Source organism: Bdellovibrio sp. GT3, assembly GCF_037996765.1.
Lineage (GTDB): Bacteria > Bdellovibrionota > Bdellovibrionia > Bdellovibrionales > Bdellovibrionaceae > Bdellovibrio.
Map to the genome: position 1 here is coordinate 57,672 of NZ_JBBNAD010000001.1, position 115,343 is coordinate 173,014.

The 115,343-nt window shown below is 47.3% G+C and carries 94 protein-coding genes (2 of these 94 cut by a window edge); 62 read left to right on the forward strand and 32 right to left on the reverse strand.

What is annotated here, in order from left to right; genetic code table 11:
* The 7 genes from AAAA73_RS00250 to pulA form a co-directional block, all read right to left on the reverse strand.
* Positions 1–429: the 5' portion of a hemerythrin domain-containing protein gene (locus tag AAAA73_RS00250; RefSeq protein WP_340596132.1), read on the reverse strand. The gene continues 93 nt to the left of window position 1, outside the view; only the first 429 of its 522 coding nucleotides appear in the window; the start codon lies at positions 427–429; its stop codon lies off the left edge, out of view.
* A gap of 144 nt (positions 430–573) precedes the next feature.
* On the reverse strand, positions 574–1,545 hold the full coding sequence (locus AAAA73_RS00255) for an ROK family protein (RefSeq protein ID WP_340596133.1): 972 nt from the start codon (positions 1,543–1,545) through the stop codon (positions 574–576).
* Between the two features lie 7 nt (positions 1,546–1,552).
* Positions 1,553–2,998, reverse strand: coding sequence for an alpha-amylase (locus AAAA73_RS00260; RefSeq protein WP_340596134.1), 1,446 nt, complete (start codon positions 2,996–2,998; stop codon positions 1,553–1,555).
* An 8-nt stretch (positions 2,999–3,006) separates the two neighbouring features.
* Complete coding sequence (locus AAAA73_RS00265; RefSeq protein ID WP_340596254.1) at positions 3,007–4,050, reverse strand: ABC transporter ATP-binding protein; 1,044 nt, start codon at positions 4,048–4,050, stop codon at positions 3,007–3,009.
* 6 nt (positions 4,051–4,056) lie between these two features.
* Complete coding sequence (locus AAAA73_RS00270; RefSeq protein WP_340596136.1) at positions 4,057–4,875, reverse strand: sugar ABC transporter permease; 819 nt, start codon at positions 4,873–4,875, stop codon at positions 4,057–4,059.
* On the reverse strand, positions 4,875–7,073 hold the full coding sequence (locus AAAA73_RS00275; RefSeq protein ID WP_340596137.1) for an extracellular solute-binding protein: 2,199 nt from the start codon (positions 7,071–7,073) through the stop codon (positions 4,875–4,877). The genes AAAA73_RS00270 and AAAA73_RS00275 overlap by 1 nt, the downstream gene beginning before the upstream one ends.
* On the reverse strand, positions 7,073–9,763 hold the full coding sequence (gene pulA, locus AAAA73_RS00280) for a pullulanase-type alpha-1,6-glucosidase (RefSeq protein WP_340596138.1): 2,691 nt from the start codon (positions 9,761–9,763) through the stop codon (positions 7,073–7,075). Before pulA ends, AAAA73_RS00275 begins: the two co-directional genes overlap by 1 nt.
* Positions 9,764–9,856: 93 nt before the next feature.
* On the opposite strand from pulA, the gene AAAA73_RS00285 reads away from it, so the two are divergent.
* From AAAA73_RS00285 to AAAA73_RS00295, 3 genes are all read left to right on the forward strand, one after another.
* Positions 9,857–11,176 carry a carbohydrate porin gene (locus AAAA73_RS00285; protein ID WP_340596139.1) on the forward strand — a complete coding sequence of 440 codons (1,320 nt, stop codon included), beginning with the start codon at positions 9,857–9,859 and terminating at the stop codon, positions 11,174–11,176.
* Positions 11,177–11,267: 91 nt separating this feature from the next.
* The gene (locus AAAA73_RS00290) at positions 11,268–12,200 is read left to right on the forward strand and encodes a diguanylate cyclase (RefSeq protein WP_340596140.1); all 933 of its coding nucleotides are present in this window, start codon (positions 11,268–11,270) and stop codon (positions 12,198–12,200) included.
* Between the two features lie 150 nt (positions 12,201–12,350).
* Complete coding sequence (locus AAAA73_RS00295; protein ID WP_340596141.1) at positions 12,351–12,857, forward strand: DUF1993 domain-containing protein; 507 nt, start codon at positions 12,351–12,353, stop codon at positions 12,855–12,857.
* Positions 12,858–12,903: 46 nt separating this feature from the next.
* Here the strand turns inward: AAAA73_RS00295 and AAAA73_RS00300 are convergent, their stop codons facing one another.
* Positions 12,904–14,400, reverse strand: coding sequence for a serine/threonine protein kinase (locus tag AAAA73_RS00300; RefSeq protein ID WP_340596142.1), 1,497 nt, complete (start codon positions 14,398–14,400; stop codon positions 12,904–12,906).
* 167 nt (positions 14,401–14,567) lie between these two features.
* Here AAAA73_RS00300 and AAAA73_RS00305 point away from each other — a divergent pair, with 167 nt between their 5' ends.
* From AAAA73_RS00305 to AAAA73_RS00325, 5 genes are all read left to right on the forward strand, one after another.
* The gene (locus AAAA73_RS00305; RefSeq protein WP_340596143.1) at positions 14,568–15,371 is read left to right on the forward strand and encodes a TIGR02147 family protein; all 804 of its coding nucleotides are present in this window, start codon (positions 14,568–14,570) and stop codon (positions 15,369–15,371) included.
* Between the two features lie 35 nt (positions 15,372–15,406).
* A complete protein-coding gene (locus AAAA73_RS00310) occupies positions 15,407–16,192 on the forward strand; it encodes a DUF4423 domain-containing protein (RefSeq protein ID WP_340596145.1) in 786 nt (261 codons plus the stop codon).
* Between the two features lie 124 nt (positions 16,193–16,316).
* Positions 16,317–16,685 (forward strand): hypothetical protein, encoded by a 369-nt coding sequence (locus AAAA73_RS00315; RefSeq protein ID WP_340596146.1) that lies wholly within the window; start codon positions 16,317–16,319, stop codon positions 16,683–16,685.
* Positions 16,686–16,954: 269 nt separating this feature from the next.
* Positions 16,955–21,724 (forward strand): beta strand repeat-containing protein, encoded by a 4,770-nt coding sequence (locus AAAA73_RS00320; protein ID WP_340596147.1) that lies wholly within the window; start codon positions 16,955–16,957, stop codon positions 21,722–21,724.
* Between the two features lie 27 nt (positions 21,725–21,751).
* Positions 21,752–23,857: a hypothetical protein gene (locus AAAA73_RS00325; RefSeq protein WP_340596148.1), complete on the forward strand. Its 2,106-nt coding sequence runs from the start codon at positions 21,752–21,754 to the stop codon at positions 23,855–23,857.
* Here AAAA73_RS00325 and AAAA73_RS00330 read toward each other — a convergent pair.
* From AAAA73_RS00330 to AAAA73_RS00360, 7 genes are all read right to left on the reverse strand, one after another.
* Complete coding sequence (locus AAAA73_RS00330) at positions 23,854–24,504, reverse strand: hypothetical protein (RefSeq protein WP_340596149.1); 651 nt, start codon at positions 24,502–24,504, stop codon at positions 23,854–23,856. The genes AAAA73_RS00325 and AAAA73_RS00330 overlap by 4 nt on opposite strands.
* A 110-nt stretch (positions 24,505–24,614) precedes the next feature.
* Positions 24,615–25,100 (reverse strand): hypothetical protein, encoded by a 486-nt coding sequence (locus tag AAAA73_RS00335; RefSeq protein ID WP_340596150.1) that lies wholly within the window; start codon positions 25,098–25,100, stop codon positions 24,615–24,617.
* Between the two features lie 6 nt (positions 25,101–25,106).
* A complete protein-coding gene (locus AAAA73_RS00340) occupies positions 25,107–25,598 on the reverse strand; it encodes a hypothetical protein (protein WP_340596151.1) in 492 nt (163 codons plus the stop codon).
* A 19-nt stretch (positions 25,599–25,617) separates the two neighbouring features.
* Positions 25,618–26,082, reverse strand: coding sequence for a hypothetical protein (locus AAAA73_RS00345; RefSeq protein WP_340596152.1), 465 nt, complete (start codon positions 26,080–26,082; stop codon positions 25,618–25,620).
* A 24-nt stretch (positions 26,083–26,106) separates the two neighbouring features.
* The gene (locus tag AAAA73_RS00350) at positions 26,107–26,718 is read right to left on the reverse strand and encodes an RNA polymerase sigma factor (RefSeq protein WP_340596153.1); all 612 of its coding nucleotides are present in this window, start codon (positions 26,716–26,718) and stop codon (positions 26,107–26,109) included.
* Positions 26,719–27,079: 361 nt separating this feature from the next.
* Positions 27,080–28,207: an aminopeptidase gene (locus tag AAAA73_RS00355; RefSeq protein ID WP_340596154.1), complete on the reverse strand. Its 1,128-nt coding sequence runs from the start codon at positions 28,205–28,207 to the stop codon at positions 27,080–27,082.
* Entirely contained in the window at positions 28,195–28,767 is a 573-nt protein-coding gene (locus AAAA73_RS00360; protein WP_340596155.1) for an outer membrane beta-barrel protein, read from the reverse strand. The genes AAAA73_RS00355 and AAAA73_RS00360 overlap by 13 nt, the downstream gene beginning before the upstream one ends.
* 90 nt (positions 28,768–28,857) lie before the next feature.
* On the opposite strand from AAAA73_RS00360, the gene msrB reads away from it, so the two are divergent.
* Complete coding sequence (gene msrB / locus AAAA73_RS00365) at positions 28,858–29,271, forward strand: peptide-methionine (R)-S-oxide reductase MsrB (RefSeq protein ID WP_340596156.1); 414 nt, start codon at positions 28,858–28,860, stop codon at positions 29,269–29,271.
* 2 nt (positions 29,272–29,273) lie between these two features.
* On the opposite strand, the gene AAAA73_RS00370 is transcribed toward msrB, so the two are convergent.
* Positions 29,274–30,176 (reverse strand): energy transducer TonB family protein, encoded by a 903-nt coding sequence (locus tag AAAA73_RS00370; protein WP_340596157.1) that lies wholly within the window; start codon positions 30,174–30,176, stop codon positions 29,274–29,276.
* Positions 30,177–30,269: 93 nt separating this feature from the next.
* Between AAAA73_RS00370 and AAAA73_RS00375 the strand changes: the two genes are divergently transcribed.
* The 6 genes from AAAA73_RS00375 to AAAA73_RS00400 all read left to right on the forward strand — a co-directional run bounded on the left by AAAA73_RS00375 (position 30,270) and on the right by AAAA73_RS00400 (position 35,493).
* A complete protein-coding gene (locus AAAA73_RS00375; protein ID WP_340596158.1) occupies positions 30,270–30,779 on the forward strand; it encodes a PilZ domain-containing protein in 510 nt (169 codons plus the stop codon).
* A gap of 151 nt (positions 30,780–30,930) precedes the next feature.
* The gene (locus tag AAAA73_RS00380) at positions 30,931–32,247 is read left to right on the forward strand and encodes a PhoH family protein (protein WP_340596159.1); all 1,317 of its coding nucleotides are present in this window, start codon (positions 30,931–30,933) and stop codon (positions 32,245–32,247) included.
* Between the two features lie 9 nt (positions 32,248–32,256).
* Entirely contained in the window at positions 32,257–32,679 is a 423-nt protein-coding gene (locus AAAA73_RS00385; RefSeq protein WP_340596160.1) for a MaoC family dehydratase, read from the forward strand.
* Entirely contained in the window at positions 32,679–33,110 is a 432-nt protein-coding gene (locus AAAA73_RS00390; RefSeq protein WP_340596161.1) for a BLUF domain-containing protein, read from the forward strand. Before AAAA73_RS00385 ends, AAAA73_RS00390 begins: the two co-directional genes overlap by 1 nt.
* Before the next feature lie 186 nt (positions 33,111–33,296).
* Entirely contained in the window at positions 33,297–34,904 is a 1,608-nt protein-coding gene (locus AAAA73_RS00395; protein ID WP_340596162.1) for a hypothetical protein, read from the forward strand.
* A gap of 190 nt (positions 34,905–35,094) precedes the next feature.
* Positions 35,095–35,493, forward strand: a complete 399-nt coding sequence (locus AAAA73_RS00400; RefSeq protein ID WP_340596163.1) for a hypothetical protein — start codon at positions 35,095–35,097, stop codon at positions 35,491–35,493.
* Positions 35,494–35,548: 55 nt separating this feature from the next.
* Here AAAA73_RS00400 and AAAA73_RS00405 read toward each other — a convergent pair whose 3' ends face one another.
* From AAAA73_RS00405 to AAAA73_RS00415, 3 genes are all read right to left on the reverse strand, one after another.
* The gene (locus AAAA73_RS00405; RefSeq protein WP_340596164.1) at positions 35,549–36,739 is read right to left on the reverse strand and encodes a clostripain-related cysteine peptidase; all 1,191 of its coding nucleotides are present in this window, start codon (positions 36,737–36,739) and stop codon (positions 35,549–35,551) included.
* Positions 36,740–36,904: 165 nt separating this feature from the next.
* Positions 36,905–37,345, reverse strand: a complete 441-nt coding sequence (locus tag AAAA73_RS00410; protein WP_445292012.1) for a GFA family protein — start codon at positions 37,343–37,345, stop codon at positions 36,905–36,907.
* 168 nt (positions 37,346–37,513) lie between these two features.
* Entirely contained in the window at positions 37,514–38,086 is a 573-nt protein-coding gene (locus tag AAAA73_RS00415) for a TetR/AcrR family transcriptional regulator (protein ID WP_340596166.1), read from the reverse strand.
* 54 nt (positions 38,087–38,140) lie between these two features.
* On the opposite strand from AAAA73_RS00415, the gene AAAA73_RS00420 reads away from it, so the two are divergent.
* Entirely contained in the window at positions 38,141–39,421 is a 1,281-nt protein-coding gene (locus AAAA73_RS00420) for an acetyl-CoA C-acetyltransferase (protein WP_340596167.1), read from the forward strand.
* Between the two features lie 32 nt (positions 39,422–39,453).
* A complete protein-coding gene (locus AAAA73_RS00425; RefSeq protein WP_340596168.1) occupies positions 39,454–40,554 on the forward strand; it encodes a hypothetical protein in 1,101 nt (366 codons plus the stop codon).
* Between the two features lie 83 nt (positions 40,555–40,637).
* Here the strand turns inward: AAAA73_RS00425 and lpdA are convergent, their stop codons facing one another.
* Positions 40,638–42,062, reverse strand: coding sequence for a dihydrolipoyl dehydrogenase (lpdA, locus tag AAAA73_RS00430; protein ID WP_340596169.1), 1,425 nt, complete (start codon positions 42,060–42,062; stop codon positions 40,638–40,640).
* Position 42,063: 1 nt separating this feature from the next.
* Complete coding sequence (locus tag AAAA73_RS00435) at positions 42,064–43,683, reverse strand: 2-oxo acid dehydrogenase subunit E2 (protein WP_340596170.1); 1,620 nt, start codon at positions 43,681–43,683, stop codon at positions 42,064–42,066.
* A gap of 182 nt (positions 43,684–43,865) precedes the next feature.
* On the opposite strand from AAAA73_RS00435, the gene sfsA reads away from it, so the two are divergent.
* From sfsA to AAAA73_RS00450, 3 genes are all read left to right on the forward strand, one after another.
* Positions 43,866–44,597 (forward strand): DNA/RNA nuclease SfsA, encoded by a 732-nt coding sequence (gene sfsA, locus AAAA73_RS00440; protein ID WP_340596171.1) that lies wholly within the window; start codon positions 43,866–43,868, stop codon positions 44,595–44,597.
* Between the two features lie 97 nt (positions 44,598–44,694).
* Positions 44,695–46,020, forward strand: coding sequence for a hypothetical protein (locus AAAA73_RS00445; RefSeq protein WP_340596172.1), 1,326 nt, complete (start codon positions 44,695–44,697; stop codon positions 46,018–46,020).
* Between the two features lie 122 nt (positions 46,021–46,142).
* Positions 46,143–46,925, forward strand: a complete 783-nt coding sequence (locus AAAA73_RS00450; protein ID WP_340596173.1) for a murein L,D-transpeptidase catalytic domain family protein — start codon at positions 46,143–46,145, stop codon at positions 46,923–46,925.
* A gap of 69 nt (positions 46,926–46,994) precedes the next feature.
* Here AAAA73_RS00450 and AAAA73_RS00455 read toward each other — a convergent pair whose 3' ends face one another.
* Positions 46,995–47,381: a HEPN domain-containing protein gene (locus AAAA73_RS00455; protein WP_340596174.1), complete on the reverse strand. Its 387-nt coding sequence runs from the start codon at positions 47,379–47,381 to the stop codon at positions 46,995–46,997.
* Positions 47,382–47,401: 20 nt separating this feature from the next.
* Positions 47,402–50,398 carry a hypothetical protein gene (locus tag AAAA73_RS00460; RefSeq protein ID WP_340596175.1) on the reverse strand — a complete coding sequence of 999 codons (2,997 nt, stop codon included), beginning with the start codon at positions 50,396–50,398 and terminating at the stop codon, positions 47,402–47,404.
* 286 nt (positions 50,399–50,684) lie between these two features.
* Between AAAA73_RS00460 and AAAA73_RS00465 the strand changes: the two genes are divergently transcribed.
* Genes AAAA73_RS00465 through AAAA73_RS00490 form a run of 6 tightly spaced genes read left to right on the forward strand, consistent with a single transcriptional unit; the run spans position 50,685 to position 70,600 of the window.
* Positions 50,685–55,376, forward strand: a complete 4,692-nt coding sequence (locus AAAA73_RS00465) for a hypothetical protein (RefSeq protein ID WP_340596176.1) — start codon at positions 50,685–50,687, stop codon at positions 55,374–55,376.
* Positions 55,363–60,597 carry a hypothetical protein gene (locus AAAA73_RS00470; protein WP_340596177.1) on the forward strand — a complete coding sequence of 1,745 codons (5,235 nt, stop codon included), beginning with the start codon at positions 55,363–55,365 and terminating at the stop codon, positions 60,595–60,597. The genes AAAA73_RS00465 and AAAA73_RS00470 overlap by 14 nt, the downstream gene beginning before the upstream one ends.
* Before the next feature lie 38 nt (positions 60,598–60,635).
* Complete coding sequence (locus AAAA73_RS00475; protein WP_340596178.1) at positions 60,636–66,812, forward strand: hypothetical protein; 6,177 nt, start codon at positions 60,636–60,638, stop codon at positions 66,810–66,812.
* Positions 66,813–68,006, forward strand: coding sequence for a hypothetical protein (locus tag AAAA73_RS00480; RefSeq protein WP_340596179.1), 1,194 nt, complete (start codon positions 66,813–66,815; stop codon positions 68,004–68,006).
* The gene (locus tag AAAA73_RS00485; protein WP_340596180.1) at positions 68,003–69,364 is read left to right on the forward strand and encodes a vWA domain-containing protein; all 1,362 of its coding nucleotides are present in this window, start codon (positions 68,003–68,005) and stop codon (positions 69,362–69,364) included. The genes AAAA73_RS00480 and AAAA73_RS00485 overlap by 4 nt, the downstream gene beginning before the upstream one ends.
* A 3-nt stretch (positions 69,365–69,367) precedes the next feature.
* Positions 69,368–70,600 (forward strand): hypothetical protein, encoded by a 1,233-nt coding sequence (locus AAAA73_RS00490; RefSeq protein ID WP_340596181.1) that lies wholly within the window; start codon positions 69,368–69,370, stop codon positions 70,598–70,600.
* A 4-nt stretch (positions 70,601–70,604) separates the two neighbouring features.
* On the opposite strand, the gene AAAA73_RS00495 is transcribed toward AAAA73_RS00490, so the two are convergent.
* Positions 70,605–71,042: a hypothetical protein gene (locus AAAA73_RS00495; RefSeq protein ID WP_340596182.1), complete on the reverse strand. Its 438-nt coding sequence runs from the start codon at positions 71,040–71,042 to the stop codon at positions 70,605–70,607.
* A 160-nt stretch (positions 71,043–71,202) separates the two neighbouring features.
* On the opposite strand from AAAA73_RS00495, the gene AAAA73_RS00500 reads away from it, so the two are divergent.
* Together AAAA73_RS00500 and AAAA73_RS00505 are read left to right on the forward strand one after the other, a co-directional pair.
* Positions 71,203–72,006 carry a motility protein A gene (locus AAAA73_RS00500; RefSeq protein WP_340596183.1) on the forward strand — a complete coding sequence of 268 codons (804 nt, stop codon included), beginning with the start codon at positions 71,203–71,205 and terminating at the stop codon, positions 72,004–72,006.
* The gene (locus AAAA73_RS00505; protein ID WP_340596184.1) at positions 72,007–72,954 is read left to right on the forward strand and encodes an OmpA/MotB family protein; all 948 of its coding nucleotides are present in this window, start codon (positions 72,007–72,009) and stop codon (positions 72,952–72,954) included. It abuts the gene before it with no gap.
* Here AAAA73_RS00505 and AAAA73_RS00510 read toward each other — a convergent pair.
* A complete protein-coding gene (locus AAAA73_RS00510; protein ID WP_340596185.1) occupies positions 72,948–73,562 on the reverse strand; it encodes a hypothetical protein in 615 nt (204 codons plus the stop codon). The two genes, AAAA73_RS00505 and AAAA73_RS00510, sit on opposite strands and share 7 nt — an antisense overlap.
* A gap of 85 nt (positions 73,563–73,647) precedes the next feature.
* On the opposite strand from AAAA73_RS00510, the gene AAAA73_RS00515 reads away from it, so the two are divergent.
* The 4 genes from AAAA73_RS00515 to AAAA73_RS00530 are packed head-to-tail and all read left to right on the forward strand — an operon-like array spanning position 73,648 to position 77,847.
* Positions 73,648–74,523, forward strand: a complete 876-nt coding sequence (locus AAAA73_RS00515; protein WP_340596186.1) for a tetratricopeptide repeat protein — start codon at positions 73,648–73,650, stop codon at positions 74,521–74,523.
* On the forward strand, positions 74,520–75,107 hold the full coding sequence (locus tag AAAA73_RS00520; protein ID WP_340596187.1) for a hypothetical protein: 588 nt from the start codon (positions 74,520–74,522) through the stop codon (positions 75,105–75,107). The genes AAAA73_RS00515 and AAAA73_RS00520 overlap by 4 nt, the downstream gene beginning before the upstream one ends.
* Before the next feature lie 2 nt (positions 75,108–75,109).
* Positions 75,110–76,093: a hypothetical protein gene (locus AAAA73_RS00525; protein WP_340596188.1), complete on the forward strand. Its 984-nt coding sequence runs from the start codon at positions 75,110–75,112 to the stop codon at positions 76,091–76,093.
* On the forward strand, positions 76,090–77,847 hold the full coding sequence (locus AAAA73_RS00530) for a hypothetical protein (RefSeq protein WP_340596189.1): 1,758 nt from the start codon (positions 76,090–76,092) through the stop codon (positions 77,845–77,847). Before AAAA73_RS00525 ends, AAAA73_RS00530 begins: the two co-directional genes overlap by 4 nt.
* Here the strand turns inward: AAAA73_RS00530 and AAAA73_RS00535 are convergent.
* Both AAAA73_RS00535 and AAAA73_RS00540 read right to left on the reverse strand, forming a co-directional pair.
* Positions 77,819–79,585 (reverse strand): SpoIIE family protein phosphatase, encoded by a 1,767-nt coding sequence (locus AAAA73_RS00535; RefSeq protein WP_340596190.1) that lies wholly within the window; start codon positions 79,583–79,585, stop codon positions 77,819–77,821. The two genes, AAAA73_RS00530 and AAAA73_RS00535, sit on opposite strands and share 29 nt — an antisense overlap.
* A 131-nt stretch (positions 79,586–79,716) precedes the next feature.
* On the reverse strand, positions 79,717–80,499 hold the full coding sequence (locus AAAA73_RS00540) for a DsbA family protein (RefSeq protein WP_340596191.1): 783 nt from the start codon (positions 80,497–80,499) through the stop codon (positions 79,717–79,719).
* Positions 80,500–80,672: 173 nt separating this feature from the next.
* On the opposite strand from AAAA73_RS00540, the gene AAAA73_RS00545 reads away from it, so the two are divergent.
* From AAAA73_RS00545 to polA, 9 genes are all read left to right on the forward strand, one after another.
* The gene (locus tag AAAA73_RS00545; RefSeq protein WP_340596192.1) at positions 80,673–81,290 is read left to right on the forward strand and encodes a hypothetical protein; all 618 of its coding nucleotides are present in this window, start codon (positions 80,673–80,675) and stop codon (positions 81,288–81,290) included.
* A gap of 258 nt (positions 81,291–81,548) precedes the next feature.
* Entirely contained in the window at positions 81,549–81,827 is a 279-nt protein-coding gene (locus AAAA73_RS00550; RefSeq protein ID WP_340596193.1) for a cytochrome, read from the forward strand.
* A complete protein-coding gene (locus tag AAAA73_RS00555) occupies positions 81,787–82,305 on the forward strand; it encodes a cupredoxin domain-containing protein (RefSeq protein WP_340596194.1) in 519 nt (172 codons plus the stop codon). Before AAAA73_RS00550 ends, AAAA73_RS00555 begins: the two co-directional genes overlap by 41 nt.
* Complete coding sequence (locus AAAA73_RS00560) at positions 82,280–83,428, forward strand: CpaF family protein (protein WP_340596195.1); 1,149 nt, start codon at positions 82,280–82,282, stop codon at positions 83,426–83,428. Before AAAA73_RS00555 ends, AAAA73_RS00560 begins: the two co-directional genes overlap by 26 nt.
* Before the next feature lie 192 nt (positions 83,429–83,620).
* Positions 83,621–84,619, forward strand: a complete 999-nt coding sequence (locus tag AAAA73_RS00565; protein ID WP_340596196.1) for a hypothetical protein — start codon at positions 83,621–83,623, stop codon at positions 84,617–84,619.
* On the forward strand, positions 84,612–85,880 hold the full coding sequence (gene eno, locus AAAA73_RS00570) for a phosphopyruvate hydratase (protein WP_340596197.1): 1,269 nt from the start codon (positions 84,612–84,614) through the stop codon (positions 85,878–85,880). Before AAAA73_RS00565 ends, eno begins: the two co-directional genes overlap by 8 nt.
* Before the next feature lie 107 nt (positions 85,881–85,987).
* Positions 85,988–86,293 carry a septum formation initiator family protein gene (locus AAAA73_RS00575; RefSeq protein WP_340596198.1) on the forward strand — a complete coding sequence of 102 codons (306 nt, stop codon included), beginning with the start codon at positions 85,988–85,990 and terminating at the stop codon, positions 86,291–86,293.
* Positions 86,294–86,393: 100 nt separating this feature from the next.
* On the forward strand, positions 86,394–86,696 hold the full coding sequence (locus AAAA73_RS00580; RefSeq protein WP_340596199.1) for an XRE family transcriptional regulator: 303 nt from the start codon (positions 86,394–86,396) through the stop codon (positions 86,694–86,696).
* Positions 86,697–86,761: 65 nt separating this feature from the next.
* Entirely contained in the window at positions 86,762–89,362 is a 2,601-nt protein-coding gene (gene polA, locus AAAA73_RS00585; protein WP_340596200.1) for a DNA polymerase I, read from the forward strand.
* A 184-nt stretch (positions 89,363–89,546) separates the two neighbouring features.
* On the opposite strand, the gene AAAA73_RS00590 is transcribed toward polA, so the two are convergent.
* The 4 genes from AAAA73_RS00590 to AAAA73_RS00605 all read right to left on the reverse strand — a co-directional run bounded on the left by AAAA73_RS00590 (position 89,547) and on the right by AAAA73_RS00605 (position 92,396).
* Positions 89,547–90,881 carry an ATP-binding cassette domain-containing protein gene (locus AAAA73_RS00590; protein WP_340596201.1) on the reverse strand — a complete coding sequence of 445 codons (1,335 nt, stop codon included), beginning with the start codon at positions 90,879–90,881 and terminating at the stop codon, positions 89,547–89,549.
* Positions 90,882–90,883: 2 nt separating this feature from the next.
* A complete protein-coding gene (locus tag AAAA73_RS00595) occupies positions 90,884–91,465 on the reverse strand; it encodes a 2OG-Fe(II) oxygenase (protein ID WP_340596202.1) in 582 nt (193 codons plus the stop codon).
* Positions 91,466–91,486: 21 nt separating this feature from the next.
* Positions 91,487–91,636, reverse strand: a complete 150-nt coding sequence (locus AAAA73_RS00600; RefSeq protein ID WP_340596203.1) for a hypothetical protein — start codon at positions 91,634–91,636, stop codon at positions 91,487–91,489.
* Between the two features lie 133 nt (positions 91,637–91,769).
* Positions 91,770–92,396, reverse strand: a complete 627-nt coding sequence (locus AAAA73_RS00605; RefSeq protein ID WP_340596204.1) for a hypothetical protein — start codon at positions 92,394–92,396, stop codon at positions 91,770–91,772.
* Positions 92,397–92,498: 102 nt separating this feature from the next.
* Between AAAA73_RS00605 and AAAA73_RS00610 the strand changes: the two genes are divergently transcribed.
* Positions 92,499–93,479 carry a flagellar basal body-associated FliL family protein gene (locus AAAA73_RS00610; protein WP_340596205.1) on the forward strand — a complete coding sequence of 327 codons (981 nt, stop codon included), beginning with the start codon at positions 92,499–92,501 and terminating at the stop codon, positions 93,477–93,479.
* On the opposite strand, the gene AAAA73_RS00615 is transcribed toward AAAA73_RS00610, so the two are convergent.
* A complete protein-coding gene (locus AAAA73_RS00615; protein WP_340596206.1) occupies positions 93,469–94,701 on the reverse strand; it encodes a sigma 54-interacting transcriptional regulator in 1,233 nt (410 codons plus the stop codon). The two genes, AAAA73_RS00610 and AAAA73_RS00615, sit on opposite strands and share 11 nt — an antisense overlap.
* Before the next feature lie 164 nt (positions 94,702–94,865).
* On the opposite strand from AAAA73_RS00615, the gene yihA reads away from it, so the two are divergent.
* From yihA to AAAA73_RS00715, 20 genes are all read left to right on the forward strand, one after another.
* The gene (gene yihA, locus AAAA73_RS00620) at positions 94,866–95,438 is read left to right on the forward strand and encodes a ribosome biogenesis GTP-binding protein YihA/YsxC (protein WP_340596207.1); all 573 of its coding nucleotides are present in this window, start codon (positions 94,866–94,868) and stop codon (positions 95,436–95,438) included.
* Complete coding sequence (gene kdsB / locus AAAA73_RS00625; protein ID WP_340596208.1) at positions 95,439–96,179, forward strand: 3-deoxy-manno-octulosonate cytidylyltransferase; 741 nt, start codon at positions 95,439–95,441, stop codon at positions 96,177–96,179.
* A gap of 98 nt (positions 96,180–96,277) precedes the next feature.
* Positions 96,278–97,882 carry a CTP synthase gene (locus tag AAAA73_RS00630; protein ID WP_445292013.1) on the forward strand — a complete coding sequence of 535 codons (1,605 nt, stop codon included), beginning with the start codon at positions 96,278–96,280 and terminating at the stop codon, positions 97,880–97,882.
* Positions 97,883–97,891: 9 nt separating this feature from the next.
* Positions 97,892–98,872: a KpsF/GutQ family sugar-phosphate isomerase gene (locus AAAA73_RS00635; RefSeq protein ID WP_340596210.1), complete on the forward strand. Its 981-nt coding sequence runs from the start codon at positions 97,892–97,894 to the stop codon at positions 98,870–98,872.
* Between the two features lie 115 nt (positions 98,873–98,987).
* Complete coding sequence (locus AAAA73_RS00640; protein ID WP_340596211.1) at positions 98,988–99,641, forward strand: TonB family protein; 654 nt, start codon at positions 98,988–98,990, stop codon at positions 99,639–99,641.
* Positions 99,642–99,845: 204 nt separating this feature from the next.
* Positions 99,846–100,349 carry a KdsC family phosphatase gene (locus AAAA73_RS00645; RefSeq protein ID WP_340596212.1) on the forward strand — a complete coding sequence of 168 codons (504 nt, stop codon included), beginning with the start codon at positions 99,846–99,848 and terminating at the stop codon, positions 100,347–100,349.
* A gap of 3 nt (positions 100,350–100,352) precedes the next feature.
* Complete coding sequence (locus AAAA73_RS00650) at positions 100,353–101,072, forward strand: outer membrane beta-barrel domain-containing protein (RefSeq protein ID WP_340596213.1); 720 nt, start codon at positions 100,353–100,355, stop codon at positions 101,070–101,072.
* A 13-nt stretch (positions 101,073–101,085) separates the two neighbouring features.
* Positions 101,086–101,904 carry an outer membrane beta-barrel domain-containing protein gene (locus AAAA73_RS00655; protein WP_340596214.1) on the forward strand — a complete coding sequence of 273 codons (819 nt, stop codon included), beginning with the start codon at positions 101,086–101,088 and terminating at the stop codon, positions 101,902–101,904.
* Positions 101,901–103,481 (forward strand): tetratricopeptide repeat protein, encoded by a 1,581-nt coding sequence (locus AAAA73_RS00660; RefSeq protein WP_340596215.1) that lies wholly within the window; start codon positions 101,901–101,903, stop codon positions 103,479–103,481. The genes AAAA73_RS00655 and AAAA73_RS00660 overlap by 4 nt, the downstream gene beginning before the upstream one ends.
* Positions 103,482–103,486: 5 nt before the next feature.
* On the forward strand, positions 103,487–106,720 hold the full coding sequence (locus AAAA73_RS00665) for a tetratricopeptide repeat protein (protein WP_340596216.1): 3,234 nt from the start codon (positions 103,487–103,489) through the stop codon (positions 106,718–106,720).
* Positions 106,720–107,574: a tetratricopeptide repeat protein gene (locus tag AAAA73_RS00670; RefSeq protein WP_340596217.1), complete on the forward strand. Its 855-nt coding sequence runs from the start codon at positions 106,720–106,722 to the stop codon at positions 107,572–107,574. The genes AAAA73_RS00665 and AAAA73_RS00670 overlap by 1 nt, the downstream gene beginning before the upstream one ends.
* 23 nt (positions 107,575–107,597) lie before the next feature.
* The gene (locus AAAA73_RS00675; RefSeq protein ID WP_340596218.1) at positions 107,598–107,867 is read left to right on the forward strand and encodes a hypothetical protein; all 270 of its coding nucleotides are present in this window, start codon (positions 107,598–107,600) and stop codon (positions 107,865–107,867) included.
* A 47-nt stretch (positions 107,868–107,914) separates the two neighbouring features.
* Entirely contained in the window at positions 107,915–110,095 is a 2,181-nt protein-coding gene (locus AAAA73_RS00680; RefSeq protein ID WP_340596219.1) for an AgmX/PglI C-terminal domain-containing protein, read from the forward strand.
* A 49-nt stretch (positions 110,096–110,144) separates the two neighbouring features.
* Positions 110,145–110,861 carry a MotA/TolQ/ExbB proton channel family protein gene (locus tag AAAA73_RS00685; RefSeq protein WP_340596220.1) on the forward strand — a complete coding sequence of 239 codons (717 nt, stop codon included), beginning with the start codon at positions 110,145–110,147 and terminating at the stop codon, positions 110,859–110,861.
* A 26-nt stretch (positions 110,862–110,887) separates the two neighbouring features.
* Positions 110,888–111,364 carry a biopolymer transporter ExbD gene (locus AAAA73_RS00690; RefSeq protein ID WP_340596221.1) on the forward strand — a complete coding sequence of 159 codons (477 nt, stop codon included), beginning with the start codon at positions 110,888–110,890 and terminating at the stop codon, positions 111,362–111,364.
* On the forward strand, positions 111,364–111,969 hold the full coding sequence (locus AAAA73_RS00695; protein WP_340596222.1) for an ExbD/TolR family protein: 606 nt from the start codon (positions 111,364–111,366) through the stop codon (positions 111,967–111,969). Before AAAA73_RS00690 ends, AAAA73_RS00695 begins: the two co-directional genes overlap by 1 nt.
* 18 nt (positions 111,970–111,987) lie before the next feature.
* Positions 111,988–113,010: an LPS export ABC transporter periplasmic protein LptC gene (gene lptC / locus AAAA73_RS00700; protein ID WP_340596223.1), complete on the forward strand. Its 1,023-nt coding sequence runs from the start codon at positions 111,988–111,990 to the stop codon at positions 113,008–113,010.
* On the forward strand, positions 113,007–113,729 hold the full coding sequence (gene lptB / locus AAAA73_RS00705) for an LPS export ABC transporter ATP-binding protein (protein ID WP_340596224.1): 723 nt from the start codon (positions 113,007–113,009) through the stop codon (positions 113,727–113,729). Before lptC ends, lptB begins: the two co-directional genes overlap by 4 nt.
* 31 nt (positions 113,730–113,760) lie before the next feature.
* Positions 113,761–115,200 (forward strand): RNA polymerase factor sigma-54, encoded by a 1,440-nt coding sequence (gene rpoN / locus AAAA73_RS00710; RefSeq protein ID WP_340596225.1) that lies wholly within the window; start codon positions 113,761–113,763, stop codon positions 115,198–115,200.
* Between the two features lie 72 nt (positions 115,201–115,272).
* Positions 115,273–115,343, forward strand: partial view of an adenine phosphoribosyltransferase gene (locus AAAA73_RS00715; RefSeq protein ID WP_340596226.1) — the 5' end (the start) only. The gene runs 427 nt beyond the window's last position; 71 of the gene's 498 nt are visible here — the first part of the coding sequence; its start codon is at positions 115,273–115,275; its stop codon lies off the right edge, out of view.

The window sequence follows — 115,343 nt, forward strand, 5'->3', positions numbered from 1 at the left end:
TCCCAACTCGATCCGCTTGTCGAGTGTCGTGGCCACATCAAGTTCCGGCAGAAGGTCCCTTTCCTCTACCATGATTTGATGAAGCGCCATCTCTGCGAGGACGCGGGCTTTCAGCATAAACGATCCCTCGGATGTTGTTGCCTCCATGTCTTTGCAGATCTGCAGGGCCAGGCGATGCTCTAATTCGCCTTCTGATATCTCGACCGTAAACCGATGTTCGTATTTTAAACACTTGTACCAGGTTTCCAGCTCGGGGCCGACGTGCGCCTCGAGCAGCAGTGCGAGTTTTTGGAATGCTTCCTGTTTTTTCAAGTAAGGTTCGTTGTCATCTTTAAGGGTGCTTAAGAGGGCTTTCAAATTCCTGTGATCGTCTTTGATAATTTGAACGATGTCATAGGGATGGGATTTTCGTGTGCGTATTTGTTCCATCGCAAGCGCCTCCGTCTGAGGGGAAGCTTTTGCAAGCGATGGTCCTGACGAAATTTAGAGCTGTACTAAAATCTATTGGCAGTAGAAGAGCCTGCATGAGAAAACACAGAGGATTTTTGCCCCTCCGTGTGGATTTTTGGAATGTTATTTACCAGATTTGCTGTAAAGATGCGGAAGGTATCCCGCACCCAAAACGCCTGCGTGATTCTTTGTTTTGGCGATTTCGATTTTGCATTCAAGATCAGTATTGATCCCGCGAATGAATTTCGAGTAGTTCGTTTTCATTTCTTTGAAGTAAAGATCCTTGATTTTGATCAGGCCACCGCTGATGAAGATTTTTTCCAGATGAAATGAAAGGGAAAGATCATGGCAAAGACTTGCCAAAGCTACAGCCATGTCTGAATACAACTTACCGTATTTAGGATCTTTGGTGTCCACCAACTCCTCGACAGAGTTTCCAGTGAAACCCATTTCTTTCGCCCGGCGCAAAAGACCGGTTCCAGAAGCCAGGCCCTCGACAGTGTAGTGGTGAATTTTGTCAGGATTGTTTTTCAAGCCCATCATGTCGACCACGAAGTGCCCACATTCAGAACCCATCCCGCGGCTTTGGCAGGGCATACCGTTAAAGATAATTCCAGAGCCCACACCTGTTCCCACAGTAACGACAGCAAAGGAATTCATGCCCTTTGCTCCGCCAACCCAGCCTTCCGCCAAAGCAGCAGCCGTGGCATCGTGCTGGAAGTAAACTTTCGTTTTAAATCCGTGTTTTACGATTTCCTTTTCAACCATGTCGCGGATAGGAACAACTTTCCAACCAGGATAATTCACCGGATTTATAAGTTTTCCTTCCTCAGCATTCAAAGGTCCGGCACTAGCCAGGCCGATGCCTTTAAAGACAGTTGCAGAGGTCTCTTTAGGAAAACGTTTTTTGAAATCAAGTGCGATGTCAGTCATGACTTGGATCACGCGTTTTTGAGTTTTTTGGGCAGAGCCCTCGCGTTTCATGTCGACAGGAACTTTGATGAAATCAAGCATCTCTCCGTGGTTATCCAGAAGAGCTGCAGCCAGCTTGGTTCCGCCCAAGTCGAAACCAATGGTATAAGTTTTTTTCGTCATAGATTTTTTATTTTTTGTTTTTAAATTGCTCACGGTTCAAAAGTACCAGAGATGAGTATGGAGGCAAGGTCACAGTGATAGTTCCGTCAGATTTGACGTTGTATTTCATATCCGTGCATTTGCGTAGCTGACGGCTGTAAGACGGGCCAGTCAGGTCACAGTAGTTGCCCGCAGGCAGGCCTGTTTGCAAGTCACGTGTGATGGAGTTGTTTGAAAAATTCAAAGCAACAAAACCCAAATTACCGCGGCTGAATGCAACAAAACTGAAGCCGTCAGTGTTCCAGTTGTTCACGTAGAATGCTTTGTCCGTCTGATTTCTGAAGTTGACCATAGCGGCCACCTCAGGAAGGCGGTGTTCGCAAGTCCAAGGGGCTACACATGTGTTATCGTTGGCAAGGACATTCAAAGTGCGCAGATTTGGGCCGATCGGTGGACCTTGATCGTAAGATGTGAAATCGTAGCCTGAATACACCTGCGGATAACCGTAAGGATAAGCCAGCATATAGATTTGAGCCAGGCGATACACATTGTGATCAGCCCCCGTGTAGCGAAGGATGTTTCCATCGCCGGTTCTTTCAAGATCATGATTCGTCACGAACACCAAAGAATGTTCGCTGTCAGGAAGACCGCGGGACAGGTTTAAAAGATTTCCCAGGCCACCATACTTGATGCTGCCACCAAGAATGAATGGATATTCGTAAGCCGTAACATCACCACCAGCAAAGTAGTCACCGTATTGAACCGGGCCGCCGTTTTCATGGATGATTTCCTGAAACACGTAAGCGCTGCGTTTCATCTTACGAACGATTTGCGCGATATCACGGGCAGGAATGTGTTTTGCGGCGTCAATGCGGAAGCCCGAAACACCCAAATCAAGCATGTGGTTCAGATATTCAGCAATTGTCTGCTGAACTTTCGGTGCTCCCGTTGCTAAATCCGCAAGCCCTACCAACTGGCAGTACTGCAATTCATACAGGTCACGATAGTTGACGATGTTGTCATGACCATTGCGACCACAAGCGTGGAAATCGTTGGAAGTATAAAGTCCCGGATATTCTTTGTGAGTGAATTTGGAACCCGCAAAGCCGACACCTTGTGGAAATCCAGCCATGTGATTGATAACTGCATCAGCATAGACATCGACACCAGCGGCGTTACAACGTCTGACCATGTCGGCAAATTCGGCTTCATTGCCTCCGCGGGATTCCAATTTATAGCTGATAACTTGATAGCGCTCCCACCATGCGCCGTTGTGAATCATGTGTTCGTGGGGAGGAGAAACTTGAACGGCAGAAAAACCAGAGGGACCCAGATAAACTTCACACTCGCGTGCAACATCTCTCCATGGCCACTCAAAAAGTTGCACGAATACTGTTCTTGGAGCTGCAAGCGCTGAACTTGTGCCCAACAAAACAGTCAGGAGTAAGATTGAACGTTGCAACTTTGAAAACACGCGGACTCCTATAGCCTCTGATTTTGTCCTGTTTTCTTATCAAACAGGTGGGCCTTTGTCAGATCTATTTTTAGTGGAACCTTTTGACCCTTGGAAAATTTATCCAAGGAATCCGTAATAATTCTCACGCTTTGTCCCTCTAATTGACCGTGCAGCATCTGTTGGCCACCTAAGTTTTCTGACAGTTCCACCGTGTAGTCACCCAAGGCAATGTCCTGGCTACCCAGATCGCCCTTATTGATTTTAAAGCTTTCAGGGCGGACTCCCAAAACTTGGTCGGCTTTTTGGGCCTCCGGCCATGGCAGGCGGCGAACGATGCTGCCTTCCATGAAATTCATTTCAGGGGAGCCGATGAAACTTGCGATGAACATGTTTTTAGGGCGGTGATAGATCTCGGTTGGTGTTCCGACTTGTTCGATCACGCCGTCTTTCAATACAGCGATACGGTCGCCCATAGTCGTCGCTTCCATTTGATCATGGGTTACATAGATCATCGTGGATTTTGAATTTTCATGCAGGCGTTTGATTTCAACACGCATTTGCGTGCGCAAGTGAGCATCCAAATTTGAAAGAGGTTCATCAAACAAAACCACCGGTGTCTGGCGAGCCAGGGCACGTCCCAAAGCCACGCGTTGACGTTGACCACCGGAAAGTTCTTTCGGGCGACGAGCCAGCAGGTGAGAAATTTGCAAAAGATCCGCGATCTCTTTCACGCGCTTGGCGATTTCAGCCTGAGCCATGTTTTTCAATTTCAAACCAAAGCCCATGTTTTCTTCGACTGTCATATGTGGATACAAAGCATAGCTTTGGAAGACCATTGCCAAGTCACGATCCTGAGGCTCCACGTTGTTGATGACTTTGCCGCCTACTTTGATAGTTCCTGAATCCAATGTTTCAAGACCTGCCAATGTACGAAGCAAGGTGGATTTGCCACAACCGGAAGGTCCGACCAAAACCAGGAACTCACCCGCAGCGATATCCAGGGAAATGTCTTTTAGAACTTTTGCCGAACCAAAACTTTTTGCGCAGTTGGAAAATTCAATTGTAGCCATATTCACCTAACCCTTCACGCTTCCCATTGTCATACCAGAGACCAAATAACGGGAAATACTGATGAACAAAATCAAAACAGGAATACTGACGATCAATGCTCCTGCTGCATACAGGCCCCATTGAGTGGCAAGACTTGCCTGGAACGAACGAAGTCCCAATGGCAATGTGTAAAGCTGCGGATCCTGCAGTACCACAGCTGCAATAACGTACTCTGACCAACTGGCCATGAAACTGAACAATGCCGTGATAACCAACGCCGGGGAGGAAATTGGCAGGATAATTTTTGTGAAAATCATCCAGCGGGAGCAGCCATCCAATAATGCAGCTTCTTCCAGTTCACGCGGAATAGTGTCGTAGTAGGCCTTCATTTGCCAGATACAGAATGGCAGTGCGGTTGAGGAGTAAATAATGAACAAACCCCAAAAGCTGTCGATCAGGTGTAACTGGGACAAAATAATGAAAAACGGCAGCATCAACATCGTTGCCGGAAACATTTGTGTCGTCAGCAAAGAGAACAGCATCATGTTACGACCGCGAAAGCGGTAGCGTGACAAAGCGTAGGCACTGCATGAAGCCAGGGCAACACCCGCCAGGGTCGTCACACCGCTGATGATCAATGAGTTTTTCATCCAGATCAAAAAGTCAGTTTCGGTGAAAAGTGAAACAAAGTTTTTGTAAGTGGCGTTGGGTCCGATGATTTCCAGGCTTTGAGTTTGAAAGGCGTTATCGCCACGCAAAGACACGGAGATCACATAGACAATCGGATACAGTGAAAACACCGCGAACAACAAAACAGAGATCCATGCAAAAAGACGTTTCAACATTACTTGGTCTCCTTTTTGTACTGAGACTTGAGCATGCCCAATCCCCAGATAACCAGGATCAGGAAGATCAGAACTGAAACCGCAGCCGCGTAACCATAGCGATACAAGTTGAAGGCCGCTTTATAAACATAGGATACCAGGATGTGTGTTTGGTCGCCCGGTTCGCCGGCGTTGGATACCAGCCAGATCACATTCAAATTGTTGAAAGTCCAGATCGAACCCAAAAGTGCCGCCGGTACCATGACTGGCAAAAGCAATGGCCACGTGATGTGACGGAAACGCTGCCAGGAAGTGGCGCCATCCAGACGAGCGGCTTCGTACAGTGAGCCTGGAATTGATTGCAAGCCACCCAATGCAACGATCATCATGAATGGGAATCCCAACCAAACGTTGGTGATGATACAGGCGATGAATGCCGTGGTTGGCTGACTTAACCATTGAACCGGCGACAGTTGCAGGAAGTTTTGCAAAAAGATGTTAATCGGCCCGTATTCCTGATTGAACATCGCACGCCAGGTGAGTGCGGTGATGTATTGAGGCACTGCCCATGGGATAATTAAAAGAGCGCGCCAGAATCCCTTGAATGGCATCACAGAATCAATCACCACCGCTAGGAAAACCCCTAGAGTGACGTGGAAGAAAACGTTGGAGACCGTCCAGATAATGGTTTTCAGGAACAGGGAGTAAAACTTCGGATCAGAGAGTGCATTCACGTAATGAGTAAAGCCAACAAGGGACCAGTCCTGGAACGTGCGCAACGAGAAGTTCGAAAATGAAATCGCGATATTATAAAAGAACGGATAAACGATGACCGCAAAGATTCCGATGAATGCTGGCAGCATCATATAATACGCAAAACGATTCGGACCATTGAAGCCTTTGATAAACGCAACCAGGGATTTGCGACCAGTCCACAGAACAAGCAGAATCACCAGTCCAAAAAAGACTTTGATGACGATGGCGCCGGCATCCGGTTGCAATACTTCGTTCATTTCGGAAATTTGTTTTTCTGCCAAAACCTGCGCGCCTTGCGCACCAGCTTGTGGAGTCAAACTGCCAGCCAATACTTTTTGGTATTGAATGCGCAAGCTGTCCCAGATGGCACGGACCTCAGGTACGATGGGCATTGGGTGGCCGACTTCCATAATGTCAGCGGAGATTTTCAGAAGTGGATTATTTTTTACAACGTCGGTATTGCGGGCTTCCAGATTGGAAGGAAGGGTTCCCACTTTTTCGGCGAATTGCAATTGCACGGCGGTCGATGTCAGGTAACGCAGAAGTTTAATCGCAGCCGCTTCATGTTCCGGAGACTTCATATTCACGTTCAGTGAATAACCCTTGGTTCCAACCAGGGAGGCTGGCCATTTGCCAGTGCCGGAAATCATCGGAATACGGGTGATGCCAAAATCAACTTTGGCTTCTTTGTAGTCGCCCCAAGACCAGTCACCATTGATCAGCATGGCAGCCTTGCCGTCTTTGAAAAGGGCGTTGGCAGTTTCGTAATCGCACTCTTTCGGGATGATTTTATACTTATCGCGCAAATCCAAAATAAATTGGAAGGTGTTCGCCAAGGCAGACGTATTCAGGTTCGGTTGCACATCGTTTTTGATGAAGTCGTCACCAAAAGCCGGAATGAAAGGCGCAAAGAAAAACGGCTCTGTATAATTGAAGACCAAGCCCCATTGATCCACGCGACCGTCTTTGTTGCGATCAACAGTCAGGCGGCGCCCCATCTCGATCAATTCATCAGAGTTACGAGGCGGGACAGGCAGAATGGCTTTATTATAGATCAACATCAGGTGATTTCCGACGGAGTCACCGATGGCGAAATGTTTGCCGTTGTAAGTTGGCGCGGCTAAAGGGTCGAACTGTGTGAAATAATCCTGTCCCAAGACTTCGTCCAAAGGACGGATGATTCCCATGGTTGCAAACGGACCGATTTGGTCAGAAGGACCGTAAACCAATTCAGGGCCCGAGCCACCCATGGCAGCTGATTGATATCCACTGCGCAGCTCTTCTGTTTCACGGTAAGTGGACTGAACGATGATGTCGGGATTTTGTTTTTCAAAATCTTTTAAAACTTCTGCAAGGACCTGACGGTGTCCATAAATCATCTGATGCCAGACGTGCACCCGGATTTTTTCGGCTTGCGCCGCCATTGAACAGAATGTGATCAGCAAAAACAAATAATAGCGCATCAATTAACACCTTTGAACAGGGATCCCTTATTCAGGCGCAGAACCACTGTCGTCACGCCTGGAATTTGGATCTGGGACTGAGCGCGATTCAGAATCACTTGCGCAAGCGCAGGATCCACATGCGGGCCAAACGAAGGATCGAAACCCCAGTTGTAGCTCAGTACCTTGTGAGAGAACACTCGAGGATTTTTCGAGCTATTAAACAAAACCAGAATCGCTTCACGCTGATCGTGCAGAACCATGGCGATCAAACCTGGATCAATCGTGCCTTCATTATCAATGAAGACCAGGCCCTTCATGATCTCATCCAAAGAGTTCATTTTGAATAGGGGACTGCTGCGGCGAAGACGCAGAAGTGCTTTATAGTAGTTTGAAGTCTGAGAGATCAACTGAGGAGTGACTTTCAAAGCCGGATCCTGCAAACGAGGCTGCCAGAAGGACCAGTCATCATAGTTTTTCCAAGCGGGTGGCAGACCCTCGCCCCAGTAGTTGTCATTTCCATGCCAGTTCAGGCGATTGAAGAAATCACCGGAGTCATAGGAATCCTGATCACCATTTTTTGAGCGCAATAATTCCACGCCGGATTCCATGAATGGAATTCCCTGGCTGAGCATTGGAATCGCCATGGCCAACTGATGCATACGTTGACGTTCACTGGCGGAAGCAGTTCCCGGCGTACGGCCGTAAGAGTAGAATGGGGCTTTCGCCTGAACAGCATCCCACAATGTGTAACCATCGTGTGCGGAGACGTAATTGATGGTTTCGATCGGCTCGGCAGAGGTCGCAACCGGACTGTTGCGATACATCAGGTTGCCACCGTAAATCACGTTGCCGTAGTGCTCACGGAAAGTGAAGTCGCGCAGATTTCCAGCCAAGCCCACTTTGACAACGTCACCCAAGTGGCGAAGTTTGCCCATTTGCAGATTCAAATCAGTGGGCGTGTTGCGGTTGGCAGGTTCGTTGTTGAAATCAAAATACAGACCGGTCGCGAAACCCTGATCTGATTTTTCAGAGGAGCTTGTTGTTCCGCCGCGGACAGCATCGCGCAAACGGTCGTTGAAGAAGCCGATTCCCGTGCCATAGGCATTGAGCTGGCTCATCGCCTCTTGCGGATTCTTGTTATAGAACGAACCAAAGGGCCAGCCCTCACCATATAAATAGATGCGGGAGCCATCAACGCCATCACGCTGCAAAGTCAGGGAGCGCAAAGCATCCTTGATCTTCATCATCGTTGAGCGGGAGTGGAAGGCCATCAAATCAAAACGGAAAGCATCGATCTTGTATGCTTTTGCCCAGTGGACAACCGAATCGATCATCAGTTTTTCCATCATGAAGTTTTCACTCGCGGTATCCGCGCAGCACGAACTGCTGTGAGTGTAGCCATCATCCGTCAGACGATAGTAGTAAAGCGGTACAATTTTATCGAAAACAGAGAAAGCGCTTAAGCCGTTTTCATAGGTATGGTTGAACACCACGTCCTGTACCACGCGCAGGCCCAGATTGTTGATCGCCTGAACCATGGTGCGAGTTTCGCGCACACGGGAAAGTCCATGGGGATCCATCGCATAGCTGCCATCCGGTACGAAGAAATGAACCGGATCATAACCCCAGTTAAAGGCATCACGGGCACGAATTTGCGCAAGCGCCCCTTGAGCGTCCTGCAAATTGGAAGACGATGGATTGATGGTTTCCCAGGTGGCTCGATTTTCATTCACTGAGCCAATGTCGTTAAACGGCAGCAAATGCAAATGAGTCAAACCGGCGTCCGCCAAGGATTTCAAATACTGGGAGCCATTGCCGCTGGTTTGCGCAAAGGCATCATAAGTACCGCGGTAAACGAAGGGGATGCTGTCGTCGTTCGCGCTGAAGTCACGGATGTGAAGTTCATAGATTGTTATGTCTTTGAAAGAATTCAAATAGGGTTTTGTCAGGTTATCCCATCCATATGGTTTTGATTCGGCGCTCTCCAAATCAACCAGTTGAGATTTTGCCCCGTTCATAGCAAGACTCAGACTATAGGGATCAGTGACCAGTGACGTTTCCATTTTATCTGTAAGCGGGTGGTAAACACTGACTTCGTACAGGTAGTAATAATTTTGATACTGACGAGGAACCAATGTCGTCCAAACACCGTTTTGATAAGTCGGAACAAGTACAACATCTGATTGCAGCGATGTCGGGGATGCAAACAGTGCTACACGCACGCTGTAAGCTGTTGGTGCCCAAAGTTTCAACTGAAACTGGGAGCCCTGATTCGTCAATCCAAGATCGTTGCCATGATAAGCGTAAAGCTCATCCAGCAGACCGGCATATTGAATCGGTGTCGAGTCCAGGAGCTGATTCTTATCGTTCGTCACGAAAACTTTCAGCGGACGATGAATAAGATCTTCAATGATCTGACGATTTAAAGAAGCCGTACTGACAACTGCATAGTTGTCCTGACGTTGCAGCACCGGAAGGGGGTAAGTGCGCGAAACATCTTTGAAATTAATTTCAGAGTTAGCCAGTTGGAACATCATGTTGTCAGCAACGCGCAGTCCTTGTGGAAGCTTCACCAACATTTTTTGAGAGCTGAGCCATTGAGCGCGCGCCGGAGCCGTTGCGGCAACAACAGTATTGCCGGCAATAAGCATCGCAATCGCCACGATAAAACTAATAGCACTTAGGTTCTTGAAGGTTCGATCTAGCAAAGCATCCCCTTAATTTTTTTGCTAATTCCACGCATAAGTTCTGGCCAGGGCGGGACTTTATGGGTAAGCCTCGGGTTTTTCAAGGAATGGTGTATGAAAAAAATCTTTTGGGTTCTTACGATTTTGCTCGCGTCTTTTGACGCATATGCTCTGGATGCGGACTTTACAACCTATCTTCGTGGCGGAACTGGTGTCAGCCAAGAGGGGGGTAAGATGGAGTGTTTCCGCAACCAAGATTTGCCCGGTAATTTCCTGCGTTTAGGAAATGAATGCGATTTCTACACGGAATTGGGGTTTGTTTTTCACCATAAAAAAGCTACAGAGGCCGATCCCTCTTTTTTCCGAACGCAACTTCGCTATGCATATAGTTCTGAGGGCTTGCGTCAATGGGAGTCTGGCAAACAGACTATAGATACTTCAGGGACCAATCCGACGGCTACGGTTTCGATTCCAAAATCCGAGATCGAAGCCTACGTAAAAGCCGGTGGTTTCGATGGCAATCCCATCGAATATTGGGTGGGGAAAAGATTCTACCGCGATATCGATTTGTTTATCTTTGATTGGTACTACTATGGCGAAATGGCCGGTGTTGGTGCCGGACTGGAAGCGATTCCTGTGGGACCGGGCAAGTTGGCCATCGCGAATCTGATTCAAGCCAATGAAGACTTCAACACCACTTCAGTCGGTCGCCCGGTTTTGAATATCTGGGATTTCCGCTACACGTCTATTCCTGTATTTGCAGAACAAAAAATCAGCTTCTGGGGAGTCTACGCGTGGGCGAAAGGAAGCACGACCACTACAGCACCGGTGACAACTTTTGAGGCAACGAACGGATATGTTCTTGCAACGAAATTGGAAGGTCCGGCGTTTTCAGGCTACAACAAAGCGGCCTTGGAATTCGGCCAGGGTGCGATGAGTGGCTTCAATGTTTACGGTAACAGTGCGGTGGATACAGCGAAGGCGGACCAGCTTGCACAAAACAAAGCCTGGAATGTGCGCCTTGTTGAAGACTGGTCCATGGATGTGACTGATCGCTGGGCGGTATTGTTTGGATTTGCCGCAAACTACGGCAGCAACGGTAAAGAGCAAAATGATCGAGTGCAGTGGCAGGCAATTGGTATACGTCCGATTTACTATTTCACGGATCGTTTTCAGGTGGCTCTTGAAACTGGTTACAACCGCTACGAAGATGAAAGTGAAGGCGTTGGAGCCCGTGATCTAGGTCGTGTTGCCATCGCTCCGCAGTTGTCCTTCACGAAAAGTATGTGGGGTCGTCCGGTCATGAGAGCTTACGCTGCATACTCGTTCTGGAATGATGCCAATAAAGGCGGCTATATCGGTAGCGCAGCTCCGACTTTCGCGGACAAAAATAACGGCTTCAATGTGGGCTACCAATACGAAGTTTGGTTTTAATTTAGTTCTAATTTGATACGAAACCCCGATCCAAGGTCGGGGTTTATTTGGTTCATTGTCACGCCTTGCTCCCTTCCCTATAATTGTCGTTATGGTTAACAATGACGATTCTTCTGATAATTTGGAAAAAACCAGTATAGTTGCGAGCGACACCTTCAAAGGAAGATTGCGTGAGGCTGATGAAGTGCCTCCGGCAATTTTGGTTTTGATCGGGCCTCCGGGTTACGTGGGTAAACAGTATCCGATCACGGCGAGCGATATCACAATCGGTCGTTCCGTCGAGAGTCAGGTTTACATCGATGATAAAAGTTTAAGTCGTTCCCATGCCAAGTTCGCAGTGAACGGAAGTGAGGTTTCGATCATTGATTTGGGCTCCACCAATAAAACAGTGGTTAACGGTCAAACGATTCCAGCATTGGCTTCCTGCCTTTTGAAAAACAATGATCAGATTAAAACTGGCAACGTTATTTTCAAGTTCCTTGAAAAAGGCAGCTTGGAAGCGATGAGTACTTCCGCTTTGTACGAGCGTGCGCAAAAAGATGCGCTGACTGGTGCGCATTCCAAAGGGGCCTTGATTGAAAAAGGACCTGAGGCGATGAAGCGTTCTGAAGTTTTGAACGAGCCATTAAGTCTGGTTACTTTTGATATCGATCATTTCAAAAAAATCAACGACGGTTACGGACATCCGGGCGGCGATTACGTTCTGAAGGAACTTTGCCGTATCGTGATTATGAAACTGATTCGTGCGAATGACTTCTTTGCCCGCTACGGTGGGGAGGAATTCGTTCTGCTGCTTTCCGGCTCCAATGCCAAGGTGGCAGCTGAGGTTGGTGAACGTATTCGTCACACAATCGAAACCAGCGAGTTTGTCTTTGAAGGCAAGAAAATTGCTGTCACGATCTCTGTCGGTGTTGCGACAAAATATGCAGCAGAAACAGAGTGGACTCAGTTGTACGAACGTGCCGATAAAGCCTTGTATCAATCAAAACAAGGTGGCCGAAACATGGTCACAGTTGCTCCATAATCAGTTTGCGAGTTAAAGATTAAATACGACCCACAGCTCGAAAGAGTTGTGGGTTTTTTGTGCTCGGCAGGCTGCTCTTTTAACGCTTCGTCCACACCATTGTAACTTCCCCAAAGTTTCGTTTAAATGAGGCTACCTTTGGAGGTAGCCATGCTTTACGAAATCACAGTCCCGTATTTTATTAAAACACTTCACAATTTGGAAAACGTTCTGGAAAAAGGCGCGAAGTTTGCCGAGTCGAAAAAAATCGATATGGATGTTCTATTGAACTCTCGTTTGGCTCCGGATCAATTTCCTTTGGCTCGCCAAATTCAAATTGCCTGCGATACTGCCAAGCTTGCGGCTTTCCGTTTAACTGAAAAAACAGCACCAACACATCCTGACACTGAAATAACTTATGCTGATTTTCAGGAAAGAATCAAAGGCACAATTCGATATTTGGAATCTTTGTCTGCGGCTGATTTTAAAGATTCTGAATCAAAAAAGATCACGACTCCCCGTTGGGAAGGTCAGTGGGTGACCGGAGCAGAGTTCGTTTCTCATCACGCTTTGCCAAATCTTTATTTCCACGTAACAACAGCTTACTCAATCCTTCGTCACAATGGTGTTGAAGTGGGTAAGAAAGATTACCTGGGGCCGATGCCTTTTAAAAAGTAGCTTGCGCGTTTCCACATCCGATTCGGATGTGGAAATTGCGGGATTGTTATTTTCGATAATTACGTTGTTGCGGATGGTTTTTTTTGCCAACCGGTTTTGTTGAAGACGGGAGTCGGTTTTTCTTTACGACTTTCTTTTGTCCCGTTCTGTAAGTCGGTGGCTTCTTAAAAGGACTTGGTGGCGCTGGCAGCACAGGCTGTGGCGCAACTCTGCGCGGTTGAATTGGTGTTAACACGGGCACTTGCGCCACGATTTTTGGTGGTGCGGTTTCTGTGGTTTCTTGTCCAATCATCAGCACGGCTGTCCAAAGGAATGCGACAGCAACCGCCACACTCACAAAGTTATTAAAAGCGGGTCCCTCAGAAAGCTTCTTGGAAAATCCATCGAAGGAAATCTGGGGATTCTTTTTTGTTGCTCTCTCGATCGTCATTCCCGGCAGTTTGTGCTGGGGAGGAGTCGGCACGCGGGCATTTTTTAAGACCAGTTGCGGGTCGGTGATAGTTTTCTGAGTTAACAACGACAACACTTCTTCGGCAGTGGTGGTTGTATTGATCGTCATGGTTTTGTCGTCCTCGATGACGAACTGACGGATCTTTTCCAGAGTGTCTTTGTAGGTCACTGCGAAAACTTCTTTCAAGTAGTCCGCCAAAGCCAGAGCGGAAAAATCCGGATGCTTCGTGGATAGAAGTGTTCCGATCTGACGGGCCACTTCTCCGGCATCCTCTGCGCGGGAGCGTGGATTATGATGAAGCATGGTTGGCAAAACATTTAACAGCTCCGCACTGCGATCTTTGATAATGGCTGTGGGGAGATTTTCGACGTCATACAATCGGATGGTCTGCTTCACTTCACCAACCGTCGCACCTCCGAAAAAGCGCGCGTTGGCCAGCATTTCCCAAAATACAATTCCCAAAGAGAAAATGTCAGTGCGGTTATCCAGAGGTTCGCCGTTCACCTGCTCAGGGCTCATGTAAGCGACTTTGCCCTTCATTTGACCGACCTGCGTGTGTGATTCCTCGGCATTGCCTTTGGCAATTCCAAAGTCGATGATCTTCACCTCGCCCTCGAAGGAAATCAAAATATTGTGGGGGCTAATGTCCCGATGAATCAGGCGAAGCTGTGAGCCTGTTTGGGGATCCACCGACTGATAAGCGTAGGCCAGGGCCAATGCCACCTGATGAACTATATAAAGGACAAACTGCGTGTTAAGTGGCTCTTCCTTATCGCGGTGATAGGAAAGCAAATCCCTTAGCGTCACTCCATGGATGTATTCCATCACCATGAAGGCACGATTCTCAGATTCACCGAAATCATAGATCTTTACGATATTCTGGTGATTCAGATTCGCACTGACGCGAATCTCTTTGAAAAACATTTCTTTGAACATCTCGGCATTGGTTGAATCAGGCAGTGTGGTTTTAATTGCCACAAGTTTGCTGACACCGAATCGTGACTCTGATTTTCCCAAATGAACTTCGGCCATACCGCCTTCGGCGATACGATGTATGATTTGATATGGGCCGATTCTTTTAGGTGTCTTCATCTGTGAATTCTATTCGGTTTTTTAGTGAATGCTCATGACTTCGACTGGATTAAAAAGTGTTCCATAATTGGAAACGTTGTTCCCGTGTTAAAATTGAGGGAGCGGTAAGTGGGTGTAAGCCCTCGGGATCTCTGGATAATACTGTTCAGGTACACAATAATGTTTTCATGCAAAACCAGACTATTACAGAATTCATGATGAACAAATTTGAAGAACTACGTAGAACCAATAGACGCATTTCTTTGCGTATGGTTGCGTATAAAATCGGCATCACTCCGGGCCGATTGAGTGAATTGATTCGCGGTAAGCGACCTTTGTCAGAGTTCTACTTTGAAAAGATCTCGACAGGATTGGGCTTGAATCAGGATGAACGCCAACAGTTGAGATCCTATATTTCTGTAACCTCCCGTCGCTTCAGTTCTGACCGTGTAGTTGGTGTGAAGAGCAATGCCATCATGGGCGGCTGGGAAGAATACGCTATTTTGAATCTGCTAAGAATTTCCAATGGCAACGATGATGTAAACTGGATTTCTGAGCGTCTGGCATTGCCGCTAGAGGCAGTGGAGCAAGCCCTGGCTAACTTGGAAAAGATGGAATTGGTCCGTCAGGAAGAGCGTGGTTTGGAAATTGTTCATCGTCGCTTGATCACATCTTATGAGTGCGCTGGCGAAGAGGGTCGTACACACTATAAAAAATACCTTGAAAAGGCCAGTCAGGCGATGGACCTGGAGATGAACTCCAGTTACACAGGGGTAACTCTGACTATCAATCCTCAGCAAATCCCAGTGGCAGAGCGTATGATTGAGCGCTTTCGCGGCAGAATCCTGCGTCTATTGCAGCAGGGAACCCAGAGCGAAGTTTACTCCCTGAACATTCAAATGTTCCCATTGTCCGTATCCAAAGACGTTGCGAAATCGTCATCTGGAGCGAATCTGCATCAGGTGCCGCGCGTCGAACTTGATAAAGTTTAATTCGATAAGCTATGGTGTCCCCTCAAGGGACACCTATGACTTTAAACAAGTTTTTGAGCGCCAAACTAGAAGAGATGCAAAAGAAGAACGCCCGTTTTTCAATGCGTGCTCTCGCGCAAAAAGCAGGTATCTCTCCCGGTCGTTTGAACGAGATCTTTCACGAACGCCGTCCTTTAAGTGATCACTACTCCAATAAAATTTCTTATGGTTTAAATCTGACTCAGGAAGAACAGGCTGTTTTATCCGGGTTTGTCAGCGTTCGTGCCAAACGGATGACGTCACAAAAGGTTTTGGAAGAGCAGGAAATGCGCTTGGTTACCAGCTGGGAACCCTATGCGATTTTGAACCTGATGAAGACCGATGACTTCGACAGCTCCACACCTTGGATGGCAAAGCGCCTGGCATTGTCGGAAGAAAAGATCGATGAATGTCTTCAGCTTCTGGAATCTTTGAAAATCATCAAAAAGAAAAATGACCGATGGCTGCGTGTGCCTGAACAGTTCACTACAACCACAGATATTCCAAGATCCGTAATCGTGGAAGGGCATGCTGCAAATTTGCGAAAAACAACGGAAGTGCTGTATTCAGTGCCGCCGACAAAGCGCAATTTTACAACCATCACGATGCCCATTAACGTGGAGAAGTTTGAGGAAGCGAAGCAAGTGATCACACAGTTCCGCCGCAAGCTTTGCCTGTTGTTGGAAGATGGTCCGAAAACTCAGGTGTACAATCTATCCATTCAATTATATCCCCTGACTGACGTCAGCGAGTCTCAATCTGAAACTCTCTGGCATCAGTCAGGGGATATAACTGAGTCGTGATTTTTTCCTGTTAAGGAAATGCGCAATTTTCAGAATATAAACAGTTCAATTCAAACCTGATTTAAAAAACCGGAATTTTCGCTATGTCCTGATTTTGCATGTGGAGTTCATGGCAGGAGGGGCGATGCGGATTTCTTTCAGTAAACTGGTGGTGTTTCTTGGAACACCGATAGTGATGATGGGATATCAAAACTGCGCCAAGCTGGGCACAGAGGATTTGCTGGGTGGAACATCTGCATTTGTTGCTGACAGTTCCATCGACTTGACTTCGGTATCACCGGCAACTGAAAGCTCCGATCCATCAGCCCAAAAACTTTTGGCTGAAACCAAGCAAACATGCTCACAAGTTTCATCTCTGGATCAGAACATGATCGAATCCTGCCTTAATTTATTCTGTCAGAACCCCCACCAGAGCAATGTCCAGGGAGGGAGTGGTCGACGTCTTTGTCACGCCCTTCAGCTAGCTTCCGCAGGTTTAGCCGATCTTCGATAATCAAACAGTGTTCACATTTGTATTCGCGTAATCATGGTTCATTAACACTCTGTTAGGGAACGCCGTTCATAGTATCATTTCACTACTTCTTAACGACTCATTCTAAGCACTCCACACTGTTTCCCAATGATATTCGCATTATTATTCTGGGAATTCTTCAGCAATTTCAACATTCCTCCGAAAAATAATGGAGTCAAAGTCGCTTTCTGGAATGTTTAGGAGGACGTGTGGATAGGATGAAAAATACAAGATTCTGTAAAATTCGAATCATGTTTATGTTCACTTCTATGCTCGTGTTCGGCGTAGCAAATGCAACTCCTTCCACATTTTCCTATCAAGGCCGTATCACAGCCGCGTCGGGTGGAAGTCCAGGTTTTACCATGGCATCATTCAGCTTTTCCATCATGGTGGATAAAGCTGGTGGTAATAATCCAAACTGTACAATCTATCGTGAACAAAAAGATCTGGTGCCCGTTTCTACTGATGGTTTATTTGATGTCGCTATTGGCGAAGGCACGTCCAACTATCCGAATGGATCTGCAAAAGTAACTGATTACATGAACAATGCCGCAACGGTGAGCTGTCTTGAAGGCGGAAGTCATCTGGTTTCCTCCAGCGATAAGCGCTTCCTGGATGTTCACTTTGCAGCAGATGGCACGGGATCGTGGAATCATATCACTCCGGCAGCTGAAATTCGTTCGGTGCCATACGCTACGAATTCTTTGACAGCTGAACGCCTGGGCGGGTTGGTTGCCACTGATTACGTCAGAAGAACAGAATTGGACACCTGTGGTGTTGGCGAGTTCCTGGCATACAATGGATCAGTATTCAGTTGCGACACTCCGGCAGGTAGCGGGGCCACTGATTCTTCTTATACTCTTAAGGGGCTGGTGCAGTTTCTGACGGATGCGGCGACTTCAGGTATCGTGGTTTCCGGTGGAGTAGCGCGTGTTAACTTCGGTACGGGTGCAAATCAAATCGTTAAACTTGATGGCACTGGCAAACTTCCTGCGGTGGATGGTTCAGCTTTGACGAATATCGTTGCGGCAAGTGCGACGACAGCAACAACGGCCACAACGGCTACGACTGCCGGTTCTGCGACAAATTTCACGGGCTCATTGGCGGGTGATGTTTCAGGAACTCAATCTGCAACTGTTGTGGATAAAGTAAAAGGCTATCCGGTTGTAACGACGGGCGTGGCCGATGGTAAAGTTCTTAAGTATTCCAGTGGTAATCTGGTTTTTGCTGATGATGATTCCGGTTCAACGGTAGTGGATTCGTCGTATGCAGCAAAAGGTATCGTGCGCTTTAATACGGATGCTGCAACTTCAGGAGTTTCAGTTGTTGCGGGTGTGGCTACCGTTAATACCGGCACAGGTGCCAATCAAATCGTAAAACTAAACGGAACTGGCCAATTGCCAGCAGTGGATGGTTCTCTTTTAACGAATCTTCCAACGCCAACATCTGTTGCGAATTTCTCGGGTTCTTTGGTTGGTGATGTAACGGGTACTCAAGGTGCGACAGTTGTTGAAGGTATCAGAGGTAAAACTGTTGATATGGCAGGTGTCGCAACAGGCAAAGTGTTGAAGTACGACACGGCTGCTGGCGGCAAATGGGTTTTGGGTGACGATAATACTGGTGGTACACCGGCTGATGCGACGACTTCGTCCAAAGGTATCATGCAGGTGGGTTCGGGCCTTTCTGTGGCAGCGGGTGTGGTAAGTGTGGATGCCTCTGGCCTTGCGGTGGATCCAGCGAACTTCTCCAGTGCAGTTCCAGTCAGCAAAGGCGGTACTGGTGCAACTACGCTGACGACAGGTCAACTCCTGATCGGCAATGGAACCGGAGCCATTTCCTCCCTGGCATGTACAACGGGCCAAACTATTTCATTTAATGCTTCTGGAGTTGCAAGCTGTGTCGCTGCAACTACAACAGCTACTGATTTAACTACAATTACTGGTACGGGAATCGTGCAAAGAACGGGTGCTGGTACTTACGCTGCACTTGGCACTGCAGCTCCATTAAACGTAACTGGTACTGACCTGGGTCTTTCTTATGGCGCTGGTTTGACATTAAGTACTGGTACTTTGGTTGTTGATTCAGGCACGACGGCCGGCAAAGTTGTGGTTCTGGATGGATCTGCAAGATTGCCAGCAGTGGATGGTTCACTATTGACGAATCTTCCGGTTCCAACTTCAGTGACAAACTTCTCTGGCTCTTTGGTTGGCGATGTCACTGGTACTCAAGGTGCAACAGTTGTTGAAGGTATCAGAGGTAAAACTGTTGATATGACGGGTGTCGCAACTGGTAAGGTGTTGAAATACGACACGGCTGCTGGTGGCAAATGGGTTTTGGGTGACGATAACACTGGTGGTGCACCAGGTGTTGCATCTTATTCAGCGACAGGCCTTGTGCAGTTTGATACCAATGCCGCCACTTCAGGCGTGATTGTGAATGGTTCCGGTGTTGCGAAAATTAACTTCGGTACAGGTGCTGATCAAATCGTAAAATTGGATGGCACCAGCAAATTGCCAGCAGTGGATGGTTCGCAATTGACGAACCTTCCGTTTCCGACTTCAGTGGCAAATTTCTCGGGGAATCTTGTTGGCGATGTCAGCGGAACTCAAGCTGCGACGGTAGTGGATAAAATCAAAGGTGTGCCAGTAGTTACTACGGGTATTGCTGATGGTAAAATTTTGAAATATCAATCAGGCAACTGGGTTATGGCAGATGATGCTACAGGTGGTTCGCCAGTTGATGCTTCTTATTCTGCAAAAGGTATCGTGCAATTTGCCACTGATGCGAATACTTCAGGTATCTCCGTTACTGGTGGCGTTGCAACCGTAAATACAGGTACTTCTGCAAATCAAATTGTGAAAATTGGTTCTGATGGCAAGCTGCCAGCTCTTGATGGTTCGAATTTAACTGGTATCGTCGCTTCATCGTTGGCAAGTACATTAGCAATTTCTGGTGGTGGTACTGGCGCAACAACTAAAACTGCGGCATTCGATGCACTATCTCCGTTGACGACGGGTGGTGATATCGTAACTCACGATGGCACTAATAATGTGCGTATGGCTCGTGGTACAAATGGTCAGGTTCTTTCTTCCACGGCGACAGGCTTGCAATGGATCAATGCTCCAGCAACCGGTGTTACAAGTGTTTCTGGTACATCTCCAGTTCAGGTCGCAACCGGTACAACGACGCCGGTAATTTCCGTGGACGTGGCAACTACGACAACGACAGGTATTGTGCAAATCGGTTCGGGTCTTTCAGTTACTGCAGGTGGTGTGGTGAGCGTTAATGCTTCCGGCCTGGCAGTGGATCCTGCAAACTTATCAAGTGCAGTTCCAATCAATAAAGGTGGTACCGGTCAGACGACAGCTGCAGATGGTTTCGCAGCCCTTTCTCCATTGGCGGCTAAAGGTGACCTTATCACTCGCAGTGCGACAGCTCCAATGGTGTTGAGTGTCGGCACCAATGGACAAGTTCTTGTGGCTGATAGTGCGGAAACAAGTGGTATGCGTTGGGGTTCCAACGTGGCAACTGAGCTGACTGGTTTGGTTTCCACTGGCATCGTGCAAAGAACAGGTGCGGGCACTTATACGACTTTGGGTGTTTCGTCTCCTTTGGCAGTTTCAGGTTCAAATATCGTGTTGAACACAGTTCCAATCGCAAGCGGTGGTACAGGTGCTACAACTAAAGCAGCTGCCTACGACGCTTTGTCGCCACTAACAACTGGTGGTGACCTGGTCACTCACGATGGCACCAACAATGTTCGCATCGCTCGTGGTACAAATGGTCAAATCCTTTCATCCACGGCGACGGGTCTTCAGTGGATCAATGCTCCAACAGGCAGTATCACTGATGTGACGGGTACTGCTCCGATTTCAGTGACCGGTACAACGACAAAAGCCATTACAATCAGTGCTGCAACGACGGGTGCACTGGGTGCGGTACAAGTTGGTTCCGGACTTTCAGTAACTGCAGGTGGTGTAGTGAGTGTTGATGCTGCCAATCTGGCGGTGGATCCGGCAAATCTGACAGCAGTGGTTCCTATCACTAAAGGTGGTACCGGTGCTGCGACAGCATTGGGTGGATTCAATGCACTTTCGCCAATGACGACAAAAGGTGACCTGGTCACTAAAGATGCTTCGAATGTCACTGTGCGCTTGCCAGCGGGTTCAGCAAATGACGTTTTGACAGTGCACACTGACGGTACTCTAAAATGGGCTGCTCCAGCGGCCGGCGGTGTAACTAGCGTGTCTGGCACTTCCCCAGTGGTTGTAACAGGTACGACGACTCCAGTGATTTCAGTTAATGATGCAACTGCCGCTGCCAAAGGTATTATGCAGGTGGGTTCCGGTTTATCAGTCACTTCCGGTACGGTCAGTGTTAACTGGTCGGCGAATACAGGTCTGACTGCGAACCGCATGGTTGCAACCAATGGTTCTGGTGGTCTTTCTGCTTATAGTTGTGCCACGGGTCAGTATGTTACTTTCAATGGTTCCGGAGATGTTGTTTGTAACAGTTTGCCGCTTCTAAATGGTGGTAACTCATATGCTGCTGCTGCAACTGTAGGTACTAACGACGCTTATGGTGTGAATATCGAAACGAACAATGCCACTCGTGTTGCGGTAACCAGCACGGGTAACGTAACTGTGAACGCGCCGACTTCCGGTGATGCTTTGGCAGTTGAGGGTTCGATTCGCGGTAAAAGCTATGCGAATGGCGCGGCTTCTGCGGTCGATTGGTCTAGAGGTAACACACAATCTATCACCAACAACTGTGCTTCGCAAATCACGTTCTCGAACATGATCGATGGCGGTGTTTATACTTTGGCGGTTACAGGTACTTTCGGAACTAATATTTGCCGCTTCGGTCAAACGTCACCGGATACTTTGTCTGGTACTGCCGGCTCGGGTGCCTTCTACTTCTTGCCTGCAGCAGCTGCGCCATCAGGTGCAAATGCAGTTTATTCCTTCATGCGAATTGGCGGCGTGGTTTACGTGAATTGGAGCAGTGGATACGCGCAGTAGTATCGAAGGATAAAGTTGGGGTTTGGTTTGAACGTGTTATTAGTTTTCTTCTCAGTTCTATTTGTCTCTGCGTTTTCTCATGCAGATGAGAGCTGGACCGGTGTGACCAAAACTCCCGGCGATTACACAGCTTCAGGCATCGTCACGATCACCGGGTCTGTGACCTTGACTCCAGGGACCTATACTTTCACAACTCTTATCGTTAACTCCAGTCGAACTTTGACCATCCAAGGTGATACTGCGGCTGGAACAGGCGTGATCATCAATGCCAATACTGTCACGGTTTCAGGTACCATCACTGGTGATGGAGCTGGTTATACGACGACTCCGGCTCCTGGTGCGGGGGTTGCTGCCCCTACGGGCAGCGGTGCCGGAGGTGGATGTCACGGCGGTTTCGGAGGATTTCCATCAGTGGTGGATACTTGTGATCTTTATGGCGACCCATTGTATCCGACCACCTTAGGGTCCCCGGGAAAAGCGAATTCCAGTGCTGGTGCAGGCGGTGGAGCAATCAAGTTTGACGTCTCAGGAACGATGACAGTGACTGGTACTATCAGAATGAATGGTACCGACTCAACGGCCGCCGGTGTTAAAGGCGGGGCGGGCTCTGGTGGCAGCATTTGGATTAAAGCTAACACTTTAGCAGGTGCCGGAAACATTCGCGCCAATGGATCAAATAGTGCGAGTTCTCAAGGTGCCGGTGGTGGTGGAAGGGTTGCAATTCACTACTCCGTAAGTAGTTATACCGGATCGGCAACTGCCACGGGCGGAACGTCAGATGCGTACGGCCAAAGTTCAGAAGGATCAGTTTGGTGGATTGACTACACGAACAATGATCTGCTGGTTAAAACGAATTCCACGATTCCCAATGGAACATACGGTTTTAGAAATGTGACAATACAAAGTGGCGGGGGACTTTGGAATGATTGCCATGGCGGCAAACCTCAGGCCGGCAGCGGTGCCGGCGCAACATACAATGAGTTTGGAAGTGGTGCCGGCCATGGCGGCCGTGGCGGTTTCGCAGCTGTCGCGGGTGGTGGGACCTATGGAAGTATGCTTGAGCCAATAACACAAGGCTCTGGCGGTGGTACTAACGCCAATAATACGGTCGGTGGCAGAGGGGGCGGTGCCATCAAGCTTGTCCTGACTGGCACTCTCACTGTCGATGGCTATCTGGAGTCAGACGGATGCAGTGGGTGGTACATGGACACCTATTATCCGGGTGGCGGCTCAGGGGGCAGTATTTGGATCATCGCTCAATCCGTGGCTGGTTCCGGGTCCATTAGTGCGGTCGGCGGCATGGGTGGCTGGGATTCCTCGAACAATGAATGGGGAGGCGCAGGGGCCGGAGGCAGAATCGCTATCTATTATTCAGATACGATCAGCTCTTCGTTAACTTATGATGTAAGCGTAGGTGCCAAAGGCTGGAAGCCCGGTTCTTTTCCTGGATCGGTAGTTCTCATTAATACAACAGCAAATGACTTAACTTTTCCGGTCACAAGTTCAATTCAAAACGGAACTTACTCCTATAACAACGTCACTCTTGCCAGTAATGCGGTTGTCACCGCAATTGATGGGCAAGGACAGAATACAGGAACCGGTAAAGGTACTTCCAATGGGACTCGTGGCGGTGGTGGTGGCTACGGCGGTGCCGGTGGTTCCGGGGGCAGCGGTGCTGCGGGAGGAACTACTTATGGGTCGAATACTGCGCCCGTGGACTTGGGTTCCGGTGGCGGTGGTTGTACCTCTCCAACTTTAGCCGGAACTGGTGGCGGAGCATTGAAATTTATTGTTAGTAACACATTAACGATCAACACGGGTGCGGTCTTGTCTGCATCGGGTTCAGATAAAATTGATGCCAATCGTTGCGGTGGTGGTTCTGGGGGAAGTATCTGGATTCAGACAAAAAACCTGACTTCGGTAACTGATGGAATTGTTGCCAAAGGTGGCTCGGGCTTCGATGGCACCAATAACGGCGGTGGCGGCGGTGGCGGTCGTATTGCTATCTATTATTCCGGAAGCTACTCAGGAACGCTAAACGTTTCTGGTGGTACCGGTAACGTAGCCGGTAGCACCGGCACAACTTACTTGAAGCAACTTGCTTCATCACTGTGGTTCTTCCGCGGCTATTAGTGTTTAAATCCAGTGAAGCTCAACGCATTTGCATAGTCAGCCTTCGTGCCTTGTACCATGTTGGAAGAGTGCACATACGCATTGAAGTAACGGACTCGTTGAGAGTTTTTAAAGTTATTCTTTGGTAGTAGTCCTTCACGATAAATAAACTCATGCATAACCAGACCGGCTTGAACTGATGGACTCATGCGTGCCCATAGAGTGGCATTGAACAGGTATTTGATGCCATCAGGAGTTTGTGAACGAAATTGTGCTGCTGCTTGTTTGGCCTGACATCCTGAAGGAATGGCGATCACTCCACCTTCATCGCGAATGTCGCCGAACTCTGTCCCGGAAACAAAACGGGAGTCTCTTTCAAAGGATTCAAGGTAAGTGCGGTACAAATTAGCGCGAGTCGCATCGAAAGACGCAATTCGATTGATCAGGTTTTTTAAAATCAGGCGGAAGTCTTTTATGCCCGTGAAATCAATCGGCGTCAGTTTGTAGATCGCCTGTCCCTCATATAGATCCAAAGACAAATAGAACGGAACTTCATAGCTGGGGCATTCAATAACATCGCCGCCGTTAAGAAGTTCATCACCTGCAAATGCAGAAAACGAAGAAACCATCAAAAGTGCTGAAATCAGAATTGTACGTACCAGAGACATAGAACCACCTTGAATCAAACTGCTATGTCGCCACACAATTGTGAGTTTTGCATTAAATAGTGCGCTGGGCCGTAAAATCTGCACGGCCCAAGTGTTCCATGTCGTTCAAATTAGTTGTACGTATCCAGAAATCGAAAGTACTGATCTGGCATGACGTCTAATTCCATGGAATTTCCCTGAGCATTCGTTACCACCGGGAAATTTATTTTCGTTTTCCCAGCGATGCTTTTGTACTCTAAAAACTTGGTGAAAAGAACGTTCATTTCCTCGCCCGTGCTTTCACTGAAGTAGGGTACAAAGAAACTTTCAATTTCAGTTTTCGGTGGCAAAAATCCGTCGACCAGATTCAGCTGATTCACAAAAACACGGGGACAGTGAAACAGACGTAGTCGTTGGCATTCAATGCTGTAGATCCAGGAGTGGAAATTTCGGATACCCAAGGAGTTGATGGCCGTCAGGTCTTTCAAATCCAGATTTAAATCAAACTGCGGATTCACTTCAACACCGTCAAGGGCGGAAGAGTATTCATTCAAAGTTCCGTTGAGTTTGAGAGTCGTCGTTTTATCGGCGACCGAAAATGAAAGCTGCAATGACATGGTATTTTACTCGATGATCACTTTGGGAGCCGGCAATAGCTTCTTGTCATCTTTCATCGGAGCATCCGGATTGGTCAAGGTTGCTTTGATTCTTGTCGCAAGGTCCTGTTTGATTTGCAGATATTGAATCGTGCGTTCTGTGCCCAGCAATGGTTTCAACTTATCCAGTTCTTCTTCGCTGACCTTGTTGAAGCTTTGCAATGTTTTTTTATAGAGCAGGAACTCTTGCTCGCGCTTTTTTGAGTCTTTGGTGTTCACCATGGATTCCAGGGAGCTTTGCAAAGAGCGATTTAAGTCTGATTTTTTGGTATTTAGATTTTTGATGATGGCTGAAAACGTTTTTTCTTCCGTCGCCGAAAGTTTCAACTCATCACTCATTTTCCAGATCATCAGCTCCTCAAGCTGGTTCCGCTTGGCAACGGTTTTGCCTTGAGCGAAAACAGCCAGGGGCTGAGTCACGAAAGCTGATAGAATAAATATCAAGAAGGTTCGACGCACGTTAATCACCCGATGGTGATCAGCGAGTCGCTCGACCACCTACAATTTTATTGAGTTTGGCTACTCTGAAATTTTCAGATGATTCGCGGGCAACGTCCACAAAAAAGTCAGAATCCGTCTGACTGGAGATTAAAGTCTGGGACAAGTCTTCAGGTGACAACACCGCTTCCATGACAATGCGTTCGCGTCCATCGCTAAATAGCCCTGCACGCTGCATACCTTGAGAGACTTTTGAGAAATGGGGAACCAGGATCGCTGTCGCCAAAACGACAGACATCAAGCCGCCGGTAGGATAAAGCCAACCGCGCCAATGTGCTCTAAGCATATTTCGCGGTCGCATCAGTACGGGAGGGGGCGCCATTTCAGTTTTATCGACTTCAGACATGATTTTGTCATGAAGCCGATTAAAAAAATCATCGCTCATGGGAACATCAAGGTCGTCATTCGACTTGAGGTTCTTGCGGACCTGGTCCAAACGATTCATGCTCTCTCTTTGATCCATCTAATGTTATCCTTCTGCTTCAGCATAAGTTTGGAAAAAACCACCAACATCTTCATTCCATCTTTTCAGGTCTTCTTGTTCCTCAAAAGTCTGGCGCAACTTCAACAAGGCGTGGCGGTAGTTTGCCTTGGCTGTATCGTATGGACACTCCATGATATCAGCAATTTCGTTAAAGCTAAGATCCTCGTACACGCGCAGAACCAAAGCTGTTTTTTGTTTCATTGGCAGCTTGTCTACTTCTTTTTGAAGGATGTCAGCCACCGCCGTGTGAACGAGAGTGTTTTCAGCCTCCGCGTCCACTGCCAAATTCACGTTTTCAAAATCGACAGTGTCTCTTTTGAATTCGCGAAGCTTGTTACGAGCTGTGTTCACGGCAATCTGGAACAACCAGCTTTTGAAGGAAGCGCGCCCCTCAAAGGAATTCAGTTTCTCGTAAGCTTTGATGAAAGCTTCCTGAGTAACGTCCTCTGCGGCGTCCATGTCCTTCATGAATCTTAAACTCAAGCGCAGCACACTTCTTTGATGTCGTTTCACGAGTTCGGAGAAAAAGCGTCTGTCACCAGATTTAACTTTTTCCACCAGTTCAAGATCCGATATTCCAATTAGATCTTTCTGCATATTAGACTCGCTTCTGTATAAATTCGGTTAACTTCCTGAATTTTTTTCCCAGAAGGCCTTGCAGCCCCCCTTCAGTACTTCGTAAATTCGTTCCCCCAAACCGAAGTACCTACACCTTTCCTTATAGCAATCTGAGTGCCAGATTTTCAGAGTCAAAGTGGCTCTAAATATATGATTTAATTTATCTTTTTAGGAATTTGTTATAGCAGCCATAAGAGTTTGTTATGGATCAAACACCGGCTCGTCGTTCTTTTCGAAATGACGAAATTAAGTGGAATGCCGCGGTAATAAATAGAATAAACATTCGGTAGCGAAACGCCCCGGCCATTTTCAATTTTCGATTTTCGCGCGCATCAGCGCGTTAGTGTGTAGGTATTTTGGATTCTTTTTTCTTTTGGTCCAGTTGGGATTCCGCTGACGGATTATTGGCGCGAAGCTCACTTTCATTTGCTGTGCCAATAAGGTCCTTCAGTTTCTGGGCAGGGTCTTTTTCTTTTTCCAAAGACTTGCAGCGTTCGATGAAGACCTGGAAGTTGTTGCCACTTTGTTGGTAAAGGGTCTCGAAGTCGGCCAGATCTGAGAGATAGGTTTTATAAACCAGCAGTCGGGCGTTGTTCATGGGTGTGGTCGCGAACTTTTCGTAGTTCTTGGTCTGCATTTTCGGAAGCACCTGGGCGGTGAATTTTTCCTGAATGCTTTTGATACGGTTCATGCGGATTCGTTCGGAGTGCTCTGATGCGGGAATGTTTTTATACCAAGTCTCCAGATCTTTCAGTTCTGCGGAAATAAACTTTGAAAAGACTCGGTCGTCCTCGTTGTTCTTTTTGATTTCATTCAGTGTCGGGGAGTTTTCACCTTCAAATTTTTTGTAGTACATCTCGGCGCCCTTGTTTCCCAGAAACATCGCCAGGCGTTCATTGAAGTCGGCGGAGCCTTTGATGTAGAGGGTCGCATGAACGGTTTCGTGAATGATCGTGTTGACCAGATCATAATCCTTATAGCGAAGCATGGAACTTAACAACGGATCATTAAACCAGCCCAGCGTACTGTAGGCGGAAACTCCGCGCATGAAAGTATCCAAATCCTCTTTTTGCAGTTCCTGTTCCTCTTCTTTGGCGGACTCTTCATTGAAGTAGCCCTTGTAAGGCATTTTTCCGACAAAAGGATATGACCACTGATAATGCTTCAACTCCCATTTGTAGGCAGCGCTGACCACATAGGTGACGTAAGGGCGATCCAGCTTTACATAAGACGTGTAGTTTTCAGTTGGCTTTAAATGCAGATCGTTTTCGGCAAAAGCACGGGCTTTCTGGGCCAGCTCCAATTTGCTTTTTTCCTGTTCTGAAATGCCGGGATCTTTCAAGGCCTGTTCAATTGGAACTCGGGCATTGAGTAATTTCATTTGATTGTAGGCAGAGCTGGTTAAATAGCTGATCTGACATCCGGTCAGCAGGGGAAACAACAGAAGAGTGTATTTTAAAGCATCCACGTTAATCCCGCGCGAATAGCGGAGTCATTTGTTTTGGAATCGCCACCAATTGGAGTCTGCCAGATATCATAACTAAATTTCAAACTCATTGATTGGGTCAACGCAACTTTTAAGCCAACGCCATATGAAGGTGCAATGGCGCTTTCGGGTTCATTTTCGTAGGTGTCTTGGTTTTCAATTTTAATGGTCTGCTTACGATTGATTTGCGCCAAGCCGCCTTTGATATACGGTTGAAACAAGGCTTTCTTGTCCGCCAGAATCAAAATCAAATCGGATCCCAGGATCTGGGAATTTTGAATGGTTGTACGCTTTGGATCCGCAGTAAAGGCCTTTGATACAACAACGGATTTTGCATCGGTGTAGCTTAACTCCAGCGCTATTCGTTCCCAAAGGTAGAATGACAAGGAGCCAGTAATGGATTCCATTTGATTGTAGTTGTTGGAGTCGTAAGACTGAGTTTTGTATCCGTATTGGGCACCAAGCTCGATGTTAATTGCCTGAGCCGAAAATGAAAACAAAAGCAAAAGTGTCGATAGTGTGCCGATTAAAAATCTATTCATATTCCTTTGATATTACCAAGGCTTAGTGGTGAGTGACATGAAATCTGCTGGTGTCTGGACTAAAACCGCAAGAAGTCCTACCATGGTCCTATGAATGAAAAAGTATTAAAATGTGGATTGCCCGAAAGCGAAGAAGAACTAAAGAAACTGCTGACTCCTGAACAGTACAGGATCATGGTCGAGAATGGTACAGAATCACCCTTTCGCAATTCATTTTGGAATCATACTGAGCCTGGAGTTTATGTGGATGCGATTTCCGGGGTTCCGTTGTTTTCCAGCGATGATAAATTTGATTCTGAATGTGGCTGGCCCAGTTTCACCAAGCCGATCTCACCGGATGTGGTTGTCGAGAAGCCGGATTTTTCCCACGGCATGATTCGCATTGAAATTCGTGCGAAAGATTCCAACGGTCATTTGGGCCATGTCTTTGATGATGGTCCTCTGCCACTGGGCACGCGATATTGCATCAATTCGGGAGCTCTTAGATTTGTACCTAAAAAATAATCTTAGCGGCTGTTAACCAAAGTAGGTGGCGCGTAATTCACTGTGAAAGTATAGCGCAGGTGAATGAAGCCATCTTCCTCGATCATCTCTTGCGGAGGGTTCGGGAAAACGCGGGCTTCGCGGAAAGCGTTGACGGCTGCCGCATCAAAGTTCTTAACTCCGGATTCTTTCAGGACAATCGCTTTTTGCAAAAAGCCGCGCTTATCCAGCAAAAACTCAACTTGAGTATTCCAATTGCGGCGGCTCATGCCCATCGCTGTTGAAGGATCCATACCGTTGATGGCCGTTTGCACGCGGGATTCCCAGCGATAGCGAACCAGTTCTTCGATGCGGGCATAAAAAGAATAGAACAAATAGCGATCGGTATTCAATGCCGTGAACGAACCAATACTCACGTCAGTAGGCAGAAGTTCACCCACTGTGGACTGCCCCTGATTCAGGGCATTCATCGCCGCCAGTTCTTTCGCGGCGTCGACCACGCGGTAGCCGTCTTTATCCACTTCAGATTTATCGACTTCTGTTTTTTGTTGAGCCTGCTGTTTCGGTTTGTCCGTAGCCGGCTTTGGCAGCGTCGAAGTGTTCGTGCGATTTTCCGTCATGCCGGAATGGGAGGATTGCATCTCTTTGATCACGCGCTGGCGCTGCTCTGAAAGAAAGCGGGCCATGGTTTCATCATCAGGGGCTTTGATTTTATCCGGAGCCAATGCCTGACGAACAATCTGTTGTGATTTTTTGGGGTTTTTAGCGTTACTCGCAGGCGGCGGAGGAGCCAGGCTGATTTCAATGGTCTCTGCCTTCGGCGTTTCGAACATGGGCGCAAAGACAATCACTCCGGTGATAAGTCCCAGATGCAGCAGCAAGCTGATTGCCATGGTTACGAATATATACGCGTGAATCCTCTTCATTGTCTCATTTTAAGCCGGAACTGGACCAAAGTGCAAGATGGCTAAAGTTGAAACGTTTTCTGCCGATAAGCTTTTATCTGACAGGGGGATTAAATGGGGAAAGTTTTAGACATTACGACACGCCTAAGAACTCAGAATTCTTTGGAAATTGGCCACAAAGGCAGCAAAGGTGAGATCTTAGATATGACAGAGGCTCGCCAAGAGATGCTGAGCCGTGAGCGTCGTGATGTGAAGCGCACCATTTTGACAGAGTTCGTGGGGGCGTTTGTAGTACTTCCTGAGCAAGGTTTAATGAAAGTCGCTTTGTACGACATTTCTGAAAATGGTTTGGCGTTTGATTTGGAGGCTCAAGAGGGCAGTTTCCAATTGGATGAAGAGGTCGCAATGCGTGTGTACCTGAATCACTCCACATACTTCCCATTCACTATCAATGTTTCAAATATTCGTGCTATTGAAGATGAAGGTACAATCCGTCACGGTGCCAATTTTGTAAAAGGCACTTTAAACGATGTTGCACTTCATCATTTTGTGAAATTCATCGAAAACGTCAGTGCGTCTTTGAAAACCGATTCAGGTGACGTGCAAGTTTCTAATATTTCTTAGTCAGTAATATTTCAGTCAGGAAAACCTTTTCCGTAGACTTTGGTCGTGGGATTTGTTGCAATTTAGCTGTGGGGTTCACCGCAGGCTAGGATGCCAGCAAATCCCATGGTCTTTTTTAGAGCCTTCAGGCTCTCACTACGGAGGGTTGTCCTTGAGCAAAGCAAAACGCAGAAAAGTTGTCGTCGATACCAACGTGATCCTGTTCGATTCCCAGGCGATCATGCGCTTCGGTGAGGCTGACGTTCACATTCCTATCTCCGTTATTGAAGAAGTAGACAGATTCAAACGTGACCAAGGTGAAAACGGTCGAAATGCCCGTCAGTTCAGCCGCTTTATCGACGTACTTCGTGGTAAGGGCTCTTTGGCCAGCGGTGTTCAGATCGAAAACACCGAAACCATGGTGTACATCAATACGGACTACATGCTTGCAGGTATGCCGGCAGAGATGGACGCGCAAAAAGCTGACAACCGTATCTTGAATACGGCTCTGGCTCTGCAAAAACAACATCCTCGCTATAAAGTTGAATTGATCACGAAAGACATCAATCTTCGTATCAAAGCTGACGTTTACGGTGTGGTCGCAACGGATTACGATGCGAACGATATCAACCGTGATGATTTGTACGAAGGTTACCAAGAGATCGCGATCACTCCTGCGCAAATTGATTCATTCTATAAAGAAAAGCGTTTTGTGACGGATGTAAAACTGTATGCCAACCAATATGTGATTATGAAGGATTCATCGAATCCAAATCACTCTGCCATCGGTCGTTACAGTGACGCTGAAAAAGCGATCGTTCCCTTGGTTCAAGCTGCTGATTCTATCTGGGGCATCCATGCACGTAACGTTGAACAAGCGTTTGCTTTGGATTGCTTGCTGAACGACGAAATCATGTTCGTATCTTTGGTGGGTAAAGCCGGTACGGGTAAAACATTGATGGCGATCGCGGCGGGTTTGCATAAAGCTTTGGATCAAGGCCAATATCAAAGATTGCTGGTTTCTCGTCCGATCTTCCCAATGGGTCGCGACATCGGTTACCTACCGGGTGACATCGAGCAGAAACTAAATCCTTGGATGCAGCCAATTTTCGATAACGTAGAGTTTCTGATGGGTGCGGACAAAAAAGCTGCCGGTCGTGCTCAAGAATTGATCAATCAGGGGATGCTAAACATCGAGCCGCTGACTTATATTCGCGGCCGCAGCATTCCTAAGCAATACCTGATCGTTGACGAAGCACAAAACTTGACTCCGCACGAGATCAAGACAATTGTTACGCGTGCTGGTCAGGGGACGAAAGTTGTCCTAACTGGTGACGTTTATCAGATTGATAATCCATATGTCGATTCAGCGAACAGCGGTCTGACTTATGCGGTTGAAAGATTTAAAGGCCATGCAATTGCGGCACACGTAACCCTGACTAAAGGTGAACGTTCGCCACTTGCAGAGTTGGCAGCGAATATCATGTAGGAGTATGAGATGCAGGTTCCAAATGTAGATGTAGGTTTCACGAAATCCGCAACAGTAACAGTGACTGACAAAATGGTTCGTCAGTTTGCTGAATTGTCAGGAGATCATAACCCGATTCATTTGGACGATGCTTACGCGGCTAAAACTCGTTTTGGCCGCCGTATCGCTCACGGCATGATTTGCGGAGCTTTGATTTCCAGAGCTTTGGTTGAGTGCATCGGTGAAGGCGGTATTTATCTTGGTCAATCCATGAAATTCGTAAATCCGGTATTCATTGATGACACGATCACTATCACCATCAAAATCACAGCGATGCGCAAAGAAAAAGGCATCGCGACTGTGGAAACAAACGTGACAAAAGAAAATGGCGACATGGTTGTTAAGGGTGAGGCAGTTATCATGATGGCGAAAGATTTCGCCATTGCGAAGTAATGAGCTCGGTATTTCACCTTGTCTACGTCAGTCGTGCTTCGGACAGTCTTAGTTACACAGACATTCGTAACATATTGAGTTCATCACGCAGAAACAACGCCCGCGACAATATCTCGGGCGTTTTGATTTTGCGGGAAGGCTATTTTCTTCAGGTATTGGAATGCGATGACGAGCAAAAGATTCGCGGTCTGGTAAATGTCATTCGCAATGACGACCGAAACACTGACCTGAAGGTTCTAATCGAAACTCAAAGCGAACGCCGCTTATTCGGTGACTGGTCCATGGCATTTTTGGACGGGGATATAGAGGCGAACACCACCAAGGATTTGCTGGATTTTTTCGAGGCCTGTCTGGACAGCGGTATCAATCATAAAACCCTGATTATGCCTTTGGTGCGCAGGTTCCGTGCGGCCGCCCCTGATTTTCAATAGTACAAATGAATATACGTTAAACCCGCGCCAGTATTGAGTTTCCCGAATAATGGCGAACTTTTTTACAGCGAATTTTCAATCTTTGATCAAGTATTTTACGAAGTGTTCCCATAGTGAGATTGCTTTGAAAATCATCCGAAGATATCGCAACAATGTGTAGGTACACGCACATGAGGAGCGATAGATATGAAGAATCTAGGATGGGCCCTACTGCTAACGATAAGTTTTACCCTTACGGCATGTCTCGAGAATCAAGGTAGCGTAGAATTTGGTAGTGCAGGCTCTGGCAGCAACACAAACGGTGATTTCAGCGTAGTGACTGAACCTTCTCCAACGCCATCCCCAAGCCCTGAAGAAAGCCCAACGCCGACTCCGCCAGCTGGCGAATCAGCGGTCTTTCAAATCAATAGTGGTGCAAAGATCACGGATTCATCAAACCTTGAGCTTTCATTTATTTCCGTATTTTCAGCTGCCTATTTGAAACTTTCTGTGGGCTCTGATTGTTCCGGTGGTACATGGGAGTCTTTCGTGGATTCTAAAATGTACCAAAGTACTCAATCCAATCAAAACGTGACTTTGAGTGTTCAATATAAAGACTACGACAACCGTGTGTCTGAATGTTTGAATGCCAGCATCCTGATTGATGAATTGGGTCCTGAAATCGTATTCTCCAAATATCCAAGCACGACTGTTGAAGAGGGTTCCAATGTGGAAATCGTTTTCACAGTAACAGATGCTGGTGCTGGTGTTGATAAAGTGACTTGTACCTTCGCAGGTGTTGCTAAACCCTGTGCAGCTGGTACCAACGCAATCAAAATCCCAAGCATGGTATCCGGGACTTATACATTGGCGGTATCTGCAACAGATAAACTGGCTCATTCATCTGGAAAATCCATCACTTTTGAAGTGTCATCTAAATACAAATCCCTGGTACAAACTGTCCAAGTTACTCCAAACAAAAAAGTGGACTTGTTGATCGTGATCGACAACTCCGGTTCCATGGAATACGAACAGAAAAACATGGCAAAACGTGTTCAGAATCTGTTGGGCGTGATCAAAGGTCTTGATTGGCAGATCGCAGTTACGACGACTGATCCACGTGATGTGAAATTGGGTGACGGTCGCTTGGTTGAATTGACTGGTAAAAAAGGTTCTTACATCCTGACTTCTGCAATGGCAGACGCTGAAGCGCAAGCTTTGTTGGGTGCGACTTTGCAAAGAACCGAAACTGGTTCTGGTGACGAGCAGGCAGTTTACGTGACTTACCGTGCGATCGAAAGATCTCTATCACAAACTGGTGGTAACGTGAACTTCGTACGCCCTGATGCTCAGTTCTCAGTACTTGTGATCTCTGACGAAGACGAATCTAAAAACGGTACTAAAAATGATCCGCAATCATTGTTGAACTTCGTGAGCCAAACATATGGTGGTCAAAAAGCATTCAGCTTCCACTCCATCATTACTCGCCCAGGCGATACAGCTTGTAAGTCCACAAATGGTTACGCTTACGGTTACCGTTACGAACAGTTCTCTAAACTTACTGGCGGTGTGATCGGTGACGTGTGTGCGGCGGATTACGCGGCTCAAGTTACTGGTATCGCAGATGGTATCCGTAAAACTTTGAAAACTTTCACTCTGACTTGTGCTCCAGTGGTTGATGCCACTAAAGCCGTGACAGTATTGAAAGATGGTCAGCCTTACTCTGGCGCATTCACTGTAAGTGGTGTGAATATGGTCTTCTCGAATGACCTGCCACAAGGCGAATACAAAGTTTACTACTCTTGCGTAAAATAATAACCAAGGGAAATGGATTTCTCAAAACTGAAAAGCCCGGTCTAAGCCGGGCTTTTCTTTTTTCGGATTCAGCAGTTAACTTTGCGTGCATGGTGTCCTGGGGGTAACCATTAATTGGTCTGTCTCTATTGCGAATGGGTTTTGTGCAACTTAGCATAAATAAATAAACAAACAAACGTGGAGGATTTCGATGTTTAAAATGCTAGTTGCGACCGCATTGGTTTTTGGGGTGACTGTGGCTGAAGCGAAGAAAAAGGAAGATGCGAACAGAAAGCCGGCTTCTATTACTGGCAATGTCATGGTCGGTGGAGAAGCTGAATTTGATGCTTGCGGTGGTTACGGAGTGGTATTGGCTACGACGTCGCTGGTATCTATCAAAGACGGAAAAATGGAATTTGATAAAGTTGATGTGAATACATTTGTGTCTTCCTGTGATTCAAGTGAAGACAGAAGGTTCATCGGTATCATTTATGGCAAAAAGGGACAGGATTGTGGTGTGAGCTCGCCGATTCCTAAACGTCAGGAATACAAAGGGCCTTGTAAGAGTGGCTGGATTAAAGCTGAATTCTTTGAATTGTTAGCGGGTTAATCAATCCGGATCTTAGATTGAAAACAAAAGGGACCTTGCGGTCCCTTTTGTTTTTTTATTTACCTTGAAGCTTTGTGACCAGATCTGCCCAACCGGTGCGTTGGTTGAACTTTAAGCCGTGATAGCGCTCGATATAGCCGCTGTAGTCAGAAGAGTTTGATCCCGTCGGAAGCCAAATAGAAACACCGTAAGTTCGGTTATCCTGATTTTGTGAATTGGTAATAACAAAATTACTTTGAGCATCACGCACAGTCTGCATCGCAGGAGTGGTGATTCCGTTACGGGAAACCAAATCGACAAAATCCAAAACATCGCGGTAGTCCCAGTTCGTAAAGAGCTTTGCATTCTTGGCAGAGCGGGCCACCTTGAAAATCTCACCGTCGTTCAGTGTTTGCAGTTCCGAAGACAGTTGTTTCAGGGCTTTTTCGTAGTTATCAATTTGAGACAAATCATAAGCCGACATGGTCACTCGGCGGTGGCCATAAACGCCACCGTTATAAGCCGCCAGATATTCAGCTGCATGCAGTTTTAAAACCTCTGCAGGAGTCATGGATGGGTTTTCTGTCCATTTGCCAAGGAAGTTTGCGTAAGGCCAGCCAGCACCCGGCTCGACATCCTGGGAGCCAAGATAATACTGAACTGAATCGGCCATCTCGGAGGCCACTTCAATCATGCCCATCAAGCACGCATCAGAAGAATACACGTCCACTTTGTGGCCGATGATTCTTGCAGACTCCGCCATTGCCTGACCCAGTTGTTCAGTGGTGATGCGATTGCCAGTGTTATCGTCATAAGAAATGTCCATGGGGCGAATCACGCCGGGCACGTTCAATAGATGCCATCCTCCGCCGTGATTCCAAACCACGATGAAGTATCTTTTTGCCGGATAGTTTTGGTTAGCCCATTCAACAAACTTAACCAGCTCTTTCCAATCACCCATATCGACCGCACCCAGATTTTGCACAACAGGGGAGGTGACTTGATTGGTATTGGAATCCTTAACAACCAAGTGACGAGTGACATCGGTTCTGCGCTCGGAAGCCCATTGCACCAAAATGTTGATGTCGTTGCTTGAGCCGATTTGCTCCATTTGATTGATGTTCATCGGGCCGAAACTGTCGAGGTTGTTATTGCCGTTCAAAAAGACCAACATGTTCCATTCTTTGATTTGTTGGGGAGCTGCCGAGGCAAATGACGATGCCAGGGTAAGTATGCAAACTGCAAAAACGCGCAAAAGATGGTTCATTTTTCCTCCGTGAAAAATGGGGGTTTTTGCAGATTAGCACTGCCAGTGGCGGGTTGCCATCATGTCTTCACAATTGTTCAGGACCTTGGTCTGGGGAGGGGTGCCAGGTCCTACTTACGGAAGCACCGCAGAACCGAACGGTTTTGATATGCGTTAATAACCATTTCAATTTCGGTGTTTTAATAGTGCCTGTTCGTCCATTTGCGGAAGGTCGTCAGTGATTTGAAACCAAGGTGATTTCACTTCGACATATATGTGCTTATCTGGTTTCAACCCAGGGTCATCATCCAGAGCTCCTGCCGCCACTTCGAAAAATGGAGAGTCATCATTCGGGTCCGGCACAGGGGAGCCGCAAACTCCGCAGAAAATGCTTCTGTATCCTGGTGGTTCTTTTCTGACGGGAGCATCGTAGATTTTTATCAGATCTTGTCCCTGGATGAACTTAAATCCTTTTCGGGAGACGCCGACAGCGGGCATAAAAGCTGATCCGGTCACTTTGCGACATCGACTGCAATGGCAAAGTTCGAATGGACCAGTCACGGTTTCTATTTCGAACTTTACTCCGCCACATAGGCAACTGCCTCGCACCATAAAGCCCTCCATCATGGAAAATTAGCGCAATCGTGCGATTTTATCACGGCAGGGCATTTCAGGTGCAGTGGCTTCGGATTGTTTTTGTGCAGGTGCCAGGTCCTACTTGCGGAAGCACTGCAGAACCGAACGGTTTTGAGATGCGTTAGAGAATGAAAAGTAAAGGCACTGACGATGCGAGCTCTATCTTTCCAACAGGGAAACAAGGTTCATCGAGATGGACTTCATCGCCTTTGGATTGTTTTGCATGCGGGCGATTTGCAATGCGCCTTGGGTTGTGGCGTGGATCAGGACGGCGGTTTCTTTGGGCTTCAAGGTGGCCTTGAAAGCTTTGGATTTAATTCCGTCAGCGATAGTTTCTGAAAGCCAGTCTTGGATTTGTTCTTGTAGCTGGCAGACTGATTTTTTCAATTTCGTAGGAAGAGTGTTGTAGTCGATGCAAAACACTCCACCCGGGCATACTTTTAGGCCATCTTGCGAAAACGTGTTGTACATGTCGATAAACTTTTTGATTTTCTCCAAAGGCTCACGATCTTCGTGCATTTCAGACCAAATTTGAAAAGACTGCATATAGTCTGTGATCAGTGCCAGACCCAAGTCTTCCTTTGAGGCGAAATAGTAATGCAGGCTCGCTTTGCGGATCCCGAGCTCGGCCGCGATGTCCTGAAAGCTAAAGCCGTTATAGCCGCGTAATTGCAGGTGATTTTTGGCAATTTCAATGGCTTGAATTTTTGTGTCTTGCTTTGTTTCATTCATATGGGTTATTCTACCTACCAGTAGGTAGGTAATCAAGCCAGAAAAGGACTACGTATGAAAACAAAACAAATGCGACCGATCGCGATCCTTGCCGGTTCCAGAACTCCGTTTACAAAATCTCAGACCAACTATGTCCGTACTTCCAATCAGGAAATGATGACGGCCGTAATGCAGGATTTGGTTAATAAAACCAATATCAGAGGCGTTCGTTTGGGTGATGTTTCCACCGGCGCGGTTATGAAGAATGCCGCCGATTGGAACATGACTCGAGAAAGCGTTTTGAGTTCCGGTCTTGATCCGCACACTCCGGGCTATGATGTGCAAAGAGCTTGCGGTACCGGGCTTGAAACCGCTTGGCAAATCGGATTGAAAATCGCAGCTGGCCAAATTGAAAGTGGTATCGCCGGAGGCACCGACACGAACAGTGATATCCAAGGTGTGTTGCCGCATGAATTCACCTGGAAAATGATGGACGCGCAGAAGGAAAAAACCTTGTTGGGTCGTCTTGGTAAATTCGCCAAGCTTTCTATCAACGATATCAAACCTAAATTCCCAGTGGTGGTCGAGCCTCGCACGGGTCTGTCCATGGGGCAGCATACTGAGCTGATGGTGAAGGAATGGCATATCTCTCAAGAGGAGCAAGATAAACTTGCCTTAGCCAGCCATCAAAATGCCGCGAAAGCCTGGGATGCTGGATTCTTTAAAGACCTTGTCTTTGATTTCAAAGGTCTGAAAAAGGACACCCTAGTCCGTGGGGATACAACACTTGAAAAATTGGCTAAACTTAAACCAGCCTTCGACAAAACTGGCACGGGAACACTGACTGCGGGTAACAGTACTGCATTAACCGATGGAGCATCGGCGGTTTTGTTGGGCAGTGAAGATTTCGCGAAAAAGCATGACTTGCCAGTGTTGGCTTACTTAACAGATGCCGAAGTGGCAGCAGTTGATTATGTCGGTGGCGAGGGGCTGTTGATGGCTCCCACATATGCGGTCGCGCGCATGCTTGAACGCAATGGTCTGACTTTGCAGGATTTTGATTTCTATGAAATCCATGAAGCATTTGCCGGTCAGGTATTGTGCACCTTGAAGGCGTGGGAATCAGAAGAATACTGCCGCACAAAACTGGGACTTGGTAAAGCCTTGGGTTCCATTGATCGCAGTAAATTGAATATCAATGGTGGATCTTTGGCTTTGGGACATCCGTTTGCGGCTACGGGTGGGCGCATTCTTGTTTCCTTGGCAAAAATGCTTTCACAAAAAGGCAGCGGCCGAGGCCTGATCTCCATCTGTACAGCAGGTGGTATGGGCGTCACGGCGATTGTAGAGAGATAGTATTGTAGCGTGACAACTGCCACTGATCTTATATGATGAGTGGCAGAGGTCGCGTGATTTTAAATTGTTTGATTATATTTATGCTGCTGATTCCTACGGCTTATATTCGGGCCGCGGAAGTTCGTAACACAGAAGCGGCAAATTCAAATTACATTTCAAATTCCAAATCGCCCCCGAAGAATCGCAAACCAGCTCAATCAAAAAGAAGTAAAAAGTCATCCAATGGGGATTCCGATCCTGGCTTTATGTCGGCAACGGGGCAGATGATTTCAAGCTCCCGTGATCTGGTTTCGGATCGTGTGATCCTGCTTGCCAATAAGGTCGATGGGCTTTTTGGTAATGATCGCGCCTTGGACGAGTATTATAAAAGCAGTTTAAAAATTTCCATGGGCTCCCAGTATAATCCCCTTAAGGGGAGTTATGATAACTCTGTCTCCACGTCCCTAACGTTGAGTTTACCAAACCTAAAAGAGCGCGAAAGAGCCTTCAACGACTATTGGAGCCGCAGTCCCGATCAGCCACCCAGTTCAGTATTGGATGATGATCTGATTTCCAAGGAGGAGTTTAAGGAACAAAATCCCTGGGACCTCTCATCAGAAGCCGGGGTTCGGTGGAAATGGCCGCCAGCTTATTTCGGGAAGCTTCGTCTTTCGCGAAGCTATTTAACTGATAATTGGGTGGACTACTGGCAAAACGAGATCGGTTGGGACTCGGAAGAGCTATGGGCCAGTAAATCTTCTGTGACTTCGGACTACGCATTTAGCAAGTATTTGCTGTTCCGTTTCTTGAACGAAGCTAACTGGTACATGAGTAACCCATCGGTGTTCGGAACCACTCACGGACCTTCCTGGATTTACAGCTTCGAAGATAAAAGTTTATTTTCATTGGATCTGCGTTTCGGAACTCGATCCTATGAATTGGAAATGTACGGTGATTCTTATTCTGTGGGCTTCACTTACCGTACCGGTTTTAAAAGTGTGAAGTGGATCTTCCTTGAAGTAGCACCTTTGTATGCCTGGCGTTTGGAAGACGGCTTTACGCCCACGGCCTGGATCAACATTAAAGTCGACATCCTGTTTGGCCGGGAAAAAACCTCGGCGCCCAAGTCCACCAATCCACTCGATATCTTATAAAAAAAAAGGGAGTTCGTGTGAACTCCCTTTTAGTTTTAGCATTTAATTTAAAGAAAATACTCCGACGGAGTCGGAGTGCAGACTTACTTTTTCAAAGGCTTTTGGATGATGTGGATCGCGTGACCCAAAGTCGCCTCAGCACATTCCATGATCGTCTCGCCCAATGTTGGGTGAGGGTGGATTGAAAGAGCCAAGTCTTCAATGCGTGCACCCATCTCGATCGCAAGAACTGCTTCAGAGATCAAGTTAGAAGCTTCAGGACCAACAATGTGAACACCAAGCAAAACATGCGTTTTCGCATCAGCGATCATTTTAACGAAGCCTTCAGTTTCCATCATGCTGACCGCGCGGCCGTTAGCACCGAATGGGAATTTACCGATCTTAAGCTCAGTGTGACCTTTCGCTTTTGCTTCAGCTTCAGTCATACCTGCAGATGCGATTTCTGGATCCGTGAAGACAACTGCTGGAACTGTTTTCGCGTCGTAAACGCGGTTTGCGCCAGAGATAACTTCAGCAACCAATACGCCTTCGTGTGAAGCTTTGTGAGCAAGCATTGGCTGGCCACAGATATCACCGATAGCAAAGATGTTTGAAACGTTCGTTCTGCGTTGAGCATCCACTTTAACAAAGCCACGCTCGTCAACTGCGATACCCGCAGCTTTCAAGTTCGCTTGGTCACCGTTTGGACGACGTCCAACAGTTACCAGGATCTTATCGCATTTAACAACTTCGTCTTTACCGTTGATCTCAACAGTAACTTCGTAGCCGTCTTTCGCTTTTTTCTGAGATTTAGCTTTTGCACCGTACATGATTTTTACGCCAGCTTTATCAAGCTTACGTACAACGATGTTTGCGCAATCTGGATCAACTACACCAGCAAGCAATGAAGGCATTGCTTCGATCACAGTCACTTCAGTACCTAGTTTACGTAGGTAAGAAGAGATCTCCAGACCGATATAGCCACCACCGATAACTGCGACGCGTTTTGGAATTTCGTCGAATGCCAATGCGCCAGTTGAAGAGCAGATGTCTTTTTCGTCGAATTTGAATCCAGGGATTTCGATTGGACGAGAACCTGTCGCCACGATGAAGTACTTAGCCGTGATAGACTCAGTACCTGCAGACGATTTAACAGAGATTTCTTTGGAAGATTTGAATTCAGCGTCGCCCTTAATGTGAGTTACGCCGTAACCTTTAAGAAGTTGACCCACACCGCTGGACATTTTGTCTGAAACGGATTGTTTCCACTTCACAAGTTGCTTCATATCAACGTTGATATCGCCTTTGATCATCAAGCCCATGTCTTTGAAGTTATGTTGAGCTTTGTGCAAAAGGTGAGTCGCAGTGATCATCGCTTTAGATGGGATACAACCCACGTTCAAGCACACGCCACCCAAGAATTCACGTTCGATAACAGCAGTTTTAAAACCAAGTTGAGCAGAGCGGATAGCGGCAACATAACCACCAGGACCCGCACCAATTACTACTACGTCAAATGCTTGAGCCATCTTATAGCATCTCCACCATTAGTTTACCTGGGTTCTCGATGCGGCCGATGAAGGCAGCCAAGAATCTCGCAGCCAATGCGCCGTCGATCAAACGGTGATCGGCAGTCATTGTGTAGTTCATCGTTTTGATAGCTTTCAATTGGCCATCTTTGATAACTGGTTTTTCGTCGATTTTGTACATACCAAGGATCGCCACTTCAGGGTGGTTGATCACTGGAGTCGCGTAAGTACCACCGATAGAACCGATGTTCGTCACAGTGATGCAAGCGCCTTTCATTTCATCTGGTTTCAACTTGCCATCACGGGCACGTTTAGAAAGGTCGATGATCTCTTTAGAGATTTCCAAGATCGTTTTTTGATCCGCATTTTTGATAACTGGAACAACCAAACCTGTTGGAGTGTCAGCTGCGAAACCGATGTTGAAATATTTTTTGTAAACGATTTCACCAGCAGCATCGTCGATAGAAGCGTTGAACATTGGGAATTCACGGATCGTCGCAACCATGGCTTTCATCACGATTGGAAGATAAGTGATCTTAGTTCCGTTTTTCTCTGCGAAGTCTTTCAAAGACTCACGAAGCGCAACCAAAGCATCAACCTTGGCTTCATCCATGATAGTGAAGTGAGGGATGATTTGTTTTGAACGCTGCATGTTTTCAGCGATACGTTTGCGGATACCGATAAGAGCTACGCGCTCTTCAGCAGCACCGGCTTGGCCTTGGTACGCAGGTCTTGGAATAGTCATGCCACCAGCCGCTGGAGCTTTTGCAGAAGAAGTGGATGCAACAGCACCACCACCTGCTGACAAAACGTCTTCGCGAGTAACACGACCCGCAAGACCAGAACCAGAAAGACCGTTGATATCAACACCAGTCTCGCGAGCAAGACGGCGAGTCGCCGGAGTCGCAAGAACTTTTGAGTCAGCAACAGGCGGGAAGATGCCGTTTGCTGTCGCTGCAGAAGAAGTAGCTACTGGAGCTGCCGCTTTTGCTGCTGGAGCCGCTGCCGGAGCAGAAGCTTGAGGAGCTGGAGCCGCCGGAGCTGCTGCCGCGCCGCCTGCGCCTGTAAGCGTGATCATTGTAGATCCAACTTTAACAACGTCGCCTGCTTTGAATTTCAATTCGCCAACAACGCCCGCTACTGGAGTCGGAACTTCAACAGTGGCTTTGTCAGTTAGAACTTCAGCGATCGCTTGATCCGCTTTTACAGAGTCACCAGATTTAACCAACCATTTTACTAGTTCGCCTTCTGTAACACCCTCACCAAGTTCAGGGAGTTTTACATCTTGTGCTTTACCACCAGCTGCTGGAGCTGGAGCAGATGCTTGAGGAGCTGCTGCTTTTGGAGCCGCTGCTGCCGGAGCAGAAGCCGCCGCTTTAGCTGCACCAGCATCAAGAGCGATCATCGTCGAACCAACTTTAACAACCTGGCCCGGTTTAAATTTCAAATCTTTTACAGTACCAGCGACTGGAGATGGAACCTCTACAGTTGCTTTGTCAGTCAATACTTCAGCGATAGGTTGATCTGCTTTTACAGAATCACCAGGTTGAACCAACCATTTAACCAATTCACCTTCAGTGACGCCTTCGCCAAGTTCAGGCAGTTTTACATCAGTTGCCATACAGGGAGTTCCTTTCAATATTAGCCTTTAAAATCAAACACTCCCTTCTATTGCGATGGGGGCTCATTTGCACCGATTAACACCACGCATAAATAAATTGTTTTTCCCTCTGCAACATAGCGGTTTCAGGGTTGAATTTAGGTGTTTTGCGTTGCTATTTTACAACCCGAATAGAGGGCTCCATGAAATATTCTCGTAAACTTCAGGAAGGCATCTTCCTAAAACGTTATAAACGCTTCTTCGCCGATATCGAATTCCAAGGGCAAACGATTGTGGCCCATGTACCCAATACGGGCAGCATGAAAAGCGTTAATAACCCGGGCCAGCTTTGCCTGTTTTCAGAGTCCGACAACCCGGAGCGTAAGCTTAAGTTCACCCTCGAAATGATCAAATCACCGGGCGGGGCCTGGGTGGGGGTTAATACGGCGACTCCAAACACTGTCGTTAAAGAAGCTGTCTTAAGAGTCATCGGAAAACATAAAGACGAAGTCGGGGGCTTTGCGCACTGGGCTTCCTTCGATGAGGCGAAGCCAGAGTACAAAATTTCTGCAGAAACCCGTCTGGATTTTGCGTTGAAGAAAAAAGACACCGACAAAATGCATTTCATCGAAGTGAAAAACGTCACGTTGGGTGAAGAGGGCATTGCCAAATTTCCGGATGCAGTGACTGAACGCGGGCAAAAGCATTTGAAAGAATTGATGGCGTTGATGGAGCAAGGCCACACGGCAGAGTTGGTATTCACAGTGCAGCGCCACGACTGCGGTACGTTTTCTCCAGCTGATGAAATCGATCCTGAATATGGCAGGCTGTTGCGGGAAGCATCCACCAAGGGTTTGAAAATTTCCCCGTTCGTCGTGGATTTGACTCCGACAGAAGCGACTCTTTCTGAGGTGACTCTTCCGGTGGTTCTTTAATCAAAAACTGTCTCAGATGTGCGGATTTCTCTGATTTCAAAGACCAGAAAGTTCGCGTCTGTTTGGATTCACATTAAAAACAGGTAGAATGTCATGGATGGCGTTCGTTTCATTTTTACTGATCACATTTACAACCATGGTTTCTTTCGCGCAGTCCGAGCCGGACTATCAGGCTCTGTTTAAGAATTTAGACAAATTGCGAACTGAAATAAGCCAAAGTGAAAAGTCCGCCGTGGCTTGTGAGGTTCCTCAAGTTGCAAAATGTGATTTTGGCGACTATTGCCAGCAGTTGCGCAGTCAAAGTCAGAACTTTTACCTTTATAAAAACAGTGCCGGAAAATCAGTTCCGAATTTCTTCTTTATTCGTCTGGCTAAGCAGGTCGAGGGTTGTCTGGGGAAGCCGCTTCCCGAAGTTGATTCGCAAAACCCGTTCGTGAATCCTTTGAAGCTGGATAAAACCAGTGCTGCTTACAACTCTGAACTCAAGCGCGTTCGTTCGATATTTTCTGATGTGCAAAGAAGGGCGGTGGCCTTGTTGGAGTCGCGCCGGATGCCTGAAAACACGGCGCAAATCGATCAGGAAATTCAACGAGTGAAGTCCGTCAAAATGGCCAGTCCTTTGTTCAAGGATGCGTTCGCAATGGAAAAGGCAGGGTGCACTTTACCCAACGCCTCCTATCAGTCAGACGACAATACAATCGTCGTATGCCCGCAGTTGTTGAATCTTCCGGATTCGACACTGTTTTCACTTTTAAGTCATGAGATCAGTCACTCAGTGGATCCCTGCAATGCTCACAAGCATATCGCCGGGACCGCGGTGCCCGCAGGTAAAAATCCTATGCAGGACGTCGTGAGCTGTCTGGCGAAATCAAGTTCGATGGGCGCAAAGACCGTCAGTGAGAAGGATATTATTGCACGTATCACTTCAGAAGAAACTGACTTGGCAAAAGAGCTGGGGCCTTTATCGCCCGAAGTGAAAGCGGAATTTAAAAAGCGCAGGTTAGATGTCAGTGGAAACTTTGCAACACACCAACACTGTCGGGGCTTTTCCGGAAGCGCAGATATGCAGGAAGGTTTCGCGGACTGGATGTCTTCCAAATTAGTTGCGCAAAAAACTGCTGAGTTTAAAGATCCGCAACAGGCCAAAGAGTTTGCCTATGAGTCGCAACTTTTCATTGCGGGTTCTGAGTGCCAAAACGTCAAAGTCGCAGCCATCAACAGAGTTGCGGCAGCAGTTGAAAAAGATTGCCCTCCATTTGCTGAGTACAAAAACATGCTTTTGAATCCGTCCGAATATCAGGATTCAAGTACTGTTCCCCATCCGGCAAGTTCCCGTCGTGTGAATAAAATCTTATTTGCACCGACTGAAATTCAAAAAGCCCTCGGATGTAAGGCCGATTCCAAGACTTCAGTTTGTGACTGAAAATGAGTAAAGTGCTGACACTTCCCCAAAGTCTCGTGTCGACAATTCCGACAGAATAAAAATGTTTAAAGTTGAAACAGGTGTGCGCCGAAAACCTCTGTGTAACTAACACGGAGGTCCAAATGACATTCAAAGCAACGAAGAATGTTCTGGCTTTACTATCCGTCACTTTCTTAATGGCAGCCTGTGCAAAAGGCGGTTTTGAAAGCTCTTCTACAGTTTTAGCTGACGATCCAGACACAGAACAATCAGCAGGTGACACTGCTCAAACAATTCCACCTGCGGAACCGGAAGTTCCGGATACGGGAACGGATACGGGAACGGATACGGGTTCCAATACCGGCTCCGAGCCTACGACCGATGCGCAGATTCTTGCGAAGTATTCCTATGTGGATACGGGTAAAACAGTGAATCAAACGATGCTGAAAAATGCGTTGTTGTATTATCATAAAAATTTGAAAACCATTAAAAACTCTGACTACCTTTCAGTTTTGGATTTTAGTTTGTCCTCAACAAAGAAACGTTTCCATATCATCAATATGAAAACAGGCGAGGTTTGGAGTATTCACGTGGCTCATGGTAAAGGTTCCGATCCTGATCATGACGGCTATGCAAACTCGTTTAGCAACGTCTCCGGTTCCAATGCAAGTTCACTGGGTATTTACAAAACAGCTGAGACTTACAGTGGCAGTCACGGGTACTCTTTGCGTCTGGATGGATTGTCTTCCACCAACTCAAAAGCCCGCTCCAGAGCAGTTGTGATCCATGGTGCAGACTATGTATCTGAATCCAGCGTGATTCAGGGTCGTAGTTGGGGTTGCCCGGCGGTGACGATGAGTTATCGTACGAAGGTAATCGACATGGTTAAGGGTGGTTCAATTATTTACGCATCCGCGACCAAGTAGTTTTATCTGAATTGGAAATAAAAAAAGCCGTCTGATGAGGACGGCTTTTTTATTTTTATCGAGGCTTTCTTAGAACAGTTTCAGCTGCTCGCCCACCAGCTTTTTAAGGTCATTTACATAACCCAGGTATTCATCCATATCCAGACGCTCATCTTTGCGGATATGGGCGCTAGGGGAGTTGTATTGAGTCAATTCAATAACGTCAGCATGGGAAGAGATCTCGGCAAAACCTTCCTCTTCCAGGGTGGTCATCAAGTGGTCCAAGTCATGACCATCATCGCCATCCGGGAATTCAATTTCGCGCAATGCCATCATCGCTTTTAGGTAAAGTTCGCTGGCTTGAGCCAGGTTGTAACCGACGATATCGTGTTGGTTATCGTCGGACATGTTTTTTTGGGCAATATCAATGTTATCCTGGGCTTTTAGGATTAAGGACTTCGCTGTTGAAACGCTCATGATGCTCCCGTTCCTTGCAATTAGTTCTGCAAAGTGAATGTCTTGGTGGGGCTCCATGGAGATGCCTGGTTGGGGTTTCGTCCGCGAAGCCTATAATACCAAGTGCCATTTTTTAGCTGAGCAGGCAATCTATATTGTCGGGCTTCGACTTTTATTAGTTTACTTTCCTTAAATTCCGGATTTTGTGCGATCTCAAAGTCATACCATCCGGCGCCCAATGTTTGTCCCCACTTGAATACCACCGTATATTGGCCATTATTGTAGGCAAACTTTGCGCCATTTGCCGGTTCTTCGGCGGTCGCCAATTGAAGGCTTTCGACCTTCTTAAATTCGATCGCGAAAACAGTTGTCGGTGAAAAGAAAAAGTCCGCCATTGTCGAAATCGGTGTGACTCTGAAATAGTACCAACCGATATCCTTAACCGGGGCGAAGAACTCGATATTTTTGGTCTCGAACCTCTGAGCCTTTTCGAACTTTTCAGATCTGGAGACCTCGACAACATACTTTGCGGCATTCTTGCGGTGAGTCCACAGTATGTGAAGTTGATCAACGCTGTCCTTGGAGTCGAGATTGGCATAGGCAATTTCGTACTTTTCAATGGTCGGTCCGGCAAGCAGGCCTTTCACTTTAACAATGTTGGAAGGCGGGGACAGCTCGCCTTCAGCGGATTGGGCGAGTACGCGGATATAGGAGGCGTCTCTTTGGGAATGGAGCAGGCTATAGGTGTTTTCCGGAACTTTGTAGCTTCTGAGAACGGATCCAAATGTATCCGTGTTGTTCAACTCAACGATATACTGAGCAGCGAACTTCACGTCACTCCACTTCATTTGCAATCTGGCCACATCGGCACCGGCCAGTGTTTCATTGGGTTTATCCAACGAAGGAGCTGTCAACGGTGGTCGAACAAACTGGGTCATCACATTGGACCAGTCAGCGGCGGCTCCTTTGGCCCGACGGGCACGAACATGATAAATGCCTGATTTTGCCAATGGGATCATATTCTTAACGGGGCCATCGATTTCATGGTCGACTTTTGCAAAAGTCGGATCGACACTCGCTTGCATGATGAAGTTTTCTTCAGGTTTAGCGCCTTTAATTTGAAGACTCAGGTTCCACTTGCCTCTTTCGACAAACTTTAAAGACAGCTTTTCAATTTGCGTCGACAGGGCCGGGCTGACCATAAAGGACATGGTTTTGCTATAAGCGACTTTCCCAAATGTCTGCTCGAATGCGAGACGCCAATAGTAGCGACCCATACGTTTTAGAGGATTGATCTTCGTGAAGTTTTGTTTGTCAGCACGGATCTTGATAACATCCTGGGAAAAATTGGAAACCTGGGACATTTCAACAGTCGCATTTTTAAAGAAGGGGTCCCATTCAAATCGGATGCTGTCGCTGGTGTAAAAAACCGAGCCATCAAGAGGCAGCAATAACAGTTGGGACTGCTCATCAGAAGAGGTCAATGCGGAAGCTGGTGTCGGGACTGTTTCTGGTTGGCTTGTGGAGTTTTCCAGTGCGAGACGTTTTTGTTCCTGGGATTGCAGGACAGTGGAGCCTTCTGAAACCACGATGTTGGATGGTTCCGAGTGTTCACCCTCCTCTGACACTGCAATCACGCGGTAGTAGACTTTGCGTGCACTGCTATGCTGAACCGCGGTTTCTGTGGTCGTGATTGTCTTTTGTGAGGAAATCGCGGGGAAGCCAGCCGAGTTGGAAGATTGAATTGTGTATTGTGCCGCTGCCGGCACCGGGTTCCACTTGAGTTCGGTAATGACATTGCCAACTTTGTCTTCCGTGCGATCACCCAAATCAATCTTGGGAGCCTGCAGAGACTCGCGAATAACCACTTTGCTGGGCTGAGACCAAGGCGAGAAAAGTCCATTGCCAAAATTCTTACGGGCGCGAACATAAAAATTGCCTGGGGAGTCCAGCAAGGACGAAAAAGGAGCCAGTCCCAGAAATGCATCGTGCAATGTTGTGAATGACTCGGAAGTGCTGACTTGAAAGTCGTACTTTGATTTGGCGTCGTCATTTTCAATTGTTGTCTGAATTTTCCAAACACCTTTGCGAATATAGGCCGGCGCCGAGGTTACCACACGAATATCCTCAACTCGACCGACTTTGAAAAAGGATGATTTCGAAAAAACCGGGGTGCCATCTTTGTAGGCGATCAAACGCCAAAAGACATCGCCTTTGATGGTGTTCAGGGGAATTGGAAAGAACTGTTGCGAAGAAACGTCGATATCGACCAGGTCCTTTGCAAAATCCGGCTCAGGTGAGTACTGCAGATGAACGGAAGTAGCATCACTCACTTCCCATTTGAAAAATTGCGGTTGGCTTTGTTCGCGAATGATTTCCCCATCATAAGGGGCAAGAAGATTAAAGGTAACAGCACCCACATCCGTTGCCACGATTTGCGTGACGGTATTTCCACCTTCCGGCGTCGCATTTGATTCCAGCACAATCGAACTTCCGGCTGCGATCTCCGTTTTGCCCGTGACATTTTGCAAAGTCAGATGACCTGCGGCGACTGAAAGCGAAAGCTTCTTATCCAATTTCCGCACATAGATATCATAGGCGTCCTTGGAGACGATTTTGAACTTGCCATCATCCAGATTCAAAACCAAAGGATCCATTTCGCCTTTGCCACTTTTTAGGTTCAGGCCACCGTCGTTGATTTGCAGGGCAATCAGGGTGGGATTTTGCTCAACCTGGGATAGGCGAAGTAAAGTCTCTTCGTTCAGTCGGACTTTACGATTTTCGGCAAATACCAGATACGCGGATGATTTTGGACCGACGAATATTTGTGATCCGTCATAGACCTTTCTGCCGTCGCGCGCGTCTTTCCAAAAGAAATCACGCGCATACTTGTAACGGACCTCTTTATTGAGTTCGCGCAAAATGGCGAGGGGTCTTCCCAAAGTGTCTTCTGACTTCTCATTTGTTTGTATAAAAAAAAGGGCTCCAAGAGACAAAGCCAACAACGATGCAACACCAAGCAGTAGATTTTTTCTCATCTATATATAGTTTCACTTTGTGTGTTTGAATTCACTGTATTGCCGGGGTGTCACGGTCGGCTGGGGGAGCAGCCAGAGTCGAAAGTGTTCGGCATATTTCGGTGGGCGCTCACCGAATGAAAAAGTCTTGCGGCCTTTTTGAGCAAAATATGCCCTTATCTTCACTACGTTTAAGTACACCCATTTTTTCACCGGAAAAATGTTCGAAATTCTCAGACTGTACCAACGGAGGGCGCTCAAGTTGCGGAAATTCCAATAATATTCGCGTAATTATAAAATGAATGTCATGAAACATTTCCTCCTGGGTTCGTTAATAGTGTTATCAGGATATTTGCTGTCGTCGTGCAACAACGCTGGCTTGCAAGGCACTTCCATTCCTTCGAAGTTTGAAGGTGTGTCGGAAGCCATTGCCATCTCTCCAACAGCGGTGAAGCTTTCTTGGTCCTTGCAGGCTCGTTTCAAAGAATATCGCATCTATCGTAAGGGATTTAACACTCCTGATAAAATTGAAACCTTTGCCACGACAACGATTGCCCCCTTGGCGACGGATACCTACTACGATTTTGCAGTCACAGGTGTAGAGGCAGTTGGTGGTGAGGAAATCGGTTATGATAAGTATATCACCGTAAAGACCATGAGTACTTTCACAGGTGTTCCAGCCTCTGGCTTGACGGCGCAGTCCAACGGTTCTGTCGAGGTTAATTGGATCAAAAACGGTGAAGGTGTCACTTATAGAATTTATACCAAACGCGAAAATGAAACTTGGAATTTAACTTCACCAGCGGCCACGATTTTTAACCGTAGCGTTGGGACCGTCACGAATCTGCCAAGTGGTAACAAGTATTGTTTTTGGGTGATGGCACATTATCAAGACGGAACTTTTGAGCCTGCCAATATGTCCGAGGCATATATCAACTCGAAAGCGCCATGTGTGTTGGTACAGTCTCAGCTGGCCAATCTGCCGACGGTGAAAATTCAAATGGCTATCGTGGGGAATTTCCCATGGTTTTGGACCGAAGGTGGCGACTCCACTTATACGACCGAGATTTTTGAGCGCTCCACCGGGATTCGTTGGGCGATCGTAAACGGGAATGACTATTTCCGTTCAATTGTTCCAATTAATCCGGGTCAAAAGGACATGTACGCCAAAGTGACATCCGCAGCGGGAGCCAGCACCATCGTCACTGTTTTGGTGGAGGGTACCGGTCAGCTAAAAAAGCCGTTAATTCGCTCCTTGGAAGGTACTTCAGCGCCACTTCCTCTTTATCCGCGCCTGGTAAATGGCGGACTGGGTATGCAGGAGCTGGGAGCTCAAGTTGTAACGGGTGATTTCAATTGTGACGGCTTGATGGATGCGGCGGTAAGTGCACCGCGCGCAACGGCTTACGTCGGAGACAGTCCTCAGGACACGACCGGTGCTGTGGTTATTTATTATGGATACGATGCACCTCCTACATATGATGCCAATGGAAACATCGTCGATCCTCCTCCGGCTTTGAATATGACACCGGCTCCGAACGCGGATGCCGCGTTTCCGAATCCGCAATTGGTATACTACCCAGGTCTCGCCGCAGGCACTCGCTTGGGTCAGCGCTTGGCGGTCGGGAACATTAATAATGACTGTTTCAGTCGCTATACGGATCTTGCCGATCCAAAGGCAAATAAAGTCGGCCTGTGTGATAACTTGTTCACACCGGCTTCTGGTGTTTCTGATATCGCCAAAGTTAAAAAAATATATACCTGTGACGATTTGGCCATGATGACCAATCAAGGTCAGGTCTTCGTCGCATTTGGAGATCCTACTCGCGGATTGGTCAGTGGTTCTGGTGGTATTTCCTACGGGGTAAATGAAACGACTTGCGATCCGACATCGTTCAAGTGCCGTCCGGTGCGGGTCTCGGAATCCAATGCCTACAATACAACTGCAATTGCTTTTGGTGACTATAATAATGACGGCTTTGATGACCTGGCGGTCGGGATTACGACTTGGGTTTCGCCAAACTACAAACGTCAGGTCACGGTTCTGCGCGGTGATCGCATGGGACTTATTCCATCCGGAACCGTGAAGTCCTTCCCCACCATTGATGCGGAAACGATTCCCCTTGCTTCGTTGGTCGCGGCAGATGGCACTTTCGTTGGCAAAAGCTACACCGAGGATTTTGCCCGAGCTGTCGGGACCGCTTATAATTCCCGAGTCTGTGAAAACAGCGGCACCTATACATTCCGGCAAACAGGTATCGCCGGAGAGACTTCTCCAGCACCGAAAAACAAAGGTTATGATTTCACAAAATGTGACGACCTGATCATCGGGGCTCCGGCTCGTTCTTTGGGCCGTGGTTCGATCCTGGCATGTAAAGGTGAAATGCCAACGATCGCGAGCGGCGCGACGGATCTGCAAAAAATCATCTCTTGGACTTGCAAAGAATCTTATCCGGATCTGGCAAGCAACTCGGCGGCCGACTATATTTCGGTTCAGGGTTATGGAACCAGCATCCTTGGAGTGCCAAATCAGAATGGTTATCCTTTAACAAATATCATCGGAACAACGAACAACGTACCCAATGTAAATGGAACAGTGTTCGTGGGTGCACCACTGTCCTCTGTTAGCGGGCAGGCGAGTGCCGGTGTGGTGTTTGGTTACTATGTCACTCCAAGGTCCAATGACAATGCCACGGGCGGGATTTATGGAATTCTGGATCAGCAACAGGAAGTCACTGCCATCAATACCGTCGCCTGTGACGCTCGTAACACAAATGTGACGACGGGGGCATTGAAGCACTGTGAAAATCAGCTGATTCATACCAATCCTCCAGAAGCCGGTGTGCAGTTTGGACTTGCGATGGGGACTGTTGCTGATATCGAAACGATATCTCGAAACATGCCTTCACTGGCGATCTCTGCACCTTATCGTGCAACCACAGCTTCCACGGGGAGTTCCACAATTACAGCCAGTGGTGTGATCTACCTTTATAAACCGGATGTTTCGACACTGGGTTATGAAGGAGCCACTCGTATTGATACGCCTCGCTTGTCGGATAACGACAATACTGTGTGCTCCACCAATTGCACATGGTACAGCGGTGGTGTGAATCCATTCGGGGCTTCGGTCATTTATCCCCGTGATCTTTCACCCAACTCGAATTTTGGTTTGGGTGGAGCCGTTGGGGCGGACTTCAACGGTGACGGTTCGGGCGACGTGATTGTTGGCGCTCCTTATCATTCCTCTCCAGTATATTATAACGGTGCGACGTTTATCTTTAATTCCACGGGCAACTTCGCATCGTCGGTGACCAACGCCAATCAGACGATCAATGTGAACTTCAGTAAAGAGCTGAACTATCGTTATGAGCGTGCCAAAGTGGCGGGTGATTTCAATGGCGATGGCTACATGGATGTAGTGACGCAGATTTTTGTCGGTAATACGGTTGAAATGGTTATCTATTACGGCAGTGCGAACGGTTTGGTGGTGACACCGGAGCCGTCACGAGTTCCGTTGATGGAATTGGATCCACTGAAACTGGTCGTGGATTTGGATGTTGGATTTGGCGGTGAATTTTATCGCGTCGGCAGTGTCAATGGTGATGCTTACGACGATGTGATGGTTGTCGGAAATCGCTCCTCTTATGTATTCTATGGTTCTTCCGGGGGATTGGTTGCGAACACCACTCCGTCCGTTTCACCGGTCGGGAATAATCCGCTGAGCTTTGCCTTTGCTGATATAGATTCCGTTTACTTTCACAGTGTCGGAATCAGCAAAAGAACAGCAGCGAACACGGTTCCAGATTCTATTTTATACGAGGATTTCAACCCAAGAAACCGTGCTGTCACATATGGTGATTTCAATGGTGATGGCTTTGGGGATTTCACAGTGGCTGCCGACAGCATTGATTTGCCATCAACAGCAGTGCGCGTCGGTTCCCTGCAATATACGACTGCGAATTTTGGCCGGGTCTATGTGTTCTATGGATCCAAAGACGGCCCGCAGGTTAATCGTTCGAACGGTCGAACTCTTCTGAGTGACAGCCTGGGCAATGCTGCGGATGTGGTGATTGAAAATCCCTGCACGATGACAACGCCGGCAGTTTGTAAAGTACAGATGCTGTTGTCGAACGAGGCCGCTCCGGGAGGCATACGCTTTGGCTGGAGCACTGCCTCTGTTAAGTCTTTGGAGACTCAATCCGGGGAAATTTACGATGAGCTGGTGGTCGGTGATCCTGGTTATTCATCCTACAAGGGACGCGCCTATCTTTATAAAGGAACGAACCGAGGATTGGCTTATACGCCAGCCCAAAAAATCGAAGGCTCAGCGGCAGCTGAAGGGTTTGGTTACAGTGTTGTTGCGCCTGGAGACATCAACAAAGACGGCGTCGCTGATTTGGTGATCTCAGCACCGCGTACGAGCTCGCCAACTGTTTACACTTTCTTTGCTGGCACCGTTGGGACAGTGATGGCCTTCAAAGGCGCGCCAGATATAAACTCAACAAATTATTTTGGCGCGGGCGCACTGGCTATCAATACTTTGAATGCAACAAACCAGGACTTAAAACCCCAAAGATCTTCTCCGGATTTATTTCAAGGAAGTACAGATCATTTTGGTGTGGGCGTGGCTGCAGTTGGTGACCTTAATGCTGACGGATATGCCGATATCGTCGTCAACGTGCCGGGCCGTGACTATGATTTGGATACGGTTTTGGCCAACACCGGTGCCTTCGTTGTTTATTATGGCGGCGAGTATGGATTGAAAATTGATTCGTCGCCTACAACGACACCTCGCTGTTATGGAGGTACGACGCCAGTTTGTGAACCGGCGCTTTTGTATCTGCCAAACCGTCAGGCCAATGAACATACATACATTTCAAGCACACCTGCGGGTGATATCAACGGAGACGGAATTCCTGATATTTTAATGGGAGCTCCGGGACGCAATCATCCATCTGGAAAAGCCTTTGCTACGGGAGTCGTTTATGTCCTTTATTAATCTGGTAAAATGGGCTCTTCTCAGCACCGCGATCGTAACGACTTTGGCCTGCACGGAAAAAGTTGAAACCGGAAGCGTACTTAAAGATTTCTCGGGTGTGGCGGGGGTGGAACCTTTGTCGCCCACCGCTGTGCGGGTTTATTGGAATCTTCATGATCGCTATCAGAACTACAAGGTATTCAATAATACCTCCAACACCGCATTGGTGGAAACACCTCGTAATGAAGCCATTATTCGTAACTTGGCACCAAATACGTCCTACACGTTCAAAGTCATTGCGACGGACGGTACGGTCAGTGTCGGAGGAAACAAAGAGATCACCATTTCAACCCTGACACCATTTCCTGGGGTGGATAAAGTTATCAAGGACTCAGATGGCAATCTGGTTTTATCATGGAACTATGCTGCCAAAGTCGCTTCCTATCAGATCTTTGTAAAAAAATACGAAGACCCGACGGCGGCTAACACGAGTAACTGGGCAAATGTTGATTATACTTCTTACGACACGCGCTATGTTTTCCGCAATATGGAAGGGTCGACACGTTTTCACTTTGTGGTTCAGGTAAAGTACCTTGATGAAACCATTGGCTATGCCACCAAAGCCGTCAATGTCAGCACGAACTCTTCGTTTCCCACACCTGCATACTCCTTAAGTCCTATTTCGATTGGTTCATTGCCTTTTGTAAAAGTCACTCCGGTGGTGAATTCCACTTATAAAAATGAAAACTATGTTTCCCGTATGTACTCTGGAAGTACACCGATCTCGGATCCTATCACGGGGGCGGGTACCATCGTGTTTTCTCCTGGTACCGGTGTTACCAACGGAAAGGTCGAAAACCTTTCTTTGCAGGTGAGCTATACCGATGCCGGTAAAACAGAAACGCTGGTCTTCGATAAACTGAGTACGTACATCAAGGGGATTTTGGGATTGGATGCAGTCCCTCCACTTAAGAATGTGGATTCGGGAATTGCCTTCATGGGTGAAGCGTCGACGACGGGTGATTTCAATTGCGATGGATATCCTGATTTGGCGGTCGGTCTGCCATCTGTTTCTGTGACATCTGCAGGTGTGGCCGCTCCCAGAGCGGGAGCGGTTTATGTTTACTACTCGGTTAGAAACCCCTCCACCGGTATTTATAAATTAAATACTTCAGGGACACCAAGCCGCAGTCCTATCAGTCCGGGATCTGATCCGCAGCTTTTGACATTTGAAGACTTAACGGAATATTCAAGATTCGGTAAGTCACTTTCTGGCAGTGGTAATTTGAACGGTGACACATTGTTGGGCAATGCCTGCCAGGATCTTCTGGTGGGAGCTCCGGGTTACAATACAGCGAACACATCAAGAGCTGACAAGAACTATGATGGTGCAGCCTTTGTGTTTTTTGGAAGTTCCAGAGGTTTGACGGCTCCTTCACGCGTCAAAGATATGCAGCAGAACGTGGAAACCTGTAATGGTCTGGTGGAAAACGCGACCTGCTCGGCAGCGATGTTGTGGCCGAATATGGCGATTTTGCCAAGCACTGAAATCAACCCGACAGCAATGACTTTGGCGGATGATCCCCAATTCGGGTTTGCGACGTCCTTCATCGGCGATTTCAATGCCGATGGTTATGATGATATCGCCGTTGGTGCGCCGACGGCATCTTGGGATGGAGTGGCTGATTCGACTGCTTCCGGTAATGCCCGAATTGTTCTAAAGGTCGGTTATGTGGCCGTCTTCTTTGGTTCAAAAAATGGGTTGGGGTATGAGACTCCAGCAGCTGATGCGAACAAAAAATTCAGATTTTTAAAAGTCTTTTCTCCGAATCCGCACGAAGGACAGTTTTTTGGTTACTCTATTGCCGGTGGTGCTGATGTGGACGGTAAATTCCGCATTCGTAACAAACAGGATCAACTAGTGGGCGGGTCCGACATGATTGTCGGGGCCCCGGGTGATCGTTATCCACAAATGACTACATTGCAAAAATTGAGATTATTGGGTGCTTGCAATCCGGGAAGTGGTGATTGTGCTTCGTATGGCTTCACCAACGGAGGTTGGGGCGGTTTTTCCAATGACTCTACAGGAAATAGTCACTACTTCGGTTTGCCCACCAACGCCGGAACGTCTGCCAAAGTTGGTGACGTAACTGGAGCCGCCTATTTGTTTTTTGGTCGCGGCGCTGATACCGCACCCGCTCCGGGAGTGCAAGAAAGTCCCTCGCGCATGGCATTCTGGGGGTGCAGTACGCGTAAGATGTCAGTTCCCGGCGAACACTATTCTTGTCTGGTAAATTCCACTGGGGCAAAAGTTTTATTTCCACGCAGTGGCTATAAATCCAACGGGACCTATAAGCTAAAAAATCTGGGCTTTGGCTCCTCTGTCGCCTTGGTCGGGGATCCATCTCGCTACAATAACAACAATGCGGTAATTACGACGGTGTCGGATCCAAACGGTGACGGCTACGCTGAAGCGGTTGTGGGTGTGGGACTGTTTTCGAACTTTGCAAACGAACAATCGGGCGCATTGTGGGTTTATTACGGCAATCCATTCAGACGGTATGAATTCAATGACTTCTACCAATTGGATTCGGTAACTCCAACTGATAAAAATCTGGATTGGAATGATGGACTTGCACAATGTACGGCATTCACCACAGATAATGCGCCCACTCGCCAAATGTGTGCGCCGACGCTGATCCGTAGTAATTCAATTGGTTCCTACTACAATTTGGCACTTCATCCGGAAGGAATGGCAGTTGGCGATGTGACTGGCGACGGACTGAAAGATGTCGTCGTGGGGGCCGTGGGTGATCAGACCAAAGGTACCTATTCCGGAGCCGTGTATGCATTTACAAGCTTGGCGGGAGCAGGGATCACCACGAACTTCCTGAAGTTTTATAATTCCTCAGCCCGCGAGTACGACTACATGGGGCGCTCGGTGGCCGTGGGAAATTTCGACGGTGACTTTAGTGGAACCCGTCCATTGAATGACGTCGCAGCCGGAGCCCATTTAGACAAGACCACGAAAAACGGTGGTGGTGCTATTTATGGATTCAACAGCAATGGTCAGGCATTGCCTTCCGTGAACTCGGTGCCATCGTTTGCGATCTATGACTCGTTGGGAAGTCCGCAACAGTTTGGTTATGATAGTATTCGTATTGTCGGGGATATCAATCGCGATGGCTATGCGGATGCTGTCGGTAAACTGGTGCGCCCTTCAGCGAATACGGCGGCTTTTTCAACAGAAGCTGTGGTTTTCTTTGGTTCAAAAGTGGGTCTTGTGACGACCGACTATTGCCTGGCAAATAAAGCGAAAGTTTTCAAAGACTCTGGAGCCAGTGATGATTCCTGTTATCCGATGGTCACGCCGGCCCAGGGTATTACTAAAGATGATATTGCCTTGCCTCAACTTGTCGCTCAGCCGACGAATATTTCCAGCACATGGGCCAACAGAGCTTTTGCTGCGGGTGATATTAATGGTGATGGCTTTGGAGATGTGACTTTTGTAGATGCCACAATCCAGGGTGGTGGGCAGGTTGTGATTTATTACGGCTCTCGCTCTGGTTTGCAAGCCGTCAACAATCCGCAATGGATTCCTGCTTATGGCGATCCGCAGATCGTGACGAAGCGTTGGGCTTATCAGGAAAGCCCGTCAAATACCGCTTCAGCAACCAACGGTGCGGTGACTCGTCGTCAGCTGGTTTTTCATGGGGATTTCAATGGTGATGGACTGAGTGACATCGTGATCAGCAGTCCTTATGCCACCAGCTTTTTTAGTATGAATAAAACCGGCACGAATAGTTTCAATGTCGGGGTATCGCCTCCAGGAAATCCTACTGATGGATGGACTGCGGGTGGTGGTTGGCAGTGTGCCGATAGCACGGACACAGGTTGTACCAGTGGAGCTCCGGCTTGGGAAAGTGGTCGCATCTGGATTTACTATGGATCCACAAATGGGCTGCAAACTCCTAAAGCCAAAGGTTACGCCAATTCGGATATGGAACCTGGTGTGAATGCCAATCTGACTTCGACCAATTCTTCATATATGGTGGACACATATACCTCAGAGACTACCGGAATGAAGGCATGTACGGGAGCGATAACGAAGAACTGCAAGATGCAATATTTGTACAGCCCGTTTGTCGATAACATTCCTCATGGTTACGACCGTTTGATGCACCAGTTTGGTAAAAGTATAGCGGTCATGGACTATGACCACGACGGGATTGATGACTTGGTGGTCTCTGCTCCAATGTGGGAGGACACTGCTTGCTATTACGAAGACGGACGCGCTGACTACGGACGCTTGTTCCTATATCGCGGCAGTTCAGCAGGAATCGTGGCTGGAAGTCACGGCGACTACTATGACAGGGATCCGATCCAGACAGCATCATGTCAGTCTGACGATCAGTTCCAGTCACGCAATACAGCTAGTTTGAACTTAAATGGCACCGGAAAAGTTCGCTCCATCATGCCGCCAATTATTAATGGTGGTTTAAGTGGTAACGATAGCAGCCGCCGATTTGGCTGGATGATTCAATCTGCCGGTGACGTGAACAATGACGGTTACGAGGATCTGATTGTTTCCTCTAGCGAAACTCCAAAGAGTGGTTTGGACGGGGCTGGCATGGGTTACATCTTCTACGGTCCGCTGTGCGGAAATGACAATTCCACAGGCATGTGGTCCGTGTTGGGTGCCAATCTGAATACCCAATATAAATTAACAGATGCTGCGATCGTCGCAAGCGGTGTGATTCCAATGGCGGAGTGTGCCCAAGCATCGGGGGTGATGAAACCTGCACCGATGGCATTTTACTTGTGGGACGCGAGCAATACCGATTTCAGTGGTTACGAGATTATTTCAGGTCGCATGAAAAAAGGAGACTTCAACGGGGACGGTTTTGATGACGTCGTCATGGGAGCTCCGTTCTGGGATGACCAAGTGAACGGCATCACGAACTTTGGACGTGGCGTGGTGTTCTTTGGTTCCTCCACGGGACTGCACACTGCTGACTATCCGGATTCCTCTGTTGTGGCTGATAGTTCCGGTCATTTGAAGCCATATATCGTGCAACGACAGGATACGAGCACTCTGACTCCACGCTATTTCTATTCCAACACGTCTGCGGGGGACGTGAATGGGGATGGCACGATGGATCTTATGGTGCCAACGGAATTTTATGATGGTGCGGGCAGTGTAAGGGGTGTGCGCATCGGTACCTATTTCTTATTGTTCTAAGAGAGTTTAAGGGGACGGGGATTGTGATAGTACGTTACTTGTTAGTATTTCTTACTGCAGTGATGCTTGGGGGCTGTCTTGAATCGACAAGCTCCTCATCAGCTATTGTCATTCCTCCGGGTGGACTGATTTTGCTGGATATGAGAACTGTCAATGTCGTGGGTGAAGACCACTACTCGTTGTATCTGGCAGAATATGTTCCGGCTGAAAATAAAACCCGCAACCTTCTGGACATGACCACAGATGAAAAACCCGATCAATTCCGTAAAATTCTTCCTAAGAATCTGGCATTGACTTCATCGGCAGTTGCCAAAGTCGTCATGGAGTATCGTTCGACACCGTGGTATGCGATTGTCTTCCCTGATGTAGTGAACAAAGTCGATGTGGATTCGACGCTGGTGTTTTCGCTTCTGTCTTCTTATCCCAACCGTGCTTTGACTTCCTACACCCATGCCGAGGTTTTAAAAATTACCGAAGCCGTGAAGAAATTCCGTGAAGAGCGCATGGCGATGTTTGCCATTGCCAAAGACTTCAATCCGGATCTTCTGTATCGCTTTGTCCGTAACGGTCTTTCCACCGATGTGCAATTTTTGACGATGCTTGAAAGTCATAACGTACTGTTTGATTTTGATGGCAACGGCGATATTGCCGCAGAACCCTTTCCGTTTAACATCGACAATCGTCCACCGATTGTCGATGACCAGGCGACGACCAAGCAGATTGATCAGAATGTAAATGAAATGGCAACCCTTCAAATGCGCGCCGCCGCCAGGGATCCTGACGGAGACGAAGTGTTCTATGCGTGGGCTTTTGAAAATCAGCCGATCGCCAGCGAGGATGGACTGGTTAAATGGATTCCCAATTTCGAGCATGGACGTTTGAATCCTTATCAAATGTCCGTCATCTTTTCTGACGGCGGCAAGGTCACTCGCATCAATTGGAATGTCTTTGTTAATAATGTCAATCGACGTCCGGAATACACTCATTCCTGCGCATTGGCGGCTCTTGAAAATATTCAATGGGTTTGTAAGATCAGCTACCGGGATCCTGACAATGAAAAGGTGTCTGTTTCTTTGGAGCCTATCGACGGCTCTGGTCCCATCACGATTAATGGTGCTGTGGCACCTGCCCAAGTTGATAACGTCAATGAAGTTGAATTGAGGTGGACTCCCACCAACAGTGACGCTTTGAAAAGATCCGCTACTGTTGCGCTCTCTTTCACAGATGAATCCCTGGGACTGACCGTGGGCACATTGAATCTTGCCGTATCAGAAAACAACTCTGCTCCTTATCTGGTTGATGGGGTTGCAGGAGCGAAAGTCGTCAATAATGATCCCTATGAGTACGACTACTGTGCCAATGAAGTGCCCGATGGTTTGCCGATTTATCGCTATTACTTTGATATCGTCGATCCTGATAATCTGATCACACCAACACCGTCACCTGGCGATGTGGTGTCGATCACCACTGCCGGAACGCTGAATTCGAACATGACCAAGGTTTCGGAAACAGCCATTGCCGGTGGTATCCGCTATACCTACGATTGGAAACCCACTCATGCTGCGAAGACGGGAACATTCATCGTTTCTGCCAAGGACAATCACGGGGGATTGGCTGCGGCAGTGACCTTAACCTTCACATCACAAGATCGAAATACCAAACCTTGCCTGGGTGGTGGTGATGTGAACACTACACTTCTTCATACATCGGCGGGCGCAAATTCCAACTATTCAAGTTCCGACCGTGACGGCGGTGCATTGTGGGTCGAAGCCTTTGGTTTTGCTGCCAATAACAGCTATGACATGTTGAAACTAGTTATGGACTGCGGTTCGACGCAGCCCATGTTGCTAAAGCAAAACATCACTCAAACCGAACCGACCTATCGTAAAAACTCGGGTACACTTTGTATTCGTGGTCGCTGGGAATCAGACTGGTGGGGCGGAGCTGGTTACGTCATCTTTGAACGCTCTAGTGTCAGAACGGGCAGACCGACGGCGGCAACGACGATCAAAAAGGGCACGGTTTTAACGTCAACAGTCGCCGGTTACGTGCAAAAATTTAAAACACATTACGATGTCGTGGTGCAGCCGCAGGACTTCTTGTTGTACGTTCCGGTCGTTCCGGAAACAACCGATGTCCCTGCCGGTAAAGTCACAGTTTTTGAATCTGCTAATCCAGGCGGCCTGAGTGTTACGAACACTGCGGTCATTGATTTGAAAGGGATGGTTACCTTTTCTCGGGCAACGGCCACCGCGGCCGTGACCATTCCTGCGGGTACTATCGTAAAAACCGCAGAATTCACCGGCACACCTTTTGTGAATAGTGTGAAGTTTGAAGTTCCGGGAGCAGTTATAATGCCGATTGGAACGACAACCATCACAGTACCGGTATGGCGACTGTATACAGTGCTTCCGACGAACTCACCATTATCTATTTCCTATGTGGCGCCTTCTGCGGATCAAGCTGGATTTCCATTCACTGCGAAGGCAGCACCGAATCTTACGAACTATGATGCCAATTCATTAAACGTTGAACCAAATTTTAATACACCAATTGCAAAACGTTTCACAGTACGTGCACTGGATGGTGAAAAGCCGACAGTAAATGCCATCAATGCTTTCGTGGACCCATTGCCCGCGGCGGCGGTAACCTTGACTGTAAGGAACCCTGCATCCTTTGATATGGATGGATTGGTAAACTTCAGTCGTACAAATACGACGGCAGCCTTCACATTGCCAGCAGGTACCAAGCTCATGACGACCAATCGCACTCTGTATGAGACAATGGATGCGGTTACCATGAATGCCGGTACTGCGACAGTCAATGGTATCTGGGTTCGACGTACCAACAATATCGGATCGCCGGCGCAGCGAACGGTGACTTATTCTTACTCCCATTCCAACGTGGTTTCAAAACTGATCACCGATCCGATTGTTCAGGCTTCCGAAGGTGTACCGCTGACCAATGGGGCTATTGAGGTCTCGGATAACTTCTCTGAGATTCCATCTCCTTTTTATGCAGTTACAAACTATTGGTATCCATATGATCGCAGGGATACTTATTCCTTTAATCTTTCGGTATCAGGCACAGCCCCGACAGGGACTTGGGACTTGTGTCGGGATCCGGGTAACGCGGGAACAGCCTGCAGCAACCGTTGCGTGCCAGTCAGTGGATCGAATTTCCTGTCTGTTCATCCAAGCTCGGGTCGCAAGTATTTTAATACCAATAAGTGTTATCTTCGTTACACACCAGTGACCGCGGATTTGTCGGGGACATTCTCGTTCAAGTTGACCGTGTACGAAATCATGAATAAAGGAAATCCTGATACCTGGACATCGCAGACCAATTGGACCACCAACATCACATTGGTGGTAAATGAGATCAATCATCCCTCGATCTTGACGGATGCCTCATTTAATAACCAGGCAGCAGGCGTGGGAGCGTCAACCAGCAATCCTATAAATCTGGGATCTTTTGATGAAGGTATCGCTGGCTACTACAATATTTATACAAAAGATACCAACAAGGGACTTGAGTTAAAGACCACAAATTTTGAACTGGAACCGCAGGTGTATGATTTGAAAACCAGCACCTGGGTGCCGCGGCCCGCGGGGCTCGGTGTGAGTGTTGATAAAGTCGAGGATTTGACCGCCGCCGCCGGTAGCAAAACCACGGCCAGAATTTCGTGGATGCCAACAGATCAAGAGTCAAAACAGTTTTCTGGATCTGCAGGTTTTGTCGTCAAAATGAAAATTTACGACGCAAAATCCTCGCCGGATTTGACGCAGACAATTTATGGTTATTACAAAGTTCGCGTCACCAATAAAAATCAGATTCCTTCCATTGGACAGATGGCTCCTGACAATCAGGTGCGGGTATTTGCAGATACCTACGTGAAGAAAGAATTTTATCTGTACGACAACGACGCCTACACCCCACAGGGTGGATCGTTCTCAACTCAGCTTTCGATTTGTCGCGACAGCAATGGGAATCCATTGCAGCATGCAACCCTGGACCCGGGTTCAGCAGATCCTTATATCTGCCATGCGACGACGACGACTTTTGCCTCGGAAGTGGCAAATTACGATCCGGCCTACGTCAACAATCGCAATGTGAGCCCCTGCTTCGTGAGTAACGCTTTAAATACGGATCTTGCGATTCCGAAATTCACCCCGGTGGGTTCACCAGAATTGAACGCGGGGATTCTTCGTCAGAAGTACCAAATGGAGTGGTGCCCTCAGCGTGGTCACATTGGTGTTTACTCTGCCGAATTGAATGTCAGCGACAACGGGGACGTGGATCGTGACAGTGTGGCATTGGCTAAAGCCTTAAGTTCATCACCATTGCAACTGACCATCGTGGCACCGGTATTCCTATTGAGTCCTCGCGTGGATATCAATAATGTTCCGGTACACTATATGCCGCAAGCGGCAGCCAGTATGAACAGCTACCCATTCCGATATGAGGTTCTGGTTAATAATTCGCAAAAAAACCCATTGGAATATTCCCTGTTAAATGCGCCACGAGCGTGTGGCGAATCCAATGGTGTTTGTATTGATCCGCTGACCGGTGTGATTTCCTGGATTCCTAATCATACAATGGATGTGACGCCGATAAATGGTGCAGGCAGTTTGGTTCGCGTTCAGGTCAAAGATACGGTGACAGGTGATTTGGATTCCGCGCACTTCTATTTAAAAGTTCAAAACGCGTTGTCTCCATTCGAGGAGTCTCCGGTCATCAATTCGGTGATTCCGTCGGGAGATTCGGTTCTGTTATCCGAAAAAACGACCTTGAGCTTTTCAGTCAGCGCAACGGATCCCAATACCAACGATACGGTTTTCTATCGTTGGTATGTGAATGATGTATTGAAATACGATGAAAGTTCGACCTTTGCATTCAAACCGTCAGACACGGATGGTTCCGTGGATATTGACGGCACTGGTCCCAAAACCGCCGGCGAATACACCGTCCGTGTGGACGTGACGGATGGGAACTATGTCGTGTCGCGCAGTTGGACTGTCAAGGTCAAGAATACCTACCTGCTTGGGGAATCGATTTTCGATTTAGCCAATGCTCGTCTGGAGGGACTACCAGCAACAACTCCGCAGAACGTGGTTTGGAGTGGTGAGGTCCCATATGGGATCGCGCAAGGAACTGGCTATCAAGATCACCTGATTATATATGGAAGCTACTTATCCGGAGCCTTTATCAAACACTTTCTGTGGGATCTGCTCAGTGTGAATGGCGTGGTCTCGAAGCCGAATGGAACCATCACCATCCCACCGTGGAATTTTACCGAAGCATTGCCATGGTTAAGCGGCACCTCCACCCGTCGAGTGGCGATCAATCCATTGGGTACGGGTTATGACATGTTGATGACAGTGCAACCAGCAAGGAACGGACCGTTCGGATTGACCACAGAGGCGTTGCATATACTGAATGGTGATTTAACCACTCTGACTTTGAGTGGTAATAACAAGTGTTCAGGGGATTGCCCAACGCAACTCTACACGAGTCCGCACTACTCCGACTCGCGAATCACAGCATCCATGGACTCGGCCTATGTGTTCTATGCTTCAGATTCCCAGACGGTTTTGCATTATGATTATCTGACGCCGGATGCGCCAAAAACCGTTTACAATTTTGGCACTGCGAAAATCACGGGCATGACATTGAATCGCGCCATTGATCGTCTTTATGTGACGACTCAGCAGACAACGCCTTCGGTAGCGCATCGAATTTTCGTATTTAACGTCACGCCAGCACGCAGTGGTGGGATTCCGTCATTGGTTGCGAATCTGTCGGTCTTTGATGGCGTTGCGGGACACGAGGACTGCAAGCCGTCGGATATAGTTTATGACTCCGTCACCAATCGTGTTTACGCACTCCTTAGTGGAACCGGGGGAGTCGTAACCTTCCCTGATAGTGCTTCCACGACGCCAACCACTGGCACTATGCAGTTTATTGGTGTGAACGAGCTGAATGCTTCGGTCTTTGATGTGCCTGGCGGCGGTCGTCGTTTGGCGATACGTGCCTCCGATCGACTTTTGATCGGAACGATGGAAGGGGCCAATCAGGTATTTACAATTGATCTGAATGATAACCGGGTTTATGTCAGCGCGGTTCAGGTGCCGATTGCCAGCATAGCCAGTTATGAATCAGGGCAGATCTTATTGATTAGCCGAAGTAAAGGAAAGGTCCTCAGAGCAAAATAGATGAAACGGATTTTATTAAGTCTAATGACGGCAACATGGATGTCTTTTTGCCTCGGTGAGCTGGCTGTAGCCAGCAGCTGGATCAACATCGACTTCATCAAAAAAAATGCAGTTCCCGTTCGTCGTGTGACGGACGATGTGATTTTTTTACCTCGAAGCAACCGGGTGGGCGTCGGGGAGCTGGTCGTCATTTTGCGTGTGCAAGGGGATGATGTCGAAGTAATCGCCCGTGGCAATGCAGAGACGGTTCAAAACAATGAACTCTTAGTGGTGATGGATGGCAAGTCGATCACGAAAATTCCAAAAGTCCGTGACCTGGTTGTCAGTTTGTCAAAATTAAAGCCGGCTCCGGAGGATCCTTTTTTCCCGCAACCGCCGGACAATCCCATTGTTGAAAAAGCGGACCCCTATGAGCCTGGATATATTGTTTTTGAAATGGGTTCCAATCAGGGGCATTTTGAAAGTCAGTCGCCGAATCAAGCCAACCAATACAAGATTTACGACTATAAATTCACCGAGATGCATTTTCTTTGGTATGTGGATATGTTCTGGCGTTATGGAATTGAATACCAAACTTCCAGTGCAAATATTCCCCTGCAGTCATATTACCGGGAGGATCGACCTACTACCGCCGAGGAAACGCGAATGGCTTTGCACTATCGCCTGCTTCCTGTTTGGAAAGAATTGCGTCCGACTTTGAAGTTGATTTCACTTAGCAGCAAGTTTGATACAACCAATGAGGATGAGTATGTCGTTTCTTCCCAGGCCTCGGGCATGGGCTTGGGTGCGAATTTTCATTATCTGTTTTCAGATAATCTGTTTAAAACAAAAAAGGGATTTGGCTGGGCTTTCAATCGAGTTTACTTCGATATGAACTATTTCCCAAGTTATTCGGTCTCCGATGGCGAGGTGAGCCGCGGTTCCAGTTCCTCCGGAACATTGATGGAACTGAAGGTCGGGGCCACCGCTCTTTTCTATGTGCCGTTCATTCCCTGGCTGAAACGCTATTCTGTGGATGTCAGCTATGGGATGTCGCAATCTCAAGTTACGTTTTCCGGAGATGTTAAGAATGCAACCGATGGGGCTTACGATATTCCTCCGGGACAGTCTTACAATGAAAGTCAGTCATACATTAAGATTATGCTGGGACTGCGCCTGGATGATTTTATCAGCAATATAATGAAGTCGAGATGATATTGAAGACGATTCTATCTTTTTATTTAGCAGTGTTTTTCAGCTTGGATGCTGTGGCGTCAGAGGCCTTGGATAAACTTGATTTCAACCCGGTCAATGTACCCGTGACAGAGCAAGGCACTGCCGACCTTAGTGAGTTGGAAAACCATCCCACACCATTGGTAGAGTACATCATCGACAGCTCAGGTTCGATGGGACAGATTCTGACGGGCAAACAAACCAAAATATTTGTGATGAAGAAGCTCCTGTCCCGATACTTGGTGTCCCAATGGACCGAAAAAACCTCCAGTGGAATGAGAGTGATCGGCTCCCGGCGCAAAAAAGATTGTAAGGACAACTACCTTGCCATTCCACCGGGAAATTCCAAGTTGGGTCTGATTGAGGGCACCGTGAAGGGCATGGATGCCGTTGGCATGACACCACTTTATGACTCGATGAAAGCCGCCTACCAGGACTTGGAAAAATATGATGGTCCGAAGCGGATTGTTATTTTCACCGATGGAGAGGAAACATGTGGTAAAGACCCATGTCAGCTTGCCAGAGAATTCAAAAACAAGAATGTCGATGTGAAGTTCTTTGTGGTTGCTTTCGGTCTTCAGGGACAGGAGGACACTCTGAAGAAGCTGCAGTGTATCGGCGACATGCACCAGGCGGACAATGAAGATCAACTGGATGAACTATTTCAGGAACTGGACAAGAATTTAAATCCCAACAAGAACCTTTTTGTGGATAGTCCGGAACCTCAGGCTACGGTGATGCTGTTTCGGGCGGAAACTCCCAATGAAATCTATCGTCGCTTTCAGTCTTCCTACGGGATTCAGGTTCCTCCGGGTCGGTACTATGCCATTGTGAATCTGAAGCCCAAATACAGGTTTCAAGAGTTCGTGGTGCCACCAAATAAAAAGGTCACCTTGAAAGTAAAAGGCGAAGGACAATTCACCGCGAATTTTATCGATGGTCTTATGAAAGTTGAGCTTTTGAATAAGAATAGAAAAGTGGTCAAGCGATTCAACAGTGACACGACCGTCGGATTGCCACCTGGAAAATGGAGTCTGCGTTTTTATCGAGATCCATTTTATGAAAAGATCATCAATGACTACCTGATCGTTCCAAATGGAAAGTACGAGATAAATCTTGAAGAAGCGGGAGTTGCTTATGTTCAGGATCCCCTGGTGCGGGGTATTTATGTCTTTGGTAACCGAGGAGTCATGACGGGAAATCATGTTACGAACTTTCCGTTGGTCCTGGGTAAAGGGGTCTACGAGATTCGGGTGGATGACAAATGCGTATTTAAGGATGTTATCATGGGTTCAAATAAAGAAGTCGTGAAGCTTCAATGTCCGAAAGATAAGAAGTAAAAAATGAACAAAATAAAAAAACTTCCGCTGCTTATTAAAATTCCAATTGGGCTTGCACTATTTCTCTCGTTGATGCTGCTGTTCGTGACCGTGTTTGAAAATCTGCCGCCAAGTGCCGGCACACCGTTGCAGTGTCAGGTCAGGTATTCCGGAGCGCTGAAAGTCGGCGATCAGCCAATGGGATTGCTCACGCATATGTATCGCAATAGTGACGGACAGTTTGCCGTTGCTGGATTGAATAAAAACGGGGATGCCTGGCTGGTCGGAAAAATGGGATTCGCAGCCGACTACCAACCTTATTGGGAGTTGGACGGCCGGAATGCAAGTTCACTAAAGAACTCAGGCGATGCGAACTTTGAGCTTGCGGCAACCAGCGGAGAGTGGGCGTTCGTGCGTAATGGCTTGGGCCAGGTGGTGGCCGTCAATGTAGTGAAGAACAAGGTTTTGGAGAAATCCAATCTTGGACTATGCACAGGAACTTGGGGTGATGATGTCCGTATTCAACGGGTGAATCGTGACAATATCGTACTTACCAACTCCAAAGGTCAGGTTGGCTTCTATGATTTACGCCACTTGACGGACTATATTCCCAAGGAAGTGGGGCGTTCTCCGGATTTACTTATGGTGGTGGATCCTGACAGTGCTCTCGCTGTCGGACAATGTGCTCAACTCAGTGAAAACCGCAATGCCCGGATGAGGGTGGATGAAGGGTTGATGGGATTCACTTCCGGGATGAACGGAACTTTGAACCTGTACCGGGTTGCGCCAGATAAAATCGAGCTGAAACCGGTCACGTTGTCGGTGCCGAAAGAAGGCGGTTCTGATTTTGTCATCAGCAAGCAGGGTGTGTTTGGAGTCAAGGTGAGTGGACTCTTGGATCGCACTGAACAATGGAAGCAATACAAGTTGGCGGACCTTGAAAACAACCGAAAAGATCCCGCGTTTTTTATGACGGCGGAGCCTCTGGGCTTTCGCAGTGACTATGCTTTGGATGAGTCAAAAAATGGTTCCGGATATTGGATTGCAGAACGCTTTAAAAGTTACTACTTTTTTGACCGCTTCTTACTGACTCATGTTAATGGCGAAGGCGTGAAACAAAGCTACGAGATAGATGATCGACTTTTGAAAGAATCTTTATCAAAGCAGCAGGCGTGGGTGGTGTTGCCCGGAGAAAGACATTTGGTGGCGGCAAACCTGGAAAACGGAGCTGGATACTCCGTCATTGAGTGCAAGTAAATGATTACATGAAATCTTTTTGTGCAAGCTCAGCGGTTGTCTTGAATGCCCGGAGCTCGCGCTTTGCCGGGGCTTGCAGCTCCGGGGATCTTTCATCTTCTGACCAATAAGCTGTTTGTGGTGAGTTCGCTTTTGCTTTTAGCAGAGATTGAGCCAGGTAAGTCAGCTGCACTTTGGCCACTTCCAGATCTGCTCGTAGCTTATGCTCAGTTTGCAGACTTTTATTCCAAAGAACATTGATGCCTTGGATTTCGCGTTGGGCATCTTCCAGCCTTTGTGTGGTTTCGCTCAGTTTGGCAGAGAGGAATTCCACCTCATTGTGTGGAAGGGCAGTGGGTGTTTTCGTCAAAGTGTTCGTTGGTGTTCGGCGAGCTTCGCGGGTGATCAGTACGATTTCGACGAGGCAAATAGCGATAAAAACGAATGTAATGGCTGCTGTCATGAATTTCACCCTTCTCTTGCTCTTAGTATAAATCGGAACTTCCCATTCGGAAAAACCAATCATGAGAAGTTTTTGAAATCTAAGCCTAGGTACAGTTCAGATCTCACTCTGTTTTCACGATCTAGTAAGTAAATTTTTCGTATGAGCTTTTGGAGGCACTATGAACTTTGCGGGACTACTTGGATTGATTGCTGCTGTTGGTATTTCAGCATTTGCAATTATGGACAGTGCAAAGAATCCAAAGATATTTGCAGACCCACACGGTATCGCACTGGTTATCGGTGGTACCATCACTGTCGCTTTGATGAGCTTTAACTTTAAAAGCTTGTGGAGCGCCCTTAAAATTGTCACGCGCAAGTACTTCGGGCGCGAGCGTGCAATTAACTATAATGAAACCATTGAAAGAATCGTGACCCTGTCTGAAGCCTACCGTAAAGAGGCAAAATCCATTCAAGGAATGATGAAGCCCAGTGATCATCCATTTTTGAAGGATGGCGTGAACTTTCTGGTCGATTATGGCTTCAATTATGAAGAGCTGGACGAAATCATGCACAATGCGGTTCGCGGTAAGAAGAAGCGTGACGGTGATGAGATCAAAGTATGGCAGACGATCTCCCGCTTTCCACCGGCGTTCGGTTTGTTGGGTGCGACTTTGGGTATGATCTCCTTGTTGCAAACTCTCGGAGAGCCTGGTGCCCAGGATCGTATCGGTCCGGCGATGGCAACGGCCCTGGTGGCGACTTTCTATGGTCTTTTGACAGCGAATCTTATTTTAATTCCGATTGCAGAAAAGCTTTCCAGTGTTTCTCAGGCCGATTTGACTTTGCGTGAGATTATCAAGGAAGGTGTTCTGCTGATTCATGAAAAGAAACATCCCATGTTTATTCGTGAATACCTGAAGTCCTTCCTGCCACCGCAACAAAGACAAGAGGGCGAAGCAGGGACTGTGAAAAAGGTGGCCTAGATGGGAGCACGCAAAAACAAGCATCGTCGCCACTCGGATGACGATCATGAACATGCAGTACATCACGACGAATCCAACTGGCTGGTCAGCTATGCGGATATGATGACCCTGTTATTCGGGTTCTTTGTTTTGATGTATTCATTGTCACGGTTCGATAACACACGGTTTGATTTGGTTCGTAAAGAGGTGGCCAAGTACTTTGGTGGTAATATCAAGGAAATCAGCGCCATTTTGGAAGCCGAACAGAAGCTGAAAACAGCCCTTTTGGGCTCTGGTGAAATGAAAGGTGTTGAGATTTCAAAAGGATCAGACAACACCCTGCAACTTAAGTTCGAAGGCAATGTCCTGTTTGAATCCGGAGCGACCGAGTTGAAAGAGGCGGCTAAACCGTCCTTACGCCAGGTTGTGGCGGCGTTGAGATCCGTTCCAAGCGTCGAGAAAATCAGCGTTGAAGGCCACACCGATGCAGATCCAATGCAAAACACGGTGATCAGATCCAATTGGGAGTTATCGGCCTTGCGTGCAAGCTCGGTTGTCAGATATTTCGAGGAAAGTGGTTTGAGTTCCAACGTTCTTGCTGCAGTGGGCTTTGGTTCCTCGCACCCGATTGCTGCTGAAAAGGATGCTCAAGGGCATTCATTGGAGACCGGAAAAGCCGCAAATCGTCGCGTGGTTGTTCAGGTGAAACTGCTGGATCCGGAAGAAGCGTACCGTTTGCAGCAGCAGCAGTTTAAAAAGCAACTCAACAAAGAAGAGATCGAGCGCCAGAAGAAAGAGAACGAACTTCAGGACAAAATGAAGTTGGCGAAAGCTCGCTTTGATGAGGCACAGCGCAAGTATCGCGAGCAATCGGAACAAAAACGCAAAGAGCAGCAGCTGCAAAAACTGGAAAAACAAATCCAGGCCTTGGAAAACAAGACCAAGCAGTACGAGGAAAAAGCTCAGTAATAAGAAGTCGAAAAGACAAATGAGGCTCCAAATCCCGAATACTTGACTGACAGGTCATTCGAGGCTGAGGAGCCCTCTCTCATTGAAAGCTCAAAAGACAGTAAAGTGTTTGGCTTCAACGGATACTCAAATCCCGCCCCCAATATAAATTCGTAGACCAGGGCACTGAATGAGAAGGATTGATTCGGATCCGACTTATCAAGCTTATTCAGATTGAAGTTAACCGGAGTGAAGCTGGCAAAAGTGTACAGTCCAGGCCGGGACTTCTGAAGCAGGACTTCATCGGGACTGATTTCGTAAACTGATGATAACCCCTGAAAGTAGTAGTAGCCGCTGAGCCCGATTCCAGAAATTGGAGTCGCACCGTATTTGCTATTAATATCCAGAATATAGTGGACCCCCAGGCGCGAGTTCATCGATGGCACATCCCAAAGAAGCGTGGGCTGAATGGTCATCATCGAGCCTAATGTTTCGTCTTTCACCAGTTCGCCGGCAGTGACGGTCGTATTGAACATGGAAAGCTTTGCTCTGAGCATGGGAGCTTGAATTCCCGCTTGCGAAACAATGCCGAACAGTAAGATTAGGACCAAGGTGAAGAATGGTTTCATAGAATATGTTTTTTTCCTCTCTGCTTAGGAGAATGAAATCTGTGGGCCACTTCGTCTAATTTCGCATGTCATGGAGGATATGGAAATGTTTCTGAGACAACTTAAAATGTTGTTCCTTATTCTGTTGCCGGCATTTATTTCTGCCTGCGCCGGAAAGTATTCCATTAAATCCTATCCTCAGGGTTCAAAGATTTACATCAAGGATATACAAACCAACGAAAAAAAACTACTGGGAATTTCTCCGCTGAATATTCAGGAGGAATCGAAGCTCGGTGATGTTTTCTTTTTGATATTTGAAAAGCAGAACTATCGCACTAAAGAAGTGATGGTGAAAGTGAATGAAGGCGAAAGTATCGCTGTGCAAGCTCGCCTGGATCCGTTGTCTGACGAGGAAAAGAAAGCGGAAGAACTGGCTAAGAATGATGAAAAGAAACAGGATCAACCTCCTAAGCCTGAAGATAAAAAAGATAAAAAGATGGATGACCTGCTGGCAGAGCTGGCTGAACTGAAGTTGCGAGTGGCTCTTTTGGAAAACACTTCCTCCTTTTATAAGGATGCATTGTTTTCGCCGCGGTTATCGGGAGGAATGCCAACCCAGGATCGTGATCGCAGTGAGAAAGTCGTCGGACTTATTTTTCAAGGTCAAAAAGCGATCATGAAGGGTGACTATCAAAAAGCGTTGTTGGAAGTGGATAAGGCAATCACGATGGACGAATACTCCAACAATGCCTGGTTGCTTAAAGGTTCCATCAAATATTTGCAGAAGGATTTCCAGGGCGCGAAGGTGGCTTGGGAGCGTTGTCTGAAAATTGATCCATATAATAAAGTCGCTTATCAATACCTGTCTGATGTTTATAAACGTCTTGGCATGGAGCCGTTGCCAAAAAGTGGTTCGGAGATGAGATATCCAGCTTCAAATGTTGAGATCGAAAAGCGAAACAGAGAAACACAGGTAAGATGATGTTGAAACTGTGGGGGATTCTGCTGGTACTTTTCATATCGAGTCCATCCTGGGCGTATCTGACGTCTGATTGGGATGTAAGTATGGGGCTGACCAGCTTACAATATGATTTCGCGCGTTTGGAGAGTGCCAAATCGCTGGAATCCTCCACCACGTTGGAAGTGAATTACAGTTTGAATAATCCTTCCATCAATACCGCGATGACTTTGTCCTTCATGGAAATCACTGAGGCGGCAGGCTTGCAAATGCCATTCACTCGAATTGCCGTGGGTGCCAGATACTATGTTCTTGGTGTTAATGGCATGCGAACTGTATTGGACAGCAGGACTCAAGCAAAAGTTTGGCGATCCACTCCCTTTGTTGCGATGAACTTCGGTCTCAGTAATCTGGCTGTTGATAAGCTGAATGCTTCCTTACTTGATGTCAGTTTGCGGGGTGGTGTGGAAATTCCGATGATGTCCAATTTGCTCCTGGTGGGGCAAGTGTCTGTGGGAACCAGCTTAACCAGCTCCAGTGATGAAGACAGTGTGAGTTATCAATTTATGAATCTTTTCGCCGGCCTGCGCTTTGTTGGCTTTGAGTAATTATGAATAAAGCAAAAGTTTTAGTATCTGGAATTGTTTTGACTGGTCTTGCTGGAATTGGTGGCTACTACTTAAACAAAGCACGGACATCCTCAAAAACGGGCGTGGTTCACCACGATGGGATGGAGATTTTTAAAGCGGCACAGTTGAATGCAGGAATGCAGTTGAAAACGCACATGGACTCTCCTGTGGGAATAGCCTGGAAAGCAAATGACTTTGCAAAGCTGAGTTCCATGTTTGGTTTACAGAAGTCTGTCGCGGAAAACGCATCGTTCTTTCAAGCCAGCATTTATGTTCTTGATGTGACCAAGATGGACTGGAAACCCGATGAAAAGAAAGCGTTGCAGGAACTGCAGTCTTCTATTGCTGAATACATAATGGCGAAACGGGAACGACCGGCATTGGGACCGGAAGCCCAGGCATTAAGCTATGCCTCCAAGGTGCTTTTGAAGTTTGATTCCCTGCCAGAAGCAGTCGTGAAGAAGATGTCCGACTACTACTCGGTGGCAACATCTGAGGGTTTGCGAAATCAGCGTGATATCGTTGGGGAAACCTTGATGCGTATCAGCCCCTTGCCTGAAAAGGGACTTAAGATCATCCGCGAAAAATTGAGATCCAAGAATGACCCCTATCAGGGAATTGTATTGATTGGACAGATGCGGGACGCTCAGGCCGCGGCAGGACTATGGAACGAAGTGGCTGTCGGCTTCGAATCCTTTCCTTCACGGTTTCAGCCCATGATTTTCAAACAACTGGTGATACGTCACTCTATAATCAAATCAGATATCAGCGGTCATCTTCATCAGCTTTTGAAGTATTCCGGTCAGGTGGAGGAAGCTGATGATGCATTTCTTGTCGGAGTTCGGGAACTGAATATGACAGACAAGTATCGCTCGGAAATTCAACGTATATCCAATCAGACCCGTTATGCCGCGACAAAAACATTGGCGGTTTCGTTATTGAATAGTTCAGGAGGCGCGAAATGAGGCACGTTATTTTAGTACTCTCGGTTGTTCTGGCTTCATGGGGAGCGCAGGCTCAGTACATCGAGGAAATCGGGTCACTGGAAAATCTGTATGAAATCAGAGCCAGATCTGTATTGAATACGATCCTGCGTCCAACGGAATACACGGTGGTGGTATCTGTGGATTTGGATCGTGATGAACAAAAGCTTAAGGAGTTTCATAAAGAGGCGGAATTGCAGTATCTGCCGGGAATGCCCATGATGGGTGATGTTCCGGTGGCTCCGATGGCGGCCAATAAACTTCATGAAATGAAGGCAAAAACTGAAATCAGTGTGGTCTTGTCACGCAATGTATCCCCTGAAGTGGAAAAAGTGATTCGGGATTTGCTGGTTTCCAAATTGCATTTGGATTCGGCTGTCGGGGATTCGGTGGCCATTCGCCGTATCGAATTACCTTTGGATCCGAAGGTCGAGGAACCACCAAAGCAACTTCCAGAGCTTACTTGGAAAACGTGGGTGCTGGTGGTGATTCTTTCGTTGCTGGCCCTTGCGGGATTGATGTTCGGTTTGTGGAAAAGAAAAACCGCTGATCCGAAAAAAGAGATCAACGAAAATCACGAATATGCCCACCAGGAACCTTTGCCACAGGCGGAAAAGGAACCTGTTACAGCAACTCCAGAACCTTCGGCGGACGTGGTGCCGGCGGCGGTTTCGGCCAAGCCAGATGAAATGGTCTGGGAGCTTGGTTTGGACAGTGTTCGTCAGCACGTCATTCAGATTGGAACACAATATCCTCAAATGGCGTCGCGTGCGATCGCCGAGTATTGTCTTGAGGGGGCTGTTGAAAACACCACTTATCTGATGGACTTTATGGGATGGGATACAGCAAAGCATTTGTTTGCAGAAATCCCCGCGATGGCCTGGGCGCGAATGGGACGTTCGGTGAAAGAGCGAAAAGCTGATCCGACGGCAGTACAAATCGAGACCGGTGTGCGGGAAACCTATCGGGCTTTGCTGGGCAGTTACATTGAACATGAAATGGCTGAAGATGAAGCGGGACCATTCAACTTTATCCTGAAGCTTCGCGAGGACCAGCGTTCACAAATCCTGGAAAAGGAAAGCGCCAAGAACATCGCCATCCTGTGCCTGCATGCTCCTTCCGAAGTGACGGCTGGAATTCTGGCCAGCATTGATAGCGAGAAAAAAGTCAGAGTCATGGGAGAGCTTTCCCGAATAGAAAAAATTCCGCATGATGTTTTGCAGTCAGTGATTCAGGCGTTTAAGCAGCGTGTGAGCGAAACTCGACTGAAGCCGGAACCCAAAGTACATGGTGCCACTGTTCTTGCAAAAGTTATCCGTGGCATGAGTCCGGAAGAAGAAGTGAACATGTTGACCATGTTCGCAGCTGAAAATCCCGAAGAGCTGGAGAGAGTGCGTCGATCGATCTTAATATTTGATGACGTGTCCCTGGTGCCTCAGGACATTCTTGCTGAAGTCCTTGGACTTTATGAAGTGGAAGCACTTTATGGAGCCTTCTTCCGCACACAGCGAGCGCTGATGGTCGCAGCCCTCAATGCGCTTCCAGAGAAAAAATCAATGATCCTGGAACGCGAATTGAGCGATATGCCAATGATTCCGTCCCAGAAACTTTCAGCTGAAACTCGCCGAAGCATCTGTCAGCGAGTTGAGACGGTTTTGGAATATCGTTCGATCAGCATGACCGATCTTATTGATGGAGCTGTGAAAGTTACCAAGATTCGCGCAAATGAAGGCTGACAAATGTGATGTCATCGGGTTGTTCGATTCCAGTGGTGAAATCGGCAATCCGTTTGGCAATTTGGTCGTGAATACCTCGTTGTGAGCCTTTCGTGGATGCATCCGCGGCAAGTTTAAACACAGTTCTCTCTGCGAAGGCCTCGCCCTTTTCATTAATTGCATCGGTCAGACCATCTGTATACGCAAACAGAGTTTGTCCTGTTTTGAAGTCCACAGAAGCCTCTTCATATGCCGATGATTTTTCGTGCCCCAGCCTTTTTCCATTCACATCTCCTAAAAGAGTGATATCGGACTTTTTCACCTTCCGACCTTCTTCGGTCAGCGGCAGAAGAAGGGGAGGTTCGTGGCTGGCATTTGCATAAGTCAGCTTTCCGCTTTTCAAATCCAAGGTGGCGGCAAAAGCGGTCATCATTTTTTCACCTTTGGCGACGTCACAAAGAACCTGATTGATTCGGGTCAGGGTTTTACCCGGGCTCCAGACTCCTTCTTCAACTGTCAGGGAAAGGATGGAGCGAGTGGCTGCGGTGATAAGAGCCGCGGGAACACCGTGGCCGGTGGCATCTCCGATGAAAACAAAGATCTTGTCTTCAGTGCAGTTGTGAAACCAAAGATCACCTCCGCATTCGGAGGCGGGATGATAGTAACCTTTGAGTGAGTACGCATCCGTTTCGACCTTCATTTTGGGTAGCAGTGTGGTTTGGACTTCCTTGGCCGTCTCCAGCTCGGCTTGCATGCGAGCTTTTTCCTGTGTCTGCTGAAGAAGGCCCTCAATTTTGCCCTGCATGGAATTGAACACCTTTGCCATCTGTCCGATTTCGTCATTGTTGGCAATTTTCAAAGGTTTTGCAGATCCGTTCTTGGAAAACTCATTCATGGCATTGTTTAAGCGCAGCAGATTTTGGGTCAGGCTGTCGATCGATATGAATACGGCAATCAACCCGATCAGCAAAATGATGAAGCTGGCGAGCAGCGTTTTATTCATGATTGAATCAAGTACCGAGAAAATGCTCTTCTTATCAAAGACCTCGAAAACGAAAACATCCAGATAGGGGAGCTTCTTAAAAGAGATAAGATGTGGTTTCCCGTCAATTTCAATGTCTTTCACGCCGCTGCTATTTTGTTGAAAAATACTTTTAATGCTTGGGGTGACGCCGCTTAATTCGGCCTCCATGGAAGCGGGGAACCACCATTGTCCGACTTTTTCATTGTAAAATCCGGCCTCGTTGCGTGCCTGAAGATTCTTAAAAAAGGGGAAGGTTAAGTTCGCATAAACCCGGAATACCCCCTGGCGAAATAGCACGCGCAGTTTGTTGGGGGACTGCACATCGCTTTCCACAATCATCTCGTTCTCGGTTAAAGCGGCCAGTCGATTAGAGACACTTTCCGGGGTGGAAATATGTGTTCCGAGAGCGTCCATTAGACGCAGTGGGAAACCATCTTGTTGGATGAAAATGGCAATATCACCCCAATTTTGGGTTGTCGCCAAAGCTTTCACCTGGGCAGGGAACTGCTGTGTGGAGGCATCAAAAAGTTGAAGTGCGGAACGAACCCGGTCAAAACTTGTTTGGAAATCCTGATTAAAAGTTTGGCTGAATCCGTCAACTCTCTCGAGGGCATTGGCGTAGACGTAGGATCTTTTATCAGAGAGAAAAGTCTCGCGATTTAGAAAGAAGATCGTGCCCGAAGAGACGATCAAAAGAATAGAAACGATCAAAAGAAATTTAACTTTTAAAGACATCCAGATTCTCCGCAGGTTCAAATAGGGAACCTTGCAAAGCCATCATGAAAGATCATTGTTCTTTTGCAAATAAAAAAAAACCCACAGTTTTTCCAACTGTGGGCTTTTGAAGCTTTAATTTCGATTAGAAATTACTTCGCTGCTTTCAAATGACGGTCGATGATGTCTTTGAATTCAGAGAATGGGTATGCGCCACGAAGGGATACGCCATTGATCAAGAAGCCTGGAGTACCAGAGAAGTTGAATTTTCTAGCTTCTTCCATGTCTGCATCTACGATCTTAGTAACTTTTTCGGATTTAACATCAGTTTCAAGACGTTTCATGTCCGCGCCAACTTTTTTAGCAGAATCTTTCAAGAAAGCTTCTTTTTTAGTGCGTAGTTCGCCTTGGTTTTCGAAAACGATGTTATAGAACTTTTCAGCTTTTGCATGGTCTTGCATTGCAATAGCTTCGAAGTAACGAGCTGCTGGCATTGCAAGTGGATGGAAATCCAATGGCAAGTGCTTAAGAACAACGCGTACATCTTTAGGGTAAGCTTTCATAACTTCAGCAACAGTCGCGTGACCTTTCGCGCAGTATGGGCACTCGAAGTCTGTGTATTCAATGATAGTTACTTTTGCATCTTTAGGCCCAAAGATAACGCGGCCGTCTTCGATGTTAGGTTTCAAAGGACTTGCGAACTCTTCGTCACGCTTTTTGCCTTCTTCAGCCATTGCTTTTTCTTGAGCTTTCTTTTGCGCACCTTGAGCAGCTTTGTTCACCACTTCGATGAATTGCTCAGGGTCTTTTTCGATTGCTGCGAAAACGATGCTTGGATCTTTTTCTACTGCTTCTTTAAGTTGTTTTGCAGATGGAGCACAGTTCACTAGGGAAAGTGCCAATGCAGAAACTGCTACTAGTTTAAATGCTTTCAATGTCGCCTCCATAAAGGATTAATTTGTTAAATCTCAAAAGCCCTCCCATTGTGCCATGTTTTTTGACTGATGGAAGGAAAAAAACCCGCACTTTAGTCCTGTACCCAAATCTTGCCATGCTGCATGAAGTGATTGGACTTGCGTGAAGTTTCCGTGTGTTTAGACTGGAAACTATGAAAACAACAAATTTTATTTTAGCAACATTCGTGATCGCATTTTGCATTAACGCACAGGCTGCTCTGATTGCCAATTACGCAACTCTGGCCACCAAAGATCTTGATCAGATGAATGAACTCATCAACGAAAAGATCCAGGAGTCCGAGGAGATGGCAGATGAGAAGTACATTCCTTTGAAGGAAGCCCTTCAAGCCGTGTTTTCCCGCCCGGATGGCACCGATGACATGATTGATAAGGTTGTGGGTCCTTTGCGCACCAAATTGGACGAGTTGGATCAATGGGAAAATGCCATGACGATTCTTGTGGATGAAGCGGTGGATGCTTTGAAGAATCCAAAAGGTGTGAAACCTGTTGTTCAAAACACTTATGCTGTCTTTTTGGAAAACTACGTTGCAGAAGCAAAACCTTATGCCAAAAAAGGTGGTTTTGAGCGCAAGCTTCTGGAGAAAATCCGCGACGCAAAAATTGAAATGACCAAAGAGGCAAAAAATGAGCGCAGCCTTCGTGGCATGAAGGTGGGGGATTCTCCATCATCTTTGGCAAAGCGCGTGCTTGAACAGAACCCTTTGGAGCGCCCAGAGGCGCCTAAAGCTGAGAAGAAGAAAAAGAAGTAATCACTCCGCCGGTTGAATATGAAATTCCCCTCGGGAGTTCGACAAAAACCGGCAAAATTTTCCCTCGACCGGACTGGCCTCTGGTACTTTCTGACCAGAGACCAGCGTCAAACAAAAGACCTCCTCAAGTCTCCGAAAATCGCCTCAAATTGACTCAAGTTCTAACGAACTCCTACCGATAGAAACAACAGGTAATAGGGGGCAGGATGCTCTCCGCTTTGATCTCGCAAATCAAGGTGCAAGCAGATGGAGGATTCGATGTTTCTTCAAGGCGATTTGCAAATTATGTTTGATGCACTATACGCAGTGGGTGCTATTGATCCGGTTCTTAAGCTCGATTGGGCTGAAGTAACCAAAGAGATGATGGCCAATCCCAATTTGCTGAGTGATGCATTCCAAAGCATTAATGGCTGCCGTGGAAACAAAGACCTTCTTATCCAGAAGCTGCACATGATGGATCAAAAGTCCGTAAGTTATATCGCTATGGAGGTCGCTCGTGAGTTTTGTGAATTCCAAGACCGTAAAGATTTGCACTAGTCTTGCAACGGCATTTCTGATCACCAGCGTGGCAAATGCATGGGAAGTGGATTTTTCTCGTCGTCAGGTTGATTTCAACAAAGTGACGAATGAGGATCGCCTGCCTGCAAGCATCAAAGAAGATCAATCCGTCAGCATTCTGGGTAAAGTGTTCGACTCTGTCGAGCCGGCTCAGGATATCGTTATCATGAACACAGACAAGGGCTTCGTGCCAGAGACTGTGCGCTTGAAAAAGGGCAACAGCTATCGCATTCACGTGGTGAACGTGAACGGTAAGGAAAAAAACGTGAGTTTCGTGTTGGATGCTTTTTCTGAACATCACAACACGGTTTTTGGTGAACAAAAAACCTTCAACGTGATGCCAAAAACTGACGGAATTTTTTCTTACCAATGTCCTGAGACTGCGGTTCAAGGCAAATTCATTATTTATTCGGACACGAATTCTGCACCTGGTGGCAGAAAACCGGCGTCCAACTAACCTGATTGGTGCATCCATGTCGGATCAGTCGAACGTTTTCAAACAGACGATTCAACAGAACCTCGGTCCTGTTTTAAAGTACCTCGATGATCCGGGTGTATCCGAAATTCTTGTCAACGGTCCCCATGAAATTTTCGTAGAGCGCAAAGGTAAACTCGAGAAGGTGGCTGAAAAGTTTCCGACTGAGGATGACTTGCGTGCGGCTGTGAACTCCATTGCCCAATCGGTGGGTCGTCGTATCAATGACGAGAATCCACGACTGGATGCACGTTTGCCGGATGGTTCGCGTATTGCGGCGGTGATTCCGCCGATGTCACGCAAGGGAACGACTCTGTCGATTCGTAAATTTACCAGCACGAAAATCACTTTCAATGACTACATCAAAATGGGCACAATCTCAGAGGACGGCGCGCGCTTTTTGGATATCGCAATGTTCCTGGGAAAAAACATTATCGTGAGCGGTGGTACGGGCTCCGGTAAGACGACGCTGTTGTCGTTGTTGTGTTCGCGTATTCCCAAAGGTCAGCGTGTGTTGATCATCGAAGACTCGTCAGAGTTGCAGGTCGATTATGAACACTTGGTGATGTTTGAAACCCGCATGGCTGATGCTCAAGGCAAAGGCGAAGTGAGTATCAAAGACCTTGTGAAAAGTGCTCTGCGTTTGCGTCCGGATCGTATCATCGTGGGGGAGGTTCGCTCGGGCGAAGCTCTTGAACTTTTAAATGCAATGAACACCGGTCACAAAGGTTGTATGGGCACGGTCCACGCGAACTCACCGGAAGATGCTATTGTTCGCTTGGAAGCGTTAGCTCAGGGCGGGGACGGTAAGATCAGTGAGCGCGCTTTGCGCCAACAAGTGTCTTCCGCGATTGATTTGATCGTGCAAATCTCCCGTTACGGTGATGGCTCGCGTCGAATTGGAGCAATAAGTGAAGTTCGCGGATTCCTTCCGGATGGTTCGTATGACGTAGTACCAATCTTCGAATTGGGTCGTTTGGTGCGCCGTCCCGATGGAGCACTTGAAGGCAAACTAGAGTCCACAGGCAACGTTCCAACGTTTATGGACGAAATAATCGATAACAAGCTCCCTTTCCCAAAATCCAAATTCCAAAAAGCAGCCTAATCCTCCTTCGCCAAGGCTTCGGCGGGATAGGTTCACACGAACCCAAGACGCGATGCGCATCCAAAAGGTGCCAGGCGGTTTTTTGATGCGCGCTGCGCTAGTGAGTTTTGGTATAATATAGTTATTTCAATGGCTTTGCTTTTGGGCTAAGACTTTTTCGTGCACTTTAGTTGTAAGATTTCCAACTCAGTTTTGACGGTTCTAGAAGAGCAGGGTGAAGACCTTACGCCGCTCTATGAACAAGTTCATTTGTCAGTTGAACTGTTGCGAGATTCTTCTTACTGGATCAGCGCTCCGGACATGGAGCAATTCCTTGAAATGTGTTTGCGACTTCCACTCAAAAAAGATTGTGATGTGCTGACTCGTGCCGGACACAACGGACCGGAACTTCGTGCGTGGGGAGTGCTCGACAGCGTTCTGCGCATGATGCCTCGTCCACAGGAAATCTTTAATCAGCCTGAACAGTTTTTGTCGTACTTCATTTCTCCAAAACCGCCGATCGACAATCTTCGTAAAGACGAAGTCAGCATCTCTTTCGATCTGCCTCTTCCGGCAGAGCAGTATCCGTTGGTGACGACCTACTTGAAGGCGGCGTTTGAGTCGTTGCCAGTTTATGTTGGTCAACCCTTGGCGAAGTGCGAGTGGTCCGGCATTACTTTGAAATTAAGCTGGGCAACTCAGCAGCAGACAATCTTCACAGAAAACGAAACTGTCGGTCATCAGGTGAGTCCTGATTTGTTCCAAAGCTTGTTGAACGATTTGCAGCGCACTCAGCGCGAACGCGAGGATCTGCAAAAATACGTTGGCGATCTTGAAGACAAGATTCGTAATTTCGAAAAACAAAGACAGCAGCAGGTGGCGCAAGCTGAATCGGTTGATGTCGCTGACAGCCGTGGCTCATTGATTCCTCACGAAGGTGCACTGTCAAATTTAAACTTCGATGTGGAATCCCCGGCGTATTCGTTGAATCAGAACCTGGCCCGTATGCATGACTACATGGTGCGCGCTCAGCAATTGATCACTATGCTTGCTTCCCAGGGAAAAACAAATCCTGCAGTGAAGGAAGCGATGAGACGTGTGGACTGGGAGTTCGTAAAAACCGAATACCCACGCACCGTTTTCAATTCCATGGAACTGGTAAAAAAAATGAACTCTAAGCATTCCGAGAAAGAAGGTACTCATCATGTCTGAAATCATCAGTGTCGTAGCTCGTGAAATTCTTGATAGCCGTGGTAATCCAACGGTTGAAGTTGAAATCGGCACAGCAGATGGCAACATCGGTCGCGCCGCAGTTCCATCAGGTGCATCCACTGGTGCCCATGAAGCTTGTGAGCTTCGTGATGGCGACAAAAACCGTTACGGCGGTAAAGGCGTTTTCAAAGCCGTGGATAACATCCGTGAAAAAATCGCTCCAGAAATTCTGGGCCTTCAAGCGACTGAACAAGTTTACCTTGATAAAGTTCTTCGTGAAATCGACGGAACTGAAAACAAAACAAACCTGGGCGCGAATGCGATCCTGGGTGTTTCATTGGCTGCTGCGAAAGCCGCTGCTGCTGACGTGAATCTTCCATTGTACCGTTACATCGGTGGTTCCCAGGCTTGCCGCTTGCCGGTTCCTTTGATGAACGTATTGAACGGTGGCGCGCACGCGAACAACGGTCTTGATATTCAGGAGTTCATGATTGTTCCAACAGTGAACAATTCATACGCTGAATCACTTCGCGCTGGTGCAGAAATCTTCCACGCTCTTAAAAAGATCCTGGGCAAAAAAGGTTTGACGACGGCAGTTGGTGACGAAGGTGGCTTCGCTCCGAAGTTGGGCAGCAATCAAGAAGCTTTGGACTTGATCATGAGCGCGATCGTTGATGCTGGTTATGATCCAGGTCAAAACGTATTCTTGGGTTTGGATGTTGCTGCGACTGAAATGTACAAAGACGGCAAATACCAATTCGATGGCAGCTTGATCACTCCAAATGAACTTTTGAAAGTGTACCAAGGTTGGGCAGAGAAATATCCATTGATCACTATCGAAGACGGCTTCTCTGAAGACGACTGGGATTCATGGGTGAACGTCACTGCAGCTATGGGCAACCAAATGCAATTGGTAGGTGACGATTTGTTCGTAACTAATCCGAAACGTTTGCGTATGGGTCTTGAGAAAAAAGCTGCGAATGCATTGCTGGTGAAAGTAAACCAAATCGGTACTTTGACTGAAACATTCGAAGCTGTGAGCCTGGCTCAAAGAAACAAATACAAAACTGTGATGTCTCACCGCTCTGGTGAAACAGAAGACACGTTCATCGCAGATCTTGCGGTTGCGTTGGGTTGCCAACAAATCAAAACAGGCAGCTTGTGCCGTTCTGAGCGTATTGCTAAATACAACCAATTGCTAAGAATCGAAGAGGATCTTGGTGGTATGGGCGTATACTGGGATAAAGCCGCTTTCCGCTAATACCAGACGCTAAATTTTGATAAATAAAAAGCCACTCCCAGCGAGTGGCTTTTTTTATTTCCGGATCTGGACTACCCAGTAGCCTGAAGCAAATTTAGACTTTTTGTATGTCTTATAGTCGTTTTGCCGTAGGTCTTCGCCGTTTACTAAATCATCCTGGAAGAGTCGCATTTATCTGCATGATTATCTTCGGGGTATCTATCGTTTTGAATGGCAATCTATGGCGCCTATGGGGTTTGCATCGTGATTTTGATCGAATTAATGTCGAAATTAATGATAGCAAAAAAGCCACAGTGGCACTTACAGCACAGCTTAAGCAGGCCAAAGATCCAGCTTTTATTGAGCGACAAGCCAGAGACAAATTAGACCTAGCTGGTGAGCACGATTTAGTTTTCGTTTTTCCTGAACAGTAGATTAACGCGAGTAGTTATTTGATGTCGCTCCGGTATACTAGCAATAGTATCTCAGCTCTAAATACTTTTTATTTAAAAGTAATACCGGGGGGTTACCCTTATGATCGAAAATCAAAATGAATGGAATAGAGACAGTCTTCGCGCGCTTCGCCTTCGTCTTGGCTGGAGTCGCTCGGACATGGCTCGCAGATTAAAGTGTGCTTTGACAGACATCGAAACGTGGGAAGAAGGCAACGGAGAGTTGTTGTTCAATCCACAAATCAAAGGCGAATTGGCCTTGATCAACCGTCAAGCTGACGAGGCTTCTGACGAAGTTCGCTTCACACCTGCCTGTGAGAACGAGTGCGACAAGAATGCACTTTCTCAAGTGGATTTCTCTCGCGTCAAAGCGGATCTAGAGTAATCGAATAATCGACAATCAAACTCTCCCGTTGTAGGTTTTTTAATCTGCAAAACCGGGAGAGTTCTATGAAAAAAATCTACCTTATTGATGTCAGCTCGATGTTCTTTCGCGCCTTCTTCGCGATCCGACAACTGACATCCCCTAAGGGCATGCCCGTTAATGCCATCTACGGTTTCATCTCCATGATCACGAAACTCATGAAAGAGGAAAAACCAGAATACATGGTTTTCTGCTACGACCGTAAAGAGCCTTCATTCAGACACGAAATGTACGATGACTACAAAGCTCACCGTACCGAAATGCCTGAAGACCTGGCTGTGCAGATTCCTTATATCAAACAATTGGCCGATATCATGGGTATCCCGGCTTTGGAAATTCCAAGCTACGAAGCCGATGACATCATTGGAACATTGACCAAGGTTGGAAAAAAGAACGGCGTCGAAGTCGTGATTGTCAGCGGAGATAAAGACTTCGGTCAGTTGATCGAAGATGGCGTGATCCTTTACGACACGATGAAAGATCATCGCTATACCTCTCAAGGTGTTTTCGAAAAATGGGGCGTGCGCCCAGATCAGTTCATCGACTACTTGGCGATCGTGGGTGATACCTCGGATAACATCCCAGGCGTTAAGGGCGTTGGTGAAAAGGGTGCAATTAAGCTTCTTGAGCAATTCAAGCACCTTGAAGACATCTACGAAAACATCGACAAAGTTGAAAGCAAAAGCGTTCGTCAAAAATTGATCGATGCCAAAGACATGGCTCTTTTGTCTAAAAAACTGGTGACCATCGCGACAGAAATTCCAGTGGATCACGATATTGAATCTTATCGCTTGAAGCCGCGTAAAGATGAAGAACTGCGCGCGTATCTGCGCGAATTCAATTTCAAAACTTTCGAAAAAAACCTGTTCGGAGATTCTTCGGCGGCACCGGCACCGGCAGCTGCAGCGCCCATGACTTCGACAGAGGTGGGTAAGGCCTATTACTCGGCTGCAGCCAAACCGGCAGCGGCTCCCGATGCTTTGGCAACTCCAATGCTTGCGGATCATCAAACCAAAGAATTCACTGAAAAGACGTTATCCACAAAAGAACTCGCAGGAATGTTTGCTGAAGGACAGCCACTATGGGGTTTTCACGATGCCCGCGGTGTCTTCATCGGGACTGATAACGATATCATCGCTGTTTCTGATTCCGAATTCCTGGGCAAATTGACCGATACCTTCAAAGTTCAATGGAAGGGCTACGATCTTAAGGATTTGTGGCACAAAATTGGAGCTAAGAATCCAAGTGCCGAATGGGATTCGATGTTGGCAGCTTATGTTTTGAAGGCTGCGGACTCGTCTGATTTTTCCAAGATCTATGAAAAACACATGGGCGAGGCGTTGCCAGAGATGGCGTCACCTTCACAGCTATACAATGCACAACTGCACCTTGCAAAAACCTTGGATAAGAAGCTTCACGAACTTCACGGTGAAAAAGTTTACCGCGAGCTGGAACTTCCGTTGGTGAAAGTGCTTTTATCCATGGAAAATCTGGGGATCCGTATCGATACGGATTTGCTCCACAACCTTAGTAAAGAACTTGAGGGCGAAATCGCCGTACTGGAAAAACAAATTCACGAACTGGCGGGAGAGAACTTCAACGTCGGAAGTCCCAAACAACTGGGCGTGATTCTGTTTGAAAAGTTAGGTCTGCCTGCAGGTAAGAAAACCAAAACTGGATACTCGACAGGGGAGGACGTACTCGAAGCCCTTGATCATCCTATCGCAAAACTGGTTTTGCAATGGCGTGAGCTTTCAAAACTAAAATCCACCTATGTGGATGCATTGCCAGTCATGGTTCAGGAAAAAGACGGACGAGTGCACACAAGTTTCAATCAGGCTTTGACGACTACGGGCCGCTTATCCAGTACATCTCCGAATTTGCAGAATATTCCGATCCGTACGCAGCGTGGTCAGTTGGTGCGTAAAGCCTTCATCGCAAATCCGCGCATGAAGCTTCTTTCGGTCGACTACTCACAAATTGAATTAAGAATTCTTGCGCACATCTCTGAAGATCCAAATCTATGTAAAGCCTTCGCTGAAGACCTGGACATCCATGCGGCGACTGCGGCAGAGATCTTTAATATTCCTTTAACTGAAGTAAATGCAGAACATCGTCGCACAGCCAAGGCTGTAAACTTCGGTATCGCCTACGGGCAGGGTGCATTCGGTTTGGCTGAAACTTTGGGTATTTCCCGTACAGAAGGAAAAGACATCATTGATCGCTATTTCACGCGCTTTAAAAACGTGCGCGATTATATCGAGGGCACGGTTAAGATCGCTCACGAAAAAGGTTACGTGGAAACACTGTTTGGTCGTCGTCGCTATATCGATGAACTTCAATCCAGCAACGCCATGCTAAAAAAATTCGGCGAGCGCGCTGCCATCAATGCCCCGATTCAGGGAACAGCCAGTGACTTGGTTAAAAAAGCCATGATCGAAGTCCACAAGACGGTGCCAGTGCGCATGCTATTGCAAGTGCATGACGAATTGATCTTCGAAGATTTCGCAGACAATTTGGAGAAAATCACTCCGCAGTTGGTAAGCATCATGGAAAACGTGGCGACACTGCGTGTGCCTCTAAAGGTAAATTACTCCATCGGCAATAACTGGGACGAAGCCCACTGACCCGTGCGGATGAAAAAGGGCAAACTGCTTCGTTGTCGGTTGGCGCCTTGCTCTTCGGCGTACTTGGAGTACGCCTGCGTGGCAGTCGCCGCCCTCCGCCTCGCATTTGACCCTTTTTGATCCGCACTGGCGTTCGCGGTGCGGAGGATGGGGATGGGGACGGGTTGGGGCGAGCTGTGCTGGGTTAGCGGTGGCGGACTTCTACTACTACTTTTTCTTTGGCGATCTCGTTGATGAGTGTGTTGATCTTTTCGATATTTTCTTCGTCTAGGTTTGCGTCCCATTCATCTAGCAGAATTATCTTCTCGTTCATTTGAGCGATGTGCTTCAAGTGCTGTAGGATGTTTTGTCCTGTGGAGCCCACTTTTAGATTTGGAATATCGAATTGTGGATTGGCTGGCAGGTAGATGCTTTCTTCGACTTGCTCGTTGAGCATTAGAAGTAGAGTTGATTTGCCGCTGCCGTTGTTGCCACGCACTTCAAGTCTGCGGGGAGTTGCGTTTTCAATCTGTTCTTTGATTTCATTTGTTGTTTGGTAGTTCTTGTTCTCTACCTGAATCTGGTTTGCTTTAATTCGGTTGCAATAGCCAAGTTCAGACAATTTTGTACCTTCTGCCAGTATCTTGAATTTTGATTCAAAGCTGATCAAAGAGGCTACAGCTGTAAAAATACTTCTGAATGTTCCAAGCATGGTTAGTTGGCGGGGAATAGTTGCCAGCAAAGCAATCAGTACAGGGGCATTCCCTTGATTCTTGAATAATGTAAACACGATAAGTGACATCACCGGAAGGCAAGATACCAAAGTAAGAATCACAACCAATCCTTCGTACCATCGTACTGATGTTTTGGACTTCTCCAGTGAGTTCTTCAGCAGAGTATGCAGACGGCTTTTGTAGGTATTGATCTGTGGCGAATTCTTAAAGAAGATGTTTTCCCAAGAGGTTAGTAAATAGCTATTCAGGGACAGTTTTGCATTCTGCTCTTCTTCGAATGCAGTTGTGGCGCGTTTTTGCAAAGCTCTGAATGCGAAAAAGCTGATAGCACCGGATACTATGAACGCTGGGATAAATTGGGGATCTAAAACATAACCGATTACAAGGGCACTTAGAATAATAGACAAGGCATAGGAAAAAACATCGATGTAGACAAGCAGAATTGCCGCTAGATACATCTCTACTTCCGCGCCGATGGAAATCAGGAATGATTCCTTTTTGTCTTTTTGTTGCCAGAAGCTTGGCGATCCCGCTTTGGACAAAAGGTGCTCGTTCAGGTATTGGCGGTAAGCAGCAACCGTTAAGGTCGTGTCGAGTGGTCTGACGAAGTAGCCCATGGCTGGTGCTATCAGGTGAGTCAGCATTGCAAGTACGGCCCAGAAGGCGAATTGAACGATGTTTTCAATATTGAAGCCGGCTTTTGCCAAAGCAAATGTACCTACAGCAGTAATGAATTGTTGAATCAAAATAAGAGCAGCGATTTTTAACGCAAGTTTTTTATCGATGTAAGAGAGTGTTGTTTTCATAATTATCTTTCCTGAACAATCCACTCTGACATTACAGAGTACCTGGTCCAATTTTTCACTTTGTTAACGGAGTGCCAGTTGGTTTCATCCGAAAAGAACAGAATCATTCTATTTGGAATTGGCTCAATGATATGGGCTTCTTCTGAGCTTGATTTTTCATTTTCGTGGAGTAAAAGTTCTCCGCCGTTTTCCTTCTTCCAGTTCGGGGAAAGGTAAAGAATGCAGACCAACGATCGATACTCCACAGTGTCTGTATGTATCGGCATCGATGGACTGGAGTCATTCATGTAGCGTAGTTGAACCAGACTCTTTTGATTAATCTCAAGTTCCGCGTCAGCGGCGCTTTCCAAAAAAAGTTTGAAGTCTTCGCTTAGGAAAATTCGTGCCAGATCCAAATCGGGAGTGAACTTAAAATTCACCTCCCATAGATCATCCGGAAGTCGTTGAAAGCCTTCTTTGGAGTTACACATCGTTTGTTGGAACTTCTCCAGAGCGTCGAGAGGCAGAAAATTATCCACCAGGTAGTACGGCCATGGTTGACTGAATTTCAAAGCTTGTTTGTATCGAATTAATGTCGTTTCCATGGTCGTTCTACCTGTTTGAAGTTACTTTCCTGAGTTTGATGTGCTTTTTGTCTTCAGAAGGTCTTTGATTTCTTGAGGGATGCAGTTGTCATCGAGTTCGCGTTGAACACCATGGGCAAAAGCGCCTCTGCGGGAATAACTGATTGATTGGAAAATTTCGAATTTGTTCATATGGGATCTCCTTTGTGGAGATCCGTAATTGCAGGTCCGATGCCACGGATTTCGGGCATCAGATCAAATATAGGCGTGCTGAGGAGCTGCGGTAATTAAAATCAGGATTTTGTCTTAGAATTAGGAACCGGCGCTATTGAGTTTCCCAACCCACCACGCGGCCGCCTTCGAAGTAGACGAAGCGGACTTCCTTGCGGTAGCCCGAAGAGGTGGATGTCTGGCGTTCATAGCGCCAGCGTTCGTTTCTGTATAGTGGATTGCCGGATACATCAATGCCGACGGGCTCGCCCCAGGATTTTTTAACGTATTCCTGTGGCATGCCAATCGCGATGTCCTGGGTATCAACTAAGCCCTTCATTTCGGCCTTTGGAGCGGTCGAACGGCTCCAGATTTTATTCTTATTGATCCAAGCCTGGCGGCCTTCGATGGAAGGAATGGACAGGAATTCCATTTTTTCGGCATCGGATTCAAGCCAAGGCAGGATCCGGGAATACTGTTCTTTCTCTTTGTTGGAGTGAAGCTTGCGCTCCATTTGGCGGACTGTTGTGCGATCTTGGATGTCCTGAATGTCACTGGCATTCAAGTTCCCTGGATCCTTGCCTAATTCATAAGCTGTTTGGCGGGCTGAACGATCGCGCATGATGTCCCGGGAATCCTGGGTATAGTCCGAGGAACCATAGCCACTGGAGGCGGATCTTTGCAAATTTGTACAAGCTGACAATGAAAGGCCCAAAACTGACACTGCAAACAATACTTTCATGCGTGAACTCCTAAGGTTTCATTGTAGGGGATAAGGGCCTGTTTATAAATTGTTCTTGCGAGAGTTTTGGTTCTTTTCTTACAATCGTCTTGGGAGCGGATATTGGCAGAAAATGAAAACCAGACCAAAGTAGAGTCGCAAAAGCCTGAGGGAGCACCCGAAGAGGAGAGTTCAGAGGAACTTTTATCTTTGGATTCCTTGGATTCTATTTTGGAAAAGGAAGATCCGGAATTTGCCAAGTCGTTGCAGACGATCGGTCCGGATGATCCCTCAAATCCCATTGTCATTGAAGAATCCGATCTGGAGTACAAACTTGCTGATGAAGTGAAGTATTGGGAAAGACAGGATGGCTGGCGCAAGAAGCTGGTGAAGTTTTTGCCATTCATCCCGCGCATCAGTTACTTCATTCGCTTGCAGCACATGGCGCTGCGCCTGAGCTGGCGCAAATTCAAAGAACAGACAGTTCAGTTCTTAAAAAATCTGGGACCGAATCTGAAGCAGGGGATCGGAAATCTGATCGCTGGTTTGAAATCCTGGATTGGTAATCTGGTCACGACGATTAAAGGCTTTTCGATTGTTCAAAAGATCGGTTTGGCATTTTTAGTGGTGGCAACCGGCGTGGGCGGAGTGGTTCTTTATAAGATAGCCACCAACAGGCTGATTCCGGCACATGAAGAATTGTTTTTGCCGACACTCGAGGAGTGGGCGGATAAGAAGGAGATTTATCAGGCAGATCAAGTGGAGCCATTTTACGACTCCACTCGTGTCGCTCAGAATATTTTTAGCACGCAGCGAATTTTTGCCAACGTCAGGAAATCCTCACAGTCAGGCCCGAACCCGATGGCCGCTCTGGAGTTTTTCGTAGAGGGCACGGATGCGGATGTGGTCGTTGAGATCAAAGACCGCGAGCCTGAAGTGAAGGATTTGTTTTTAAGGACAGTTGAAGAGTTTACTTATGATCAACTGTCCTCGGCCGAAGGCAAACAGATGTTGTGCGAAAGACTTCGCAAAGAAATCAATAAGATCCTGACCAAAGGCAAAGTGCGCAGGATCTTCTTTAAAACGGCTGTGATTAAGCCTTAAAGTTATCAATCTGAATATTGTAGTACTTCAGGCGGTCATGCAAAGTCGATTTTGGCATGCCCAAGTCAGCGGCTGTTCGACGTTGATTGCCGCGATTCGCTGTCAGACGTTTGATGATCATTTGTCTTTCAATCTCCTTGATCACGGGAATGTCATTACTGACCTCAGCTTCCGCCGGCGTCAGCAGGGTTTTATCCAGCAGCTTTTCGATATGTTTTTCCTCGATGTGCTCGCGCGGATAAAGGGCTGCAGTTCTGCTGACCAGGTTTTTTAACTCACGAATATTTCCCGGCCATGGATGTTTTTTTAGACGGACAATGGCTCCGTGTGAAAAGCGCACCCGCATTTTCTTCGCAAACGTATATAGCAAGTCATCAAAGTCCTCCATGCGGTTTACCAACGCGGGTGGTGTGACGGTGACGACATTCAGACGGAAATAAAGATCTGAACGGAAAGCGCCCTGACGGATTTTTTCAGGAAGACTTTGGTGAGTGGCGGCAATGATGCGCACGTCTGTTTTGATATTCTTATCGGCACCGACGGGGCGGATTTCGCCGTTTTCCAAGGCGCGCAGAAGTTTTGCCTGCAGCGAATAAGACAAATCACCGATTTCATCCAAAAACAAAGTACCCCCGCGAGCGGCCTCAAAGGCACCTTTACGGTCCGAGATAGCGCCGGTGAAGCTGCCCTTCACGTGACCAAACAATTCACTTTCGATCAGGGTTTCACTCAAGGCACTGCAGTTCACGCTTAGAAAATTGGCGTTTTTACGAGCGCTGGCATTGTGCAAGGCTTGGGCAATAATGTCTTTGCCGGTGCCTGATGGTCCAAGAATCAAAACCGGAAACTCGGTGTCGGCAACATTGCGCAGACTTTGTAGTTCTTCATTCCAAACTTCGTTGCGGCTTTTAAGTGGGAATTCAGAAGTTGTTTGAGAGGATTCAAAGGTAAAGAAAAGTTCCTGAGTGCCAGCGCGGATAAGATCGCCCTCCTGAAGGATGGCTTCCATGATACGGGCATTGTTAACATAGGTTCCTTGAGTGCTGCGCAGATCGCGAATGTAGTAAGTTTGCTCGCGGCGTTCGATACGGAAGTGTCTTTCGGCGACGTCGTCACCGTGGATTTGGATCTGACATTGAGCGTCTTTGCCGATCGTCAGAAATTCGCTGACTTGATAAGTTTTCGGGTTTTCACCCATCAGTTTTAGAAAAGCTTGATTCATATTGGTTATCTCCTTGGTGGCAGTCCAAAAGCAAGGGTGTTGCCACCGTCAGCTCGATTTAAAATGACTCTCAGGGCAGTTTGGGACTTATAATGTACTGAGCCTAAGATCTCAGTCTTAGAATTGAGAATTGAGAAACTCCTTAAGAATTGGTAGCCTACGTTATGCCAAAACAGATCAGATTCATTAAAAGTGCAGTTGTCGAAAAGGACTACCCAGTCCATTCTCTTCCCGAAGTAGCCATTGCGGGCCGATCCAACGCCGGAAAAAGTTCCTTCATCAATGGTCTTGCGACCAATAAGATCGCCAAAGTCAGTTCCACGCCGGGTAAAACCCGCCTGTTGAATTTCTTTGATGTCGCGGCAACTTTTGTTTTGGTGGATATGCCAGGATATGGATTTGCGGCGCGCTCAGGTGATGAGATTCGCGACTGGCATAAAATGATCGAGACTTACCTCTCTGCTCGTGAAAGTCTGGCGGGATTGATTCTGGTAATGGATATTCGCAGATCCTGGTCCGAGGACGAAGAGCTTCTTCGTCGCTTCTCCGAAACTCAGGGCTTTCCTTTGGCCGTGGTTTTGACCAAGGCTGATAAAATGTCCCGTTCGCAAATGCTACAGGCGATTGCCAAGCTTAAAAAAGAAACCGGTTTAACTGCGGTGTTTGGAACTTCGGCGATCAAGAAAACCGGCCAGGAAGATGTCGAAGACTACATCTATAAGAACTGGATCAAATAGATGAAAATCGTCGGCGTCATCCCAGCACGATTTGCCTCGACACGTTTTCCGGGAAAGCCACTGGCGATGCTGCAAGGGCGCCCCATGATTCAATGGACTATCGAAGGTGCCCGAAAATCCAAATTGCTGACTGAACTGATTGTCGCAACAGATGATGAGTTGATCAAAGGCGCTGCCGAGGACGTGGGCGCAAAGGTCGTAATGACCGACAGCCATCTTCCATCAGGCAGCGATCGTATTCATGCCGCCATCAAAGGTATCGATTGCGATGTCGTGGTTAATATTCAGGGCGACGAGCCCTTGGTGACAGGCGAACTGATTGATCGTCTGGCTCAGGTGTTTGTCGATGAACCAAAGATGGACATGGCAACATTGGCTCATCCTATTTCTGAAGAAGAATTGCAGAACCCGAACTCCGTCAAAGTCGTGATGAACATCAACGATGAAGCTTTGTACTTTAGTCGCTTTCCAATGCCTTACTCCCGCTTGAAGGCGAATGAGATGGGCGATTATTCAGGATGTCTGAAACATATCGGAATGTATGCTTACTCCAAAAAATTTCTGAAAGAGTTTTGTGAGGCTCCGCAAGCATTGATAGAGCGCGCGGAAAGTCTGGAGCAATTGCGGGCCCTTTATTTGGGCGCAAAAATCAAAGTCGTACGTGTAAAAGAAGCCAGCATCGGGGTGGATACTCCCGAGGATCTGGAAAAGTTGGAAAAAATTTTAAGTCAGAGGAAATAATGGCAAAAAAATCAAATACCAAATCAACAGCTGTGAAAGCGACCAAGAAAACTGTCGCGACCACAAAAGTTTCAACTGCGAAATCCACTAAGACTTCACTGAAGCAAAAATTCATTTTTGTTACGGGCGGGGTGGTTTCCTCCATCGGTAAGGGTCTTACCGCGGCAAGCTTGGGTGCTTTGCTGGAGGCACGTGGACACAAAGTCACCATCATGAAATTCGATCCGTACTTAAATGTGGATCCAGGCACAATGTCTCCGTTTCAACACGGGGAAGTCTATGTGACTGAAGATGGTGCAGAGACGGATTTGGATTTGGGTCACTACGAGCGCTTTACATCTGCTGTGATGAATCGCTCCAACTCTGTTTCCACAGGTCAGATCTATGACACGGTTATCGCACGCGAACGCCGTGGTGATTATCTGGGTGGGACTGTGCAGGTGATTCCGCACATCACAGAAGAAATCAAAGCGCGCATTTATGAGGCTGCCCAAGGCAGTGAAGTTATTCTGGTTGAAATCGGCGGGACAGTGGGGGATATCGAATCCCAGCCGTTCCTTGAAGCCATTCGCCAAATGCGCATCGATGTCGGGATGGAAAACTCTGTCCTGGTTCACGTGACCTACGTTCCCTACATTGCGGCGGCAGGTGAGCTGAAATCCAAGCCGACTCAGCACTCGGTCAAAGAACTTCGTATGCTCGGTCTTCAGCCGGATTTCCTGGTTTGTCGCAGTGAAAAGCATATTGATGATAATCTTAAGGGTAAAATCGCCTTGTTCTGTTCAGTTCAGCCAAATCATGTCGTGGCGGCACAGGACAGTCGTTTCATTTATGAAGTGCCGTTGGCATTGCACAATGAGAAACTGGATGAGTTGATCGTTACCCGCCTTGGGTTGAAACCTCAGCGGTTGAATCTAAAGGGCTGGCAGAATCTTGTGAATGTTTTATCCAAGCCGGATGAAACAGTGAAAATCGGTGTTGTTGGTAAGTATGTCGAGCTGAAAGAAGCTTACAAATCCCTGCATGAAGCTTTGGTTCATGGTGGTGTTGCCAATAAAGCCCGCGTGGAAATCATTTATGTCGACTCTGAAAAAGTAACGGATAAGACGGTGAATTCTCTGTTGGGTAAAGTGGATGGAATCCTGGTTCCGGGTGGTTTCGGTACCCGCGGAGTTGAAGGTAAAATCACGGCCATTAAGTTTGCCCGTGAAAAACGTGTTCCTTTCTTTGGTATTTGTTTTGGTATGCAGCTGGCGGCGATTGAGTTTGCACGCAACGTGTGCGGAATCAAAGATGCAACCAGCCGTGAGTTCCATGCCGAGGGCAAGCGCAATGGCAATTTCGTGATCGACTCCATGGTCGAACAACGTGGCCTGGTGAATAAGGGCGGAACGATGCGCTTGGGGGCTTACCCGTGTGCAATCGCACCAAACACCAAGGCAGCCCAAGTCTATAAAACTGCAAATATCACGGAACGCCACCGCCATCGTTTTGAGTACAATAATAAGTTTAAAGCACTCTTTGAAAAGAACGGCATGATTGCTTCCGGTATATGTAAAGAACGCGATCTGGTTGAAGTTGTCGAGCTTCCGGACCATCCTTGGTTCGTGGCCGTGCAATACCACCCTGAGTTCAAGTCCAAACCACTTGAACCACATCCGTTGTTTGTCCACTTTGTGAAAGCCAGTTTGAAGAATAAGTAGGAATTGATTATGTCGAAATTAATCGAGCAAGCACTACAGGTTTTGGATGTTGAAGCACAGGCGATTCTGGCGTTGAAACCCCGAATCGGAGTTGAATTTGAACAGGTTGTGAAGCTTATCACTTCCTGCAAGGGCAAACTTGTTGTCACTGGTATGGGCAAGTCCGGCCAAATTGCGCGCAAACTGGCGAGCACATTCTCTTCGACAGGAACACCGTCCGTGTTCTTGCATCCCGCGGAAAGTAATCACGGTGATCTGGGAATGGTGACCAATGACGATGTGATTATGGCTCTATCCTATGGCGGGGAGTCTCCGGAATTTTCAGGAATTCTGAGCTTTGTCGCTCGTAAGGGAATTCCCTTGATTGCTCTGACAGGCAAGCCGTCTTCGTCTCTAGCGAAAGCGGCCCAGGTTACATTGAATGTGGAAGTGTCTTCGGAAGCCTGCCCGTTGGGGTTGGCTCCAACTGCAAGTAGCACAGCGACGTTGGCGATGGGTGATGCTGTTGCCATGGCTGTGATGGCCGAAAAAGGAGTCAGCTCTGCTGACTTTGCAGAATTCCATCCGGGTGGCAGTTTGGGGTATCGTCTTCTAACCCGAGTTAAAGATGTTATGCACTCCGGGGAAGCGTTGCCGACAGTGGGGTTGAATGCTCCATTGAAAGAAGTGTTTTCAATCATGACCCATAAAGATGTTCGCGGTGCTGCCGGCGTCGTGGACGAGAAGGGTGATTTGGTCGGGGTTATTACCGATGGTCAAATCCGACGACGTTTGGAGAAGTCCAACGATCCATTTACGGGGCAGGCTAAGGATCTGATGACCACAAGTCCAAGAACCATTGATAAGAACGAGCTCGCTGAAAAAGCGCTCTTTGTGATGGAACAGTTCCAGATCAATATGCTCTTTGTCCTGGATAAAGAGGCGTCGCAACCCCATAAACCGGTGGGCATTCTCCATGTTCAAGACCTTTTGAAAGCGCGTGTACGCTAATTAAACGGGGTTTCAGACTGAAACCCTTGTCTTATTTTCTATTGGTTTTCATTTAAATCCATGCGAGGTGACTTTTTCCCATGGGGCCGTTAAACCCTTGAGTAAGAGGCATTGTTTGGCTGTAAATTTCAGAGAAATACCCCCATTTGCGATTTCATTGGTCTTGCACCTTGCGGTGTTTGCGGGGTTGTCTATTGGTGCCTTGAAAACTCAGAATCCGGCGCCATTTGGTTTCTACAAAAAAGGTGGTCCGGTGGTGGTGGAGTTTGATTCTGCCCCGACGCAAGCCACGGCAGTCAAAAAAATCGCCACTCCCAAGCTTTCCGATGATGGGGAAGTCGCTATTGCTCAAAAGAAAAAACAACATCTCGAAGTGACACCTCCGCCAGCTGAATCTGCTGGAGCAAAAACTTTGGGACATGCTGATGGAAATCTGACTTCAGGTCCGTTAGGTGAAGCCACAGGCAATCGAAATGCTTCAATCAAAGAGCGCTACTTGTATGAGCTTCGCGTATTGATTGAAGGTCGCAAGATTTATCCTGTCACATCCAAAAGACTGCGCGAAACAGGCCGGGTGCTTGTGGAGTTTATCGTCGAAAAAGACGGCACGATCACGGCCGTGGAAGTGAAGCAGGGCACGGCTTTCAACAGATTGAACGAAGCTGCAAAAAGTTTGATTGCCGGCATAGGAAAGTACAAACCTCTGCCTGCTGAATTTGCAACATCATCTGCCAAGCTTGAAATTCCGATCGAATACTCTTTGCAGTAATTCACGAACAGGAATGTCCGTTAACATTCACATTTGAATGGTCCAGTTGGAAAAAAGGAAACACACTCTACCTCAGGTTTGTTGTTACCTTTAACTACTTTCTCTTCGAGTTGATATCATTCCCGACCAAATACCAGTGGGACAAAAGTCTTGTATCAAGGTGCGACACTTGCCCCCCTTGTAATAATTTCCCACAATGATTTCGTGGCAATAGAAATATCAAAACTCAAAAATATCAAGATGTTGGTGCTCGATGTCGACGGCGTCATGACTGACACGCGAATCTGGTTTGAAAACGGCGAGTGGCGCCGTTTTTATTCTATTCGTGATGGCGTTGGCATCAAACGATTGACAGAAGCGGGTTACAAGATCGCGGTCATCACAGGTACCAAGGCTGAAGATGTGCGCGCGCGCGTTAAGTCGCTTGGCATTCAGTATTTCTATGAAGGTGCTCTCGACAAAGAGCCTTCTTTCTTACAGCTGCAAAAGGATTCCGGCATTTCACCAAATGAAATGGCGTATGTGGGGGACGACATTTTCGATATCCCACTTTTGCAGGCAGTTTCCTTCGGCGCCACAGTTCCAGAAGCAGTAGATGAAGTAATTGAGATTGCAGATTACGTGACGAAGCGGCCCGGTGGCTGTGGAGCAGTTCGTGAAGTTTGTGATTACATTTTTAAATATGGGGCCTTTTCCTCAGGTAGGTAGTTCATGCTAAAGAATGGTTTGAAAGCCTTGATCATCATTGGTGCAGCTTTGTTACTGCATAAAACGGCATTCGCTGCCGAGTTGGTCGAGTTGCCAGTAGAAGAGCTGGCAAAGGAATCCGTACTCCCGGTTTTTGATAAATCGGTGAGCGTTAAAAACCGCCGTGTAGTCACAGCAGGCCGCATTGACGTGAATGCGTTTTATGGGCTGGGACTGACTGAACCGATTTACGACGTCAGTAAGTTTGGATTCTCGGCTTACTATAACTGGAACGAGGAAAACGCGATCGGTATTCTTTTCTCCAAGAATGCGACGGGTGTCTCCAGTTATGCGACTCAGCTCCAGGGTCAATTCAATCTGAACTACGACCAGGCTCCAAAACCTGAAATGACTTTGATGGCTGACTATAACATCAAGGTTTTCTACGGAAAAATGAGTCTGACCAAATCAATGGTTATCAACACCATGCTTTTTGGCTCGGGTGCCCTGGGTATGGTTAAGTTTGAAACCAAAGCAAATCCGGCGTTGGCATTGGGCATGGGACAAAAGTTTTTCTTCAATCCCAGCTGGGCCCTTCGCTTTGATTTGCGTCTTTATATGAATCAAGCGCCGATTCCATTCAATTCCGGATTGAACGGCGGCGGAACAGTTTCAAATGATAGTTTTAAAGAGCGTCTTACTTACACCACAAACCTCGATGTCGGTTTGTCTTACCTGTTTTAAGCGAGGCTGAAAGATGTTGAATAAAAAGCTAATCACTATTTTGCTTTTCTCAGCGATGCTGATTCCGGGTTTGGCAACAGCCCAGGATCTGGGTGGCGGTGAGGATGTTGACAGCTTTGAATCCGAAGTTGGCAAATCCGCACCTAGAATTGATAATTCTGCGGCAGCAAAAAACTATGATGACAGTCCTGATAAAAATACGACAGATTTCAAAGGTCTTGCGAATCTGGCGCCATTTCAGGAAATTTCGATTATCCAAAAAAGATTCATGCCTAAAACCGGTCGTTTCGAGCTATTTGGTGGCGCTACTGTCGTAACCAATGACCCATTCTTCAATACGATGGGTGGTGTGTTTAAGGCAGGTTACTTCCTGACTGAAACCTGGGGTGTCGAGCTGAATTACTTTGCTTTGACCACGTCAGAGCGGGAATCGACTCGTGAGCTTGAAGAGAACAATAAAGTTTCCACCGAGAGTTTGGCCTTTCCAAAATCGTACATGGGTGCCGACCTGATGTGGGTTCCGATTTACGGGAAAATGACATGGTTTAACAACCGTATTGTTCCTTTCGATCTTTATTTTTCCGGTGGTTATGGAATGACTGAGGTTTCCACTGGGGAAAGCGCAGGAACTATTCACGTGGCAGCAGGTCAGATCTTCTCTTTGACCAAATCTGTGGCGTTCCGTTGGGACTTCAGCTGGAACTTCTTCAATGCGACGGTCACCAATAAAGATACTGATGGCAACGTATTGGGCAAATCCACGAACAGCTTCAATAACTTGTTCTTAACTGTCGGCGTAAGCTGGTTCTTTCCGGAGGCAACATACCGATGAGAAAACTACTACTACTCTTGATTGCAACAAGTATGGTTATGCCCGTTATGGGTGATGCGCAGACATCTCGCCAAGCACCTGCAAAACGTCCAACGACTGCACGTCCAGCGGCTCCTCGCAAAGCGCAGCCGCCGAATGCAAAAGCTCAGCTTGCCCGCGCATTGCAAATGGCCCAAAACGGTCAGTATGCAGCAGCAGCAAATAACCTGTTCACATTGGCTCGTAAACCTGAGTTGGCAGCAGAGCGTCCGCAAATTAAGTACATTCTGGGAACTATGTTGATGCAGTTGAAGCTGTATCAAACAGCAGCTTTCCAATTCGTTGATGTGATCCGCTCCGGCAGCCCACGTTATTCAAAACCTGCGATTGAAAAACTTTCGATTGTGGCCGACGGCCTGGGTGACGATACCATTCTGAATTACGCGATCTCTCGTGTGGATTTGAATGCCATTCCGGCAAGTCAAAAAGACATGGTTTATTTCCGTCTTGGGGAAATCCAGCGTCGTAATAAGGATTATGCCAAGGCGATTGATATGTTCAGCCGCGTTGGTGCAAACAGCTCATACTTCTATCAGGCCACGTACAACCGCGGGCTTTGTGAACTAGAGGCCAATGAAGTTCCACAGGCAATCACAGTTTTCCAAAACATGATTGATGGCCGTGCGTCCGCTCCGGTGACTGATACCAATAAGGTTCAGGCTCAGTTGGCTTTGGCACGTGCTTACTATCAGAAGAAAGACTGGGATGCGGCGATCGAGGCATACTCTTCAGTACCTCGTGATACGCTGGCTTGGCATGATGCGATTTTTGAACAATCCTGGGCGATGTTGCGTTCAGCGCGCTTCCGTTCAGCGATGAGTAATTTCCAAACTCTCCACTCGGCATATTACGAAGACTTTTATATGCCGGAGAGTTTACTTTTACGCGCCATCGTTTACCTCTACATCTGTAAGTACGACGAGATGGAGAAGGTTTTGAATCTGTTTGAGTCCACTTATGGACCGATCCGTTCCAAAATCGGTAACTTCATCAAGAGCACAAACGACAATATGTACTACTATCAGGAGCTTGAAAAAGCGAAAGTCATCAAGACGACTGATAAATCCGCGAATCTTCATCTTCCATACATTGTTCTTAGAAACATCATGGATCAGGGTGACGTGAAGCGTGCGATGAACTACCTGGCTCGATTGAACCAGGAAAAAACGCGCGTGGAAGGCAGCCCGACATTCCGTGCATCAGCTTTGGGTCAGTATTCTTTAAAAATCCTGGCAAATCGCTCCAAGAACACGAAGCTGGCAATCGGCGATATGATGAAAGTGCACTTGTTGAACATGCGCACAGAGCTTCATGACCTGTATGAGCAATCTGGCTTCATCCGTTACGAAATGATCAACGGAAGAAAAGAAAGCGTTAAAAAGAAAATTGCTGGTAAAGACCTTGGTGAACAAATTGACGACAACGTGAACCGTAAGTTCTACGTCGAAAATGGGTTCCAATACTATCCGTTCCAAGGCGAGTTCTGGTTGGATGAAATCGGTAACTACCACTATCTGGGCAAACAAAGTTGCGAGTAGGAATTATGAAATTTAACAGGCATAAACTTCTGGTCACAAGTTTAATAACTGCATTGGTTGCGGGCTCTGTAGCCCCAGTCCATGCAGCTCCTCCGAAAAAAGGGAAGAAGGCGGCCCCTGCCAAACCTACGGCAGCTCCGTCTTCGGCTCAATCCCGTGCAAGAACGGTCGGGGAGTTGTTGGCACAAGCTGATCGCGAGAATGCCAAGGCCAAGAAGGATTCCACGGCGCTTCCAACTGCAAATCTGGGATTTGCGGCTCAGGCGAACCAAGTGAACCTGAGTGCGGTAAAACCGCCTCGCTCTTCTGAGATCATGCAGGCTCGCAGCAAGGGCGACCAAAAAGCTCAGTACGAGAAAATCCTGGATCAGCAGATTCAAGAGCTTTATAAACTGACCCAAAGATTCAAAACAAGTCCGAACCGTGGTGAGCTGTGGCTGCGCCTGGCGGAACTCTATGTTGAAAAAGCCAGTATCGTGGATTCCCGCAAGCAGGATGAGTACGATGCAAAACTACGTGCTTTCCAGGAAAAGAAAACCAACCGCAAGCCGGTTCTGGAGCTTGCTGAGGCACGTGACTACAATCGTAAAGCCGTTCAATTGTACGAATGGTTCCAGCGTGACTTTCCAAAAGATTCCAAAATGCCTCAGGCGTTATTCTTCCTTGGATACAACTACTTCGAATTGGGCGACGTAAAAAAAGGTGCTCAGTACTACGAGGATTTGACCAAGAAGTATCCAAAGTCCGCGTTCGTGGGGGAAGCTCACTTCGCCTTGGGTGAATACTATTTTGAGAATGAGAAATGGTCGGATGCTTATCGTGAATATACTTTCCTGATTAAGCAAAAAAGACACCGTTTGCACACTTTCGCGATGTATAAAGGCGGCTGGTGTTTGTTCCGTCTTGGAAAAGTACAGCAAGGTTTGGCGTATCTTGAATACATCATTAAAAGCAGCCGTCAGGAAGAGGCTGAACAGGTGGCGGGTAAAGCCGTCAATCGCACTCGCCTTGAAGGTGAGGCAATGCGTGACCTGGTCGTGTTCTATGCTGAAGGTGGTGATCCTGCCAATGCCGCGAACTATTTCGATGGTTTGATCGGTCAGGGTAGTGATCAGTATCTGGAAAGACTGGCATATCAGTACCAGGCTCGTGGAAACAAAGAAGCGTCCCGCGAAATCTTTAAGCTGTTGATTGCTCGTAATCCGACTTCGCCAAAATCTTTCGAGTTCCAGTACCAAATCGTACAGAACTTCTTCTATGCCAAGAACACAACTCGTTTCAAAGACGAATTGTATGGCTGGGTGAAAGACTACGGCAAAGGCAGCGACTGGTTTGCGGCTAATAACAAGAACAAAGAGTTGATGGACAGTTCATATAAATTACGTGAAACAACATTGCGTAACTATATTTTGCAACAACATCAAACAGCGCAAAACTCCCGTGCCCAGTTCTCGCAAACTCAGGCCAACGAGGGTTATAAGCTTTATCTATCTGAGTTCACTGATTCTCCGTCTATTGGTGATATGCACTTCTACTACGGGGAGTTGCTATACGATATGCAACGTTACGACGAAGCTTACGCGCAATACCAATGGGTTGCTGAAAAAGCTCCGACGAGCAAATTCTATGCAAAAGCCGCTCAGAACTTGATTTTGTCAGTGGAAAAAACAATTCCGACAGACGCCGAAATGCAGAAGCGTGTTGGGAACTCCCTGGATCCGGTTCCATTGGATCCAAAAGTGGAGCGCTTTATCAAAGCTGGCAGCTGGTATGCAGCGAAGTTCCCGCAGTCTGAAAAGACTCCGGAGATCAAATTCCGTATTGGTCGTCTTTACTATCAATCGAATCACTTCGATGAAGCGGTTAAAGTATTCCGCGACATCGTTAAGAACAATCCCAAATCCAAGTACGCGGAATACTCTGCGAACTTGATCCTGGATGTGTATAACCTGAAAAAGGACTATGCGGGTCTGGAGAAAGTCGGAGCAGAAATGCTTGCGGTTCCATCCATTGCAGCATCGCCAGTGGGTAAAGATATCAAAGGGGTTATGGAAAAAGCCTCTTTCAAAAAGGGTCAGGATCTGGAAGGGCAAAAGAAATTTGCGGAGTCCGCGCAAGCATACGAAGGATTTGCGAAAACAAATCCGGGATCCAATCTGGCGACGACGGCAATGTACAATGCTGGTATCAATTACGAGCGCGCCGGCCAAAACGGCATGGCTATTGCCGCATATAAAGGCATTTTGTCATCCAAGGATCCAGAGGCTGAAAAGCTAAAACCTAAAGTTCGCAGATTCCTGGCAAAACAGTATCAGGATTCAGCGCAGTTTGAAGAGGCAGCCAAGCTTTACAAACAACTTGCTTTGGAAGCACCGAAAGATCCGTTGTCTCCGAACATGATGTTTAATGCTGCAGTATTGTACGATGCTTTGGGTCGCAGTGATGAGGCTATCCGCGCATACACTGAGTTCACGAAAATGAACAAGAAACGCAGTGAAAACGTGGAAGTCCTTTATAGCATCGCGACGATCCATCGTAAGGCGGATCAAAAAGGTGCGGCAATTCGCAACTATATGGAATATGTCGAAACTGGTGGTCGTGATCAGGAAAAAGTGGTCGAGAGTGCTTATTGGGTTTACGAGCTGTCCAAAGAAGTGGGTGCGATCACTCGCTCCAAAGAATGGGCTGGCAAAGTTGTATCGATCCAAAGACGTTTTGCTCCTAACAAAAAAGGCCCGGGCGCTTCTTACGCTGCCAAGCTGAAGTTTGCGGATGCAATGACGACGTTTAAGGAAATGCGCTCAATCAACTTCCCGGCGAACCCTGCCAAGCAAAAAGCTGCGGCTGACAGAAAGATTGGTTTGTTGACAAAGCTTTCCGGTGAGCTGGTGGATGTGATCAAGTACGACAGTGCCGAGGAGATTATCAGTTCTTTGGCGCTATTGGGTGATGCCAATACAAACATGGCTCAGGCGATCACAAACGCACCATTGCCTGGTGGTTTGAATCCAGAAGAAACGAAGCAGTACAAGGCGGGCGTCGAAAAATTCGCGGAACCTTTTGTGGGTAAAGCGAAGGACTCTTACAAGGCCTGCGTGGATCGTGCATGGGAACTTGAAGCATATAATGATGCTTACCGTGCCGCCCTGGACTACATGAGCAAAGTGGACCCGGTTAACTACTACAACGGTGGTGAAGTCGGCTCTGAACTTCGTCTGGTGAATTGGATGGGTCAATAATGAAAAAGTATCTATTGTTAACAGTTCTATTTATTGCCGCATGTTCTTCCACTCCGAAATCCAACGAGAGTTCAGAAGACATGATGGGTATGGACAGCGTGGCAGATGCTCCAATGCCGGAAGCTCCGGCTGCGGAAAAAGCGCCAGAGCCAGAGCCGGAAGCTCCGAAAGCGGCTCCTGTCGCATCCTCTCAGTACTCGAATTTAAATTCTGCGATTAAATCCCAGAATGACGAGGGGATCTATCGTGCGGCCACGGATATTCTGGCACAAAATGGCAACGATGCCCGTGCTCTGAATGCCCTGGCGATGTACCACTTCAAAAAGAGTCGTTTTGATCTGTCCCGCTATCTGTTGAGCAAAGCCATCGGTGCAAATCCGAATATGGCCGAGCTTTACTCAAATTTGGGTGTGGTCCAGTTGGCGCAGAATGAAAGACGTGAGGCGATCAAATCCTTCAAGAAAGCTCTTTCAATCAATTCGATGGAGCCTGTTGCTTCTGCAAACGTAGGTTCCATTTACGTCCAGGAGAAAGACTATAAAAAAGCTCTTTTGACTCTGGAAGTTGCTTACAGTCGTGGTGTGAAAGATCCACGAGTGATGAACAATTATGCAGTGGCATTAACTGCTACAGGCAGTTACGACAAAGCCGCCGACCTATACAAGAAAGTCGTCAAAGAGGACAGCAACAACCGTGAGGCGATGCTGAACTACGCTATTCTTCTTGTCGACAAAATGGAAAAATATAAGGACGGTCTGGACGTTATCAGCAGACTAAAGTTCGTGGGTGGACCGGCAGGGTCGAGTAATAAAATAAATGCTTTGGAGAACAAGGCCAAAGCAGGTTTAAAATAAGTTAATCCTCGAGGGAGTGAACCATGTTGCGAGTAATAAAATACATATCTTTGCTTGGAATCATATCCATGGCTTGCAATTTTGCTTACGCACAAGATGCTAAGAAAGAGCGTAAAGCAACACTGAACTTCGAAGATGAATTGGTTGAAGGGGGCACTCAAAAACCAGAGTTGTCCTATCTCTTCCAAAAGAAAAATTTCAATTATAAAAGATTGATCAAGTTAAGGGAAAACTTCATTCCTGAGATGAGAAAATCAGCAGAAGACATTCAGCGAGTTCGAGGTAGTAATTGAGATCGCCGTTAATATTCAGAATCTTTAAGGATAACCAACTTATTGGAGTGAAGCAGTTCGATCAGGATCAGATCGTAATTGGTCACTCTGAGGAAGTTCATGTCGACCTGGATGGTGACGGAGTTTCTCCGATTCACTGTTTGTTGGAGAGACGTGATGCCGGATACTATATCTGTGACTTGGGATCCCAAACCGGAACATTCAAAAATGGCCAGGCCATTCTTGATGAAAGCATTACTTCAGGCGATGAAGTGAATGTAGGTCCGTTCAAAATTGTATTCTTTCTTGGAGTGCCAAAACCAAAAGGTCCGCCTCCAGGCGAAGTGAAAATGGAAGATGCTGCGGCAGTTCCGGTTCCACCGGTTGAACCGCCAGTCGCGCCAGCTGTGATGGCTGCTCCGCCACCAGCTCCAGTAGCAACTGAGACGGTGACTGTGGCTCCTGTCGCTCCTCCTCCAGTGGAACCACCGGCAGCTCAAAAAGCTGAACCTGTTGCACCTCCACCACCAGCGGCTGAGAAAAAAGAAGAAGTTAAAGTTGCGATTCCAACTGTAATGCCGGTGATTGATGAAAAAGCACCAGCAGCTCCGGTTGTGACTGCGGCAGCTCCAGCGGCGACGCCATCTCGTCCGGAGATCCGTCCCGGTAAAGTTTCTTTCAAGAAAGACAAAAAGAAAAAAACCTTTGCTCCTCCAAGTGAGGTAAAGGATTTGAAATCTTATTTGAAGCCGGGCAAAGGCCCAACGGTTCAGGTTATCGTTGCTTGGAAAGAGCGCGTACTGAATACGTATAACTTCAAAGGCAATCAGCCGGTCAGAGTGAACCTGGGTGAGGATAAACCTGACAGCATTGCGCTGCCAGAAGGTATTCTGCCAAAGGGCTTCCAAATTCTGGACATGGCGGGTGGTCTGAAAGTTAATACCACTGCCGAAACCAAAATCGAACTAATCGGTGCGACAGGTTCTGTCAGTGTCGAGGAATTGGAAAAATCAGGGCGCGCGCAAAAAGCCGGCGCTGGTTATTCCGTTCGCGTTGATCAAAACGAAATGCTTTGCCTGACATTGCCAGGTGGAATGATTGAACTTTACGTTCGTTTCGTTCCTCAGGCTCCGATTGTGCCTATCACGAACGTGATGCTATCCGGTTCTGAATTGACTGGATTGGTGATGTCGATGGTTATCGTCGGATTGCTTGCGCTGTATATCTCCGCAACAACACCGGATGACTGGGAAGAAAATAAGCAAGAGGACGTGCAGCGTATTGCTCAGGTTATTTTTGACAAGACGCCAACGCCTCCGCCAAAGCCGACTCCTGAGCCGAAGCCGCCAGAGCCGTCTCCGACTCCGGTACAACAACCAACTCCGACACCAACTCCAAGAAAAGTTGTCGTGTCTGACAAGGACAAAACGGCTCAACAGAAAAAGCCCGAGAACAAACCTCAGTTGGCGCAAAAAGCCCAGACTGCGGCTCGCGCAAGCGAAGTGGCGCCTAAAGAAACCAAAGATCGTACTAAGAAGTTCACTTCCACTCGCCAGGGTGGCGCAGTGAAAATGGGTGAAACTGCCAGTGCGAATGCTCAGTCCAAGAACAAGGATCTGTCCAAAGTGGGTCTGTTCAGCGCTTTCGGTGGCGGCGGTAACCGTGGTTCCATCGACAAAGCTTACTCCGGTCAGGGCGAAGTTTTGGGTATGGCCGATCGTGCAACCGGTACTTCCGGTATGAATGAAAACAGAGCGGGTGATGATCTTGGTTCGAAATTCAAAGACTCTGGTGCCGGTGGTAAAGGTACTGCGACTCAAGGTATCGCAGGTATCGGAACCAAGGGTCGTGGGTCAGGCCAATCAGCTTACGGTGCTTCGGAAGGTTTCGGTTCGAAATCCCAAGTGGCAATCGAAGGCGGCGGTATGGAAGAGTCGTTTGACGGTACCATCGATAAAGAGGCTATCCGTCGTGTGATTCGTGCCAAGCTTCACGAAGTTAAGAGCTGCTACGAAAGAGCACTTAACACTGTTGCGAAAGGCACTCGTTTAGAGGGTAAAGTGATCCTGGGCTGGGAAATCGTGGCACAAGGTCAGGCTCGTAACGTGGTGGTGAAGAGTTCTTCTCTTGGTAACAAACAAGTGGAGAATTGTATCAGAGATCGTTTGGCAAGTTGGACATTCCCGGAACCTCCAGCAGGTCTCGTGGCAGTGATCGAAGCTTATCCATTCGTTCTGAACCAACAGTAGATTTTAAAGTAAAAGAATTAAATAAGTTACTCTAATAGGAGGAGTTTCCGTGAACCCAACAGACGCAGCAGCAGCAGCAACAAACGCAGCAACTAACGTAGCAGTGCAAGTTGCAACCGGTGATAATATGAATTTCATTCAACGTGCCTTCCATGAGGGTGGATTCGTGATGTACATCATTGCGGCAATCTTCATCATGTCGATCATGGTTATCGTTGACCGTATTATGAAGTTGAAAAACTTGAACGTGGATAAAAAAGAATTCACGGATCAGATTTTCCGCATGGTGGTGGCAGGCGATCTTCGCCAGGCTATTTCTTATTGCGACGCTCGCCCAGCAGCTTTGACGAACACAGTTAAAGCCGGTCTTGTGCAAGCAATGAACAAACGCCCGGATGAAGAAATCCAAGTGGCGATGGATGCAGCAGTTATGAGAGAGATGCCAAAAGTTGAGGGTTGGGTTTCCTTCCTTGCAGTTTTCGGTAATATCGCCGTTCTTGCGGGTCTATTGGGTACGATCGTAGGTATGATCGGGTCATTTAAGGCCGTGGCGGTTGCGGATCCTGCGACTAAATCCATCGAACTTTCAAAAGGTATCTCGCATGCCCTGAACTGTACGGCATTCGGTCTTTTGGTTTCGATTCTTTGTATCGTTGCTTACGGTTTGTTCCAGCATCGTATTCAAAAAACTGAGAACGAAGTTGTTGAAACCAGCATGAGTCTTTTGAATCTGGTTGTAGCAAACAGAGAAAAAATCAGAGATTAATTTTTTTGAGAGTTTAGAGGTTTAGCATGGCTCACATAGAAGAGGGTGGCAAAGGCGGCAGGGCGAAGAATATCGAGTTGAATCTCGTGCCTGTCATTGACTTGATGAGCGTACTTATTACGTTCCTCTTGATCTCCGCCGTTTGGACTCAAATCTCTATGATTCAAATTGGTAGTTCCTTGTACGGTAAGAAATCCGACACTCAGCCAAATCCGACTCCTCCGCCAAATGCGGATGTGGTGTTGAAGGTGGACGTGAAGCCTGTTGGTTATGTTTTAACTGTTGGGAAACAAGTCATCAGTCTTCCGATGCAAGCGGGACAATTTGACGATGCGGGCCTCATTGCGCAACTTCAAAGAGTTAAACAAATCTATCCAGAAAAAGTGGATGCAATCCTGACGATGGCAGATGATCTGCCATACGAGCAATTGATCAAAGCAATGGATAATTGCCTGATCTCAGGATTTAGTGCGATTTCAGTCGCAACAGGAGCGCCTCAATAATGGCAATCTTTAAACCGGGCGAGAGACATCGCTATCATAATATTTTGAGCAAGCGTAAAGGGAAGCGTGGCGTGACGGCAGTTCTGTCTTTGACAGCGATGGTCGACATGTTTACGGTTCTCGTGATCTTCCTTCTTCAAAACTACAATACGACGGGTGACATTCTTTACATGCCAAAGGAAGTAACGCTTCCTAAGGCAGCCAGCGTAAAAGAATTGAAACCGGCTCACGTAGTGACGATCTCCAACAAGGAAATCGTTTTGGACAGGGATGTGGTTGCCACTTTTGATGAAGTTCAGGCAACAGGTGCAGATGACTGGAATATTCCTAAGTTGAAGGAGCAGTTGACTGCAGCTTTGGCAAAAAGCAAAGCAGAACACGAAGCGAAACTGCAAAACAAAATCAGAAATGCTGTTGATCAAACAAAAGGTCAAAGCAATAACCCTGAGGATGATAATGCATGGAGCAAAGTGACCATCCAGGCCGATAAGGGTATGGATTTCCTGACTGTGAAAAAGGTAATGTTCACAGTGACGGAAGCTGGTGCCGGCGAAATCAATTTCGCGGTGATCAAAAACTCTAACCAGTCGACTTCTACCCAATAGTTTGGGTAGAATCGCTACATGGCCAAGTTCAAGAACCTCATTTTTACAGCACTTTTAGTTTTGTTATTCGTTGAGGTTCTTATTGTCTTTCCTCAAAAACTTGAACACGAAGACGATGCTCAGGTTCAAGCACGCGTAGAACTCCAGGAAAAAAGAAAAAAAGAGCTCGAAGAACTGGGTAAAGATGCCCAGCAAAAACCGGCAGGTGGCACCATGGCGGATCAGCGCATGGGTGGTGTGCATTTGGTGGAAAGCCAAAAAGGTCAAAGAGACTGGGAGCTGTTTTCTGAATCAGCCGAAGGCAGTCAGGGCAGCGGCAACTGGAAGCTTAAAAAAGTCCGCGTATTCTTTTATAATCAGGAAAAAGTTGAATTCACCGCAACTGGTGATGAGGGCACGATCGATGCGGCCTCAAAAGATTTGAAGATCGAGGGCAATGTTATCACCCGGTCAGAGAATGGCTATGTTTTCAAAACTCCCGGGATCTCGTACTCTTCAGTTAAAAGACTCATCGAGAGCCCCGAGACAGTTTATATGGAAGGACCTGCAGACAGCACCGGCGGCGGCATGATCGTTCGTGGTCGCAGCATGCAGGTTTTCGTGGATCAGTCCAAGATGGTCATTCGGGAAAAGGTCACGGCCACAAAGTCCATGAGTCAGGGCAAGCGCTTTGAGATTGATGCCGATGGCGCAGAATTTAGTGGAAAAAACAATACGGCGCGGTTTTTAGGCGCGGTTCGAATGAACTACGATGGAATGAGATTGGAAGGCCCTGAGGCCAGCTTCCTATATGATCGCGGCGCAAATATTTTGAGTACCATCAGCATCATGGGGGGCGTGAAAGTCAGTGATGCGGATAAGTTTGCGACGGCAGATGTCGTAAACCTGGACCTTTTGGCAAATAAATATGTATTCAAGGGGAAACCCAAGGTCATTCAGAACAACGATGAGCTGAGTGGCGAGGAAATCATCTTTCTCGATGGCGGGAAAAAGGTTAAAGTTGAAAGAGTACGCGCCAAGATGGAGAGCATGGACAAATGAGTATTCTGACCATCAAAGAAATTTCAAAGAGCTTTAAAAAACGCAAAGTCGTTAACGGAGCCTCGTTTTCGGTTGAGTCCGGGCAGGTCGTGGGTCTTTTGGGTCCCAACGGGGCTGGTAAGACGACTTCGTTTTACATGGTCGTGGGGATCATTCAACCCGATAACGGCGTGATCCATCTGGATGACGAGGATATCACCAAAGAGCCCATGTATAAACGGGCTCGGGTGGGACTTAGCTACCTGGCGCAAGAACCCAGTATTTTTCGTAAACTGACTGTGGCCGAGAACATCACTGTGGCTCTTGAAGCCCACGGTTTTAGCGGTGCCCAGCGTGCGGAACGCTTGGAACTGTTGATCTCTGAGCTGCGCATTGGACATATCCGTGACAGCTATGGATATGCTTTGTCGGGTGGTGAGCGTCGCCGTGTGGAGATTGCTCGCGCTTTGGCGGGAGAGCCCAAGTTCCTTCTGCTGGATGAGCCCTTTGCGGGTATCGATCCAATTGCGGTCGGTGACATCCAGAATATCATCCGCGAACTTAAGGCCAAAGGTATAGGAGTTCTCATTACGGATCATAACGTTCGTGAGACTTTAGGTATTTGCGACTATGCTTATATACTAAAGGACGGAGCAATTCAGGTCAGCGGAAGTGCTGACGAAATCACTCAATCTGAATTGGCCCGCAAATTCTATCTTGGTGAGAATTTTAGACTGTAACGCTTTGGCGCGTTTTTCAGAAAGGTAAACAATGGCTCTTCGACAGACCATGAACCTGAGTCAATCTCTGGTCATCACACCGCAGCTTCAACAGGCCATCAAACTGTTGCAGATGTCGCGTATGGAACTGGAGTCAGCGGTGCGTTCTGAATTAGAGGAAAATCCGATTCTTGAAGAAGCAGAGCAACTGAAAGAGGAAGATCTCCAGCGTACAAAGGAAGCCGCTGACGAAGTCGGCGACGGTGCCGGAGAGACGGCCAACGAACAGATTTCCCAGGATCCGCAAAAACAAGATGAGTTTGAGTGGGAATCCTATATTGAGCAAAATCAAAAACCTCCTCAGTCCGGCATGGCTGGCTCTGAAGAGATCATGAACTATGAAAACGTCATCACTGCTTCTCAAACCTTGCACGATCACCTTTACTGGCAAGTGAAAATGAATGGCTTCTCTGAGGAAGAGGAGCGCGCAGCTGATGCGATTATCGGTGCGATTGATGATGACGGTTATTTCAAAGTTTCTATCGACCAACTTGCCGAAGAAGAGAAGTTGGACAAGGGGTTGTTGGAAGACACCCTGACCCTGATTCATGAGTTTGATCCTCCGGGTGTTGGGGCTCGTGACCTTAAAGAATGTCTTTTGATCCAGGCCAAGCATCTTGAGGAAGACACTCACGATCTGGTGAATTTGATCACGAATCATCTGAAAGATCTGGAAAAGAAGAATTACGAAGCCATTGCGAAAGCATTGGGGCGTGATATCGAAGACGTGGTTGATATGTGTAAGATCATCTACGCCATGGATCCAAAACCGGGTCGTGCCTTTGTTTCCAGCGACACTCACTATGTGACACCGGATGTTTACGTTTACAAAGTTGGTGACGACTACGTGGTGTCTTTGAATGAAGACGGTTTGCCGCGTTTGAAAATTTCGAACTTTTATAAAAACATGCTGAAAAGTGGCAAAACCACGGGCGACAAAACTCAGGATTATATCCAGGAGAAATTGCGTTCAGCAGTTTGGTTGATTAAATCCATTCATCAAAGACAAAGAACGATTTATAAAGTTGCCGAGTCGATCGTAAAACATCAACGCGACTTCTTTGAAAAAGGTTCCGAGCATTTGAAACCGATGGTCTTGCGCGATATCGCCAATGACATCGGGATGCATGAATCAACAGTCAGTCGTGTAACCACGGCGAAGTATGTTCACACCCCGCAGGGTATTTACGAACTGAAGTACTTCTTCAATTCCGGTATTGCGTCGGGTGACGGGGATTCATTGGCAAGTGAATCAGTGAAGGTGAAAATCAAGGACCTGGTTGCCAAGGAAGATCCAAAAAATCCATTGTCAGATCAGAAGATCGTGGATTTGTTGAAAGTCGACGGTATTCAAATCGCCCGTCGTACTGTTGCCAAGTACCGTGATGTTTTGAAAATCCTTCCGTCTTCGCAAAGAAAGAAGTATTTCTAGTACTGCACGCATAATTCAGATTACTGAAATCCCCGCGCGGCTCGTGCGGGGATTTTTATTTGAGGAGTTGTCATGGACCTGAAGAAGCTTATTACGGATGTCCCAAACTTTCCGCAAGAGGGGATTCTATTCCGGGACATGTC

Excerpts from the sequence above, each read along its gene's own strand:
- lpdA (WP_340596169.1), bottom strand. The coding sequence starts at position 42,062 with ATGGCTCAAGCATTTGACGTAGTAGTAATTGGTGCGGGTCCTGGTGGT.
- AAAA73_RS00490 (WP_340596181.1), top strand. The coding sequence starts at position 69,368 with ATGAACAAAATAAAAAAACTTCCGCTGCTTATTAAAATTCCAATTGGG.
- AAAA73_RS00270 (WP_340596136.1), bottom strand. The coding sequence starts at position 4,875 with ATGTTGAAACGTCTTTTTGCATGGATCTCTGTTTTGTTGTTCGCGGTG.
- msrB (WP_340596156.1), top strand. The coding sequence starts at position 28,858 with ATGAATGAAAAAGTATTAAAATGTGGATTGCCCGAAAGCGAAGAAGAA.
- AAAA73_RS00375 (WP_340596158.1), top strand. The coding sequence starts at position 30,270 with ATGGGGAAAGTTTTAGACATTACGACACGCCTAAGAACTCAGAATTCT.
- AAAA73_RS00315 (WP_340596146.1), top strand. The coding sequence starts at position 16,317 with ATGCGGATTTCTTTCAGTAAACTGGTGGTGTTTCTTGGAACACCGATA.
- AAAA73_RS00345 (WP_340596152.1), bottom strand. The coding sequence starts at position 26,082 with ATGAATCGTTTGGACCAGGTCCGCAAGAACCTCAAGTCGAATGACGAC.
- AAAA73_RS00470 (WP_340596177.1), top strand. The coding sequence starts at position 55,363 with ATGTCCTTTATTAATCTGGTAAAATGGGCTCTTCTCAGCACCGCGATC.
- AAAA73_RS00635 (WP_340596210.1), top strand. The coding sequence starts at position 97,892 with ATGTCGAAATTAATCGAGCAAGCACTACAGGTTTTGGATGTTGAAGCA.
- AAAA73_RS00285 (WP_340596139.1), top strand. The coding sequence starts at position 9,857 with ATGAAAAAAATCTTTTGGGTTCTTACGATTTTGCTCGCGTCTTTTGAC.
- polA (WP_340596200.1), top strand. The coding sequence starts at position 86,762 with ATGAAAAAAATCTACCTTATTGATGTCAGCTCGATGTTCTTTCGCGCC.
- AAAA73_RS00595 (WP_340596202.1), bottom strand. The coding sequence starts at position 91,465 with ATGGAAACGACATTAATTCGATACAAACAAGCTTTGAAATTCAGTCAA.
- AAAA73_RS00415 (WP_340596166.1), bottom strand. The coding sequence starts at position 38,086 with ATGAATGAAACAAAGCAAGACACAAAAATTCAAGCCATTGAAATTGCC.
- AAAA73_RS00300 (WP_340596142.1), bottom strand. The coding sequence starts at position 14,400 with ATGAAGACACCTAAAAGAATCGGCCCATATCAAATCATACATCGTATC.
- AAAA73_RS00590 (WP_340596201.1), bottom strand. The coding sequence starts at position 90,881 with ATGAAAACAACACTCTCTTACATCGATAAAAAACTTGCGTTAAAAATC.
- AAAA73_RS00305 (WP_340596143.1), top strand. The coding sequence starts at position 14,568 with ATGCAAAACCAGACTATTACAGAATTCATGATGAACAAATTTGAAGAA.
- AAAA73_RS00425 (WP_340596168.1), top strand. The coding sequence starts at position 39,454 with ATGATGAGTGGCAGAGGTCGCGTGATTTTAAATTGTTTGATTATATTT.
- AAAA73_RS00480 (WP_340596179.1), top strand. The coding sequence starts at position 66,813 with ATGAAACGGATTTTATTAAGTCTAATGACGGCAACATGGATGTCTTTT.
- AAAA73_RS00310 (WP_340596145.1), top strand. The coding sequence starts at position 15,407 with ATGACTTTAAACAAGTTTTTGAGCGCCAAACTAGAAGAGATGCAAAAG.
- lptC (WP_340596223.1), top strand. The coding sequence starts at position 111,988 with ATGGCCAAGTTCAAGAACCTCATTTTTACAGCACTTTTAGTTTTGTTA.
- AAAA73_RS00605 (WP_340596204.1), bottom strand. The coding sequence starts at position 92,396 with ATGAAAGTATTGTTTGCAGTGTCAGTTTTGGGCCTTTCATTGTCAGCT.
- AAAA73_RS00675 (WP_340596218.1), top strand. The coding sequence starts at position 107,598 with ATGTTGCGAGTAATAAAATACATATCTTTGCTTGGAATCATATCCATG.
- AAAA73_RS00455 (WP_340596174.1), bottom strand. The coding sequence starts at position 47,381 with ATGAGCGTTTCAACAGCGAAGTCCTTAATCCTAAAAGCCCAGGATAAC.
- AAAA73_RS00460 (WP_340596175.1), bottom strand. The coding sequence starts at position 50,398 with ATGAGAAAAAATCTACTGCTTGGTGTTGCATCGTTGTTGGCTTTGTCT.
- AAAA73_RS00385 (WP_340596160.1), top strand. The coding sequence starts at position 32,257 with ATGCAGGTTCCAAATGTAGATGTAGGTTTCACGAAATCCGCAACAGTA.
- AAAA73_RS00690 (WP_340596221.1), top strand. The coding sequence starts at position 110,888 with ATGGCTCACATAGAAGAGGGTGGCAAAGGCGGCAGGGCGAAGAATATC.
- AAAA73_RS00600 (WP_340596203.1), bottom strand. The coding sequence starts at position 91,636 with ATGAACAAATTCGAAATTTTCCAATCAATCAGTTATTCCCGCAGAGGC.
- AAAA73_RS00435 (WP_340596170.1), bottom strand. The coding sequence starts at position 43,683 with ATGGCAACTGATGTAAAACTGCCTGAACTTGGCGAAGGCGTCACTGAA.
- AAAA73_RS00495 (WP_340596182.1), bottom strand. The coding sequence starts at position 71,042 with ATGACAGCAGCCATTACATTCGTTTTTATCGCTATTTGCCTCGTCGAA.
- AAAA73_RS00545 (WP_340596192.1), top strand. The coding sequence starts at position 80,673 with ATGAAAACAACAAATTTTATTTTAGCAACATTCGTGATCGCATTTTGC.
- AAAA73_RS00390 (WP_340596161.1), top strand. The coding sequence starts at position 32,679 with ATGAGCTCGGTATTTCACCTTGTCTACGTCAGTCGTGCTTCGGACAGT.
- eno (WP_340596197.1), top strand. The coding sequence starts at position 84,612 with ATGTCTGAAATCATCAGTGTCGTAGCTCGTGAAATTCTTGATAGCCGT.
- AAAA73_RS00660 (WP_340596215.1), top strand. The coding sequence starts at position 101,901 with ATGAGAAAACTACTACTACTCTTGATTGCAACAAGTATGGTTATGCCC.
- AAAA73_RS00515 (WP_340596186.1), top strand. The coding sequence starts at position 73,648 with ATGTTTCTGAGACAACTTAAAATGTTGTTCCTTATTCTGTTGCCGGCA.
- AAAA73_RS00505 (WP_340596184.1), top strand. The coding sequence starts at position 72,007 with ATGGGAGCACGCAAAAACAAGCATCGTCGCCACTCGGATGACGATCAT.
- AAAA73_RS00255 (WP_340596133.1), bottom strand. The coding sequence starts at position 1,545 with ATGACGAAAAAAACTTATACCATTGGTTTCGACTTGGGCGGAACCAAG.
- AAAA73_RS00265 (WP_340596254.1), bottom strand. The coding sequence starts at position 4,050 with ATGGCTACAATTGAATTTTCCAACTGCGCAAAAAGTTTTGGTTCGGCA.
- AAAA73_RS00580 (WP_340596199.1), top strand. The coding sequence starts at position 86,394 with ATGATCGAAAATCAAAATGAATGGAATAGAGACAGTCTTCGCGCGCTT.
- AAAA73_RS00335 (WP_340596150.1), bottom strand. The coding sequence starts at position 25,100 with ATGTCATTGCAGCTTTCATTTTCGGTCGCCGATAAAACGACGACTCTC.
- AAAA73_RS00670 (WP_340596217.1), top strand. The coding sequence starts at position 106,720 with ATGAAAAAGTATCTATTGTTAACAGTTCTATTTATTGCCGCATGTTCT.
- AAAA73_RS00525 (WP_340596188.1), top strand. The coding sequence starts at position 75,110 with ATGAATAAAGCAAAAGTTTTAGTATCTGGAATTGTTTTGACTGGTCTT.
- AAAA73_RS00330 (WP_340596149.1), bottom strand. The coding sequence starts at position 24,504 with ATGTCTCTGGTACGTACAATTCTGATTTCAGCACTTTTGATGGTTTCT.
- AAAA73_RS00695 (WP_340596222.1), top strand. The coding sequence starts at position 111,364 with ATGGCAATCTTTAAACCGGGCGAGAGACATCGCTATCATAATATTTTG.
- rpoN (WP_340596225.1), top strand. The coding sequence starts at position 113,761 with ATGGCTCTTCGACAGACCATGAACCTGAGTCAATCTCTGGTCATCACA.
- AAAA73_RS00655 (WP_340596214.1), top strand. The coding sequence starts at position 101,086 with ATGTTGAATAAAAAGCTAATCACTATTTTGCTTTTCTCAGCGATGCTG.
- AAAA73_RS00370 (WP_340596157.1), bottom strand. The coding sequence starts at position 30,176 with ATGAAGAGGATTCACGCGTATATATTCGTAACCATGGCAATCAGCTTG.
- AAAA73_RS00360 (WP_340596155.1), bottom strand. The coding sequence starts at position 28,767 with ATGAATAGATTTTTAATCGGCACACTATCGACACTTTTGCTTTTGTTT.
- AAAA73_RS00445 (WP_340596172.1), top strand. The coding sequence starts at position 44,695 with ATGGCGTTCGTTTCATTTTTACTGATCACATTTACAACCATGGTTTCT.
- AAAA73_RS00405 (WP_340596164.1), bottom strand. The coding sequence starts at position 36,739 with ATGAACCATCTTTTGCGCGTTTTTGCAGTTTGCATACTTACCCTGGCA.
- AAAA73_RS00290 (WP_340596140.1), top strand. The coding sequence starts at position 11,268 with ATGGTTAACAATGACGATTCTTCTGATAATTTGGAAAAAACCAGTATA.
- AAAA73_RS00510 (WP_340596185.1), bottom strand. The coding sequence starts at position 73,562 with ATGAAACCATTCTTCACCTTGGTCCTAATCTTACTGTTCGGCATTGTT.
- AAAA73_RS00665 (WP_340596216.1), top strand. The coding sequence starts at position 103,487 with ATGAAATTTAACAGGCATAAACTTCTGGTCACAAGTTTAATAACTGCA.
- sfsA (WP_340596171.1), top strand. The coding sequence starts at position 43,866 with ATGAAATATTCTCGTAAACTTCAGGAAGGCATCTTCCTAAAACGTTAT.
- lptB (WP_340596224.1), top strand. The coding sequence starts at position 113,007 with ATGAGTATTCTGACCATCAAAGAAATTTCAAAGAGCTTTAAAAAACGC.
- AAAA73_RS00395 (WP_340596162.1), top strand. The coding sequence starts at position 33,297 with ATGAAGAATCTAGGATGGGCCCTACTGCTAACGATAAGTTTTACCCTT.
- AAAA73_RS00615 (WP_340596206.1), bottom strand. The coding sequence starts at position 94,701 with ATGAATCAAGCTTTTCTAAAACTGATGGGTGAAAACCCGAAAACTTAT.
- AAAA73_RS00400 (WP_340596163.1), top strand. The coding sequence starts at position 35,095 with ATGTTTAAAATGCTAGTTGCGACCGCATTGGTTTTTGGGGTGACTGTG.
- AAAA73_RS00535 (WP_340596190.1), bottom strand. The coding sequence starts at position 79,585 with ATGTCTTTAAAAGTTAAATTTCTTTTGATCGTTTCTATTCTTTTGATC.
- AAAA73_RS00465 (WP_340596176.1), top strand. The coding sequence starts at position 50,685 with ATGAAACATTTCCTCCTGGGTTCGTTAATAGTGTTATCAGGATATTTG.
- AAAA73_RS00520 (WP_340596187.1), top strand. The coding sequence starts at position 74,520 with ATGATGTTGAAACTGTGGGGGATTCTGCTGGTACTTTTCATATCGAGT.
- AAAA73_RS00350 (WP_340596153.1), bottom strand. The coding sequence starts at position 26,718 with ATGCAGAAAGATCTAATTGGAATATCGGATCTTGAACTGGTGGAAAAA.
- AAAA73_RS00650 (WP_340596213.1), top strand. The coding sequence starts at position 100,353 with ATGCTAAAGAATGGTTTGAAAGCCTTGATCATCATTGGTGCAGCTTTG.
- kdsB (WP_340596208.1), top strand. The coding sequence starts at position 95,439 with ATGAAAATCGTCGGCGTCATCCCAGCACGATTTGCCTCGACACGTTTT.
- AAAA73_RS00320 (WP_340596147.1), top strand. The coding sequence starts at position 16,955 with ATGTTTATGTTCACTTCTATGCTCGTGTTCGGCGTAGCAAATGCAACT.
- AAAA73_RS00485 (WP_340596180.1), top strand. The coding sequence starts at position 68,003 with ATGATATTGAAGACGATTCTATCTTTTTATTTAGCAGTGTTTTTCAGC.
- AAAA73_RS00450 (WP_340596173.1), top strand. The coding sequence starts at position 46,143 with ATGACATTCAAAGCAACGAAGAATGTTCTGGCTTTACTATCCGTCACT.
- AAAA73_RS00295 (WP_340596141.1), top strand. The coding sequence starts at position 12,351 with ATGCTTTACGAAATCACAGTCCCGTATTTTATTAAAACACTTCACAAT.
- AAAA73_RS00410 (WP_445292012.1), bottom strand. The coding sequence starts at position 37,345 with ATGATGGAGGGCTTTATGGTGCGAGGCAGTTGCCTATGTGGCGGAGTA.
- AAAA73_RS00420 (WP_340596167.1), top strand. The coding sequence starts at position 38,141 with ATGAAAACAAAACAAATGCGACCGATCGCGATCCTTGCCGGTTCCAGA.
- AAAA73_RS00275 (WP_340596137.1), bottom strand. The coding sequence starts at position 7,073 with ATGCGCTATTATTTGTTTTTGCTGATCACATTCTGTTCAATGGCGGCG.
- yihA (WP_340596207.1), top strand. The coding sequence starts at position 94,866 with ATGCCAAAACAGATCAGATTCATTAAAAGTGCAGTTGTCGAAAAGGAC.
- AAAA73_RS00530 (WP_340596189.1), top strand. The coding sequence starts at position 76,090 with ATGAGGCACGTTATTTTAGTACTCTCGGTTGTTCTGGCTTCATGGGGA.
- AAAA73_RS00500 (WP_340596183.1), top strand. The coding sequence starts at position 71,203 with ATGAACTTTGCGGGACTACTTGGATTGATTGCTGCTGTTGGTATTTCA.
- AAAA73_RS00550 (WP_340596193.1), top strand. The coding sequence starts at position 81,549 with ATGTTTCTTCAAGGCGATTTGCAAATTATGTTTGATGCACTATACGCA.
- AAAA73_RS00575 (WP_340596198.1), top strand. The coding sequence starts at position 85,988 with ATGTCTTATAGTCGTTTTGCCGTAGGTCTTCGCCGTTTACTAAATCAT.